The sequence below is a fragment of the Streptomyces sp. SudanB52_2052 genome (assembly GCF_964272415.1).
GTDB lineage: Bacteria > Actinomycetota > Actinomycetes > Streptomycetales > Streptomycetaceae > Streptomyces > Streptomyces olindensis.
Map to the genome: position 1 here is coordinate 957,316 of NZ_OZ186796.1, position 115,343 is coordinate 1,072,658.

A 115,343-nucleotide genomic window follows, 5' to 3' on the forward strand; every position below is an offset into this window, starting at 1 on the left:
CGTTACTGCATGCCTTCACCGAACACGCCATGGCCTCGGGAGCCACCGTACTCAGCGCCCAGGGCCGGGCGGTGACGGCCAACCCGCCCCTCACCCTGTTCCATCAGCTGGCCGCTCACCTGTCGGCCTCCCTGCCGGAGGACCGGCCCGCGCCCGCGTCGTCGGCGATGCAGTTCGCCACCGCGCTGCCTCCCGCGGCCGACGCCGGCGTCGTGGTGATCTGCGTGGACGACATACAGGAGATTCCCTGGTCACAGCTGGATTTTCTGATCCAGACCGTCACCTGGCACCGGGACCGGCGCATCCTGCTCGTCGTCACCGACTGCCCTCACCTGCTGCACCGTGAGGCACCGGCCAAGACGGAGTTCCTGCGGCGTCCCAACGCCGAGCGCATCCGCCTCGACCCGCTCGACGCGCGGGGAGTCCGGGACATGATCGCGGCGGAGGGCGACCCGCCGCACGACCGGTGGGTGGCGCTGTTCCATCACCTGAGCGGCGGCAGTCCCCTGCTGCTGAGTGCCCTGCTCGAGGATTTCAAGAGCCGGGACATGAAACTTCCGCCGACCGGAACGGAGGAGTCCGCCGAACTCGGAACGTATGGCCAGGCGGTGATGTCCATCCTGCACCGCAGCGGTTCCGCGGCCGTGGAAATCGGTTGCCTGTTGTCCGTGCTCGGGGATTCCGCCTCACCGGAGCTGCTGTCCCGGATGAGCGGTATTTCCTTCTCCCTCATCGACCCGCAACTCGCGGCTCTCCGGGCCGCCGGCGTAGTCGACGGAATGTCGTTCCGGCACCGGACCGCGCAACGGACGGTTCTGGCCGATGTGGATCCGTCCGTGCGGACCGAGTTACACATCCGGGCGGCCGCCGCCCAGTACGGCGCCGGTGCGCCGGCCACGGAAGTGGCCCAGCACCTGCTGGCCGCCCGGTACACGGAGGAGACGTGGCAGCGGACCGTGCTGCGCAACGCGGCGGAGACGGCCATGGGCGAGGAGGACACCCGGCTCGCCGTCCGGTGTCTCGAACTCGCCCTCGAGGGCTGCCCCGAGGGGCCCGACCGCATCGAGATCCACATGCGGCTGGCCCTGATCGCCCTGCGGATGAACCCCACGACCGTGGAGGCCCGGCACCTGCCCGAACTCATGGAGGCCTTCCAGTCGGGCACGATGCCCGGCACGGCCTGCGACGGACTGGCGGATCTGCTCTTCGGCTGCGGCAGGCTGGAGGAGGCCTTCACGGTACTGCAGAAGCAGGGGGCGGAGACCAGCGCGGGGGACGTCCGCGCGGGCGACCATCCGAACATCGCCTGGCTGTGGGCCTGGTCCAGCTTCCGCTCCCCCGCCCACCCGGACGAGTGGCCCGCCGCGCCCCTCCGCCAGGCCGCGCACGAGTCGGCCACGGCCCTGTTCCGGACCGCCGAAGGGTCCTTGCTGATCGGCGACCGCGACGACTGGGCGACCGCGGCCAAGAACCTCCTGGAGGTCTCGGCCCTCTCCGACGCCACCGTCTGGTCGCTGTCCAGCGCGGTGAAGGCCCTGATCATCACCGACCGGCTGGAGTGCGCCTGGCACTGGTGCGAGCGGCTGGTCGAGGAGTCCGCCGCCCGGGAAGCCCCCGGCTGGGAGGCGGTCTTCGCCCTGCTGCAGGCCGTCGTGGCCCTGCGCCAGGGGAAGCTGACCGCCGGACTGGACTGCGTGCGGCTCGTGCAGAACGTCATCACCGAGCGCAGCAGCGCGATGGCCTGCGCCGCGGAGTCCGTGCTCGCCGCCCTGCACATCGAGATGGGGCGCTACGACGAGGCCGCCCGGGTGTTCGCCAAACCGGTGCCGCCCGCCTGGGAGAAGAGCGTCTACTGGCTCAGCTACCTGCGGGCGCGCGGCTGTCTGCTGATCGCCACGAGCCGGCCGCACGCCGCGCTCTCCGACTATCTGCGCATCGGCAAGCTGGCCGAGCGGTTCCACGTCGACCACCCGACGCTGGTGCCCTGGCGGTTGTTCGCCGCCGAGGCCTGGCTGCGGCTCGGGCACCCCAAGCAGGCGGCGTACATGCTGGCCGAACACACGGCGCGCGGCCCGCGCAGCTCCGGCCGGAACCACGCCATGGAGCTGCGGTTGCAGGCGGCGCTGGCCGAGCCGCACGCACGGCCGGGCCTGCTGCTCAAGGCCGTGCACGCGTTCCACGCCTCGGGCGACCGGCCGGAGCTGGCGCGGACCCTGATCGATCTGGGCCAGTCCCTGTTCGGCCTCGGCCACGGCACCTGGGCCGTCCTGGCCCGGAACACGGCCGTGCTGATCGCCCGCGGCTGCCTGGAGGGCGCCGCGCCGGCGGCCGGCGAAGAGGAGGAGCCGGACCCGCCTCCGGCCACACGGCAGCGGCTCACCCGGGCCGAGCACCGGGTGGCCGAACTCGTGGCCAAGGGGCTCACCAACCGTCAGGTGGCGGGCCGCCTCCACATCACGGTCAGCACGGTCGAGCAGCACCTCACCCGCATCTACCAGAAACTGGGCATCACCCACCGCAAGGAGATCGGCCTCCACCTCGGCACCCGTACGGCGTGAGCGCGGGGACCGCGCCGCGGCACGCGGTCCTTTAGCGGAGCTTTGTCGGCCTTTCAACCGCCGTCCCTACCGTCGCAGACGTCAGATCACATCGAGTGCCCCCGGTGCGCTCTCCGCCGTGTGCCACGCGCTCTCGCACCCGGGAGGGCGGAGGAAGGCATGGCCACGGTGCCCACAGAGATCCCGTTCGACGACATCTGGCTGCGTCGCTTCGGCACGGCCCGGGGGCCGAGCGTCCGGCTGGTCTGCCTGCCGCACGCGGGGGGCGCCGCCAGCGCGTTCTTCGCGCTGCACCGCGAGCTGCCGCAGTCCGTCGACTGTGTGGCCGTGCAGTACCCGGGCCGTCAGGAGCGCCGCCACGAGCCGCCGCTGCGGGACGCCCGCGCCCTCGCGGCCCGGGTCGCCTCGGTGCTCGAACCGCTGACCGACCTGCCGCTGGTCCTGTTCGGGCACAGCATGGGCGCCGTCATCGGTTTCGAAACGGCCGGACTGCTGGAGCGCGGCGGCGGCAACACGCCCATCGGGTTCATCGCCTCCGGCCGGCACTCGCCCGCCACGCCCCGCCACGAGACCGTGCACCTGCGGGACGACGACGGGCTGATCGCCGAGATCACCGCGCTGAGCGGCACCGATCCGCAGATCCTGGCCGACCCGGACATGCGGGCCATGATCCTGCCCGCGCTGCGTGCCGACTACACGGCCGTGGAGACCTACCGCCGCGACCCGGGGCTCGTCCTGCGCTGCCCCATCACCGTCTTCACCGGCACCAGCGACCCGCGGGTCACCGACGCGGAGGCGCGGGCCTGGGAGGGGCTGACCACGGGCGGTTTCCGCCTCGAGCGCTTCCCGGGCGGCCACTTCTACCTGGACGGCGCGGAGCGGGCCGTCGTCGCCGCTCTCCTGCGCGATCTCCACGCCTTTTCCCACACCGCGGCGGCCGCGGCCCGTTGACCGTCCGTCGTGGGCCCGAACCCGGAAGGACCGTTCATGAACACGATCGACGATCTTGTCGTGCTGATCCGTGACGAGCTGGGGCTGGCGGTGTCCGTCCAGGACGCCGAGCGGCCCCTGGACGAGATCGCCGGCTGGGACTCCGTCCACCTGCTCTGGCTGACCGCGGCTCTGGAACGCCGTACCGGCCGCAGCGTCTCCCTCCCGGACCTGCTGGAGGCCGGGACCCTGGGGGGCATCTACCAGGCGGCGGTCGCGGCGTGAGCGGCTCCCGGTTCCCCGCGGAGCGGCGGCACACCCTCTACCACTGCGACGAGATCCGCGCGGCCGCCCCCGTCTACCTCGACACCGAGGTGGACATGAGCGGCGTCGAACGCCACCGGGCGGCGGCTCGCCAGGAGGGCCGCCGGTACTCGGTGGTGAGTTACGTCCTCCAGGCCGCGGGCCGGGTGCTGGCCCGCCATCCGGAGGCCAACGCGGCCGTCCGCGGCCGACTGCGCCCCCGGATCGCGCGCTATGACACCGTCAGCGGCAAGGTGACCCTGGACAAGACCCTGGGCGGGCGCCGCGTCGTGCTGGCGACCGTCGTGCCGGAGTTGGAACGGTCGAGCCTGGACGCCGTGCAGCGGCACGTGGAGCGGTTCCGGGACGGGGACCCCGAGCGCATGCCGGAGTTCGCGCCGGTGCGCAAGCTGCACCGGCTGCCCGTGCCGGTGGGCCGGCTGCTGTTCCGGCTGGCGACGCGCTCCCTGGCACACCGCACCGAGCTGGTCGGCACGGTGGCCGTCACCTCGCTCGGCCACCGCCCGGTGGACGGCTTCCAGTCGGTCGGCGGTACGACCGTCACGCTCGGCGTCGGACGCGTGGTGGAGCGTGCCGTCGTGCGGGACGGTGCCGTCGTGGTCGCTCCGGTGATGCGGCTGAGCATGGCGTTCGACCACCGGGTCGTCGACGGCGCCGAAGCGGCCGATGTGCTGGCCGAACTCAAGGAGTTCCTGGAGACGTACGGGCCGCAGGCGGCCCTGGTGCCGGACGGGGACCGGTCGGCCGTCTCCCGGGCGACGGACCCCCGTCCGGCCTCGGCCGCCGGCTCCTGACCCTCGTACCACCGCTCGCACGCTGCCGCGGGCCCGCGCTCCTGACGCGGGCCCGCGGCATCGGTGTCTCCGGCCCCGGTCAGCCCCGGCCCAGCTCACGGTCGATCAGTGCGAACATCTCCTCGTCGCTGGCCGCGGAGAGTTCCGCGCCGGGCTCCTCCCCGGCCGCCGCGGGGCCGGAGGAGTCGGGCCGTGTGTCCTCCAGCTGCCAGAGCAGCGACTTCAGCCGCTTGGCGAGCCGTGACCGCTCCTCGTCGTCGAGGTCGCCCGCGGCCAGCCGTCCTTCGAGTTCGGTGAGGCTCCCGATCCCGGCGTCCGGCTCGGACTCGGCGACCCGACCGGGCAGTTCCGCGTCGAGCAGAGCCGCGAGCGCCTCGGGCGTCGGGTTGTCGAACACCGCGGTGGCCGAAAGGCGCAGCCCCGTCGCCGCGTTGAGGCGGTTGCGCAGTTCCACCGAGGCCAGCGAGTCGAAGCCGATGGTCTTGAACGCGGCGTCACGGGGCACGGCGTTCGACGACCCGTGCCCGAGCACCACGGCGGCGTGCGTGCGGACGAGCTTCACCAGCGCCTCGGCCCGCTCCGCGGGCGGCAGGGCAGCAGCCGGCAGGCCCTGCCCCCCGTCCGCCCCGGCGAACGCGTCCGCGCTCGCGGCGCGGCGCGCCACCGGCCTGATGACCTTGCTCAGCACCGCCGGGACGTCGGCTCCCTGTTCGGCGCGCGTGCTCAGCCGGGCCGGCACGACCACGGCCTCGCCCTGCGCGACGGCGGCGTCCAGCAGCGCCAGGCCCTCGTCCGTGGCCAGCGGCAGGATGCCGCTGCGGCTCAGCCGGGCCACGTCGGCGTCACCCAGGTGCCCGGACAGCTCGCTCTCCTGCGCCCAGTAGCCCCAGGCCAGCGAGACCGCCGGGTGCCCGTGGGCCCGGCGGCGCTGCGCCAGGGCGTCCAGTCCGGCGTTGGCGGCCGCGTAGTTGCCCTGGCCCGCCGTGCCGAGGGTGCCCGCGATCGACGAGAACAGCACGAAACGGCTCAGGTCGAGCGGCCGGGTCAGCTCGTCGAGATGGCCGGCCGCGGCCACCTTGGGGGCCAGGACCCGGTCCACGGCGTCGGCGTCGAGGGCTTCGATCGTGCCGTCGGCGGTCACTCCGGCCGCGTGGACGACCGCGGTCAGCGGATGCGCGTCCGGGACGGCCGCCAGCAGCCGCGCCACGTCCTCGCGCCGCGACACATCGCACCCGGCCACCGTGACCGCCGCTCCGAGTGCCGTCAGCTCGGCCCGCAGTTCCGCCGCTCCCGGCGCGTCCGGCCCGCGCCGGCTGGTCAGCAGCAACCGCCGTACGCCGTGCGCGGTCACCAGATGCCGGGCGACCTGGGCCCCGAGGGCTCCCGTGCCGCCGGTGACCAGGACGGTGCCGTCGGGATCCAACGGGGACGGCACGGTCAGCACGATCTTGCCCGTGTGGCGGGCCTGGCTCATGAAACGGTAGGCCTCGGGGGCGCGGCGCACGTCCCAGGTCCGCACGGGCAGCGGGTCGAGCACGCCCGCCTCCAGCAGGGCCACGATCTCGCCGAGCATCTGCCGGATCCGGTCCGGGCCCGCGTCCATCAGGTCGAACGCCTGGTAGGTGACGCCCGGATGGTGTGCCGCGACGTCGGCGGCGTCGCGAATGTCGGTCTTGCCCATCTCGACGAACCGCCCGCCCTCGGGCAGCAACCGCAGTGAGGCGTCCACGAACTCCTTCGCCAGCGAGTTCAGCACGACCCGCATCCCGCCGCCGGAGACACGCAGGAACCGTTCGACGAACTCCAGGTCGCGCGAGGAGGCGATCCGCTCCTCCGGCAGCCCCAGTTCACGCAGCAGCCGCTGCTTCGCCGGGCCGGCGGTCGCGTACACCTCCGCTCCCCAGTGCCGCGCGAGTTGCACGGCGGCCATGCCGACGCCGCCGGTCGCCGCGTGCACCAGGACCGCGTCGCCGTCCGCCAGCCGCCCCAGGTCACGCAGGCCGTAGTAGGCGGTGAGGAAGACGACCGGCACGGAGGCGCCCTGCGCGAAGGTCCAGCCCTCGGGCATCCGCACCAGCAGGCGCTCGTCCGCGACGGCCACCGGCCCGAAGGAGTGGGGCAGCAGACCCAGCACCCGGTCCCCGGGCTTGAGTCCGGTCACCCCAGGCCCCACCTCCATGACGACACCGGCGCCCTCGCTGCCCATCACCTGCTCCCCGGGGTACATCCCGAGCGCCATCAGCACGTCCCGGAAGTTCAGCCCGGCCGCACGCACCGCCACCCGGACCGTGCCGGGGCCGAGCGGCCCGGTCGTCTCCTCGCAGGGGACCAGCCCGAGCGATTCGATGGTGCCCGGCTCGGTGGTGTCCAGCCGCCAGGCGGCGGCGCCCGTGGGCGGGGACAGGGGCGGGTCGTCGCGCAGGGGGACGAGGTGGGGGGTGTGGAGGGTGCCGTGGCGCAGGGCCAGTTGTGGGGCTGTGGCGGTGAGGGCTTGGGGCAGGTGGGTGGGATGGTCGTCGGTGTCGAGGAGGCGGATGCGGTCGGGGTTCTCGGTCTGGGCGGTGCGGGCCAGGCCCCACAGGGCGGCGTGGGCCGGGTCGACGGGGTCGCCGGGGTCCAGGGCGTGGGCGTGGCGGGTGAGGATGACCAACGGGGTGCCGGTCAGGCGGGGTTCGCTGAGGTACTGCTGGAGCAGGGCGAGCAGGGCGTGCACCGCCTCGCGGACCGCGATGCCGGAGGGTGGGGCGTAGATGACCGTCCGCGGGGGGTGGTCGTGGTCGGTGAGGAGGGTGGTCAGGTCCGGGTGGTGGCGGGTGCCGGTGAGGAGGGCGGTCGGGTCCGGGTGGGGGGTGTCGGTGGGGGGTGCCGGGGTGGTGAGGGTTGCCCAGCCGGTGGTGTTCGCCGGGGTGGCGGGCAGGGGCTGCGGTGTCCAGCGCAGGGTGTAGAGGTGGTCGGTGGTGGTCGGTGTGTCGGTCGTGGTGAGGGTGCGCAGGGTCAGCTCGCCGATCTCGGCGACCAGACCGCCCTGACCGTCGTAGAGGGTGAGGGCGACCGTGCTCTCGTCCAGCTCACGTACGACCGTGCGCAGTCGGGTGGCTCCCGTGGCGTGCAGGGTCACGTCGGCCCACGCGAACGGTACCCGCACGTCCGTGGCCTCGCCGTCGACGAGGAGGGCGTGCAGGGCTGCGTCGAGCAGGGCGGGGTGCAGGCCGAAGGCGTCGGAACCGCTGTGGCTGCCGGTGTTTTCGTCGGGCAGGGTGACCTCCGCGTAGCGGATGTCACCGGCACGCCACAGCCCGGTCAGGCCTTGGAAGCCCGGGCCGTACGCGTATCCGCGCCCGGCCAGCTCGTCGTAGGCGTCCGTCAGGTCGACGGGGATCGCGCCAGGGGGCGGCCATGCTCCCTGCCACCCTTCGCCGGACGTGTCCCCCTGCGGCGCGAGCCGGCCTGTGGCGTGGCGGGTGTAGGGGCGTGCCGGGTCGTCGTCGGGGCGGGCGTAGATCTCGACGGCTCGCCGGCCGTTCTCGTCCTCGTCGAACGGCTCGACGGTGAGTTGGAGTTGCAGGCCACTGGCGACCGGGAGTTCCAGGGGCGCTTCGAGGGTGAACTCCTCCAGCACCGGACAGCCCGTCTCCTCACCCGCCCGCAACGCCATCTCCGCCAGCGCCGCCCCCGGGACCAGCACCCGGCCCCGAATCTCATGCCCAGCCAGCCAACCATGGGAGCTGCGCGAGACACGACCGGTGATCACCGTCGTGTCCGTACCGGCAACCGTCACCGCCGCACCCAGCAGACCATGACCGAAACCACCCAGACCCAGCCCCTCCGGATCACCACCCCCGGAAGACGACTGAAGCCAGTAACGCCGATGCTGGAAGGCATACGTCGGCAACACCACCCGACGCCCACCAACACCCGCGAACACCTGCCGCCACTCCACCCCCACCCCGGCAGCGAATGCAGTCCCCACACCCGCCAACAACGCCTCCGCCGGCGCCTGCGGCCCCCTCGACAACACCGACCACGTCACCGGCTCATCCGGCAGACACTCCTGCCCCATCACCGACAACACCGCGGACGGACCCACCTCCATGAACACCGACACACCCACCGAACGAGCCGCCCGCACCCCCTCGGCGAAACGAACCGGCTCCCGCACATGCCGCACCCAGTACCCCGGGTCACACACCGTCCCCGCCTCCACCACCTCACCCGTCACGTTCGACACCAACGGGATCCGCGGCGGCTGGTAGTCCAACTCCCCTGTGACACGGGAGAACTCTTCCAGCATCGGTTCCATGAGTGGGGAGTGGAACGCGTGCGACACCGTCAGACGCCGTGCCTGCCCCCCGGCCGCCTCCCACCGCGCCACCAACTCATCCACCCGCCGACCCGCACCGGAGATCACCACCGAACGCGGACCATTGACCGCAGCCACCGCCACCTGCGGCACACCCGCCAGCAACGCCTCCACCTCGGCGACACCACCCCGAAGCGACACCATCGCCCCACCCGCCGGCAACGCCTGCATCAACCTGCCCCGCGCCGCCACCAGACGACACGCATCCTCCAGCGACCACACCCCCGCGCAATACGCCGCCGCCACCTCACCCACCGAATGCCCCACCAACACACCCGGCCGCACCCCCCACGCCCACAGCAGCCGGAACACCGCCACCTCGAACGCGAACAACCCCGCCTGCGCGAACTCCGTCTGATGCACCAACCCCTCATCAGCACAAAGGACTTCACCGAGCGGACGGCTCAACAGACCGTCGAAGCCCGCACACACCTCCTCGAACGCCTCCCGGAACACCCCGAACCCCGACAACCCCGAACCCATCCCCGGCCACTGCGCACCCTGACCGGTGAACAACAACCCCACACCGGCCGAGGAGATCGCCGGCGTGACAGTGGCCTCGGCCATGTCTGCCAGGCTCCGCGACAGTTCTTCGACATCCGAGCCGACGACCACGGCCCGGTAGTCCCCCACCGCCCGCGACAACAGCGACACACCCACATCCAGCGCATCCACACCCAGCGCATCCGCACCCACGGCGAACTCCCGCAACCGCGCCGCCTGCGCCCGCAACCCCTCCGCGCTGCGCGCCGACACCACCCACGGCACCGCCGGCAACGCATCCGCCACCACCACAGGCGGCTCCGCCGACTCCGGCGCCGCCTCCAAGATCACATGCGCGTTCGTCCCACTGATACCGAACGACGACACCCCCGCCCGACGCACCTCACCCGTCTCCGGCCACGGCTGGGGCTCCGTCAGCAGTGCGACATGTCCGGAGTCCCAGTCGACATGCGTCGAGGGCCGGTCGACGTGCAGGGTCGGCGGCAGTTCGCCGTGCCGCATCGCCTCGATCATCTTGATCACACCGGCGACACCGGCCGCGGCCTGGGTATGACCCAGGTTGGACTTCACCGACCCCAGCCACAACGGCCGCTCCGGCGTGTGCTCACGGCCGTACGTCGCGAGGAGGGCGTCGACCTCGATCGGGTCGCCGAGTTTCGTTCCGGTCCCGTGTCCCTCGACGACGTCCACCTGGCCGGCCTCCAACCGCGCGTTGGCCAGGGCCTGGCGGATGACGCGTTGCTGGGAGGGGCCGTTGGGGGCGGTCAGGCCGTTGGAGGCGCCGTCCTGGTTGACCGCCGAACCGCGCAGCACCGCCAGTACCTCATGACCGTTGCGCCGCGCCTCGGACAGCCGCTCCAACAGCACCAGACCGACACCCTCGCTCCAGCCCGTGCCGTCCGCCGCCTCCGCGAACGCCTTGCACCTCCCGTCCGGCGACAACCCCCGCTGCCGCGAGAACTCGACGAAGGTGTTGGGCGTGGCCATCACGGTGACACCGCCTACGAGGGCCCGGTCGCACTCGCCGTCGCGCATCGCCTGGGCGGCGAGGTGCAGGGCGACCAGGGAGGAGGAGCACGCCGTGTCGACCGTCACCGCCGGGCCTTCCAGCCCGTAGGCGTACGCCACCCGTCCCGAGAGCACACTCGACAGGTTGCCGGTGAGTGCGTAGCCCTCGATCTCCTGGTGCTCGGTCGACATGCGGGGGGCGTAGTCGTGGTACATCACGCCGATGTAGACGCCGGTGCGGGAACCGCGCAGGGCGTCCGGATCGACACCCGCCCGCTCCAGTACCTCCCACGACACCTCCAGCACCAACCGCTGCTGCGGATCCATCGCCAACGCCTCACGCGGCGAAATACCGAAGAACTCCGCATCGAAATCACCCGCATCATGCAGAAAACCGCCATGACGCGTATACGACTTCCCCGACCGCCCCGGATCCCCGTCGAACAGATCCGCATCCCAACCACGATCCCCCGGGAACTCCGAAATACCCTCCCCACCCGAGCGCACCAGATCCCACAAGCCCTCTGGAGAAGCCACACCCCCCGGATAACGGCACGCCATCCCCACCACCACGACCGGATCATCCACGTCGGCGGTCGAGGGCGAGGCGGAACGAGTCACGGGGGCGGGGGCGGAAGCGGCGGCTCCGAGGAGTTCGTCACGCAGGTGTCGGGCCAGAGCGGCCGGGGTCGGGTGGTTGAAGACGACCGTGGGAGCGAGCCGGGTGCCGGCTGCCGCGTTGACCCGATTGCGCAGCTCCACGGCGGTCAGCGAGTCGAAGCCGAGTGCCTTGAAGTCCTGGTCGGGGTCGATCGCTCCGGCGCTGTCGTGGCCGAGCACCCGTGCTGCCTCGGCACGCACGAGTCCGAGCAGTTCGGCATGGAGCGCCGGTTCGTCGACTCCGGCCGGCCCTGCGGTCAGGGCGGTGATGCCGGGCGTAGCGGCGGAGGCCGCCGCCCTGCGCACGGGGCGTGTGACGAAGTCCCGGAGGAGGAAGGGGACGTCGTCGTTTCCGGCGTGGGCGCGCAGTGCCTGCAGATCGAGGCGTACGGGGACGATGTTCGGGATGCCGGTGCGCAGGGCCGCGTCGAGTGAGGCGAGTCCGAGTGCGGGGGTCAGCGGGGCGATGCCGGCGCGGGCCCAGCGGGCCAGGTCGGCGTCGCCGAGCGCGGCACCCATGCCCCCGGGGCCGCCGGGCTCGCCGGTGTCGTCGGTCTGGCCGGTGTCGCCGGTCTTGCCGGTGTCCGCCCAGAGTCCCCAGGCGAGGGCCTGGCCCGGCAGTCCTAGGGCGCGGCGGTGTGCGGCCAGGGCGTCCAGCCAGGCGTTGGCCGCCGCGTAGTTGCCTTGACCCGGTGTGCCCAGCAGACCGGCCACCGAGGAGAAGAGCACGAACGCGTCGAGGTCGAGGTCGCGCGTCAGCTCGTCGAGGTGTGCCGCGGCGTCCACCTTGGGTGCGAGGACGGCGTCGACCGCTTCTGGTGTGAGGGAGGTGATCGTCGCGTCGGCGAGGACCCCCGCGGCGTGTACGACAGCGGTCAACGGCCGGTCCTCGGGCACGGCCGCGAGTACCTCGGCGAGGGCCTCCCGGTCGCTGACATCACACCGGGCGAAGGTCACCTCGGCACCCAACTGCCGCAGTGTGCTGCGCAGTTCTCCCGCTCCTGGGGTATCACCGCCGCGCCGACCGGTCAGCAGCAGGTGCCGCACGCCGTGTGTCGCCACCAGGTGGCGTGCGACGAGGCTTCCCAGGGCACCCGCCCCGCCGGTGATCAGCACCGTCCCGTCCTGACGCCAGGTCCCCGGTGTCCCGGGTTCCTCCCCCGGGAGGCGGAGGCGGGTGAGGTGGGGGGTGTGGAGGGTGCCGTGGCGCAGGGCCAGTTGTGGGGCTGTGGCGGTGAGGGCTTGGGGCAGGTGGGTGGGATGGTCGTCGGTGTCGAGGAGGCGGATGCGGTCGGGGTTCTCGGTCTGGGCGGTGCGGGCCAGGCCCCACAGGGCGGCGTGGGCCGGGTCGACGGGGTCGCCGGGGTCCAGGGCGTGGGCGTGGCGGGTGAGGATGACCAACGGGGTGTCGGTCAGGCGGGGTTCGCTGAGGTACTGCTGGAGCAGGGCGAGCAGGGCGTGCACCGCCTCGCGGACCGCGATGCCGGAGGGTGGGGCGTAGATGACCGTCCGCGGGGGGTGGTCGTGGTCGGTGAGGAGGGTGGTCAGGTCCGGGTGGTGGCGGGTGCCGGTGAGGAGGGCGGTCGGGTCCGGGTGGTGGCGGGTGCCGGTGAGGAGGGCGGTCGGGTCCGGGTGGGGGGTGTCGGTGGGGGGTGCCGGGGTGGTGAGGGTGGCCCAGCCGGTGGTGTTCGCTGGGGTGGCGGGCAGGGGCTGCGGTGTCCAGCGCAGGGTGTAGAGGTGGTCGGTGGTGGTCGGTGTGTCGGTCGTGGTGAGGGTGCGCAGGGTCAGCTCGCCGATCTCGGCGACCAGACCGCCCTGACCGTCGTAGAGGGTGATCTCCACGGTGGCCGGGCCGGTCGGGACCGCCTTGACCCGCAGGTGTGTGGCGCCGGTGGCGTGCAGGGAGACACGCGCCCAGGTGAAGGGCACCCGGAGGTCGGTGTCCTCGTTGTCGACGAGGAGGGTGTGCAGGGCTGCGTCGAGCAGGGCGGGGTGCAGGCCGAAGGCGTCGGAACCGCTGTAGCTGCCGGTGTGCTCTTCGGGCAGGGTGACCTCCGCGTAGCGGACGTCACCGGCACGCCACAGCCCGGTCAGACCTTGGAAGCCCGGGCCGTACGCGTATCCGCGCCCGGCCAACTCGTCGTAGGCGTCCGTCAGGTCGACCGGTGTGGCCTCGGGAGGCGGCCATGCCCCGAGCCAGTCCTCGGCCACCCCGCCACGCTGAGGAGCGAGCCGTCCCGTGGCACAACGGGAGTACGGACGGGTGGGATCGTCGCCGGGACGGGCGTGGACGGCAATCGTGCGCCGACCGGTTCCGTCGCCTTCGAGCGGCTCGACGGTGAGTTGGAGTTGCAGGCCACTGGCGACCGGGAGTTCCAGGGGCGCTTCGAGGGTGAACTCCTCCAGCACCGGACAGCCCGTCTCCTCACCCGCCCGCAACGCCATCTCCACCAGCGCCGCCCCCGGGACCAACACCCGGCCCCGAATCTCATGCCCAGCCAGCCAACCATGAGAGGCCCGCGAGACACGACCGGTGATCACCGTCGTGTCCGTACCGGCAACCGTCACCGCCGCACCCAGCAGACCATGACCGAAACCACCCAGACCCAGCCCCTCCGGATCACCACCCCCGGAAGACGACTGAAGCCAGTAACGCCGATGCTGGAAGGCATACGTCGGCAACACCACCCGACGCCCACCAACACCCGCGAACACCTGCCGCCACTCCACCCCCACCCCGGCAGCGAACGCAGCCCCCACACCCGCCAACAACGCCTCCGCCGGCGCCTGCGGCCCCCGCGACAACACCGACCACGTCACCGGCTCATCCGGCAGACACTCCTGCCCCATCACCGACAACACCGCGGACGGACCCACCTCCATGAACACCGACACACCCACCGAACGAGCCGCCCGCACCCCCTCGGCGAAACGAACCGGCTCCCGCACATGCCGCACCCAGTACCCCGGGTCACACACCGTCCCCGCCTCCACCACCCCACCCGTCACGTTCGACACCAACGGGATCGCCGGAGCGTTGTACGTCAACTGCCGCGTCACCTCACGGAAGTCCTCCAGCATCGGTTCCATCAGCGGGGAGTGGAACGCGTGCGACACCGTCAGACGCCGCGCCCGCCCCCCGGCCGCCTCCCACCGCGCCACCAACTCATCCACCTGCCGACCCGCACCGGAGATCACCACCGAACGCGGACCATTGACCGCAGCCACCGCCACCTGCGGCACACCCGCCAGCAACGCCTCCACCTCGGCGACACCACCCCGAAGCGACACCATCGCCCCACCCGCCGGCAACGCCTGCATCAACCTGCCCCGCGCCGCCACCAGACGACACGCATCCTCCAGCGACCACACCCCCGCGCAATACGCCGCCGCCACCTCACCCACCGAATGCCCCACCAACACACCCGGCCGCACCCCCCACGCCCACAGCAGCCGGAACACCGCCACCTCGAACGCGAACAACCCCGCCTGCGCGAACTCCGTCTGATGCACCAACTCGTCATCAGCACAGAGGACTTCACCGAGCGGACGGCTCAACAGACCATCGAAGCCCGCACACACCTCCTCGAACGCCTCCCGGAACACCCCGAACCCCGACAACCCCGAACCCATCCCCGGCCACTGCGCACCCTGACCGGTGAACAACAACCCCACACCACCGCCGGAAGCCGCGGGAAGCACGGGAGTGTCGGCGACCCGCGCCAGGCCTTCCGTCAAGGCGGCCAGGTCCGAGCCGACGACCACGGCCCGGTAGTCCCCCACCGCCCGCGACAACAGCGACACACCCACATCCAGCGCATCCACACCCAGCGCATCCGCACCCACGGCGAACTCCCGCAACCGCACCGCCTGCGCCCGCAACCCCGCCGCACTGCGCGCCGACACCACCCACGGCACCGCCGGCAACGCATCCGCCACCACCACAGGCGGCTCCGCCGACTCCGGCGCCGCCTCCAAGATCACATGCGCGTTCGTCCCACTGATACCGAACGACGACACCGCCGCCCGACGCACCTCACCCGTCTCCGGCCACGGCTGGGGCTCCGTCAACAGCGACACCGCGCCCGTGCTCCAGTCCACATGACTGGTGGGCCGGTCGACATGCAAGGTCGGCGGCAGTTCGCCGTGCCGCATCGCCTCGATCATCTTGATCACACCGGCGACACCGGCCGCGGCCTGAGTGTGACCCAGGTTGGACTTCACCGACCCCAGCCACAACGGCCGCTCCGGCGTGTGCTCACGGCCGTACGTCGCCAGCAGGGCCTGTGCCTCGATCGGGTCGCCCAGGGTCGTGCCCGTGCCGTGGGCCTCGACGACGTCCACCTGCCCCGCGCCCAGCCCGGCGTTGGCCAGGGCCTGGCGGATGACGCGTTGCTGGGAGGGGCCGTTGGGGGCGGTCAGGCCGTTGGAGGCCCCGTCCTGGTTGACCGCCGAACCGCGCAGCACCGCCAGTACCTCATGACCGTTGCGCCGCGCCTCGGACAGCCGCTCCAACAGCACCAGACCGACACCCTCACTCCAGCCCGTGCCGTCCGCCGCCTCCGCGAACGCCTTGCACCTCCCGTCCGGCGACAACCCCCGCTGCCGCGAGAACTCGACGAACATGCCGGGGGAACCCATGACGGTGACGCCCCCGGCGACGGCGAGGGTGCAGTCGCCGTTGCGCAGGGCCTGGGCGGCGAGGTGCAGGGCGACCAGGGAGGAGGAGCACGCCGTGTCGACCGTCACCGCCGGGCCCTCCAGCCCGAACGCGTAGGCCACGCGCCCGGACAGCACGCTCACGGTGCTGCCGGTGAGCAGGTGCCCGCCGTGGCCGTCGTGGCCGTCCGCGAGTCGTGGGCCGTACTCGTGGGTGGTCGCGCCGATGTAGACGCCGGTGCGGGAACCGCGCAGGGCGTCCGGATCGACACCCGCCCGCTCCAGCACCTCCCACGACACCTCCAGCACCAACCGCTGCTGCGGATCCATCGCCAACGCCTCACGCGGCGAAATACCGAAGAACTCCGCATCGAAATCACCCGCATCATGCAGAAAACCGCCATGACGCGTATACGACTTCCCCGACCGCCCCGGATCCCCGTCGAACAGATCCGCATCCCAACCACGATCCCCCGGGAACTCCGAAACACCCTCCCCACCCGACCGCACCAACTCCCACAAACCCTCCGGAGAAGCCACACCCCCCGGATAACGGCACGCCATCCCCACCACCACGACCGGATCATCCACGTCGGGGGCGGGAGCGGTGGTCGCGGTGGGGTCTTCGGCTCCCGAGAAGGAGGCGCGAAGGTGTGCGGCGAGGCGTTCGGGGGTGGGGTGGTCGAAGAGGAGGGAGCTGGGCAGGTCGAGTCCGGTGGCGTCGGCCAGGCGGTCCCTGAGGGTGACGGCAGAGATCGAGTCGAAGCCCAGGTCGCGGAAGGCCCGGCGGGTCTCCAGGGCCGACGGGTCGGTGTAGCCAAGGACGTCGGCGGCCTCCGCCGTGACGAGGGCGAGGGCGTCGGCCGGGCCGAGGTGCGCACCGGACGTGACCAGGGCCGAAGACGCGGCGGATCCGGGGAGGGCCGAGGACGCGGCGGATGCGGGGAGGGCCGGGGATACGGCTGATTCGGAGAGGGCCGAGGGCGTCGGCGCCGGGCCGGGGTGGGCCGGTGCCTGGGCCGGTCCCTCCAGCCAGTGGCGTTCGCGCTGGAAGGCGTAGGTGGGGAGGTCGACGTGGTGGGTGCCGGTGCCGTGGAAGACGGCCGGCCAGTCCACGGGGACGCCGTGCAGATGGGCGCGGGTCACCGCCGTGAGGACCTCGCGGGCCTCGGGGGTGGCACCCCGGCGCAGGGGGATCGCCGAGGTGGCGGGCAGGCAGTCCTCGGCCATGGCGGACAGGACGCCGTCGGGTCCGATCTCGACGAGGGTGGTGACCCCGGTGGCATCCAGGTGGCGCAGGGCGTCGTGGAAGAGAACGGTGTCGCGGACGTGGCGCACCCAGTGGCCGGGGTCGCCGATCTCGTCCGCTGTGAGTTCCCGGCCCGTCAGGGCGGACACCAGCGGGATGCGCGGCGGCCTCGGCTCCAGGGTGGCGGCGACGGCCGCGAAGTCGGCGAGCATGCCGTCCATGTGCGCGGAGTGGAAGGCGTGGCTGACCCGCAGCCGGCGGGTCTTCCAGCCCCGGTCGGCGCAGGCGCGGGCGAGACGGTCGACGGCGTCGGCGTCCCCGGAGACGACGGTGGCGGTGGGGCCGTTGACGGCGGCCAGGTCGAGTCCGCGGATCGCGTCGGGGCCGTCGAGCAGTTCCGCCACGCGGGCCGAGGCGGCCCGGACGGAGAGCATGGCTCCGCCGCCCGGCAGGGCCTGCATCAGCCCGCCCCGGGCGGCGACGAGCTTGCAGGCGTCGGGCAGGGTGAGCACTCCGGCGACGTTCGCGGCGGCGAGTTCGCCGATGGAGTGGCCCGCGACGACGTCCGGCTGGAGGCCCCAGCTCTCCAGCAGCCGGAACAGGGCGACCTCGAAGGTGAAGAGGGCCGGCTGGGCGTAGACCGTGCGGTGCAGGTCGGGGTCGTCGTCGGCGAAGAGGACGTCGCGCAGGGGGCGGTCGGTGTACGGGGCGAGGGCCGTGTCGAACGCGGCGCACAGCTCGTCGAACGCGGCGCGGAACACCGGCCATACGGCGTGCAGTTCGCGGCCCATGGCCGCCCGCTGGCTGCCCTGGCCTGCGAAGAGGTGGGCGATGCGGCCGCCACGGGGGGTGCCGCGCAGGACGCCGGGGGCGGGGGTGTCGTCGGCGAGCGCGGCGAGGCCCGCGAGCAGGGCGGCGGGGACGGTGTCCGCCCGGCCGGCCGTCGGCGCGGTGGGCAGGGCGGGGAGGACGGCGGCGCGGTACTCGAAGGCGGAGCGCGTGGTGGCGAGTGCCCGGGCGACGTCGACGGGCGGCAGCTGCCCACCGGTCTCCGTGAGGTGGGTGTGCAGGCGGCGGGCCTGGGCGCGCAGGGCAGCGGCGCTGCGGCCGGACAGCAGGAAGGGGAGCACGCCGACGGCGGTGACCGGTGCGGGGGCGGGCTCCGCGGGCGGGGGTGTGCGGCCCGGGGGTTCGGCGACGACGACGTGGGCGTTGGCGCCGCCCATCCCGAAGGAGCTGACACCGGCGATCAGCCGTCGCCCGGTGTGCGGCCACGGCCCGTGCTCACCCTGGACGCGCAGGCCCAGTTCGGTGAGGGGGATGGCGTCGGGCGCGGCGCGGAAGTGGAGGCTGCGGGGCAGTTCGCGGTGCTGGACGCAGAGCAGTGTCTTGATCAGGCCGGTGATTCCGGCGGCGCCCTCCAGGTGGCCCACATTGGTCTTGGCGGAGCCGACGCGCAGCCGGTCCTGGCCGGTCCGGCCGGTGCCGAGGGCCGCGCCGAGAGCCGCCGCCTCGACGGGGTCGCCGAGCCGGGTTCCGGTGCCGTGCAGTTCCACGTACTGGATGTCGCCGGGGGCGACGCCGGCGCGGTCGCAGGCCAGGCGCAGCAGGTCGGCCTGTCCGTGGGTGCCGGGGGTGGTGAGGGTGCCGGTGGCGCCGTCGTTGTTGACGGCGCTGCCCAGGATCACGCCGAGGATCCGGTCGCCGTGGTCGAGGGCGTCCGAGAGCCGCTTGAGCAGGACGATGCCGCCGCCCTCGCCGCGTACGTAGCCGTCCGCGCGGGCGTCGAAGGTGTGGCTGCGGCCGGCCGGTGACAGGGCGCCGAAGGCCTCGGTGACGTCGTAGCCCTCGGCGGCGAGGTTGAGGTGCACGCCGCCGGCGAGCGCGAGGTCGGACTCGCCGCCGCGCAGGCTCTCGCAGGCCAGGTGGACGGCCGTGAGCGAGGACGACTGGCCGGTGTCGACGGTGAGGCTGGGTCCGGTGAGGCCGAGTGTGTAGGAGACCCGGTTGGCGATGATGCCCCGGTGCAGACCGGTCGCGGTGTGCTGGCCGACGGCGTGCGGGCCGTGGCGCTGGGTGAGGCGGGCGTAGTCGTCGGCCATGGCGCCGATGAACACGCCGGTGCGGGTGCCGCCGAGGGTCGCCGGGACGGTGCCCGCGCGCTCCAGGGCCTCCCAGGTGAGTTCCAGCACCAGCCGCTGCTGCGGGTCCATGGCGGCGGCCTCGCGGGGGCCGATGCCGAAGAACGCCGGGTCGAACCGGTCGACGTGGTCGAGGAAGGCGCCCTTGCGGGTGGCGGCCCGTGTCCCGGGGCTGTCGTGCAGCTCGGGGCGGTCGGCGGGGAGGCCGGTGACGGTGTCGCGGCCGTCGCGCAGCACCTGCCAGAACGCTTCCGGGGTGTCGGCCGACGAGAGACGGCACGCGGTTGCCACCACGGCGACGGCCGAGGTGCCGTCGGGTCGTGCGAGGTCCTGGGCCACCGGTTCCGACACGGTCCAACTCCGATCCGTCGGGCCCGGCGAGGCGCGCGGATGACCGTGCCGGGCGCTGTCGTGGTCATGCTGGGCAGCGGGGCTAAAGCGGGACTAACCGTGATCTGAGTGCCGTCGCGTCAGGTCAGGCCGGTCCGGCCGAGGTGCCGCGACGGGCCCGGCGCCGTGCGCGCAGCCGGGTGACGGCGAACCGTACGACCACCGCCAGCAGGGCGATCCCGACGACGGCGGTGAACCAGTTGGCGTACCGCTGCACGGTGTCGGCGTTGCGGCCGGCCGCGTATCCGGCGCTGAGCAGGGCGAGGTTCCACAGCAGCGTGCCGGCCGCGGTGAGGGCGACGAAGGGCAGCAGCGGCATGCGTTCGATGCCGGCCGGCAGGGAGACGTAGCTGCGGACGATGGGGACGAGCCGGCACAGCAGGACGGCCTTGGCGCCGTGGCGGTCGAACCAGCGCTCGGCCCGGTCCAGGTCGGTCTCCTGGACGAGCGGGATGCGGACGAACAGCGCCCGGGTGCGGCGCCTGCCGAGGAGCGCGCCGACGTAGTAGTGGACGACGGCTCCGACGACCGAGCCGACGGTGCTCCAGAACAGCAGGGCGAGGAAGCTGAGTTCACCCAGGCGGGCGGTGAACCCGCCGAGGAGCAGCACCAGTTCGCTGGGCACGGTGGGGAAGAGGCTCTCCAGCCCGGTGGCGACGGCCACTCCGGGGGAGCCGAGGTTCTCCATGAGGTCGGTGGCCCAGTTGCCGGGGCTGTCGGGCGGGGCGGCGGCCCACGTGAGGTGTTCGAGGATCATCGCACTTCCCGGGCTCGGCTGGGTGGGCGCCGGTGACCGGCGGGCGGGACGGCCCGCCGGTCTCGGGGCGTGGTACGGGTGGTCCGCGGTGTCAGCCGCAGAGCTTGATGGAGTTGAGCGACTCGGTGGCGCTGACCAGGGTCCAGGTCAGTTCACCGGTCTTGCCGGCGTAGCGGCCCTTCAGGCCGGCCGCCGGAAGCTTCTGGGTCTCGCCCGCGGCCAGCCGCGTCAGGTTGACGATGCCGGCGACCTGGATCACACCGTCGTTCAGCGTGTACTTGGCGGTGGAGAAGGAGAACAGCTCCCCCGTGGCGGGGTCCTGCTTGATGATGACGCCCTGGATGTCGTTGGTGCCGATGCGGTTGCGGTCCTCGTCGAGCACCGCGTCCTCGGTGATGACGACGTCCCCGACGCTGGGGCCGGCCGGGGCCACGTCGGTGGTGTCAGTGGTGACGAGCTGCTCGATGAACGAGACGGTGACGCAGCCGGAGCGGGCCTTGCCGCCGGCGGGTGCCGCCTCGGCCGCACCTGCGGCGGTGCCGGCCGGTACAACGAGCGCGGCGGCCGCGAATCCGGCCACGGTGAGCCGGGCGGGGAACGATGATGAGCGCACGGGTGTCCCTTCTGACGGGCGGATGTGCTGGGGGAACGGGCCGGGCGAGGCCCACGACGGCAGGCCCGGTACCGACGCGGTCATGCTGTGCGATTGGCCTAAAGCCGCCCTTGGTCTCGCCTGCCGGTGCGGGGCGGACGCCCCGGGTCAGCCGGTGGCGGCGCCGAACCAGGTGGTGAGCGCGGCCCGCAGGACGTCCTCTCCCCAGCCGGCACCGTCGTGCCAGGCGACACAGCCGTCCGGGCGCAGCAGCAGGGTGGCCGGCCAGTCCGCCACGGGCTGGGCCCGCACCACGTCGACCCGGTCCGTCCAGCCGTCCACGTCCGGCCCGCCGGTGTGGCCGGACAGGTCGAGCAGGACACCGCGGCCACCGTGCAGGGTCTCGGCCACCGCGACCTCCCCGCTCGCGGTCTTGACGCGCGCCCGCGGCAGCCGGCGGCCCAGCAGCCGGTCCCGCTCGGGCGGCTCCGGGAAGCCCTCGTAACGCATCGGGACGGCCGGGCCGAGGTTGGTCACCAACTCGGCCAGGAACACGTTGACGTCGTCGAAGGTGAGGAACTCCGCCAGCATCTCGCGCATGTAGCGGGCCAGCGCGCGGGGGTAGAGCAGGGCGAGCTGCGCCTGGATGTTCATGCAGGCCATGCGGCCCGCCGCGTGCCGTTCCTCGTGGTAGGTGTCCAGCAGGCCCTCGGGCGCCCAGCCGTGCACCTCGGCGGCGATCTTCCAGCCGAGGTTCACCGCGTCGCCGACGGCGGTGCCGATGCCCTGGCCGTTGTACGGGTAGTGGACGTGCGCGGCGTCGCCCGCGAGGAAGACGCGGCCCTCGCGGTAGCGCTCGGCGTTGCGGGTGATGATCGAGTAGTGGCGCAGCCAGTGCGCCTCGGTCGCCTTGAGTTCCGTCCCGGTGAGCCGCCGCACGACGGCGCCCAGCTGCTCCAGGGTCGCCGGTCCGTCCTCGAACTCCGGCGGGCGGGTGGTGAACTCGGCGCTGAACACGCGCATCGTCCCGGGGTTGAGCGGGGCACCGAGGAACTGGTCGCCGTTCGGGGTGTACGACAGGCCGTACTGTTCGGGCGCCACGTCCGCGCGGTCGATCGCGACGTCGCCGACGATCCCCCGCACGATCACCCAGTCGTCCCCGACGTAGTCGATGCCTGCCCCCTCGCGGACCAGGCTGTCCCGTCCGTCACAGCCCACCAGGTAGCGGCACGTCAGCCGCTCCTCGCCGGAGTCCGAAACCAGGACCGCGGTGACGCGGGAGCCGTCGGGCGCCTGCTCGAAGCCGGTGAGCCGGGTGCCCCAGCGCAGGTCCACGCCGAGTTCGAGGGCCCGGTCGATGAGGGTCTTCTCCAGGCGGGACTGCAGCACCATGTGGGTCGCCTCGCGGGGCCCCGGCACCTTGTCGAAGGCCAGCGGCAGGTCGGCGAAGCGGACCTCGGGGAAGGTGACCGTGCCCTCCCGCAGCCCGTCGGCGAGGCCCCGCTGGTCCAGCAGTTCCAGGGTGCCCGCGTTGATCGCCATGGCCGGCGCCTCGAGGCGCTGTGCGGGATGGGGGTCCACGAGGACCGCGGGGACGTCTCGCATGGCCAGTTCGCAGGCGAGCATCAGACCGGCGGGCCCGGCTCCCACGACGACGACCGGCTCACTCATGACAGGGCTCCTTCGGGAAGAACATAGGTCGGTACGGGCACGTCGTTCACGTCGTCGGGGACGTGTCACCGGCGGGCGGCGCGAGGTCGGTCTCCGCGTCGAGCGTGGTCACCAGGTGGCCCGCCAGGGCCTCGGGGGTGGGGTGGTCGAAGATCGCCATGGGCGGGATCCGCACCCCGGACCGGGCGGCGATCCGGTTGCACAGTTCGAGGGCGGTGAAGGAGGAGAACCCGAGTTCCGTGAACTGGGCGTCCCCGGGGATGCCCGCCGCGTCCGCGTGGCCGAGCACCTCGGCGGCCGTGTCCCGCAGCAGGTCGAGCAGCAGGGCCGCGCGTTCGGCGGCGGAGGCGCTCAGCAGCCGGTGCCACAACCGGGCGGCGGCCTCACCGAGTTCGTCGCCGGTGCCGAGTTCGTCGCCGGTGCCGGGCTCGGACGCGACGCCGTCGGCCGCACCCGTTCCGTCGGCGTCCAGGAGGGAGCGCAGCAGCGAACCCGCCACGCCCTGCCCTGACTGCCCGGTCTGCCCGGCGTAGCGCTCCCGGTCGACGTCCACCAGGACGAGGCTCCGGGCGGGGTGCCCCACCGCCCGCACCAGCGTCCGGGCCGCGAGCCGCGGCGGCAGCGGGCGGATCCCCTGGTAACGCAGGTGCTTCCCGGCCGCGGTCTCCGCCCCGTCCGGCGCGTGCCAGGGGCCGCAGGCCACCGCCGTGACGGGCAGACCCCGCTCCCGGTACGTCTGCGCCAGCGCCGTCAGATGGGCGTGCACGGCGCCCTGCCCGCCGAGCCCGGCCGCTCCCAGGGCGCCCACCACCGACGTGCAGATCAGGAACGCGGCCAGGCCCCGCCGCGTGGTCAGTTCGCACAGCTGGGTCACGGCGGCAGCGGCCGGCCCGAGCAGACGGTGGATGTCCTCGCCGTCCACGGCACCGACCACGGTGTCGTCGAGCTCCGCGGCCAGGTGCACGACCGCCGTCAGCGGGTGCTCCGGCGCGACGGTGCGAAGCAGCGCGGCCACGGCGGCACGGTCGGTGAGGTCGACCGGCACCACGGTTGCCTCGGCACCCGACTCCCCGAGCGCGGCAACGAGTTCGGCCACGCCCTCCTCGGCGCCCGGGTCCGCGGCCAGCAGCAGATGCCGTACGCCGTCCCGGGCGAGCCGCAGGGCGATCTCACCGGCGAGCGCCCCCGGCACGCCCGTCACCAGCACCGTCCCGTCCGCGGCGAGGGCCGCGCCGGAACCCGCGCCGGTGAGGTCGACAGGCCGCAGCCGCCGGCCGAAGACGCCCTCGGGCCGGACGGCCACCTGGTCCTCGCGTGCGCCCGCACGGCCCGCATGCCCCGTCAGCACGGTCCTGAGGCGCTCCCGCGTCCGCTCGTCCCCCGACCCGTTCCTCGGCAGGTCCACCAAACCGCCCCAGCGTTCGGGGTGTTCGGCGGCGGCAGCGGACTGCGCCAGTCCCCAGACGCGCGCCTGGCCCGGGTCGGCGAGCGGGTCCGTGCCGACCGAGACGGCTCCCGTGGTCACGAACCACACCGGCACCTGCGCGGCCGCGTCGTCCAGGGCGTGCAGCAGCGTGGCGGACAGTTCCAGGCCGTCCGCCCCGTGCTGCTCGGCGTCGGCGCACGCGAGCAGCGACAGCACGCCGGATACCGGGTCGTGGGAGGAGGAGGTCAGCGCCGCACGCAGGCTCGCGGCGAGCGCCGAACGCCCCGTGTCCCGCTCCACGGCGACCTCCGCGACGCCCGCACCGCCCTCGGCCAGAGCGTCCCGGACGGTCCGTACCGCCGGGTGCTCCTCGGCCCGCGCGGGCACCAGCACCACCCAGGTGCCGGCCGGCGGCGACGCCGGTTCCTCGTCCAGGGCCTCCCAGTCGAGACGGTGGCCCCAACCCCGCTGCCGCCGCCAGGCGGCGAGCCCGGGCAGCGCCTTCCGCCACACCTTGACGTCCGTGTCCGGCACACCCAGCGCCGCCACCGCGCCGTCCACGTCCTCCCGCTCCAACGCCTCCCACAACTCGGCTTCGCCGGGCCGCGATGCGCTCGCCTTGGCGGGGTCGGGCCGGAGCCAGTAGGGCTGGTGTTGGAAGGGGTAGGTGGGCAGGTCGAGGTGGTGGGGGTGGGTGGGGAGATGGGGTGTGAGGTCGACGCCGTGGTGGTGGGTGTGGAGGGTGGTGAGGGTGGTGAGGTGGGTGTGGGTTTCGTCGGGTTGGTGGCGGGTGGTGTGGGTGGTGGTGGGGAGGTGGGGGGTGAGGGTGGGGTGGGGTCCGAGTTCGGTGAAGAGGGTGATGTGTTCGGTTTCGGTGAGGTGGGTGATGCCTTGGTGGAAGTGGACGGGTTGGCGAATGTGGTGGGTCCAGTAGGTGGGGTCGTGGTGTTGGTGGGGGGTGGCGGGGGTGCCGGTGAGGTTGGAGATGACGGGGATGGTGGGGGTGCCGAGGGTGTGGCGGGCGAAGAGGTCGGTGAGGTGGGTGGTGAAGGTGTCGAGGATGGGTTCGGTGTGGGCGCTGTGGAAGGCGTGGGTGACGTTGAGGGGGCGGGTGCGGATGCCGGCCGCGGTGAGTTGGTGGGCGAGTTGGTTGAGGGCGGGGGTGGGTCCGGCGAGGGTGGTGGCGGTGGGTGAGTTGTAGGCGGCGATTTCTATGTGGGGGTGTTCGGTGAGGTGGGTGGTGAGGGTGTGGGGGTCGGTGAGGGCGGCGAGCATGCTGGTGCCGGGGGGGAGGGTGTGCAGGAGGTGGGCGCGGGTGGCGACCATGTCGGCGGCGAGTTCGAGGGGGAGGGTGCCGGTGAGGTGGGCGGCGGAGATTTCGCCGATGGAGTGGCCGATGAGGGCGTGGGGGGTTGCGCCGTGGGTTTGCAGGAGGCGGTAGGCGGCGGTGTGGTGGGCGAAGAGGGCGGGCTGGGTGTAGAGGGTGGTGTCCAGCAGGGTGGCGAGTTCACTGCCTGGTTCGGCGAAGAGAACGTCTCGTAGGGGTGTGTCGAGGTGGGGGTCGAGGGCTGCGCACACGTCGTCCAGGGCGCGGGCGTAGGCGGGGAAGGTCTGGTAGAGCTGGGCCCCCATGCCGGGGCGTTGGCTGCCCTGACCGGAGAACATGACGGCCCATCGGGCGGGTGTCGTGACGCGGCCGGGGGTGGTGATCAGGGCCGCGTGGTCCCGGCCGGCGGCCAGGGCGGTGAGCGCGGCTCGGAGTGTGGCGCGGTCGGCGGTGACGATGCCCGCGCGGTGCTCCAGGTGCGCCCGGCCCGACCACAGGCGCGCGGCCAGGGTCCCCACGTCGGTCCGCGGGTGGGTGTCGACGTATGCGGCGAGGCGGTGTGCGGTGTGGGTCAGGGCCCGGGCCGTGCGGGCCGAGAGCACGACCGGGACCGGCATGGTCGTGTCGGTGTCCTGCTCCTCGGGCGCGGGTTCGGGGGCGGCTTCGAGGATGACGTGGGCGTTGGTGCCGCTGATGCCGAAGGAGGACACCGCGGCCCGGCGCGGACGGCCGGTGTCCGGCCACGGCCGTGACTCGGTCAGCAGGGACACCGCGCCCGCGCTCCAGTCGACATGCCGGGACGGCTCATCCACGTGCAGAGTCGACGGCAGAACCCCCTGGCGCATCGCTTCGATCATCTTGATGACGCCTGCGACGCCGGCCGCGGCCTGGGTGTGCCCGATGTTGGACTTCACCGACCCCAGCCACAGCGGCTGTTCCGCCGTGTGCTCACTCCCGTACGTCGCCAGCAGCGCCTGGGCCTCGATGGGGTCGCCCAGGGTCGTGCCCGTGCCGTGCGCCTCGACCGCGTCCACCTGGCTCGCACTCAACCGCGCGTCCGCCAGCGCTTGTTGGATCACGCGTTGCTGGGAGGGGCCGTTGGGGGCGGTCAGGCCGTTGGAGGCCCCGTCCTGATTCACGGCCGAGCCGCGCAGCACCGCGAGCACCGGGTGGCCGTTGCGCTGCGCGTCGGACAGCCGCTCCAGGAGCACGAGGCCGACGCCCTCGCCCCAGCCGGTGCCGTCGGCGGCGTCGGCGAAGGGCTTGCAACGGCCGTCGGGAGCCAGCCCCCGCTGCCGGGAGAACTCGACGAACACCCCCGGAGTGGACATCACCGTGACACCACCGGCCAGGGCCATCTCGCACTCGCCGTTGCGCAGCGCCTGTGCCGCGAGGTGGAGGGAGACCAGGGAGGACGAGCAGGCGGTGTCCACGGTGACGGCCGGACCTTCGAGACCGAAGGTGTAGGCCACCCGGCCGGAGGCCACGCTCGCCGCACTGCCGTTGCCGAGGAAACCGTCGTAGCCGCTGGGCAGCCGGTCGAGGAGGCGGGCGACGTACTCGCTGTACATCACGCCCGCGTACACGCCGGTCCTGCTGCCCTTCAGGGTGTGCGGATCCAGGCCCGCACGTTCGAAGGTCTCCCAGGCCGTCTCCAGGAGCAGGCGCTGCTGCGGGTCGGTCGCCGTGGCCTCCCGGGGGCTGATGCCGAAGAACGCCGCGTCGAACGCCGCCGCGTCGCGCAGGAAGCCGCCTTCGCGCGCGTAGCTCCTGCCGGTCGCGTCCGGGTCGGGGTCGAAGAGGCCGTCGAGGTCCCAGCCCCGGTCGTCGGGGAAGCCGGAGATCGCGTCCGTGCCCTCGGCGACCAGCGTCCACAGCTCCTCGGGCGAGCGCACTCCGCCCGGGTACCGGCAGGCCATCGAGACGATCGCCACCGGCTCCCGCGCCCCGGTCTCCAAGACGGAGAGCCGCTGCTGCGCCTCGTGCAGTTCGGCGGTGACCCATTTCAGGTACTCGACGAGCTTGTCTTCCTTGGACATCCGCACTCGATCCGGTCGTGGCGAAAGGCGAAGGCATGCTTTCGGCGAGTTTCCGCACGGCTGCTAAAGCGGCCCTAAGAATTGCCGAAGTCCCGGAAGTGCCGGCTCGGCGCCGCGTCGGACATCGCGTGGAGTGACATGTCCGTATGGCCGCTGAAAACCCTCATGTGGCGGATGAGGCCGCTCGCGTCGATCCGCATCAGCGCAATCAGGGAGATCCGCACTATCTTTCCCTGCGGCACCTGTTCCGGGCGGAGTTCGGCCACGATGGGAAGGGCCACGTGTTCGCCGTCGAGGGCGGCGACAGGGGTGCCAGGGGTCTCGTGGACGCCGTAGGCGACCAGGCCGGCCAGGTGGGAGCGGTAGGCGGCGCGGTCGGTGAAGGTCCTGTCGCCGACCGGGTCCTCGACGTGCGGCGGATCGGCGAAGAGGGAGAGGACGCCGTCCACGTCGCCCTCGTTGATCCGCCGGCAGTACTCCAGAGCGACGCGTTTGCGTGCGGCCTCGTCCAGCATGGGTGCTCCTCCCTGACGGCGCTGCGGGCTCGTCCGGCCCGGGGAGCATGCTGGGCGGCGCCACCAAAGCGACGCCAAAACGTCAGGGCGCGCCCGGCGCGGTGCCGACTGGCCGGCCGGTGGTGGCGGCGCGTGCAGGCGACGTCGGCGGTGTGTCCGCGCCGCCGTTCCTCCCGTGTGCGTCCGGCACCTCATTGCTCACACCGGCCGTGGCTCGTCTAGCCCGGACCAAGGCGGTCTTTAGCGGCCGCTCCTAGCTTCCCGTTCGTCAGATGTGGGATTCCGCGGCCGTCTCGGGCGCCCGATCGCAGAAAGGGATCGCCGTCGTGAAGCTGTCGGCACTGTGGCAGGACATGCGGATGCTGGGAAACCTGTTCCTGGTCCGTACAACGTCAGACCCCGAGAAGAAGACCGCGCGGCTGTACGAGATGTACCCACCGGACCGGCTCGTGGTCGAGGACACCCATTACTACAACCTCGGTTACTGGAAACCCGGTTGCACCACGCTGGACGAGGCCGCGGAGACGCTGGCCGACGTCGTGGCGGACACCGCCGAGTTCAAGCCCGACGACACCGTCCTCGACGTCGGTTTCGGATACGGCGACCAGGACTTCCACTGGGTCGACCGGTACGGGCCGGAAAAGATCATCGGCATCAACATCACCAAGATCCACATCCGGGTCGCGCAGGAACGGGCCCGCAAGCTGGGCCTGCTGGACCGGGTCGACTTCCGTGAGGGCTCGGCCACCGCGATCCCGCTGCCGGACAACAGCGTCGACAAGGTGGTGGCCCTGGAGTCGGCCTTCCACTTCGACACCCGCGCGGACTTCTTCGCCGAGGCCTACCGCGTGCTGAAGCCCGGCGGTGTGCTGGTCACCGCCGACATCATCCCGATGGCGGGCGGCAAGGCCAAGGCCGACATCAGGTCCCACGCCATCAAGTGGATCCGCATCATGATCGACGACTCCAACTGGTACCCGCGCGACCGCTACGGCGATCTGCTGGCCTCCGCCGGCTTCGACACCGTCGAGGTCCGCTCGATCCGCGACAACGTCTACGAGCAGTGGCGGCAGTACCACGTGCGCCGGGTGCAGGACCCGTCCTTCCAGCGCCGCTCCAGCACGCTCTTCTACAAGATGGTCGCCGTCGCGCACCGCGACCAGGACACGCTCACCGAGGAGCTCAAGTCGCTGGACTACGTGGTCGCCTCGGCCCGCAAGCCGGCCCTGTGACCACCGGCGGTCCGTGTCCCCTGGCGGGCACGGGCCGCTTCCCGCCGAACGCAGCCCCGCCGGTCCGCATCCGCGCGCGGGCCCCTGCCCCGCAGGGGTCCGCGGGCGCCGTTCCCGAAGGCGTTCCATGGCCAGCAACGAGGAAAAGCTCCGCTCGTACCTGAAGGCGGTCACCGCCGATCTGCAACAGACCCGGCAGCGGCTGCAGGCGATGGAGCAGCGCGAGCACGAGCCGATCGCGGTGATCGGGATGGCCTGCCGCTATCCCGGTGGGGCGGTGTCGCCCGACGCCCTGTGGGAGCTGGTGGCGACGGGCGGGGACGCGATCGGCGAGTTCCCCGCCGACCGGGGCTGGGACCTGGAGGCCGTGTTCGACGCCGACCCCGACCGGGCCGGCACGAGCTACGCCCGCCGCGGCGGGTTCCTGTACGACCTGCCCGAGTTCGACGCCGAGTTGTTCGGGGTGTCGCCGCGCGAGGCCATGGCGATGGATCCGCAGCAGCGGCTGCTGCTGGAACTGGCCTGGGAGGCGCTGGAGCGGGCCGGGATCGCGGCCGACCGGCTGCGCGGATCGGCCACGGGTGTGTTCGCGGGGGCGTCGGCGACGGACTACGGGCCACGGCTGCACGAGGCGGACGACGGCGCCGAGGGCTACGTGCTGACCGGGACCACGCCCAGTGTCGTCTCCGGGCGGATCGCGTACACGCTCGGTCTGGAGGGGCCGGCGCTGACCGTGGACACCGCCTGTTCCTCGTCGCTGGTGGCCGTGCATCTCGCGGCGCGGGCGCTGCGTCTCGGGGAGTGCGGGCTGGCGCTGGCCGGCGGCGCCACGGTGATGTCGACGCCGGGCATGTTCGTGGAGTTCTCACGGCAGCGCGGGCTGGCCGCCGACGGACGCTGCAAGTCGTTCTCCGACGACGCCGACGGCACCGGCTGGGCCGAGGGCGCGGGCCTGCTGGTCCTCGAACGGCTCGCCGACGCGCAGGCGAACGGGCATCCGGTGCTGGCCGTGATCCGGGGCAGCGCGGTCAACTCCGACGGCGCGTCCAACGGGCTCACCGCGCCCAACGGCCCGTCCCAGCAGCGGGTGATCGCCCAGGCCCTGGCCGACGCACGACTCACCGCGCGGCAGATCGACGCGGTGGAGGCGCACGGCACGGGCACGACCCTGGGCGACCCCATCGAGGCCCAGGCGCTGCTGGCGACGTACGGGAGTGAGCACACGGCGGAACAGCCGCTGTGGCTGGGGTCGGTGAAGTCCAACATCGGGCACACCCAAGCCGCGGCCGGCGTCGCCGGCGTCATCAAAATGGTGCAGGCCATGCGGCACGGCCGCCTGCCGCGCACCCTGCACGCCGAGCGGCCCTCCCGGCACGTCGACTGGGCGTCGGGCGGGGTGGCACTGCTGGCGGACGACACCCCCTGGCCCACGGCGGACCGGCCCCGCCGCGCCGCGGTCTCGGCCTTCGGCATCAGCGGCACGAACGCGCACGTCGTCCTGGAACAGGCACCGCTCGAGCAGCGCGGGAACCCGGCGGAAGCAGCGGCACAGCCGCCGTCGGCGGAGCCGGAAGCCGGGCAGCGTGCCGACGAGGCACAGGGCTCCCGGACCGCGCTGTGGGTGTTGTCGGCCCGGTCGGAGGAGGCGTTGCGGGCCCGGGCCGGCGACCTGGCCGATGCCGTGCGCGGTGGGTACGGGGGTCGGGTCGGCGACGTGGGCTGGTCGCTGGCGACGACCCGGGCGGCCTTCGCGGAGCGCGCCGTGGTGCTGGGCGTCGGCGTGGACGACCTGGTGGCGGGCCTCGACGCCCTGGCCGTGGACGGCACGTCGCCGCGACTGGTGCGCGGGCGGGCGGTGCCCGGTGCGGCGCGCCCGGTGTTCGTCTTCTCCGGCCAGGGCTCGCAGTGGTCCGGCATGGCGGTCGCGCTGTGGGACGAGGAGCCGGTGTTCGCCGCGTGGATGCGGCGCTGCGGCGAGGCCCTCGCCCCGCACACCGGCTGGGAGCTGCGGAGCATGCTGGAGGCCCCCGCGGACGACGCGTGCTGGGGCCGTGACGACGTCGTACAGCCGCTGCTGTGGGCGGTGATGGTGTCGCTGGCCGAGCTGTGGCGGCACCACGGGGTCGCGCCGGCGGCGGTCGTGGGGCACTCGCAGGGCGAGTTCGCCGCGGCCGTGGCGGCGGGCGCGCTGTCGCTGGAGGACGGCGCCCGGCTGGTGGCCGCGCGCAGCAGGGTCGTGGGCGCGCTGTCCGGGCGCGGCTCCATGGCCTCGGTGGCCCTGCCCGCCGAGGAGGCGGAACGTCAACTGGACGCGTGGGAGGGCGACATCGGCGTCGCGGCCGTCAACGGGCCGTCGGCCACGGTGATCGCGGGCGACTCCGACGCCGTGGCGGCCTACCTGGCGCACTGCGCGCGGCAGGGCGTGCGGACCCGGCCGGTGCCCATCGCGTACGCCTCGCACTCGGCGCTGGTGGAGCCCGTGCGCGAGGAGTTGCTGCGCGAGCTCTCCGGCGTCACGGCGCGGGCCGGTGCGGTGCCGTTCTGCTCGACCGTCACGGGAGAGCTGCTGCCCACCGAGACGCTGGACGCCGACTACTGGTACCGAAATCTGCGTGCGCCGGTGCTGTTCGCGCGGGCGGTGGAGCGGCTGATGGACGCGGGGCACACCGTGTTCCTGGAGATGAGCCCCCACCCGGTGCTGGCGCCGGCCGTCGAGGAGTGCCTCGACGCGGCCGGGACCGACGGCCGGGCGCTGGGCACGCTGCGCCGCGGCGAGGGCGGTGAACCGCGGTTCCGGCAGGCCCTCGCGGAGGCGTACGCCGCCGGTGTGGTGCCCGACTGGCGGTCGCTCTTCCCCGGCGCGCGGGCCGTGCCCCTGCCCACGTACCCGTTCCGGCGGCGCCGCTACTGGCTCGCCGACCGGGCCGGGGTCGGGCCGGGGCAGGACCGCGGGCACGACGGCGACGAGCGGTTCTGGTCCCTGGTGGAGCGGGCCGACGCGGCCGCCCTGGGCCGGGAACTGCCCGGGGTCGGCGAGGACGCGCTGCGCGAGGTCGTCCCGGCACTGCACGAATGGCGCACGCGGAGTCGCGTCGACGCCGCGCTCACCGGCCGACGTTACGAGGTGGTGTGGCGCCCCGTCACCGAGCGGCCGGTGCCGGGCCCCGCCGGGCACTGGCTGCTGGTGACGCCGGGCGCGTCCGGGGAGCGGTCGGCCGACTGGGCCGAGGCGGCGCTCGGTGCCCTGGCTGCCCGGGGCGCCCGGGTCACGGTGCTGGAGCTGACCGGCGCGGGCCCTGAGGACCGCGCGGGCATCGCGGAGCGGGTGGCGGAGGCGTCGGCGGGCGGACCGGTCGACGGAGTGCTGTCGCTGCTGGCGCTGGACGAGCGGCCGCATCCGGCGCACGGCGCGCTGCCGTCCGGCGTGGCGGCGCTGCTCGGGTTGGTGCAGGCGCTGGCCGACCTCGGGACGAGGGTTCCGCTGTGGTCGCTGACGTGTGGTGCGGTGAGTGCCTTCGACGGCGATCCGCTGCTGCACCCCGTCCAGGCGCAGGTCTGGGGCCTGGGCCGGGTGGTGGCCCTGGAGCAGCCCCAGGTGTGGGGCGGTCTGATCGATCTGCCGCGGGAGCCCGGCGCCGAGGAGTGGCGGCGGCTGTGCGCCGTCCTGGCGGGCGGGGCCGGCGAGGAGGACCAGCTCGCGATCCGTCCGGGTGGTGCCCGGGTGCGGCGGCTGGTGCCCGCCCCGGTGCCCGCCGGGGGCCCGGTGTGGCGGCCGGGCGGCACCGTCGTGGTCACCGGGGGCTCGGGGGCGCTGGCGCCGCATCTGGCGCGCTGGCTCGCCGACGGCGGCGCCGAGCACGTCGTCCTGGTCAGCCGCCGCGGGCCCGACGCGCCCGGCCACGCCGCGCTGTCCGCCGAACTCGCCGGTCGTGGCACCGGTGTGACGGCGCTGTCGTGCGACATCACCGACCGGGAGTCCGTGCGGGCGCTGCTGCGGGAGGCCGCGCGCCTGGGCGGCCCGGTGCGGGCGGTCGTGCACGCGGCCACCGCCACCCGCCTGGCGCCGCTGACCGCCACCGGTGCCGCCGAACTGGCGGACGTGCTGGGGGCGAAGGCGCTCGGTGCGGTTCACCTGGCGGAACTCGCGGACCCCGACGACCCGCCGGAGCTGGTGTTCTTCTCCTCCATCGCCGCCGTCTGGGGCAGTGGGGAGCACGGTGCCTACGCGGCGGCCAACGCGTTCCTCGACGCGTACGCCGAGCAGCTGCGGCAGCGGGGGCGCGCGGCCACGGCGGTCGCCTTCGGCGCGTGGCGCAGCGACGAACTTCCCGCGGAACTGGACGAGGAGCAGTTGGAGCGGCAGGGGCTGCCCCTGCTGGAGCCGCGGCTCGCGCTGGCCGGACTCGGCCGGGAACTGGCCGCCGGCGGCGGTCGCCCGGTGGCTCTGGTGGACGTCCGCTGGGAGACGTTCGCGCCGGTGTTCGCCTCGGCGAGGCCCCGGCCGCTGCTCGACGAGATCCCTGCCGTGCGCGGCGCGCTGGAGCGGGGCGCACCCCCGGACGCCGGGGGGACGAGCGCCGACGGGGAGCGGCTGCGGCGGCTGGCGCGGCTGCCCGAGGCGGCCCGCGCCCGGGAGGTGCTGGACGTGGTGACCGCCGAGGTGTCCGCGGTGCTGGGCCACTCCCCCGCCGACCGGCCGGCTCCCGGCCGGACGTTCAAGGAGCTGGGGTTCGACTCGCTCACCGCGGTGGCCCTGCGCAACCGGCTGCGTGCGGCGACCGGTCTGCCGCTGCCCGTGACGCTGGTCTTCGACCATCCCAGTCCGCAGGCCTTGGCCCGGTTCCTGACGGGCCGTCTGGGCGAGGACGGCTCGGGAGCGCCGGCCGGGTCGGTGCACGAGCAACTGGACGGGCTGACCGCCGCCCTGGAGGCGGCGCCCGTCGAGGCCGGAGAGCGGACAGCCGTCCGCGACCGGCTGCTGGCGCTGGCCGACGCGCTCGCCCCGCCGCCCCCAGGTGGCGGTCCCGGCGACGCCGACGCGGACCTCGACGAGGTCAGCACCGACGACCTGCTGAAGATCATCGACCACGAGTTCGGAACCGACGGTATCGGCGTCGACTGAACCACGACCCGACGGAACGTCACCGGCCGACCGGAGCCGGGAGCGGCGGACGGAAGGAGCTGTCCCGGCCATGGCCGAGGAAGACAAGCTGCGCGACTACCTCAAGCGGCTCACGGCCGATCTGCGCCGGGCCACCCGCAGACTCCGGGAGGTGGAGGAGCAGCGGCGGGAGCCGGTCGCGGTCGTCGGCATGGCCTGCCGCTACCCCGGCGGCGCACAGTCGCCGGAAGAGCTGTGGGAGCTGCTGCGGGACGGCCGGGACGTCATCTCACCGATGCCCGGGAACCGCGACTGGCACCTCGACGACCACTTCGACCCCGCCCCGGACCGGCCCCACACCTCGTACGTGCGCGAGGGCGGCTTCCTGGACGACGTGTCCGGTTTTGACGCGGGCTTCTTCGGGATCTCGCCGCGTGAGGCCCTCGCGATGGATCCGCAGCAGCGGCTGCTGCTGGAGCTGGCCTGGGAGAGCGCGGAACGGGTCGGTATCGATCCGCACGCCCTGCGCGGCACCCGTACCGGCGTGTTCGTCGGCAGCAACCCCACCGAGTACGGCGGGCTCCTCGGGGACGCCCCGGACGGCGTCGGCGGGCACCTGCTCACCGGCACCGTGCTGAGCGTGCTGTCCGGCCGCGTCGCCTACACCCTCGGCCTGGAGGGACCCGCGGTGAGCGTGGACACCGCCTGTTCCACGTCGCTGACCGCGGTGCACCTGGCGGTGCAGGCGCTGCGCCGCGGGGAGTGCGCGATGGCGCTGGCCGGCGGGGCGACGGTGTTCTCGACGGTCGGGCCGTTCACCGAGATGAGCCGGCAGCGGGTGCTGGCCGCGGACGGCCGCTGCAAGGCCTTCGGTGCCGATGCCGACGGCATGGGCATGTCCGAGGGCGCGGGCATGGTGCTCCTGGAGCCGCTGAGCGAGGCCCGTCGCAAGGGGCACCGAGTGCTGGCGGTGATCCGGGGCAGCGCCGTCAACTCCGACGGCTCCTCGAACGGGCTGACGGCGCCCAGCCGGCACGCCCAGGAGAGGGTCATCCGGGCGGCCCTGGCCGACGCGGGCCTCGCCGCCACCGACGTGGACGCGGTCGAGGCGCACGGCACCGGGACCGAACTGGGCGATCCCATCGAGGCGCAGGCGCTGCTCGCCACCTACGGCCGCGGCCGCGGCTCGGAAGGGCCCCTGTGGCTGGGCTCGGTGAAGTCCAACATCGGGCACACCCAGGCGGCCGCGGGCGTGGCCGGGCTGATCAAGCTGGTGCTGGCGCTGGGTCACGAGGAGCTGCCGCGCACGCTGCACGCCGCCACGCCCAGCCCGCACATCGAGTGGGATCCGGCGGCGCTGGCCCTGTTGAACGAGCCGGTGCCGTGGCGAGCGGGCGGCCGCCCGAGGCGGGCGGCGGTTTCGGCGTTCGGCATCAGCGGGACGAACGCGCACGTGATCGTCGAGCAGGCGCCGACGGCCGACGAGAAGACGGCGCCCTCGGGCGGAGCGCGCGGCACCGGCGCCGCGGACGGCGGTCCTCCCGGGACCGATACCGCCGGCGGCCGGTCTCCCGTCACCGATGCCGGCGGTGACGGTTCTCCGATCACCGGGGCCGTTGACGGCCGTTCCCCCAGCAGCGATGTCGTCCACGGCCGGTCTCCCAGCGCCGGAGCCATTGACGGCCGTTCTCCCGTCAGCGGCGTCGCGGGCCCGGGGAGGGGCGCGGTGGTCCTGCCCTGGCTGGTCTCCGGGGCGAGTGCGGACGGGCTGCGGGCGCAGGCCGTGCGGCTGGCCGGCCGGCTGCGAGCCCACCCGGGGCCGGGTGACGACGACGTGGCGCACACGCTGGCGACGGGCCGGGCCGCCCTCGGGCATCGTGCGGTGCTGCTGGGCGGTGACCGCCGGGAGCTGCTGGCCCAACTCGACGCCCTCGGCCGAGGCGAGAGCACGGCCGGGCTGGTCACGGGCGTGCAGCGGACCGGTCGGACCGCGTTCCTGTACTCGGGGCAGGGCAGCCAGCGTCCGGGCATGGGCCGGGAGTTGTACGCGGCGTTCCCCGCGTTCGCCGAGGCGCTGGACGAGGTGTGCGCGGCGCTGGACGAGCATCTCGACGTGCCCGTGCGGGAGGTGCTGTTCGCCGAGGCCGGCACCGAACGGGCCGCCCTGCTCGACCACACCCTCTACACCCAGCCCGCCCTGTTCGCCGTGCACACCGCGCTGACCCGCCTACTGGGGACGTGGGGCGTCCGGCCCGATCACCTCATCGGGCATTCGGTCGGCGAACTCTCCGCCGCCCACCTCGCCGGTGTCCTCCCCCTCGACGTCGCGGCCGACATGGTCGCCACCCGCGCCAAGCTCCTGCACACCCTGCCCGCCGGCACCGGCATGCTCGCCGTCTCCTACGGCCCGGAACCGCTGGCGGAGTACCTGACGCGGCATCCGCAGGTGGAGATCGCCGCGCACAACTCACCCACCGCCACCACCCTCGCCGGACCCGGCGACTCCCTCGACCGGGTGGCCGTCGCGTTGACGGCCGCCGGGATCCGCACCCGGGCCCTGAAGGTCGCCCATGCCTTCCACAGCGCCCACACCGACCCGGTCCTCGAGGCCTACACCGACCATTTGGCCGGGCTGTTCGCCCGCCACACCCTCGGCGACCCGGAGATCCCGGTGATCTCCAACGTCACCGGAGCCCCCGCGACCGCCGACGAGCACCACGACCCCGCCTACTGGACCCGGCACATCCGCCGGCCCGTCCACTTCCACCAGGGCATCACCCACCTGTCCGGCCAGGGCGTCACCACCTTCCTGGAACTGGGCCCGGACAGCACCCTCGGCGCCCTCGCCCAAGCGGTCCTCGACGCCGACCCGGCGGTGGACGGTCCCGAACCGCCCCTCGTGACGTCGGCGCAGCGACGCGACCACCCCGAGGCCCCGGCCCTGCTGACAGCGGTCGCGCGGCTGCACGCCCACGGCACGGACGTCGACTGGCGCCCCCTCTTCGCCGGCCGCGAGGTGCGCCCGGTCGACCTGCCCACGTACGCGTTCCAGCGGCGGACGTACTGGCTGTCACCCGCCGCGCCGGCCGCCGCACAGCCCGGGGTGCGGGCCACCCGCCACCCCCTGCTGGGCGCGGTGCTCGAGGTCGCGGATCCCGAGCGGCCGGGCACGCTCTTCACGGGCCGGATCAGCACCCGCACGCCGGGCTGGCTGGCCGACCACGTCCTCGGCGAGACGGTGGTGCTGCCCGGTACGGGCACGGCGGAGATCGCCCTGTGCGCCGCACGGCACGCGGGCGGTTCCCAGGTCGAGGAACTGACCTTGCGCGCCCCGGTGGTGGTACCGGACGGCGGCGCCCTGGAGATCCAGGTGGGCGTGGGCACGCCGACCCCCGACGGCCGCCGCCCGCTGACTCTCTCCACCCGCCCCGAGCCGGACCCTCGCGACGGCTCCGCGGCCCCCGACGCCGGTGACCGTGACGGTGATGGTGGCGGTGGCGGCGACGCGGAGTGGACCCTGCACGCCACGGCCACCCTGGCGCCCGAACCGCCGGACACCCCGGTGCCGTGGGACGCCGCGGGTGCCTGGCCCCCCGCGGGCGCGACGGCCGTACCCCTGGAGGACCTGTACGACCGGCTGCACGACCGCGGGATGCGCTTCGGCCCGGCCTTCCGCTCACTGCGCGCGGTGTGGCGGCAGGGCGAGCACCTCTACGCCGACCTGGCGCTGCCCGAGGACCGGCACACGGACGTGGCAGAGTACGGCGTCCACCCGGCCCTGTTGGACGCCGCGTTGCACACCACGGGTCTGCTGGACGTGTCGGGGACGGGCCTGCGGCTGCCGTTCGCCTGGTCCGGCCTGCGGCTCCTCGGGCGGCCGGGGGCGGCCCGGCTGCGCGCCCGGGTGACGCCGACCGGTCCGGACACCCTGGCCCTGGACCTGGCCGGCCCGGACGGCACCCCGGTGCTGAGGGCGGACGAGGTGACGCTGCGTCCGGTGCCGGCGCGGAGCCTGGGCACTGTGACCGATCCGCTGTACGGGGTGGAGTGGCGGGAACTCGCCGCGCCCCGGGACGGTGTGGAGTGGCGGGAACTCGCCGCGCCCCGGGACGGTGTGGCGGCCATGACCGTGCCGCGGGAGACGGACCTCGGCGCCTGGTCCGCGGCGCCCACCGGCACGGACGAACCCGGCACCCTGGTGGTGCGGTGCCCTGCGGGCTCCGGGGACGGGGACGGTTCCGCCGCCGAAGGGGCCCGGGCCACCGTGGCCCGCGCGCTGGCCCTCGTGCAGAGCTGGCTCGCCAGGGACCCCTCCTCCGACAGCCGCCTCGTGCTGGTCACCCGCGGCGCGGTGGGCACGGCCCCGGACGAGGACGCGCCCGCGCTGGACACGGCCCCCCTGTGGGGTCTGCTGCGGTCGGCGCAGTCCGAGCACCCGGACCGGATCGTGCTGATCGACGACGATCCCGCCGACCGGGCCACCGGCTCCGGTACCGGTACCGGTTCCGGTTCCGAGTCCGAGTCCGCCTCCGAGTCCGTCTCCGTTTCAGAGTCCGTCTCCGTTTCAGAGTCCGAGTCCGAGTCCGTTTCCGAGTCCGTCGCGGAAGCGGTGCGTCGCGCGCTCGCCGCCGGCGAACCGCAGCTCGCGATCCGCGGCGACCGCCTCCTCGTCCCCCGGCTCACCCGGATCACCCCGGACGGCCCGCCGCCGGCCCTGGACCCCGAGGGCACCGTCCTCGTCACCGGGGCGAGCGGCGCGCTCGGCGGGCGGGTGGCCGGCCATCTGGTGACCGCGCACGGAGTACGCAGGCTGCTGCTGGTCAGCCGGCGCGGCGAGGCCGCCGAGTCCGCCCCGGCCCTGCGCGAGGAACTCACCGCGCTCGGCGCCGAGGTGACGTTCGCGGCCTGCGACGTCGCCGACGCGGAGGCACTGGCCGGCACGCTGGCGCTGATCCCGCCGGAGCACCCGCTCACCGCCGTGGTGCACGCGGCGGGTGTCCTGGACGACGCGACCGTCACCGAGCTGACGCCCGATCGGCTCGACGCCGTGCTGCGGCCGAAGGCGGACGGAGCCTGGCATCTGCACCGCCTGACGGCCGACCGGCCCCTGGCGGCGTTCGTGCTCTTCTCCTCGTTCGCGTCGGTGCTCGGCACCCCCGGCCAGGCCAACTACGCCGCCGCCAACAGCTTCCTCGACGCGCTCGCCCAGCACCGCCGGGCCCGAGGGCTGCCCGCCGTAAGCCTCGCCTGGGGCCTGTGGGACCAGGGCGGGATGGGCGAGGGCCTGGACCGTGCGGGACGGGCCCGGATCGCCCGGGCCGGCGTCCGTGCGATGCCACCGGACCGGGCACTGACCCTGCTGGACGCGGCGCTGCGCAGCCCTGCCCCGCTGACCGCGCCGGTACTCCTGGACCGGCGGGCGCTGCGCACCCTGTCCCGCACCGCGACCCTGCCCGCCGTCCTGCGGGCCCTGGCACCCGCGCCGCTGCCGGATCCCACGTCCGGCGCGGCGGCCACGGGGCCGGAGGCCACCGCCGCCGGGGCCGGCCTCGGCGCGCTCGGCGGCCCCGAGCGGGAGCGTGCGCTGCTCGCGCTGGTGCGCCGTACCGCCGCCGTGGTGCTGAACCTCTCCGAGGGGGAGTCGGTGAGCCCCGGCCAGTCCTTCCGCGACCTCGGGTTCGACTCGCTCACCGCGGTGGACATGCGCAACCAGCTGAGTGCCGCGACGGGACGGCGGCTGCCGGCGACAGCCGTCTTCGACCATCCCACGCCCCAGGCCCTCGCCGACTGGCTGAGCGCCGAACTGTCCGGCTCCACGGACGCCGTGGCGGCCGGCGCCGTGGCGGCTCCCGTGGCGCCCCGGGCCACGGACGACGATCCGATCGCCGTGGTCGCCATGGCCTGCCGCTATCCCGGCGGAGTGGACTCGCCCGAGGCCCTGTGGGACCTGCTGCGCCGGGGCGGGGAGGGCGTCAGCGGCTTCCCGGAGAATCGCGGCTGGCCCGTCGACGCGATCTTCGACCCGAGCGGTGAGCGGCCCGGCACGACGTACACGCGCGCGGGTGGCTTCCTGCACGAGGCCGACCGGTTCGACGCGGAGTTCTTCGGCATCTCACCGCGCGAGGCGGCCTCCATGGACCCGCAGCAGCGGCTGCTGCTGGAACTGTGCTGGGAGTCCCTGGAGAGCGCGGGCATCCCCGCCGACCGGCTCCGCGGCTCGGCCACGGGCGTCTTCGCCGGGATCATGTACAGCGACTACGGCGGCCGGCTGCTGCTGCGCACCCCCGCCGAGTACGAGGGCTACGTCGGCAACGGCAGCGCCCCCAGCGTGGCGTCCGGTCGGATCGCCTACACGTTCGGGTTCGAGGGCCCCGCCCTGACCGTCGACACGGCCTGCTCCTCGTCCCTCGTCGCGCTGCACCTGGCCGCGCAGTCGCTCCGCAACGGCGAGTGCGAACTGGCTCTGGCGGGCGGCGCCACCGTGATGGCCACCCCCGCGGTCTTCGTGGAGTTCTCCCGGCAGCGCGGACTCGCGCCGGACGGCCGCTGCAAGTCCTTCTCGGACGCGGCCGACGGCACGGGCTGGGGGGAGGGCGCCGGTCTGCTGCTGCTGGAACGGCTGTCCGCCGCCCGGCGCAACGGCCACCCGGTGCTCGCGGTGCTGCGCGGCTCGGCCGTCAACCAGGACGGCGCGTCCAACGGCCTGACCGCCCCCAACGGGCCCGCCCAGCAGCGGGTCATCCAGCAGGCCCTGCACAACGCCCGGCTGGCGGCGGGTGAGGTGGACGCGGTCGAGGCGCACGGCACGGGCACCACGCTCGGCGACCCCATCGAGGCGCAGGCGCTGCTGGCCACGTACGGGCGGGACCGCACGGCCGACCGGCCGCTGTGGCTGGGGTCGGTGAAGTCCAACCTCGGGCACACGCAGGCCGCGGCCGGTGTCGCGGGGGTGATGAAGATGATCCTGGCCATGCGCCACGGCGTCCTGCCGCGCACGCTGCACGTCGGCCGGCCGTCACGGCACGTCGACTGGGACACCGGGGCCGTCGCCCTGCTCACCGAAGAACAGGACTGGCCGCGCCCCGGGGCCGGACGACCGCGGCGGGCGGGGGTGTCGGCCTTCGGGATCAGCGGCACGAACGCGCACGTGATCCTCGAGGAGGCACCAGGGACCGGGAGGAGCGGGGTGGCCGGGGACGCGGACCGGCCCGCTGCCGCGGACACGTCGTCGGGCACCGGCCTCACGCGTCGGCGGGCGGGCGAACGCCCCACGGAGGCCCCGTCCGACGCCGGCTCCGCTGACGAGCGGCTCACGGAAGCCGTGGCCGGCACCGAACCCGTCGGTGATCGGCCGACCGTGACTGCGCTGGGCACCGAACCCAACGGCGAACGGCCCACCACGACCACGCCCAGCACCACACCCGACGGCGAACAGCCCACCGCGACCACGCCCAGCACCACACCCGACGGCGCACGGTTCGAGGAGGCCGGGTTCGCTGATGTCGTGCCGTGGCTGGTCTCCGGGGCGACTCCGGACGGGCTGAGTGCCCAGGCCGGGCGACTGGCCGATCACCTCGCGGCCCGGCCCGGGGTGGAGCCGCGGGACGTGGCCTGGTCGCTCGCCTCCCGCCGCACGGCCCTGCCGTACCGTGCCACGGTGTTCGGCCGTGGCCGTGCGGAGCTTCTCGACGGGTTGCGGACGGTGGCCCGGGGCCGGTCGGCGCCCGGTGTCGTCCGGACGGAGACCGAGCCGAAACCCGGCGGGCTGGTGTTCATGTACTCCGGCCAGGGCAGCCAGCGCCCCGGCATGGGAGCACAGCTGTACGCCGCGCTCCCGGTGTTCGCCGACGCGCTGGACGAGGTGTGCGCGGCACTGGACGAGCACCTCGACGTACCACTGCGCGAGGTGCTGTTCGCCGAGTCGGGCACCGAACGGGCCGCACTGCTGGACCAGACCCTGTACACCCAGACCGGCCTGTTCGCCCTGCACACGGCACTCACCCGGCAGTTGCAGGCCTGGGGCGTCCGCCCGGACCATCTGATCGGCCACTCCGTCGGTGAACTCTCCGCCGCCCACATCGCCGGCGCCCTGCCCCTCGCCACCGCCGCCCGGCTCGTCACCGCACGTGCCTCGCTGATGCAGCGGCTGCCGCACCACACCGGCGGGATGCTGGCCGTCCAGGCAGGTCCCGACGCCCTCGCCGCGCCTCTGCGACGGCATCCCGAAGCGGAGATCGCCGCGTACAACTCCCCCACGGCGACCGTGCTCGCCGGCCCCGTCCCGGCCCTGACCGCGCTCGCGGAGGAACTGCGGGCCACCGGGCTCCGCACTCGCGCCCTCAGGGTCAGCCACGCCTTCCACTCCGCGCAGATGGACCCCGTCCTGGACGAGTTCACCCGCGCCGCCGGGCAGTTGCCCTCGCACCCGCCGGCCCTGCCCGTCGTCTCGAACGTCACGGGCACCGAGGCCACGGAGCAGCAACTCGGCGACCCCGCCTACTGGTCCGAGCACATCCGCCGCCCGGTCCGCTTCCAGCAGGGCATCACCCACCTCCTCGGCGGGGGCGCCACCACGTTCCTTGAGATCGGGCCCGACGCCACTCTGACCACCCTCACCCGGGCCACCCTGCCGGGCGGGGACCAGCACGCGGCCGTGGCGGCGCTGCGGCCGGCTCGTGCGAGCGCCGACGCCGCTCCCGACGAACCCACGGCGCTGGCGCACGCCCTGGCCGCCCTCCATGCCCGCGGCACCGGCCCGGACTGGACGAACGTCCTGCGTCCGGCGCGGCCCGTGGACCTGCCCACGTACGCCTTCCAGCACCGGCGGCACTGGATCGACCCGGTGCCGGAGGAGGACCGTCCCGCATCCTCGGCGCGGTCCGGGCTGCACTACCGGACGGCCTGGGCCCGACTGCCACGCGGGGGGAACGCCCGCCTGGAAGGGACCTGGCTGCTGGTCGTGCCGCCGGGGGAGGACGCGGGCGCGTGGGCGGAATTCTGCACCAGGGCCCTGCGGGACGCCGGGGCCCGGGTCTCCGCCCTGGAGGTCGACCCGGGCCGGGTGGACCGGACCGAACTGGCCGCTCGTATCACCGCGCGGCTCGCGGAGGAGGACGACGCGGACGGCGGGCACGTCGGCGGGGTGCTGTCCCTGCTCGCCGTGGCCCGGGCGACCGGCTCCGGCGTGCCGTCCGGGCTCACCGCGACGATCGCCCTCACACAGGCGCTCGGCGACGCGGGGGTGGAGGCCCCGCTGTGGGCCGTTACCCGGCAGGCCGTCTCCGTGGACGAGGGCGACCCCCTCGCCGATCCCGACGCGGCCCTGGTGTGGGGCTTCGGCCGGGTCGCGGCACTCGAAGTATCGTCCAGGTGGGGCGGATTGATCGACGTTCCCGGTACTCCCGAGGACCTGGGGGCGCGCGGCGACGGGGAACTCGTCCGCGTGCTGGCGGCCGCGGACGTGGACGGTGCGGCCGGAGGTGCTGCCCCGGCCCCCGAGGACCAGGTCGCGTTGCGCGCCGACGGTCCGCGGGCGCGGCGCGTCAGGCGTACGGCATCGGGAACGGAACCGTCCGCGTCGGCGGATGGGACCTGGCCGCCGCGCGGCACCGTCCTGATCACCGGCGGCACCGGCGGCCTCGGAGCCCATGCGGCCCGGTGGCTGGCCGCGAACGGCGCCGAGCACCTGCTGCTCGTGAGCCGCCGCGGTCCGGACGCCCCCGGCGCGGACGCGCTGCGGGACGAGCTGACCGAGGCCGGCGCCACCGTGACGATCAGCGCCTGCGATGTCGCCGACCGGGCGGCGCTCGCCGCGCTGCTGGACGCCGTACCGTCCGAGACTCCGCTCACGGCGGTGGTCCACACGGCCGGCGTCAGCGTCGACCGGGCCCTGGGCGAGCTGGACGCCCGGCACGTGGCGGAGGTCCTGGGCCCGAAGACCGTGGCGGCCCGCCATCTGCACGAGCTGACGCGGGAGCCGGACGGCACCAGCCGGTTGAGTGCCTTCGTGCTGTTCTCCTCGACCGCCGGGGTGTGGGGCAGCGGAGGGCAGAGCGCGTACGCCGCCGGAAACGCCTACCTCGACGCGCTCGCCGAGCACCGTCACGCGCTCGGGCTGCCCGCCACCGCGATCGCGTGGGGTGCCTGGAGCGGCGGCGGCATGGCCGACTCCGAGGAGAACACGCGCCGCCTGCGCCGCCGCGGCATCCGGGGCCTCGATCCGCGGACGGCGGTGTCGGCACTCGCCGATGCGGTACGCGGCCGGGAGGCCCACCTCACCGTCGCGGACATCGACTGGGCGACCTTCGCCCTGGCCTTCACCGCCCGCCGCCCCAGTCCGCTGCTGACCGAACTGCCCGACGTACGAGCGGCCTTGGCAGCACCGACCGGCCAGGACGGATCGGCCCCGGCGGACCGGCGGACCGAGGCGGACCCCGGTGCGGGACTGCGCGGGCGCCTGACCGGGCTGTCGTCCGAGGAGCAGCACCGCGTTCTGCTGGAGCTGGTCCGGAAGCAGGTCGCGGCCGTGCTCGGGCACACCTCGCTGGACGGCGTACGCCCCGGGAAGCCGTTCAACGACCTGGGTTTTGACTCGCTCACGGCCGTCGAGTTGCGCAACCGCGTCAACGCCGAGACAGGACTGGCCCTTCCGACGACCGTGGTCTTCGACCATCCGACGCCGGACGCTCTCGCCGAGTGTCTGCGCTCAGAACTCCGCGGCTCCGACGCCACCGGCCCGTCCTCCCTGCTGGCCGACCTGGAACGCCTCGACACCGTTTTCACCGGTGACGCTCTGGGAGACGCGGAGGTACGGCGCCGGGCCGCGGAGCGACTGCGGGGGATGCTGGACCGGCTCGACGCGGCGTCCACGTACGGGGGTTCGGGTGCCGACGGCGCCGGGTCCCTGGCGAACGGGGCGAGCGGCGACCCTCGCGGCGGGTCCGGTGAGGGTCCCCACATCGGTTCCGGGGACGGCTCCCGCAACGGCTCCGGAGCCGACACCCGCAACGAATCCGATGACGGCTCCCGTGGCGGATCCGGCACCCACACCCCTGGCGGATCCCGCACCGACACCCCTGGCGGATCCCGCACCGACACCCCTGGCGGATCCCGCACCGACTCCCGTGGCGCTTCCGCCGAGCGGCAGGACCGCGATCTGGAGTCCGCCTCGGTCGACGACCTGCTCGACATCATCCAGACGGAGTTCGGCAAGTCGTGACTCCCGCCGACCACCGCGCACCAGCCCACCGATCGTCCGAGACCACCACTTTCGCCCCTCTTCGCGCTTCGACAAGGAGCTTGCGCCGATGACGAACGAGCAGAAGCTTCTGGACAACCTGAAGTGGGTGACCGCGGAACTCCGCCAGGCCCGCCGCCGCCTCAGCGAGGTCGAGTCGAAGTCCACGGAGCCCATCGCCATCGTCTCGATGGCCTGCCGCTACCCCGGTGGGGTCGGCTCGCCCGAGGACCTGTGGAACCTCGTGGCCGAAGGCCGCGACGGGATCACCGACTTCCCCACCGACCGCGGCTGGGCGGAGGACCTGTACGACCCCGACCCGGCCGCCGGCGGCAAGAGCTACACGCGCAGGGGTGCTTTCCTGGAGGGAGCGGACCGCTTCGATCCGGACCTCTTCGGCATCTCGCCCCGCGAGGCACTGGCCATGGACCCGCAGCAGCGGTTGCTGCTGGAGACGGCGTGGGAGGCGTTCGAGCGGGCGGGCCTGGACCCGACCAGGAGGAAGGGAACCGCGACCGGCGTCTTCGCGGGACTCAACTCCCAGGACTATCTGCTGCGCCTGTACCGGGCGACCGACGATCTGGAGGGCTACGCGGCCACCGGCAGTGCGGGCAGTGTGGCCTCGGGCCGGGTCGCGTACGCCTTCGGTCTCGAAGGCCCGGCCGTGACGGTGGACACCGCCTGCTCGTCCTCGCTCGTCGCCCTGCACCTGGCGATCCAGGCACTGCGCAACGACGAGTGCGACGCCGCGCTCGCCGGCGGCGCCACGGTGATGACCAGCCCGTCCGCCTTCACCGTCTTCTCCCGCCAGCGGGGCCTGGCGGCGGACGGCCGCTGCAAGGCCTTCGCCGAGGCGGCGGACGGCACCGGCTGGGGCGAGGGCGTCGGACTCCTGCTCCTGGAACGCCTCTCCGACGCCCAGCGCAACGGCCACCCCGTCCTGGCGGTGCTGCGCGGCTCGGCCGTCAACCAGGACGGCGCCTCCAACGGCCTGACCGCCCCCAACGGCCCCGCCCAGCGCAGGGTGATCGAGCAGGCGCTGGGCAACGCGCGGCTGCGGCCGGGTCAGGTGGACGTCGTCGAGGCCCACGGCACGGGCACCACGCTCGGCGACCCCATCGAGGCGCATGCCCTGCTGGCGACGTACGGGCGGGAGCACACGGAGGAACGGCCGTTGTGGCTCGGGTCGGTGAAGTCCAACATCGGCCACACCCAGGCGGCGGCGGGTGTGGCCGGCGTGATCAAGATGGTGCAGGCGATGCGGCACGGGGTGCTGCCGCCGACCCTGCATGTCGACCGTCCGTCGAGTCACGTCGACTGGAGCGCCGGGTCCGTCGCCCTGTTGACGGAGACCCGATCCTGGACGGAGACGGGTGAACCGCGTCGGGCGGCGGTGTCGTCGTTCGGAATGAGCGGGACGAACGCGCACGTCATCCTGGAGGCGGCCCCGGAACCCGCCGAGACGGAGCCGCCGCAGGAGCAGTCCGGGCCGGTGCCGCTGGTGGTGTCCGCCCGGTCGCCACAGGCACTGGCCGACACGGCGGCGCGGCTGGCCGCGTTCGTGGACGCCCACCCGGAGGTGGAGGTCGGTCCGCTGGCCGCACGGCTGTGGCACGGACGGGCGAAACTGGACCACCGCGCCGGCATCGTCACCGATGACGCCGGTGAGCTACGTGACGCCCTCACCGCTCTTGCGGACGGCAGCGCCCACCCGGCACTCGTCGTCGGCCCGGGCGTGACCGAGGCGGGCAGGACCGCGTTCGTCTTCCCGGGGCAGGGTTCGCAGTGGACGCGCATGGGACACCGGCTGGCAGCGGAGGAGCCTCTCTTCGCCGCGCACCTGGCCGCATGCCAGGAGGAGCTCGCCCGCTGGTGCGACTGGGACCTGCTGGACGTGCTCGCGTCCCAGGACGAGGATGCCCTGGCCAGGGTGGATGTGGTGCAACCCGCGCTGTTCGCGGTCATGACCGGCATCGCCCGACTGCTGGAGCACCACGGCATCACACCGGACGCCGTCATCGGCCACTCCCAGGGTGAAATCGCCGCCGCCCACATCGCCGGAGCACTCACCCTCCCCGACGCCATCGCCGTAGTCACCCTGCGCGCCCAGGCACTGACCCGGCTCGCCGGCACCGGCACCATGGCCAGCTTCCCCCTGCCCGCCGACGAACTGACCGACCTGCCCGACGGGGTGCACCTGGCCGCCGTCAACGGACCGGCCACCACCGTCCTGGCCGGCGAGACCGCCGCGCTGAGGCAGCTGGTCGAGGAGTACCAGGGCCGTGGTATGCGGGCCCGGCTCATCCCCGTCGACTACGCCTCCCACACCCCGGCCGTCGAAGCCCTGCGGGAAACGATCCTGACCGACCTCACCGACCGCGCACAGATCCAACCGACCCCGCCGGCCATCCCCTTCTACTCCACCCACACCGGCGGCCTACTTCCGGAGGGGCGGCTGCTGGATGCCACGTACTGGGTCGACAATCTGCGCCATCCGGTGCACTTCCACGACACCGCACTCAAACTCCTCGACGACGGGCACCACACCCTCATCGAGACCAGCCCTCACCCGGTGCTGGCCGCGGCCCTCGCCGACACGCTGACCACGCATCCAGCGGACGCCCACCACTACCCCACCCTGACCCGCCACAACGACACGACGGTTCGGCTGCTGAGCACCCTCGCGGCGCTGCACGCACATCACCACGGCGTCGACCTGTCCCGGCACCTGCCCTCCGCGCCGCAACAGGGCCTGGACCTGCCGACCTACCCCTTCCAGCACCAGCCCTACTGGCTCCAGACACCGACGCAGCTGACCGACGCCGGCGACCTCGGGCTGACCACCGTCGACCATCCACTGCTCAGCACGGCCACCCAGCTCGCCGACACCAACAGCACCGTCCTGTCCGGACGCATCAGCCTCAAGACCCACCCCTGGCTCGCCGACCACGCCGTCACCGGAACCACCCTCCTGCCCGGCACCGCCCTCGTCGACCTCGCCCTCCACGCAGGCGACCACACCGGCGCCACCCACCTGGACGAACTCACCCTCCACGCACCCCTCGTCCTCGACGAGTCCGCGAGCCGCGACCTCCAAGTCGCGACAGTCCCCGACGCCGACGGCTGGCACATCACCATCCACTCCCGCCCCGACGACACCGAACCCTGGACCTGCCACGCCACCGGCACACTGAGCACCGCCGACCAGCAGGCCCAGCCCCTCACCCACTGGCCACCCACCGGAGCACGACCGGTCGACGTCTCCGACCTCTACGACCGACTCGCCGCCAGCGGCTACGAGTACGGCCCCACCTTCCAGGGCGTCACCGCAGCCTGGACCCAGCCCGACGGCACCCTCCACACCGAGATCACCCTGCCCCAGACGGCCGATCCCGCCGGACACACCATCCACCCCGCCCTCCTCGACGCAACCCTCCACCCCCTCGCCGCAACTGCGGGCACGAGCGACGAACTGCGACTGCCCTTCGCCTGGACCGGCGTCACCGTCCACGCCACCGACGCCACCCACCTGCGCGTCACCCTCACCACCACCGACAACGACATCACCCTGCAGGCCTGGGACCCCAGCGGCGCACCCGTCGCCACCGTCAACACCCTGGCCACCCGCCCGATCGACCCCACCACCCTGCACAACAACCTCAACACAGGAACCCGCAACAGCCTCTTCCACCTCACATGGAAGCCGGCCGAAACAGGCACTCAAGCGGTGGAAGCCGTGGATCTGGAGGAGGTCGACGTCCACGCGGCCCCCGCAGACCCCGAAGACCAGAGCCCGGCAGCCGCACACACCACGACCGAGGCGCTCCTCACTCACCTGCAGTCCTGGCTGGCCGCCAACGAGGCCACCGAGCGGCGTCTGGTGGTCCTGACTCGGCGCGCGGTGGCCACTGGTCCCGCCGAGGACATCCACCTGGCTCACGCGCCCTTGTGGGGTCTGGTGCGCACGGCACAGAGCGAGAATCCCGGCCGTATCCATGTGATCGACACCGACGATCCGACAGAGACCTCGTTCATCGCCGCGGCCCTGGCGACGGGCGAGCCCCAGCTCGCCCATCGTCACGGCCAGTTGCTCGTGCCTCGACTGGAACGTGCCGAGGACAACGGCGTACTCGACGTGCCCGAGAGCACGTGGAAACTGGCTCCCGGTTCCACAGGGACCATCGAAGCGGTCACCTGCCGGCCCACCCCCGAATGGGACACCGCCCTGACCAGCGGCCAGGTGCGGATCGACGTGCGTGCCATCGGCCTGAACTTCCGCGACACCCTCATCGCCCTGGGCATGTACCCCGGCGAAGCACCACTGGGCAGCGAAGGCGCCGGCATCGTCACAGAAGTGGCCGACGACGTCACCGGCGTGGCGGTCGGAGATCGGGTCATGGGTGTCTTCATCGAGGGCGCCGGCGCGCAGACGGTCACCGACCATCGCCTGGTCACTCGTGTGCCCGAGGGCTGGTCCTACACCACGGCGGCCGGTGTCCCCGTCGCCTTCCTCACCGCCTACTACGCGCTGTACGACCTCGCCGACCTCCAACCCGGCGAAACACTCCTCCTCCACGCCGCCACCGGAGGAGTCGGCTCAGCCGCACTCCAACTCGCCCAACACACCGGCGCCGACATCTACGCCACCGCCCACCCCACCAAACACCACCTCCTCACCGCACAAGGCCTCACCCCCACCCACATCGCCTCCAGCCGCACCCTCGACTTCGAACACCACTTCCGCACCCACACCCCCCACCACGGCATCCACGTCGCCCTCAACGCCCTCGCCCACGAATACACCGACGCCACCCTCCGCCTCCTCCACCCCGGCGGACGCTTCATCGAAATGGGCAAAACCGACATCCGCGATGCCCAAACCATCCACACCGACTACCAAGCCCACTACCAGAACTTCGACCTCATCGAAGCAGGCCCCGACCGCATCCAGGAGATGCTCAGGGCCCTCACCGAACTCTTCGACACAGGCGCCCTCACACCACTTCCCACCACCTGCTTCGACATCCGCCACACCCCACACGCCCTGCGCCACCTCAGCCAAGCCCGCCACACCGGCAAACTCATCCTCACCCTCCCCCAAACCCTCAACCCCAACGGCACCGTCCTCATCACCGGCGGCACCGGAGGACTCGCCACCCTCACCGCACACCACCTCATCACCACCCACGGCACCAGGCACCTCCTCCTCGCCTCCCGCACCGCACCCCAACACACCCAACTCCGCGACGAACTGGAGGCACTGGGAGCCGAGGTCACCCTCGCCGCCTGCGACATCACCGACCCACAGGCAGTCGAGGAACTCATCGCATCCATCCCCGAAGACCACCCCCTCACCGCAGTCATCCACACCGCCGGAGCCCTCGACGACACCACCCTCACCAGCCTCACCCCCGACCGCCTCCACCCGGTGCTGGCCCCGAAGGTCGACGCCGCCTGGAACCTCCACCAGGCCACCCGCCACCACAACCTCGCCGCCTTCGTCCTGTATTCGTCAGCCGCCGGCACCCTCGGCAACCCCGGACAAGCCAACTACGCCGCCGCCAACACCTACCTCGACGCCCTCGCCCACCACCGCCACCACCACGGCCAACCCGCCACCAGCCTCGCCTGGGGCTACTGGAAACACACCACCGGCCTCACCCACCACCTCACCGACAGCGAAGTCCGCAAAATCACCCACGGCACCCGGCCCCTGGAAACCGACCACGCCCTCCACCTGTTCGACACCGCACTGGCCACCAGCCAGCCGCACCAACTCTGCCTGCCCCTCAACCCCAGCACACTGCGCAGCACCGACACCGTCCCCGCACTACTGCGCGACCTCACCCCCCGCACCAGCCGACGCCACGCCGCCACCCACTCCCCCACCACCGCCAGCACCCTCACCCAGGAACTGGCCGCACTGCCCGACACCGACCGCCACCACCGCCTCCTCGACCTGGTCCGCAGCAACGTCGCCGCCGTCCTCGGCCACAACACCCCCGACGCCATCGACCCCCAACGCCCCTTCAAAGAACTCGGCTTCGACTCCCTCACCGCCGTCGAACTCCGCAACCGCCTCACCAACGCAACCACCCTGCGCCTGCCCGCCACCCTGATCTTCGACCACCCCACCCCCCACACCCTCACCACCCACCTCCTCACCCACCTCCTCAACACCCCCACCCAAACCAAGACCACAACCACCAGCCACACCCCACCCACCACCCACGACCCCATCGCCATCGTCGCCACCGCCTGCCGCTACCCCGGCGGTGTCCGCGACGCGCAGGCGCTGTGGGACCTCGTCAGTGCGGGCATCGACGCTGTCGGCGAGCTTCCGACCAATCGTGGCTGGGACCTGGAGGGCCTCTACGACCCCGACCCGGACGCCACCGGCAAGACCTACACACGCCACGGCGCCTTCCTCCACGACGCCGACCAGTTCGACGCCGACTTCTTCCACATGAACCCCCGCGAGGCCCTCGCCACCGACCCCCAGCAACGTCTCCTCCTGGAAACCGCCTGGGAGGCCTTCGAACACGCCGGCATCGACCCCACCACCCTCAAGGGCACCAGCACCGGCGTCTTCACCGGAGTCATATCGCAGGACTACCTGCTGCGGCTCCACCAGAACCCGGACGGGCTCGAGGGCTACATCGCCACGGGCAGTTCGGGAAGTGTGGCCTCGGGCAGGGTGGCCTACACGTTCGGTCTGGAAGGCCCGGCCATGACGGTGGACACGGCCTGCTCCTCGTCCCTGGTCGCCCTGCATCTGGCGGCCCAGGCGCTGCGCAACGGCGAGTGCGACATGGCCCTGGCCGGCGGCGCCACCATCATGGCCACACCGGGCACCTTCCAGGTCTTCTCCCGCCAGCGCGGACTGGCACCCGACGGCCGCTGCAAGCCCTTCGCCGACGCCGCCGACGGCACCGGCTGGGGCGAAGGCGCGGGACTCATCCTCCTGGAGCGGCTCTCCGACGCCCAGCGCAACGGCCACCCCGTCCTGGCCGTGCTCCGCGGATCAGCCATCAACCAGGACGGCGCCTCCAACGGCCTGACCGCCCCCAACGGCCCCTCCCAGCAACGCGTCATCGAACAAGCCCTCGCCAACGCCCAGTTGACCCCCGGCCAGATCGACGCCGTCGAAGCACACGGCACCGGCACCACACTCGGCGACCCCATCGAAGCACAAGCCCTGCTGGCGACGTACGGACGGGAGCACACGGAGGAACGGCCGTTGTGGCTGGGGTCGGTGAAGTCCAACATCGGCCACACCCAGGCCGCGGCCGGCGTCGCAGGCGTCATCAAGATGGTCGAGGCCATCCGACATGGCCGACTCCCCCGGACCCTGCATGTGGACCAGCCCTCGACCCACGTGGAATGGGAGACGGGCCATATCGCCCTGTTGACGGAGGCGCAGCCTTGGCCGGAGACGGGTGAACCGCGTCGGGCGGCGGTGTCGTCGTTCGGAATGAGCGGGACGAACGCGCACGTCATCCTGGAAGCGGCGCCGGAACCCGCCGAGGCGGAGCCGCCGCAGGAGCAGTCGGGGCCGGTGCCGGTGATCCTCTCCGCACGGACGCCCCAAGCCCTCGCCGAGGCCGCCGGCCACCTGGCCGCCTTCGTCGAATCCCACCCGGAGGTGGAGGTCGGTCCGCTGGCCGCACGGCTGTGGCACGGGCGGGCAAAACTGGAACATCGCGCTGGGGTCATCACCGAAGACGCGGGTGAATTGCAGGCCGCTTTGGCGGCGTTGACAGACGGCAACGCCCACCCGGCACTCATCGTCGGCCCGGGCACCACCGCACCGGGCAGGACCGCGTTCGTCTTCCCCGGCCAGGGCTCCCAATGGGCCGGCATGGGAAGCCGCCTGGCAGCCGAGGAGCCGCTCTTCGCCGCACACCTGGCCGCATGCCAGCAGGAACTGGCCCGCTGGTGCGACTGGGACCTGCTCGACGTCCTCACCAGCGACAAGGAAGACGCCCTCGCCCGCGTCGACATCGTCCAGCCCGCACTGTTCGCCGTCATGACCGGCATCGCCCGACTGCTGGAGCACCACGGCATCACACCGGACGCCGTCATCGGCCACTCCCAGGGCGAAATCGCCGCCGCCCACATCGCCGGAGCACTCACCCTCCCCGACGCCATCGCCGTAGTCACCCTGCGCGCCCAAGCACTGACCCGGCTCGCCGGCACCGGCACCATGGCCAGCTTCCCGCTCCCCGCGGGCGAGTTGTCCGACCTGCCCGACGGGGTGCACCTGGCCGCCGTCAACGGACCAGCCACCACCGTCCTCGCCGGCGAGACCACCGCACTGACCGAACTGGTCGAGGAATACCAGGGCCGTGGTGTGCGGGCCCGGCTCATCCCCGTCGACTACGCCTCCCACACCCCAGCCGTCGAAGCCCTGCGCGAGACGATCCTGACCGACCTCACCGACCGCGCACAGATCCGTCCGACCCCGCCGGCCATCCCCTTCTACTCCACCCACACCGGCGGCCTACTTCCGGAGGGGCGGCTGCTGGATGCCACGTACTGGGTCGACAACCTGCGCCACCCCGTCCACTTCCACGACACCGCACTCAAACTCCTCGACGACGGCCACCACACCCTCATCGAGACCAGCCCCCACCCCGTACTGGCCGCAGCCCTCGCCGACACCCTCACCACACACCCCGCCGACGCCCACCACTACCCCACCCTCACCCGCCACAACGACACCACCACCCGACTACTGAGCACCCTCACCACCCTCCACACGCACCACCACGGCGTCGACCTCACACCCCACCTGCCCTCCAGGCCGCAACACGACCTGGATCTGCCCACCTACCCCTTCCAACACCAGCCCTACTGGCTCCAAGCACCCGCCCAACTCACCGACGCCACCGACCTGGGACTCACCACCGTCGACCATCCACTGCTCAGCACAGCCACCCAGCTCGCCGACACCAACAGCACCGTCCTGTCCGGACGCATCAGCCTCAAGACCCACCCCTGGCTCGCCGACCACGCCGTCACCGGAACCGTCCTGCTGCCCGGCACCGCCCTCGTCGACCTCGCCCTCCACGCAGGCGACCACACCGGCGCCACCCACCTGGACGAACTCACCCTCCACGCACCCCTCGTCCTCGACGAGTCCGCGAGCCGCGACCTCCAAGTCGCGACAGTCCCCGACGCCGACGGCTGGAGCGTCACCATCCACTCCCGCCCCGACGACACCGAGCCCTGGACCTGCCACGCCACCGGCACACTGAGCACCGCCGACGAGCAGGCCCAGCCCCTCACCCACTGGCCACCCACCGGAGTACGACCGGTCGACGTCTCCGACCTCTACGACCGACTCGCCGCCAGCGGCTACGAGTACGGCCCCACCTTCCAGGGCGTCACCGCAGCCTGGACCCAGCCCGACGGCACCCTCCACGCCGAGATCACCCTGCCCCAGACGGCCGATCCCGCCGGACACACCATCCACCCCGCCCTCCTCGACGCAACCCTCCACCCCCTCGCCGCAACTGCGGGCACGAGCGACGAACTGCGACTGCCCTTCGCCTGGACCGGCGTCACCGTCCACGCCACCGACGCCACCCACCTGCGCGTCACCCTCACCACCACCGACAACGACATCACCGTCCAGGCCTGGGACCCCAGCGGCGCACCCGTCGCCACCGTCAACACCCTGGCCACCCGCCCGATCGACCCCACCACCCTGCACAACAACCTCAACACGGGAACCCGCAACAGCCTCTTCCACCTCACATGGAAGCCGGCCGAAACAGGCAGCCAGGATGTTGTCGACCCCGATGAAGTCGATGTCTACGCGGTCCCATTCGTCGACCTGGAAAACCGCGGCCCGGCAGCCGCGCACGCGGCGGCAGAAGCTCTTCTCGCTCACCTTCAGTCGTGGCTCGCCGCCAATGACGCCACGGACCGTCGGCTCGTCGTCGTCACCCGGCACGCCGTGGCCACGAGCGCTGCGGAGGACATCCACCTGGCCCACGCGCCCCTGTGGGGCCTGACCCGCACCGCCCAGAACGAACACCCCGGCCGCATCCACCTCATCGACACCGACGACCCGACAGACACCTCAACCCTCACCCAGACCGTAGCCACCGGCGAACCCCAACTCGCCCACCGCAACGGCCAACTCCTCACACCCCGCCTCACCCGCACCACCACACCAACCAACCCCACCCAGCATTCACTGGACCCCAACGGCACCGTCCTCATCACCGGCGGCACCGGAGGACTCGCCACCCTCACCGCACACCACCTCATCACCACCCACGGGGTCAGGCACCTGCTCCTGGCCTCCCGCACCGCACCCCAACACACCGAGCTGCGCGAGGAGCTGGAGGCACTGGGAGCCGAGGTCACGCTGGCGGCATGTGACATCACCGACCCACAGGCGGTCGAGGAACTGATCGCGTCGGTTCCGCAGGAGCACCCGCTCACCGCGGTCATCCACACCGCCGGAGCCCTCGACGACACCACCCTCACCAGCCTCACCCCCGACCGCCTCCACCCGGTGCTGGCCCCGAAGGTCGACGCCGCCTGGAACCTCCACCAGGCCACCCGCCACCACAACCTCGCCGCCTTCGTCCTCTACTCCTCAGCCGCCGGCACCCTCGGCAACCCCGGACAAGCCAACTACGCCGCCGCCAACACCTACCTCGACGCCCTCGCCCACCACCGCCACCACCACGGCCAACCCGCCACCAGCCTCGCCTGGGGCTACTGGAAACACACCACCGGCCTCACCCACCACCTCACCGGCAGCGAAGTCCGCAAAATCACCCACGGCACCCGGCCCCTGGAAACCGACCACGCCCTGCACCTGTTCGACACCGCACTGGCCACCAGCCAGCCGCACCAACTCTGCCTGCCCCTCAACCCCAGCACACTGCGCACCACCGACACCGTCCCCGCACTACTGCGCGACCTCACCCCCCGCACCAGCCGACGCCACGCCGCCACCCACTCCCCCACCACCGCCAGCACCCTCACCCAGGAACTGGCCGCACTGCCCGACACCGACCGCCACCACCGCCTCCTCGACCTGGTCCGCAGCAACGTCGCCGCCGTCCTCGGCCACAACACCCCCGACGCCATCGACCCCCAACGCCCCTTCAAAGAACTCGGCTTCGACTCCCTCACCGCCGTCGAACTCCGCAACCGCCTCACCAACGCAACCACCCTGCGCCTGCCCGCCACCCTGATCTTCGACCACCCCACCCCCCACACCCTCACCACCCACCTCCTCACCCACCTCCTCAACACCCCCACCCAAACCAAGACCACAACCACCAGCCACACCCCACCCACCACCCACGACCCCATCGCCATCGTCGCCACCGCCTGCCGCTACCCCGGCGGCATCAGCACGGCCGAAGACCTCTGGCGTCTGGTCGCCGCGGGCAGGGACGCCATCTCCGGCTTCCCGACCAATCGTGGCTGGGACCTGGAGGGCCTCTACGACCCCGACCCGGACGCCACCGGCAAGACCTACACACGCCACGGCGCCTTCCTCCACGACGCCGACCAGTTCGACGCCGACTTCTTCCACATGAACCCCCGCGAAGCCCTCGCCACCGACCCCCAGCAACGCCTCCTCCTCGAAACCGCCTGGGAAGCCTTCGAACACGCCGGCATCGACCCCACCACCCTCAAGGGCACCAACACCGGCGTCTTCACCGGAGTCATCTACGCGGATTACGGCCCGCGTCTGATGCACCGGACGCCCGAGGGCTTCGAGGGCTACCTCGGCAACGGCAGCGCGGCGAGTGTCGCCTCCGGGCGGGTCGCGTACACGTTCGGGTTGGAAGGCCCGGCCATGACGGTGGACACGGCCTGCTCCTCGTCGTTGGTGAGCATGCATCTGGCCGCCCAGGCATTGCGCCAAGGCGAGTGCGATCTGGCGCTCGCAGGCGGCGTCACCGTGATGTCCACACCGTCCGCCTTCCTGGAGTTCTCACGGCAGCGGGGGCTGGCACCCGACGGCCGCTGCAAGCCCTTCGCCGACGCGGCCGACGGCACGGGATGGGGTGAAGGGGCCGGTCTCGTCCTCCTCGAACGCCTCTCCGATGCACAGCGCAACGGGCACCATGTCCTCGCGCTTCTCCGGTCCTCGGCCGTGAATCAGGACGGGGCCTCCAACGGCCTGACCGCCCCCAACGGCCCCTCCCAGCAACGCGTCATCGAACAAGCCCTCGCCAATGCCCAGTTGACCCCCGACCAGATCGACGCCGTCGAAGCACACGGCACCGGCACCACACTCGGCGACCCCATCGAAGCACAAGCCCTGCTCGCCACCTACGGACAAGCCCACACCACCGACACCCCCCTCTGGCTCGGCTCCATCAAGTCCAACATCGGACACACCCAAGCCGCAGCCGGCGTCGCAGGCGTCATCAAGATGATCGAAGCGATGCGACACGGAACGCTGCCGCCGACCCTGCACGTCGATCAGCCCAGCAGCCACGTGGACTGGGACACCGGCCGACTGGCCCTGCTGACCGAGTCACGGCCGTGGCCGGACACCGGCCGTCCGCGCCGGGCCGCGGTGTCCTCCTTCGGCATCAGCGGCACCAACGCGCACGTGATCCTGGAAGAACCGCCGACGGAGCCCATCCCCCAGCCCGTCCAGGAGGAAGAGCCGGACGGGAGGCCGGTACCCGTCCTGCTGTCGGCCCGTTCGGCCGCCGCCCTGGCCCAGTCCGCCGACCGACTCGGCTCCTTCCTGGACGACCATCCCGAGGTGGACACCGGTTCCGTGGCCGCCCGACTCTGGTCGGGCCGGGCCAAACTCGAACACCGCGCGGGCATCGTCACCGCCGACCGCGCCACACTCCGAGCCGCGCTCACCGCCCTGGCCGCCGGCCGGGACCACCCGGCCCTGATCACCACCCCCGGCCGCGTCACGACACCCGCCCGATTCGCGGTCATGTTCTCCGGTCAGGGCAGCCAACGCCCCGGCATGGGGGCCCAGCTCTACCAGACCTTCCCCGCCTACGCCCGCGCCCTGGACGACGTGTGCGCAGCCCTCGACCCCCACCTCGACACACCCCTACGAGACGTTCTCTTCGCCGAACCAGGCAGTGAACTCGCCACCCTGCTGGACACCACCCTCTACACCCAGCCCGCCCTCTTCGCCCACCACACCGCCGCCTACCGCCTCCTGCAAACCCACGGCGCAACCCCCCACGCCCTCATCGGCCACTCCATCGGCGAAATCTCCGCCGCCCACCTCACCGGCACCCTCCCCCTCGAACTCGCCGCCGACATGGTCGCCACCCGAGCCCACCTCCTGCACACCCTCCCCCCCGGCACCAGCATGCTCGCCGCCCTCACCGACCCCCACACCCTCACCACCCACCTCACCGAACACCCCCACATAGAAATCGCCGCCTACAACTCACCCACCGCCACCACCCTCGCCGGACCCACCCCCGCCCTCAACCAACTCGCCCACCAACTCACCGCAGCCGGCATCCGCACCCGCCCCCTCAACGTCACCCACGCCTTCCACAGCGCCCACACCGAACCCATCCTCGACACCTTCACCACCCACCTCACCCACCTCTTCGCCCGCCACACCCTCGGCACCCCCACCATCCCCGTCATCTCCAACCTCACCGGCACCCCCGCCACCCCCCACCAACACCACGACCCCACCTACTGGACCCACCACATCCGCCAACCCGTCCACTTCCACCAAGGCATCACCCACCTCACCGAAACCGAACACATCACCCTCTTCACCGAACTCGGACCCCACCCCACCCTCACCCCCCACCTCCCCACCACCACCCACACCACCCGCCACCAACCCGACGAAACCCACACCCACCTCACCACCCTCACCACCCTCCACACCCACCACCACGGCGTCGACCTCACACCCCACCTCCCCACCCACCCCCACCACCTCGACCTGCCCACCTACCCCTTCCAACACCAGCCCTACTGGCTCCAAGCACCCACCCAACTCACCGACGCCACCGACCTGGGACTCACCACCACCGGACACCCACTGCTCAGCACAGCCACCCAACTCGCCGACACCCACCACACAGTCCTGTCCGGACGCATCAGCCTGAGGACCCACCCTTGGCTGGCCGACCACGCGGTGTCAGGAACGGTGCTGTTGCCCGGGACCGCTCTGGTCGACCTGACTCTCCATGCCGGGGACCACGCCGGCGGCGCCGCCCACTTGGATGAACTGACCCTTCACGCACCCCTCGTCCTGGACGAGTCAGCGAGCCGTGACCTTCAAGTCACCGCCATCCCCGACACCGATACCGACGGCTGGAGCGTCACCATTCACTCCCGCCCCGACGACACCGAACCGTGGACCTGCCACGCCACCGGCACCCTCACCACCACTCATGAACCGGCCCGGCCCCTGACCCACTGGCCACCCACGGACGCCACTCCCGTCGACATCGCCGACCTCTACAACCGGCTGGCTGAGGCCGGCTACGAGTACGGCCCCACCTTCCAGGGCGTCACCGCAGCCTGGACCCAGCCCGACGGCACCCTCCACGCCGAGATCACCCTGCCCCAGACGGCCGATCCCGCCGGACACACCATCCACCCCGCCCTCCTCGACGCCGCCCTCCACCCCCTCGCCACCCGCACCACAACCACCGGCGAAACCCAACTCCCCTTCGCCTGGACCGGCGTCACCGTCCACGCCACCGACGCCACCCACCTACGCGCCACCCTCACCACCACCGACAACGACATCACCCTCCAGGCCTGGGACCCCACCGGCACACCCGTCGCCACCGTCAACACCCTGGCCACCCGCCCGATCGACCCCACCACGCTCCACAAGAGCGCCGATGCGGCAACCCGCAACAGCCTCTTCCACATGACCTGGAAACCTGCCGAGGCAGGCAGCCAAAAGGTCGATCCAGATGAGGTCGACGTCTACATCCCGCACGTCGACGAGGACACCGAGAGCCCGACGGCCGCCCACGCCGCGTCCGAGGCTCTTCTCGCTCACCTTCAGTCGTGGCTCGCCGCCAATGACGCCACGGACCGTCGGCTCGTCGTCGTCACCCGGCACGCCGTGGCCACGAGCGCTGCGGAGGACATCCACCTGGCCCACGCGCCCCTATGGGGCCTGACCCGCACCGCCCAGAACGAACACCCCGACCGCATCCACCTCATCGACACCGACGACCCGACAGACACCTCAACCCTCACCCAGACCGTAGCCACCGGCGAACCCCAACTCGCCCACCGCAACGGCCAACTCCTCACACCCCGCCTCACCCGCACCACCACACCAACCAACCCCACCCAGCATTCACTGGACCCCAACGGCACCGTCCTCATCACCGGCGGCACCGGAGGACTCGCCACCCTCACCGCACACCACCTCATCACCACCCACGGAGTCAGGCACCTGCTCCTGGCCTCCCGCACCGCACCCCAACACACCGAGCTGCGCGAGGAGCTGGAGGCACTGGGAGCCGAGGTCACGCTGGCGGCCTGTGACATCACCGACCCACAGGCGGTCGAGGAACTGATCGCGTCGGTTCCGCAGGAGCACCCCCTCACCGCGGTCATCCACACCGCCGGAACCCTCGACGACACCACCCTCACCAGCCTCACCCCCGACCGCCTCCACCCGGTGCTGGCCCCGAAGGTCGACGCCGCCTGGAACCTCCACCACGCCACCCGCCACCACAACCTCGCCGCCTTCGTCCTCTACTCCTCAGCCGCCGGCACCCTCGGCAACCCCGGACAAGCCAACTACGCCGCCGCCAACACCTACCTCGACGCCCTCGCCCACCACCGCCACCACCACGGCCAACCCGCCACCAGCCTCGCCTGGGGCTACTGGAAACACACCACCCAACTCACCCACCACCTCACCGACACCCACATCCACAAAGTCACCCACGGCACCCGGCCCCTCGAAACCGACCACGCCCTCCACCTCCTCGACACCGCACTGGCCACCAGCCAGCCGCACCAAATGTGCGTCCCCCTCAACCTCGCCACCCTCCGCACCGCCGACCACATTTCCCCTCTCCTCCGCGACCTGGCACCGGCGAACCGCCGCACCACCGCCGCGGCCCGTCCGACGGACACGGACCTGTCGACCCGACTGCGGTCGCTGCCGCCGGAGTTGCAGGAGAAGCTGGTGCTCGAAGTCGTCTGCGCAGGTGTCGCCGCCGTGCTCGGACACGGCGGGGCGGAAGCCATCGACCCACAACGTCCGTTCAACGAGCTGGGGTTCGACTCGCTCACGGCGGTGCAGCTCCGCAACCGCCTCGCCGAGGCCACCGCCCTGCGTCTCACCTCCACCCTGATCTTTGACTACCCGACGCCCAGCGACTTGGCGCGGTACGTCGGCGCAGCCCTCGGCGTCGGCGAGGTTTCGGTCGAATCGGCGTTCCTCGCCGAGATCGACAGGCTCGAACATGCGTTGACGGAGCGTTCCGAGGACGATCCCGGACGCGCGAAGGTGACTCGTCGACTCCAGGCCCTGCTCTCTCGTCTCAATGAGAACGGGCGGCCGACGACAAACGGCGAGGACATCGAGGAAAAGCTCCGTTCTGCGTCCAATGAGGAACTCTTCGATCTCATCGACGGCGATCTCGACCTTTCCTGATCCAGATCCAGATCCACAGCGGCTCATATCAGAGCAATTCCGCATAGAGGAGCGACGACCCATGTCGGACGAAGCCAAGCTTCGGGAATACCTGACCCGCGTAGTGGCCGAACTGCACCAGACGCGTCAACGCCTCCAGGACGCCGAGTCGGCAGGTCAGGAGCCGGTGGCGATCGTCTCGATGGCCTGCCGGTACCCGGGCGGAGTGCGCTCGCCCGAGGAGCTGTGGACGCTGGTCGCCGAGGGCACGGACGCGATCTCCGGCTTCCCCGACAACCGGGGCTGGGAGCTCGACGGTCTCTTCGACCCCGACCCGGACGCGACCGGCAAGAGCTATGCGCGCGAAGGCGGTTTCCTGCACGCGGCCGATGAATTCGACCCCGAGTTCTTCGGCATGAGCCCTCGAGAAGCGATGGCGACCGACCCGCAGCAGCGCCTGCTCCTGGAGACGGCCTGGGAGACCTTCGAACGTGCGGGCCTGGATCCGCACACCCTGAAGGGCAGCAGGACCGGCGTGTACGCGGGCGTGATGTACGACGACTATGCGGGTCGTCTCATGCACCGTGCGCCGGAGGGCTTCGAAGGCTTCCTCGGCAACGGCAGTGCGGCGAGCGTCGCTTCCGGCCGGGTGGCCTACACCTTCGGTCTCGAAGGCCCGGCCGTCACCGTGGACACCGCCTGCTCGTCCTCCCTGGTCTCCCTCCACCTCGCGGCACAGGCGCTGCGCAACGGCGAGTGCGAGATGGCCCTGGCCGGCGGCGTGACCGTGATGGCCACCCCCGGCACCTTCGTCGAGTTCTCCCGGCAGCGGGGGCTGGCTCCCGACGGCCGTTGCAAGCCCTTCGCCGACGCCGCCGACGGCACCGGCTGGGGCGAGGGCGTCGGCCTCGTGCTCCTGGAGCGCCTCTCCGACGCCCAGCGCAACGGCCACCCCGTCCTGGCCGTGCTCCGCGGCTCGGCCGTCAACCAGGACGGCGCCTCCAACGGCCTGACCGCCCCCAACGGCCCCTCCCAGCAACGCGTCATCGAAGAGGCCTTGGCCGACGCCGGGCTGAGTGCGAGCCAGGTGGACGCGGTGGAGGCGCACGGCACCGGCACGACCCTGGGCGACCCCATCGAGGCACAAGCCCTGCTCGCCACCTACGGACAAGCCCACACCACCGACACCCCCCTCTGGCTCGGCTCCATCAAGTCCAACATCGGACACACCCAAGCCGCGGCCGGCGTCGCAGGCGTCATCAAGATGATCGAAGCGATGCGCCAGGGGGTTCTGCCGTCGACTCTGCACGTGGATGAGCCGTCCCGGCATGTCGACTGGAGCGCGGGCGCGGTGTCCCTGCTGACCGAGTCACGGCCCTGGCCGGACACCGGCCGTCCGCGCCGGGCCGCGGTGTCCTCCTTCGGCATCAGCGGCACCAACGCCCACGTCATCCTCGAAGCCGCCCCCGAACCCGCGCCCGAGGAGCAGGACACCGACACGACCATGCCGGTCCCGGTCGTGCTCTCGGCCCGCACGGCCCGGGCCCTGACCCACACCGCACACCGCCTCGCCGCATACATCGACACCCACCCGCAGACCGACGTGGGGACCCTGGCCGCCCGCCTGTGGTCGGGCCGGGCGCACCTGGAGCACCGCGCGGGCATCGTCACCGCCGACCGCGCCACACTCCGAGCCGCGCTCACCGCCCTCGCCGCCGGCCGGGACCACCCGGCCCTGATCACCACCCCCGGCCGCGTCACGACACCCGCCCGATGGGCCGTCATGTTCTCCGGTCAGGGCAGCCAACGCCCCGGCATGGGGGCCCAGCTCTACCAGACCTTCCCCGCCTACGCCCGCGCCCTGGACGACGTGTGCGCAGCCCTCGACCCCCACCTCGACGTGCCGCTCCAACAGGTGATGTTCGCCGAACCAGGCAGTGAACTCGCCACCCTGCTGGACACCACCCTCTACACCCAGCCCGCCCTCTTCGCCCACCACACCGCCGCCTACCGCCTCCTGCAAACCCACGGCGCAACCCCCCACGCCCTCATCGGCCACTCCATCGGCGAAATCTCCGCCGCCCACCTCACCGGCACCCTCCCCCTCGAACTCGCCGCCGACATGGTCGCCACCCGCGCCCACCTCCTGCACACCCTCCCCCCCGGCACCAGCATGCTCGCCGCCCTCACCGACCCCCACACCCTCACCACCCACCTCACCGAACACCCCCACATAGAAATCGCCGCCTACAACTCACCCACCGCCACCACCCTCGCCGGACCCACCCCCGCCCTCAACCAACTCGCCCACCAACTCACCGCAGCCGGCATCCGCACCCGCCCCCTCAACGTCACCCACGCCTTCCACAGCGCCCACACCGAACCCATCCTCGACACCTTCACCACCCACCTCACCCACCTCTTCGCCCGCCACACCCTCGGCACCCCCACCATCCCCGTCATCTCCAACCTCACCGGCACCCCCGCCACCCCCCACCAACACCACGACCCCACCTACTGGACCCACCACATCCGCCAACCCGTCCACTTCCACCAAGGCATCACCCACCTCACCGAAACCGAACACATCACCCTCTTCACAGAACTCGGACCCCACCCCACCCTCACCCCCCACCTCCCCACCACCACCCACACCACCCGCCACCAACCCGACGAAACCCACACCCACCTCACCACCCTCACCACCCTCCACACCCACCACCACGGCGTCGACCTCACACCCCACCTCCCCACCCACCCCCACCACCTCGACCTGCCCACCTACCCCTTCCAACACCAGCCCTACTGGCTCCAAGCCCCCACCCAACTCACCGACGCCACCGACCTGGGCATGGCGACCACCGCCCACCCCCTCCTCGCAGCCACAGTCCAACTCGCCGACACCGCAGGCAGTGCGGAGGCTGCCGACGCGTCCAGTGCGTCGACGGTGTTCACAGGCCGTATCGGCCTCGGCTCTCACCCCTGGCTCGCCGATCACGCCGTCGCAGGAACGGTCCTCCTTCCCGGCACCGCCCTGGTCGACCTCGCCCTCCACGCAGGCGACCACACCGGCGCCACCCACCTGGACGAACTCACCCTCCACGCACCCCTCGTCCTGGACGACACGACCAGCCGCGACCTCCAAGTCACCACGACCCCGGGCTCCGACGCCGACACCTGGCGCGTCACCATCCACTCCCGCCCCCACACCGACCAGCCCGACGACACCGAACCGTGGACCTGCCACGCCACCGGCACCCTCACCACCACCAACCACGGACCGGCCCGGCCCCTGACCCACTGGCCACCCACGGACGCCACTCCCGTCGACGCCGCCGACCTCTACGAGCGCTTGACGGCCGCCGGATACGAGTACGGCCCCGCCTTCCAGGGCGTCACCTCCATGTGGGAGCAGCCCGACGGCACCCTCCACGCCGAGATCACGCTGCCCGACACGGTCGATCCCGCCGGGCACACCATCCACCCGGCACTCCTCGACGCGGCCCTCCACCCCCTCGCGGCTCGGGCCCTCGCATCGGCCGCTGGCGACGAAATGCGGCTGCCCTTCGCCTGGACCGGCGTCAGTCTGCTCGCGAGCGGAGCCACGCACCTGCGCGTCGCCCTCACCAGCACGGGCAACGACGTATCCGTTCAGGCCTGGGACCCCACGGGCGCCCCGGTGGCCACCGTCACCGCGCTCGCCTCCCGCCCGGTCGACCCCACCGCGCTGGGCACGGGCGCGGGCGACAAGAACCGCAACAGCCTCTTCCACCTCGCCTGGAAGCCCGTGGAGGCCGTCACAGGAGAAGTCGACCTCGACCGGGTCGACCTCTACCTCCCGGACACGGACGGTGCGGATGACGCGGGCGGAAGCAGCGACGGCCCGGCGGCGGCGCACACCGCCACCGAGGCGCTCCTCACCCACCTGCAGTCATGGCTGGCCGCCAACGAGACCAGCGACCGCAGCCTGGTCATCCTCACCCGGCACGCCGTGGCCACCAGCCCGGCCGAGGACGTCCACCTCCCCCACGCGCCCTTGTGGGGCCTGGTCCGCAGCGCCCAGAACGAGAACCCCGGCCGTATCCACCTCATCGACACCGACGACCGGGCGGACACGTCGTACCTGGCCGACGCCCTCGCCACTGGCGAGTACCAACTCGCCGTTCGTCACCTCCAGTTCCTCGCACCCAGGCTGGCGCGTTCAGCCGACGCCGACGGCGCGCTCACCATTCCGGACGACCCGACCTGGCGACTGGACAAGACGGCCCCCGGCACGCTGGACAACCTGGCGCTGCTGCCCAACCCCGAACTGCCGGAGGAACTCGCCGCGGGTCAGGTACGGATCGACGTCCGTGCCATCGGGCTCAACTTCCGCGACGTACTGATCACGCTCGGCATGTATCCGGGCGACGCGCTCCTGGCCAGCGAGGGCGCCGGCATCGTGACAGAGGTGGCCGACGACGTCACCACCGTCTCCGTGGGCGACCGCGTCATGGGTATGTTCCCGCTCGGCGTCGGCGCCCGGACAGTCACCGACCATCGCCTGGTCACCGCCATCCCGGAGGGGTGGGACTTCACCACGGCGGCCGGGGTACCGGTCGCCTTCCTCACCGCCTACTACGCGCTGTACGACCTCGCCGACCTCCAACCCGGCGAAACACTCCTCCTCCACGCCGCCACCGGAGGAGTCGGCTCAGCCGCACTCCAACTCGCCCAACACATCGGCGCCGACATCTACGCCACCGCCCACCCCACCAAACACCACCTCCTCACCGCACAAGGCCTCACCCCCACCCACATCGCCTCCAGCCGCACCCTCGACTTCGAACACCACTTCCGCACCCACACCCCCCACCACGGCATCCACGTCGCCCTCAACGCCCTCGCCCACGAATACACCGACGCCACCCTCCGCCTCCTCCACCCCGGCGGACGCTTCATCGAAATGGGCAAAACCGACATCCGCGATGCCCAAACCATCCACACCGACTACCAAGCCCACTACCAGAACTTCGACCTCATCGAAGCAGGCCCCGACCGCATCCAGGAGATGCTCAGGGCCCTCACCGAACTCTTCGACACAGGCGCCCTCACACCACTTCCCACCACCTGCTTCGACATCCGCCACACCCCACACGCCCTGCGCCACCTCAGCCAAGCCCGCCACACCGGCAAACTCATCCTCACCCTCCCCCAAACCCTCAACCCCAACGGCACCGTCCTCATCACCGGCGGCACCGGAGGACTCGCCACCCTCACCGCACACCACCTCATCACCACCCACGGCACCAGGCACCTCCTCCTCGCCTCCCGCACCGCACCCCAACACACCCAACTCCGCGACGAACTGGAGGCACTGGGAGCCGAGGTCACGCTGGCGGCCTGTGACATCACCGACTCCCAGGCGGTCGAGGAACTGATCGCGTCGGTTCCGCAGGAGCACCCCCTCACCGCGGTCATCCACACCGCCGGAGCCCTCGACGACACCACCCTCACCAGCCTCACCCCCGACCGCCTCCACCCGGTGCTGGCCCCGAAGGTCGACGCCGCCTGGAACCTGCACCACGCCACCCGCAACCACAACCTCGCCGCGTTCGTGCTGTATTCGTCAGCCGCCGGCACCCTCGGCAACCCCGGACAAGCCAACTACGCCGCCGCCAACACCTACCTCGACGCCCTCGCCCACCACCGCCACCACCACGGCCAACCCGCCACCAGCCTCGCCTGGGGCTACTGGAAACACACCACCCAACTCACCCACCACCTCACCGACACCGACCTCGCCCGCAGCAACTCCGCACTCACCACCGAAGAAGGCCTCCGCCTCCTCGATGCCGCGCTCGTGAGCCCGTCCGCGTATCACCTCTGCACCCCGCTGACCGCGTCCGCCTTCCGCGACGCGGACAACGTTCCCGCCCTCCTTCGGGACCTGGCGCCCCGCCCGCTCCGCCGAGCTGCGAAGGCGGCACCCCGTGAGGCTTCCGGGCTGGCCCAGCAGTTGGCCGGACTGACACCGCCGGAACAGCAGCGTCTGCTGCTGAACCTCGTACGGAGCAATGCGGCCACCGTCCTCGGGCACGCCGATGTGACGGGCGTGGACCCGCAGCAGCCGTTCAAGGATCTGGGTTTTGACTCGCTGACGGCCGTCGAGCTGCGCAATCGGCTCGACGCAGCCACGGGGTTGCGGCTTCCGGCCACCTTGATCTTCGACTACCCGAACGCACAGGTCCTGGCCGAGCACATCGGCGCCGAACTGCTGGAGTCGGCTCCGCGTTCAGCGATGCCCGTGCTCACCGGCACTGACACCTCGGACGATCCGGTCGTCATCGTCTCGATGTCCTGCCGTTTCCCGGGTGACGTGCGTTCCGCCGCCGACCTGTGGGACCTGGTCGCCGAACGGCGCGAAGGCCTGTCCGGCTTCCCGACGAACCGCGGGTGGGACCTCGACAACCTCTTCGACCCGGACCCCGCGGCGAACGGCAAGAGCTACACGAGCTACGGCACGTTCCTGCACGATGCCGACCAGTTCGATGCGGACTTCTTCCGCATGAACCCCCGCGAGGCCCTCGCCACCGACCCCCAACAGCGCCTTCTCCTCGAAACCGCCTGGGAGGCCTTCGAACAGGCCGGCATCGACCCCACCACCCTCAAGGGCAGCAACACGGCCGTCTACGCCGGAGTGATCTACGGCGACTACGGCGCCCGCCTCATGCGGAACGCCCCGGAAGGCTTCGAGGGTTACCTGGGCAACGGCAGTGCGGCGAGCGTGGCTTCCGGCCGTGTGGCGTACACGTTCGGGCTGGAGGGCCCGGCGGTGACGATCGACACGGCGTGCTCGTCCTCGCTGGTGGCGCTCCATCTGGCCGCGCAGGCGCTGCGCAACGGCGAGTGCGAGATGGCCCTCGCGGGCGGTGCGACGGTCATGTCGAGCCCGGGCGCGTTCATCGAATTCTCGCGCCAGCGCGTCCTGTCCGTGGACGGCCGCTGCAAGCCGTTCGCGGAGGCCGCGGACGGCACCGGCTGGGGCGAGGGCGTCGGCCTCGTGCTCCTGGAGCGGCTCTCCGACGCCGAGCGCAACGGTCACCCCGTCCTGGCCGTGCTCCGCGGCTCGGCCATCAACCAGGACGGGGCCTCCAACGGTCTGACCGCCCCCAACGGCCCCTCCCAGCAACGCGTCATCGAACAAGCCCTCGCCAACGCCCAGTTGACCCCCGACCAGATCGACGCCGTCGAAGCACACGGCACCGGCACCACACTCGGCGACCCCATCGAAGCACAAGCCCTGCTGGCCACCTACGGGCGCGAACACTCCGCCGAACGGCCGCTGTGGCTGGGGTCGGTGAAGTCCAACATCGGTCACACCCAGGCCGCGGCCGGCGTCGCAGGCGTCATCAAGATGGTGCAGGCGATGCGGCACGGAGTACTCCCGCCGACCCTGCACGTGGATCAGCCCTCCCTCCACGTCGACTGGAGCGCGGGCAGCATCGCACTGCTCACGGATTCGACGCCGTGGCCCGAGTCCGATCATCCCTACCGGGCAGCGGTGTCGTCCTTCGGCATCAGCGGGACGAACGCGCACGTCATCCTGGAAGCGGCGCCGGAACCCGCCGAGACGGAGCCGCCGCAGGAGCAGTCGGGGCCGGTGCCGGTGATCCTCTCCGCACGGACCTCCCAGGCCCTGAGCGAAGCCGCCGGGCAACTCGCCGCGTTCGTCGAAGCCCACCCGGAGGTGGAGGTCGGTCCGCTGGCCGCACGGCTGTGGCACGGACGGGCGAAACTGGACCACCGCGCCGGCATCGTCACCGATGACGCCGGTGAGCTACGTGACGCCCTCACCGCTCTTGCGGACGGCAGCGCCCACCCGGCACTCGTCGTCGGCCCGGGCGTGACCGAGGCGGGCAGGACCGCGTTCGTCTTCCCCGGCCAGGGTTCGCAGTGGACGCGCATGGGACACCGGCTGGCAGCGGAGGAGCCTCTCTTCGCCGCGCACCTGGCCGCATGCCAGGAGGAGCTCGCCCGCTGGTGCGACTGGGACCTGCTGGACGTGCTCGCGTCCCAGGACGAGGATGCCCTGGCCAGGGTGGATGTGGTGCAACCCGCGCTGTTCGCCGTCATGACCGGCATCGCCCGACTGCTGGAGCACTACGGCATCACACCGGACGCCGTCATCGGCCACTCCCAGGGTGAAATCGCCGCCGCCCACATCGCCGGAGCACTCACCCTCCCCGACGCCATCGCCGTAGTCACCCTGCGCGCCCAGGCACTGACCCGGCTCGCCGGCACCGGCACCATGGCCAGCTTCCCGCTCCCCGCGGGCGAGTTGTCCGACCTGCCCGACGGGGTGCACCTGGCCGCCGTCAACGGACCAGCCACCACCGTCCTCGCCGGCGAGACCACCGCACTGACCGAACTGGTCGAGGAATACCAGGGCCGTGGTGTGCGGGCCCGGCTCATCCCCGTCGACTACGCCTCCCACACCCCAGCCGTCGAAGCCCTGCGCGAAACAATCCTGACCGACCTCACCGACCGCGCACAGATCCAACCGACCCCGCCGGCCATCCCCTTCTACTCCACCCACACCGGCGGCCTACTCCCCGAAAACCGCCTCCTGGACGCCACGTACTGGGTCGACAACCTGCGCCATCCGGTGCACTTCCACGACACCGCACTCAAACTCCTCGACGACGGCCACCACACCCTCATCGAGACCAGCCCCCACCCGGTGCTGGCCGCGGCCCTCGCCGACACGCTGACCACACACCCCGCCGACGCCCACCACTACCCCACCCTCACCCGCCACAACGACACGACAATGCGGCTGCTGAGCACCCTCACGGCGCTGCACACCCACCACCACGGCGTCGACCTCGCCCCCCACCTCCCGCACCAGCGAGGGCACTTCGACCTGCCCACCTACCCCTTCCAGCACCAGCCCTACTGGCTCGAAGCACCCGCCCAACTCACCGACGCCACCGACCTGGGACTCACCACCACCGAACACCCACTGCTCAGCACAGCCACCCAGCTCGCCGACACCAACAGCACCGTCCTGTCCGGACGCATCAGCCTCAAGACCCACCCCTGGCTCGCCGACCACGCCGTCACCGGAACCGTCCTGCTGCCCGGCACCGCCCTCGTCGACCTCGCCCTCCACGCAGGCGACCACACCGGCGCCACCCACCTGGACGAACTCACCCTCCACGCACCCCTCATCCTCGACGAGTCCGCGAGCCGCGACCTCCAGATCACCACCACACCCGACGCCGACGGCTGGCACATCACCATCCACTCCCGCCCCCACACCACCCACCCCGACGACACCGAACCCTGGACCTGCCACGCCACCGGCACACTGAGCAGCACCGCCGACCAGCAGGCCCAGCCCCTCACCCACTGGCCACCCACCGGAGCACGACCGGTCGACGTCTCCGACCTCTACGACCGACTCGCCGCCAGCGGCTACGAGTACGGCCCCACCTTCCAGGGCGCCACCGCAGCCTGGACCCAGCCCGACGGCACCCTCCACGCCGAGATCACCCTGCCCCAGACGGCCGATCCCGCCGGACACACCATCCACCCGGCACTGCTCGACGCCGCCCTCCACCCCCTCGCCGTAAGCGCGGGCACGAGCAATGCAGTACAGCTCCCCTTCGCCTGGACCGGCGTCACCGTCCACGCCACCGACGCCACCCACCTGCGCGTCACCCTCACCACCACCGACAACGACATCACCCTCCAGGCCTGGGACCCCACCGGCACACCCGTCGCCACCGTCAACACCCTGGCCACCCGCCCGATCGACCCCACCACGCTCCACAAGAGCGCCGATGCGGCAACCCGCAACAGCCTCTTCCACATGACCTGGAAACCTGCCGAGGCAGGCAGCCGGCATGTCGACCTCGACGAGGTCGATGTCTACATCCCGGACAGGGACGAGGGCAGCGACGGCGTTGCGGCCGCGCATGCCGCGACAGAGGTCCTCCTGACTCACCTGCAGTCCTGGCTGGCTGCGAACGATGCCACCGGCCGCCGCCTCGTGGTCGTCACCCGGCACGCCGTGGCCACCAGCCCCGCCGAGGACATCCACCTGGCTCACGCGCCCTTGTGGGGTCTGGTGCGCACCGCGCAGAACGAGAACCCAGGTCGTATCCACCTGATCGACACTGACAACCTCGACGACACGTCGCACCTGGCCGATGCCCTGGCCACCGGCGAGCCTCAACTCGCCCGGCGACGTGGCGAGTTCCTCGTCGCCCGTCTGGAGCGCGCCGAGGACAACGGCGTACTTGACCTGCCCGAGGAAACCTGGAGGCTGGGCGCCGGTTCCACCGGGACCATCGAAGCGGTCACCTGCCGGCCCACCCCCGAATGGGACACCGCCCTGACCAGCGGCCAGGTGCGGATCGACGTGCGTGCCATCGGCCTGAACTTCCGCGACACCCTCATCGCCCTGGGCATGTACCCCGGCGAAGCACCACTGGGCAGCGAGGGCGCCGGCATCGTGACAGAGGTGGCCGACGACGTCACCACCGTCTCCGTGGGCGACCGCGTCATGGGCGTCTTCCCGGCCGGAGCCGGCACCGCGACCGTCACGGACCACCGCCTTGTCACCCTCATGCCCGAGGGCTGGTCCTACACCACGGCGGCAGGTGTCCCCGTCGCCTTCCTCACCGCCTACTACGCGCTGTACGACCTCGCCGACCTCCAACCCGGCGAAACACTCCTCCTCCACGCCGCCACCGGAGGAGTCGGCTCAGCCGCACTCCAACTCGCCCAACACACCGGCGCCGACATCTACGCCACCGCCCACCCCACCAAACACCACCTCCTCACCGCACAAGGCCTCACCCCCACCCACATCGCCTCCAGCCGCACCCTCGACTTCGAACACCACTTCCGCACCCACACCCCCCACCACGGCATCCACGTCGCCCTCAACGCCCTCGCCCACGAATACACCGACGCCACCCTCCGCCTCCTCCACCCCGGCGGACGCTTCATCGAAATGGGCAAAACCGACATCCGCAACGCCCAATCCATCCACACCGACTACCAAGCCCACTACCAGAACTTCGACCTCATCGAAGCAGGCCCCGACCGCATCCAGGAGATGCTCAGGGCCCTCACCGAACTCTTCGACACAGGCGCCCTCACACCACTTCCCACCACCTGCTTCGACATCCGCCACACCCCACACGCCCTGCGCCACCTCAGCCAAGCCCGCCACACCGGCAAACTCATCCTCACCCTCCCCCAAACCCTCAACCCCAACGGCACCGTCCTCATCACCGGCGGCACCGGAGGACTCGCCACCCTCACCGCACACCACCTCATCACCACCCACGGCACCAGGCACCTCCTCCTCGCCTCCCGCACCGCACCCCAACACAGCGACCTGCGCGAGGAGTTGGAAGCGCTGGGAGCCGAGGTCACGCTGGCGGCCTGTGACATCACCGACTCCCAGGCGGTCGAGGAACTGATCGCGTCGGTTCCGCAGGAGCACCCCCTCACCGCGGTCATCCACACCGCCGGAGCCCTCGACGACACCACCCTCACCAGCCTCACCCCCGACCGCCTCCACCCGGTGCTGGCCCCGAAGGTCGACGCCGCCTGGAACCTGCACCACGCCACCCGCCACCACAACCTCGCCGCGTTCGTCCTGTATTCGTCAGCCGCCGGCACCCTCGGCAACCCCGGACAAGCCAACTACGCCGCCGCCAACACCTACCTCGACGCCCTCGCCCACCACCGCCACCACCACGGCCAACCCGCCACCAGCCTCGCCTGGGGCTACTGGAAACACACCACCGGCCTCACCCACCACCTCACCGACACCAACCTCGCCCGCAGCAACTCCGCACTCACCACCGAAGAAGGCCTCCGCCTCTTCGACGTAGGTCTCGATGAACGCGCGGAAGCCGCCCTGGTCTGCATGCCGATCGAACCGGCGAGTCTCCGTCGGCGTGGGGATGTGCCTCCGCTGCTCCGGGACCTCGTACCGGCCTCGGGGCGGCGTGGGGCGGCGGCAGGTGCGAGCGCGGTGCAGTGCTCGGGTCTGGCTCAGCAGCTCGCCGCTCTGGGTGAACAAGAACAGCAGCGCCTTCTGCTCGATCTGGTCCGCAGCAACGTCGCCGCCGTCCTCGGCCACAACCGGCCCGAGACGATCGATCCGCAACGCCCGTTCAAGGACCTCGGCTTCGACTCCCTCACCGCCGTCGAACTCCGCAACCGCCTCACCAACGCCACCGCGCTCCAGCTCCCGTCGACACTGGTCTTCGACCACCCGACGCTCACCGCGCTCGCCACGCACCTCCGAGCCAAGGTGCTGGACCAGCAGCCGCAGCTGCGTGCGCCCAAGGCGGTGCCCGCGGTCGTCGACGACGATCCGATCGTGATCGTCTCGATGGCCTGCCGCTACCCCGGGGGCGTGCGGCAGCCGGCGGATCTGTGGCGGCTGGTCGCCGAGGGCGGCGAGACGCTGGGTGACCTGCCCGGCAACCGTGGCTGGGACCTCGACGCCCTGTACGACCCGGATCCGGACGCGCCGGGCAAGATGTACACGCGCAAGGGGTCGTTCCTCTACGACGCGGGCGAGTTCGACGCGGACTTCTTCCGTATGAACCCGCGCGAGGCCCTCGCCACCGACCCCCAACAACGTCTCCTCCTGGAAACCGCCTGGGAGGCCTTCGAACAGGCCGGCATCGACCCCACCACCCTCAAGGGCAGCAACACCGGCGTCTTCGCCGGTGTGATCTCCCAGGACTACCTGATGCGGATGCACGGCGCGCCGGATCACCTGGAGGGTTATTTGGCGACAGGCGGCTCCGGGAGCATCGCGTCGGGCCGGGTGGCGTACACGTTCGGGCTGGAGGGCCCGGCCATGACGGTGGACACGGCCTGCTCCTCGTCCCTGGTCGCCCTGCATCTGGCGGCCCAGGCGCTGCGCAACGGCGAGTGCGACATGGCCCTGGCCGGCGGCGCCACCATCATGGCCACACCGGGCACCTTCCAGGTCTTCTCCCGCCAGCGCGGACTGGCACCCGACGGCCGCTGCAAACCGTTCGCGGACGCCGCCGACGGCACGGGCTGGGGCGAGGGCGTCGGCCTCGTGCTCCTGGAGCGGCTGTCCGACGCCCAGCGCAACGGGCACCCGGTCCTCGCCACGGTCCGGGGCTCGGCCGTGAATCAGGACGGCGCCTCCAACGGCCTGACCGCCCCCAACGGCCCCTCCCAGCAACGCGTCATCGAACAAGCCCTCGCCAACGCCCAGTTGACCCCCGACCAGATCGACGCCGTCGAAGCACACGGCACCGGCACCACACTCGGCGACCCCATCGAAGCACAAGCCCTGCTCGCCACCTACGGACAAGCCCACACCACCGACACCCCCCTCTGGCTCGGCTCCATCAAGTCCAACATCGGACACACCCAAGCCGCAGCCGGCGTCGCAGGCGTCATCAAGATGGTGGAGGCGATGCGACACGGAACGCTGCCGCCGACCCTGCATGTGGACCGCCCCTCCACTCACGTCGACTGGGAGACGGGCAACATCGCACTTCTGACAGCGCCTCAGCCGTGGCCCGACACCAGTCGGCCACGCCGCGCCGCCGTCTCCTCCTTCGGCATGAGCGGCACGAACGCCCACCTCATCCTGGAGGCAGCGTCTTCGTCGACCGCGCCGCCCGCCGAAACGTCAGACGGGGAGCCGCAGGAACGCTCCGGGCCGGTGCCGGTGATCCTCTCCGCACGGACGCCCCAAGCCCTCGCCGAGGCCGCCGGTCAACTGGCCGCCTTCGTCGAATCCCACCCGGACGTGGAGGCGGGGCCCTTGGCCACTCACCTGTGGCACGGACGGGCCAAGCTCGACCACCGCGCCGGAATCATCACGGACGACCGCACTGAACTGCACGCCGCCTTGACCGCACTGGCGGACGGCAGCGGTCACCCCGCACTCGTCGTCGGCCCGGGCACCATCGCACCGGGCAGGACCGCGTTCGTCTTCCCCGGCCAGGGCTCCCAATGGGCCGGCATGGGAAGCCGCCTGGCAGCCGAGGAGCCGCTCTTCGCCGCACACCTGGCCGCATGCCAGCAGGAACTGGCCCGCTGGTGCGACTGGGACCTGCTCGACGTCCTCACCAGCGACAACGAAGACGCCCTCGCCCGCGTCGACATCGTCCAGCCCGCACTGTTCGCCGTCATGACCGGCATCGCCCGACTGCTGGAGCACCACGGCATCACACCGGACGCCGTCATCGGCCACTCCCAGGGTGAAATCGCCGCCGCCCACATCGCCGGGGCACTCACCCTCCCCGACGCCATCGCCGTAGTCACCCTGCGCGCCCAGGCACTGACCCGGCTCGCCGGCACCGGCACCATGGCCAGCTTCCCGCTCCCCGCGGGCGAGTTGTCCGACCTGCCCGACGGCGTGCACCTGGCCGCCGTCAACGGACCGGCCACCACCGTCCTCGCCGGCGAGACCACCGCACTGAGGCAGCTGGTCGAGGAGTACCAGGGCCGTGGTGTGCGGGCCCGGCTCATCCCCGTCGACTACGCCTCCCACACCCCAGCCGTCGAAGCCCTGCGCGAAACGATCCTGACCGACCTCACCGACCGCGCACAGATCCAACCGACCCCGCCGGCCATCCCCTTCTACTCCACCCACACCGGCGGCCTACTTCCAGAGGGGCGGCTGCTGGATGCCACGTACTGGGTCGACAATCTGCGCCATCCGGTGCACTTCCACGACACCGCACTCAAACTCCTCGACGACGGGCACCACACCCTCATCGAGACCAGCCCCCACCCGGTGCTGGCCGCGGCCCTCGCCGACACGCTGACCACGCATCCAGCGGACGCCCACCACTACCCCACCCTCACCCGCCACAACGACACGACGGTTCGGCTGCTGAGCACCCTCACCACCCTCCACACCCACCACCACGGCGTCGACCTCACACCCCACCTGCCCTCCAGGCCGCAACACGACCTGGACCTGCCCACCTACCCCTTCCAACACCAGCCCTACTGGCTCCAAGCACCCGCCCAACTCACCGACGCCACCGACCTGGGACTCACCACCACCGAACACCCACTGCTCAGCACAGCCACCCAACTCGCCGACACCAACAGCACCGTCCTGTCCGGACGCATCAGCCTCAAGACCCACCCCTGGCTCGCCGACCACGCCGTCACCGGAACCGTCCTGCTGCCCGGCACCGCCCTCGTCGACCTCGCCCTCCACGCAGGCGACCACACCGGCGCCACCCACCTGGACGAACTCACCCTCCACGCACCCCTCATCCTCGACGAGTCCGCGAGCCGCGACCTCCAAGTCACCACCACACCCAACACCGACACCGACGGCTGGAGCGTCACCATCCACTCCCGCCCCGACGACACCGAACCCTGGACCTGCCACGCCACCGGCACACTGAGCACCGCCGACCAGCAGGCCCAGCCCCTCACCCACTGGCCACCCACCGGAGTACGACCGGTCGACGTCTCCGACCTCTACGACCGACTCGCCGCCAGCGGCTACGAGTACGGCCCCACCTTCCAGGGCGCCACCGCAGCCTGGACCCAGCCCGACGGCACCCTCCACGCCGAGATCACCCTGCCCCAGACGGCCGATCCCGCCGGACACACCATCCACCCCGCCCTCCTCGACGCCGCCCTCCACCCCCTCGCCACCCGAACCACAACCACCGGCGAAACCCAACTCCCCTTCGCCTGGACCGGCGTCACCGTCCACGCCACCGACGCCACCCACCTACGCGCCACCCTCACCACCACCGACAACGGCATCACCCTCCAGGCCTGGGACCCCACCGGCGCACCCGTCGCCACCGTCAACGCCCTGGCCACCCGTCCGATCGACCCCACCACCCTGACTGCCGGCACGCACAACAGCCTCTTCCACCTCACATGGAAGCCCGCCGAGGCAGGAACGCACGACGTCGACCCCGATGAGGTCGACCTCTACCTGGCCGACACGGATCCCCAGGACGATCCACAGGCCGCACACGCCGCAACCGAGGCGCTCCTCACTCACCTGCAGTCATGGTTGGCCGCCAACGAGACCACTGACCGCCGCTTGGCCGTCGTCACCCGGCACGCCGTGGCCACGAGCGCTACGGAGGACATCCACCTGGCCCACGCACCCCTATGGGGCCTGACCCGCACCGCCCAGAACGAACACCCCGGCCGCATCCACCTCATCGACACCGACGACCCGACCGACACCTCAACCCTCACCCAGACCGTAGCCACCGGCGAACCCCAACTCGCCCACCGCAACGGCCAACTCCTCACACCCCGCCTCACCCGCACCACCACACCAACCAACCCCACCCAGCATTCACTGGACCCCAACGGCACCGTCCTCATCACCGGCGGCACCGGAGGACTCGCCACCCTCACCGCACACCACCTCATCACCACCCACGGAGTCAGGCACCTCCTCCTCGCCTCCCGCACCGCACCCCAACACACCCAACTCCGCGACGAACTGGAGGCACTGGGAGCCGAGGTCACCCTCGCCGCCTGCGACATCACCGACCCACAGGCAGTCGAGGAACTCATCGCATCCATCCCCGAAGACCACCCCCTCACCGCGGTCATCCACACCGCCGGAACCCTCGACGACACCACACTCACCAGCCTCACCCCCGACCGCCTCCACCCCGTCCTCGCACCCAAGATCGACGCCGCCTGGAACCTCCACCACGCCACCCGCCACCACAACCTCGCAGCCTTCGTCCTCTACTCCTCAGCCGCCGGCACCCTCGGCAACCCCGGACAAGCCAACTACGCCGCCGCCAACACCTACCTCGACGCCCTCGCCCACCACCGCCACCACCACGGCCAACCCGCCACCAGCCTCGCCTGGGGCTACTGGAAACACACCACCGGCCTCACCCACCACCTCACCGACACCCACATCCACAAAGTCACCCACGGCACCCGGCCCCTCGAAACCGACCACGCCCTCCACCTCCTCGACACCGCACTCACCAGCCCACACGCCCACCACCTCTGCCTCCCCCTCAGCCCCGCCGCCCTTCGTGCGGTCCAGGACCTCCTCCCCGCGCTGCTGCGCGACCTGGTGCCGGCGAGCCGCCGCACCGCTGCCACGGGCGCGAGTGCCGGGGGCGGTTCCGCGCTGGTGGAGCGGCTGGCCGCACTGGCGGAGCCGGCCGAGAAACAGCGTCTGGTGCTCGATCTGGTCCGCACACATGTCGCCGCCGTCCTCGGTCACGCCCGGCCCGACACCGTGGATCCGCAGCGTCCGTTCAAGGAGCTCGGCTTCGACTCCCTCACCGCCGTCGAACTCCGCAACCGCCTCACCAACGCAACCACCCTGCGCCTGCCCGCCACCCTGATCTTCGACCACCCGACCCCGGAGGCCCTGACCAGCCGGATCCTTCAGGAACTGGTTCCGGCGGCCGCCAGTGCCTCGCTGCGGGTGATCGGTGAACTCGACGCGTTGGAGGATGAGTTGACGCGGCTGACGCCCGATGACGAGGAGCGGGCGAGGATCACGCTGCGGCTGCAGACGCTGCTGTCGAACTGGAACGACGCGCGACCGGCCGCGTCCGGGGACGTGGGAGACCGTATCCAGGAGTCGTCGACGGAGGAGATCTTCGACTTCATCGACCGGCAGCTCGGCCGCGCCGACGGTGCCGGCGCGGCTTCGGCCGGCGGTCACTGAATCCGACCGGACCCGCCACCGACTCCACGACGAACCGCCCCGGTGCCGCTTCGGCACCGGGGCGGTTCGTCGTCGTGAAAGGAACTACGGGGTTCGGCGCAGCACCGCCGCCTCCGCCGCGTTCAGCGGGGGCGCGCTCAGCGGTGGCCGTGCGGGGCCCTGCCGGAGGGCCGTGAGGAATTCGGGGGTCTCCAGGTGGGCGAGCGGTGCTGTCAGGGTCGTGACGGCCGTGAGGGCGTCGCACACCCGCTGGTTGACCAGCGACGTGCTGGTCACGAGGTCGGCGAAGCCCTGTCGCTGGGCGGCCTGGGTGGTCAGGCGCGGGTCGCTGACGTCGGCGCGGTTGTCGGGGTAGCACAGGTCCTGGGAGGCGGAGAGCAGCCAGGGTGCGTCGGCGGCGGCCGCGATCGCCTGCTGCGCGGTGCGGGCAAGGCCCGGTTTGAGGCCGCCCGCACGGCGGAGGCAGGTTTCCAGGGCGTGGGCGGACCGGGCTGCGACGCTCATGCCGTGGCCGTGGATGGGGTTGAGGGAGACCACGCAGTCGCCGAGGGCGACGAGTCCCTCGGGGCGCCGTGCCAGGCGGTCGAGGTGCAGTCGGCGGTTGAGGGTGCTGCGGGTCGTGCGGACGGGTGTGAGGGGGTCGGCGGCGTCGATCAGGTCGGCGATCAGGGGGTGGCGCAGGGCGCGGGCGAAGTCGGCGAAGTGGTCTTCGTCGGTGGTCGGTTCGCCGCCGCGGGTGCCGGAGAGTGTGATGATCCAGCGGTCGCCCTCTATGGGGAGGAGCAGGCCGTTGCGGCCTGGGCGGCCGGTGCGGTGGTCGGCGTAGACGCCGACGACCGGGAAGGGCCGGGGGGCGCCGGTGGGGGCGCGGAAGACGCGGGTGGCGTAGGTGAGTCCGGTGTCGACGCTCTCCTCGGTGGCGGGGGGCAGGCCCAGTGCGGTCAGCCAGTGCTTGAGGCGGGAGCCTCGGCCGGTGGCGTCCACGACGAGGTCGGCGGGGAGGTCGAGGGTGGTGCCGTCCGGGGTGCGGACGCGGGCGCCGGTGACGCGTTCGCGGTCGCCCAGCAGGCCCTGTGCCTCGGTGCCCTGCAGGACCTCGATGCGCGGGTCGTTCAGTGCCGCGTCCCGTACGGTCCCGTCGAGCAGGGGGCGGCTGCAGGTGAGGGCGTAGTGGGAGGCGGGGAAGCGGTGCTGCCAGCCGTAGGCGCTGTAGAGGACCATGTCCTGTTTGACGCCGATCCGGTGGGCGCCCGCGGTGCGCAGGCGGTCGAGGGTGCCGGGCAGCAGGGCTTCGATGGCCTCGGCGCCGCCGGACCAGAGGATGTGCGCGTGGCGGCCCTGGGGGACGCCCTTGCGGGGTTCGGGGCGGTCCGGGTAGGTGTCGCGTTCGATCACGGTCACCTTGTCGACGTGGTCGCGCAGGGCGCGGGCGGCCAGGACGCCGGCGAGGCCGCCGCCGAGTACGACGCCGTGCACCGTCTCCTGTGTGCGGGGTGCTGTTTCCGCCATGCCCGATCCGCCCTTTCCGTGTGGTCCGGTCCGGGCGGTTGCCGTATGCCGCCCGGCTCACCATGCGGGGCGGGTCTTGGGGGTGACTTGCCGGTTTCTAAAGCCTTTCGCGGCTTCGTGGCGGGCGGTCGAAGGCCTTACGCTACGGGCCTGTTCGGCAGGTCCGAGTCCGGAAGGATGCCCTCATGCGGGATTCGTCCATGCAGGTCGGAGTCGATGTGAACCGGTGCGTGGCGTCGGGCATGTGTGCGCTGCTGGCGCCCGGGGTCTTCGACCAGGAGGAGCGGACGGGCCAGGTGGTGCTGCTGGCTGAGCATCCGCCCGCTGCGGAGTGGGAGGCGGTGGAGGAGGCCGAGCGTTCGTGTCCCGGGCAGGTCATCCGCTTCGGTGAGGCGGCCGCCGCGCGGGGCGAGGCGGGGTAGGAGGGCGCGGCCCCGCGGTGCGTCAATCCGAGGCAAGGCAGGCTAGGCGCGCGGCCCCGCGGTGCGTCAATCCGAGGCAAAGCGGGCTTAGGCGCGCGGCCCTGGGGTGCGTTAAGCCGAGGCAAGGCGGGCTTAAGCGCGCTGCCGGAGGCTGGGCGCGAAGGCGTGGACCGGTGTGGTCGTCGCCGCCGTCGCGCAGCGGTGTTCCGGGCGCGGGGCGGGCGCACCACCGTGCCCCGGCGTGCCCTGGCGCTCTGTCACCTGCCGGTTCCGTCCGCCCGCCGCGCCGGATTCGCCGGTCGCGGGAGCAGGCCGAGAAGGGAACCGAGATGACGGACACGCTGTCCACGCCGCCCCGGCGGTTGCCGACCGAGCGCACGCGTCCGCTGGATCCGCCCGAGGAGCTGGGCCGGCTGCGTGAGGAGGAGCCGGTGAGTCCGCTGCTGTATCCGGACGGGCATGTGGGGTGGCTGGTGACCAGTCATGCCGCGGCCCGCAAGGTACTGAGCGATCAGCGGTTCTCGGCTCGTGGCGACTTGAAGAAGGTGCCGTTCGAACTGCCGTCGGGGGGCCGGCCGTGGGAGACGGTGCCGCCCGGTTTCTTCATGCACATGGATCCGCCGGACCACACGAAGTACCGGCGGCTGCTGACGGGGCAGTTCACCGTGCGGCGGATGAAGGCGCTGGAGCCGCGGATCGCGCAGGTGACGGAGGAGCATCTGGACGCGATGGAGCGGCAGGGGCCGCCGGCGGATCTGGTGCCGTCGTTCGCGCTGCCGATCCCGTCGCTGGTCATCTGTGAGCTGTTGGGCGTTCCGTACAGTGAGCGGCCGCGGTTCCAGGATCATTCGACGACGGTCATGCGGATCGGGTCGTCGCACGAGGAGGTGGCGGCGGCCTTCGGGGCGATCTACGGGCTGATCCACGAGCTGGTGCAGCTGAAGCACAAGGAGCCCGCGGACGATCTGCTGAGCGGGCTGATCGCCTCCGGTGAGCTGAGCGACGCGGAGCTGACCGGGGTGGGGATGCTGCTGCTGATGGCGGGGCACGAGACGACGGCGAGCATGCTGTCGCTGGGGACGTACGCGCTGCTGCGTCATCCCGGCGAGCTGGCGCGGCTGCGGGAGGATCCGGAGCTGTTCGGCAACGCGGTCGAGGAGCTGATGCGGTATCTGACGATCGCGCAGTTCGGGGTCCCGCGCACGGCGCTGGAGGACGTGGAGCTGGAGGGCAGGCTGATCAAGGCGGGTGACGGGGTGACGGTGTCGCTCGCGGCGGTCAATCGTGATCCGGGGCGTTTCGAGGATGCGGACCGGCTGGACGTGGGGCGTTCGACGTCCGGGCACATGGCGTTCAGCTACGGCATCCACCAGTGCCTGGGGCAGCAGTTGGCGCGGGTGGAGATGCGGATCGCGTATGCGGCGCTGTTCCGGAGGTTCCCGGGACTGCGGCTGGCGGTGGACGCGGACGAGGTGCCGCTGCGTTCGGAGGCGACGATGTATGCCGCGCAGCGGCTTCCGGTGACGTGGTGAGGCGGGCCGTGGGCGCCGGGCGCCGGGTGCGTCCGGTGCGGTCGGTGTGCCGGCCCGGGCGGTGGCCCGGGGTGGCCGTGGCGCGGCGGGGAGGTGCGGTGCGGTGCTGGTTCTGAACGGGCGTCCGGTGCTGCGGGTGGCGTCGGTGGGTACGGCGGCGCCGGGTCCGCGGATCGACAACGCCACGCTGGGGCGCCGTATGGGTCTGGGGCCGGCGTGGGGGCAGTGGGCCGAGGCGTTCATCGGGACGCGGTTCCGGCATCTCGCGGTGGATCTGGAGTCGGGTGAGCCGCGGTTCTCGCTGGCGGATCTGGGGGAGACGGCGGGGCGGCGGGCGCTGGCCGCGGCGGGTCTGGAGCCGTCGGACGTCGATGTGATGGTGATGGGCACGGCCATGCCCGACATGCTGATGCCGACGACGGTGAACGTGATCGCCGACCGGCTTGGCATCGACCAGGTGCCCACGTACCAGTTGCAGTCGGGGTGTTCGGGTGCGGTGCAGGCGCTGTCGCTGGCGGCGTCGCTGCTGTTGTCCGGGGGGCACCGTACGGCGCTGGTGCTGGGCGGTGACGTGTCGGCGAAGCTGGTGGACCCGGACATGGACGCCGCGGCGCTGCCGCCGGCGCAGTTGGTGAACCTGTTGCTGTTCGGGGACGGGGCGGGTGCGTTGGTGCTCAGCGCGGACCCGTCGCCGGGTCCGGCGCTGCGGGCGGTGTTCACGCGGCTGGTCGGGCTGGGGCGGGAGCCGGGTCAGACCCTGGACTGGTACGGGGCGAGCAGACGCTTCGACGGCCCTCCGGTGAGCGAGGACTACAAGGCGATCGAGGAGGCGGTTCCGGTGCTGGCCGCCGAGTCGGCCGAGGAGGTGCTGGACGGGCTGGAGTGGAAGCCCGGGGACCTGTCGTACGTGCTGCCGCCGCAGTTGTCGGGCCGGATGACGGCGCGGATCCGGGAGCGGATGGGGTTGCCGGAGGCGCGGGAGGTGTCCTGCGTGGAGGAGACCGGCAACAACGGCAACGCGCTGGTGTTCTTCCAGTTGGAGCGGCTGCTGTCGCGGCTGGCGTCCGGGGACCGGGCGGTCGGGGTCGCGATCGAGTCGAGCAAGTGGATCAAGTCGGGCTTCGCACTGGAGGCGGTCTGACGGTCCTACGTCCTGACGGTCCTGGTACGGCTGTGCCGTTCCGTTGCGTGTGTGTCGGCGCCGCGGCCCTGTTGAGGGGCCGGGGCGCCGACGTGCATGCCGGAGCACCCGCATTCGACGCCCGGTGATATATGGTTTTCATGAAACAGTGAACGAAAGTTCCGGTGCGTTCGTCCATCTCCCAGGCGTACGGCACATCGGTACACATGACGCGGAGGGATGCGCTGATGGCGGTCGCCCCGGACGGCACTCGGCAGGACACCGGCCAGGAACTGGCGGTGAGCCGCTTCATCGAGCAGTTCGCGCTCAGCATGGCGGGGCTCGGCTTTCCACGGATGGCCGCGCGGGTGTTCGTGGCGGTGCTCATCTCGAAGGACGGACTGACCGCCGTCGAGCTGGCGAACCAGCTGAAGATCAGCCGGGCCGCGGTGTCGCAGGCGGTGCGGTACCTGATGCAGCTGGGCCTGGTCGAGCGGCAGCGGGAGCCGGGGCAGCGCCATGACCACTACCGGGTCACGGACGGCATGTGGTACGAGATGTTCGCCCGCCGCGACGAGGTGTTCCTGCGGCTGGAGGACAACCTCGCCGACGGGATCGCCGCGCTGGGCGACGACAGCCCCGGGGCGGCGCGGCTGGACGAGACGCGGCGGTTCTTCGAGTTCATCCGCGGCGAGGTGCCCAAGCTCATGACGCGCTGGCGCGAGTCGCAGGGCGAGACACAGGGTGAGACGCGGGCCGAGGAGTCCTGAGCCGTTCGGGCGGGCCGGAGGTGCGGGGGCGGCCGCTTTAGGTGCCTGCAAGCCGGCGGCAAGCGGGCACGGTGAGGCTGGTGGCGCCCGCCCGGGGTGCGGTGCCGCGTCCACGGGTCGGGCCGCCGCGAAGCCTCGCCTGGAGGGTGTGATCCGTGTCCTCGGCCCCCGCTCCCCCGCCCGCCGCCGACCCCGTGGCGGACCTGCACCGGTCCGGCCGCCTGGCCGCCGAGTATCCGCGGCTGCCCGAGCTGCTGCGCGGGCTCGGTGACGACGAACTGCAGCGCGCGGGGCGGTTGCTGACGCGTCTGTCGCCCGACGAGGTGCTCGCCGAGCATCCGGGCCAGCCGACCGTGTCGGTCGCGGTCACCGGGCACGGCACGGTGAGCGGGCTGGTCCCGCCGCTCACCGCGGAACTGGCCCGGCATGGACTGCTGTTGCGCCCGCACGTCGGCGATTTCGGCAGCTGGCTGTTCGATCTGGCCGATCCCGCGAGCGAGGTGTACGCGGCCGGCGGTGACCTGGTCGTGTGCGTGCTGGACGCCGACGTGGTCTTCGACGAGGTCCCCTGGCCCTGGCGGCCCGAGGACGTGGAGCAGGTGCTGGCCGAGAAGGTCCGGCTCCTGGACAAGCTCGCCGCCACTCATGCCTCGGCCGGGTCGGGCACGCTCGTGTACACCACCCTGCCGCTCCCCCGGGAGTTCTCCGCCCAGTTGGTGGACCACCGCTCCCGCTCCCGGCTGGGCGCGGTGTGGCGGAGGGGGAACGCCCGGCTGCTGGGGCTGATGGAGGAGCATCCGGGGCTCGTCGTCCTCGACCTGGACCAGTTGCTCACCGGTCCGGCCGCCCTGGGCGACGCCCGCCTGGTGGCGTACACGGGAACGCCGTTCACGCCCGAGTTGACCGCCGCCCTCGCCCGCGACCTGGCCCACCTGGTGCGCGGGCGGTCCGGGCGGGCGAAGAAGGTGCTCGCCGTCGACCTGGACGGCACGTTGTGGGGCGGGGTGCTGGGCGACGACGGGCCGGAGGGCATCGAGGTCGCCGGTGGCCTGCGGGGCCGGGCGTTCCGGCAGCTGCAACGGGTGGTCGCGCAGCTCGCCTCGCGTGGGGTGCTGCTGGCCGCGGTCAGCAAGAACGACCTGGACCCGGTGCGGCAGGTGCTGCGTGAGCATCCCGAGATGACGTTGCGTGAGGACGACTTCGTGCGCGTCGTGGCCAACTGGGAGCCCAAGCACGGGAATCTGCGGGCCCTGGCGGAGGACCTCAACCTCGGTCTGGACAGTTTCGTCTTCGCTGACGACAGCGCCTACGAGTGCGGCCTGGTCGCCCGGGAACTGCCGGAGGTGACGGTGCTGCACCTGGACGGCGATCCCGCGCTGCACGCCCGACGGCTGCTCGCCGACGGCTGGTTCGACGTGCGGGACCTCACGGAGGACGACGTACGGCGACCTGCCCGCTACCGCGAGGAACTCGTCCGCAAGGACTTCCTCGACTCCTTCGCCTCGCTGGAGGACTACCTGCGCGAGCTGGAGGTGCGGGTGGAACTGGCCACGGCGAGCGAGACCGACACGCCCCGGCTCGCGCAGCTCACGCAGCGCACGAACCAGTTCAACCTGACCACGCGGCGGCTTCAGCACGACGAGGTCCGCGCGCTGGCCGGTTCGCCCGGGCAGCTGGTCCTGGCCATCAGGTCCGGCGACCGCTTCGGGGACAACGGGCTGGTCGGGGCGGTGTTCGTGCGGACCGGCGGGCCGGTGTGGCGCATCGACAACTTCCTGCTGAGCTGCCGGGTCTTCGCCCGGGGCATCGAGCAGGGCTGCCTGGCGGCGCTGCTGGAGCACGCCCGCGCCCGCGGCGCCGAGGCCGTCGAGGCCCGCTATGTGCCGTCCCCGAAGAACGGCAAGGTCAAGGACTTCTATCCGCGCAACGGCTTCGACGCACACGGGCACGCCGAGGACGGGTCCGCCCTGTTCCGTCATGAGCTGCGGCGGATCACGGCGGTGCCCGGGCACCTGGGCCTGACGGTGCGCTGGGAGCGGGAGGGAACACGATGAACGACGTCGCCGAGCTCAAGGAGTTCACGCGCGTCCACGCCCGGGCCCTGCAACTGCCGCCCGAGCTCTACGCGGAGGTGCTAAACCGGGTCACCAACGACGAGGACGGTGCCCCGGGGTCGTGGGCGGTGGAGTGGTCGGCGACGGCGGCCGCGCTGGCCGAGACCGGCCGGCTGCTGCCGTCGTTCCTGTGCTCGGCCATGGCCCGTTTCCCGTTCGTCGACGGTCCGGCGCGGCGCTCGGCCTACGAGCGGGCCCGGTCGGTGTTCGACCGGTGGCGCGGGCAGCATCCGGACATCGAGCCGGTGCGGGTGAAGTCGCCCGGTGGGGAGCTGGTCTGCTGGGCGGGTGGTCTGTCCGCCGCGGAGCCGAAGCCGCTGCTGCTGGTGACGGGCGGGATCGTCAGCGTCAAGGAGCAGTGGGCGCCGGTGGTGCTGCAGGCGGCCCAGCTGGGCATGGCGGTGGTCGTGACGGAACTGCCGGGCGTGGGCGAGAACTCCCTCGTGTACGACCGGGACAGCTGGCGGATGCTGCCGGCCGTGCTGGACGCGGTCGCGGACCGCGCGGACGTCTCCCGCACCTACGCCCTCGCGAACAGCTTCGGCGGGCATCTGGCGCTGCGCTGGGCGGGGCGGGACGCGCGGCTGCGCGGGATCGTGACGTCCGGGGCGCCGGTCAGCGTCTTTTTCACCGACGGCGCCTGGCAGCGTCGGCTGCCGCGCATCACCCGGGACACGCTGGCCCGGCTGACGGGCGTGGCGCCGGGTGACGACGGGGCGCTGGGCGCGGTACTGGCCGAGTGGGCGCTGACGCCACAGGAGCTGTCCGCGCTGGACATCCCGGTCTGCTACTCGGCCAGCCTGCGCGACGAGATCGTCCCCGCGGGGGATCCGGCGTTCCTGCGCCGGCACGTGCGGCGGCTGACCCTGAACGAGTTCGACGACGTGCACGGCGCGCCGGGGCACGTCCAGCAGACCGTGGAGTGGACGTTCGGTTCGCTGCTGGCCATGCGGGACGGTGCCCCGCCGTCCTGAGCGGGGCGCCACGCGCTCGAAAGGGCCGTCACCGGGACCGCGTCGGGGGATGCCGCGGTCCCGGTGACGGCTGTGCCGTCGCGGACCGGCCCTCAGCCGGGGGATGTCACTGGAGGGCCAGGTCGCGGCGGCGGAACAGGGCGGTGCCCGCGGCGGTGAGGACCGCCGTGATCACCAGCAGCACCAGCAGGGGGCCGACCGTGAAGTCGCCGCCGGGCAGACCGGGTACGTGACTGAACGGCGAGATGTCCATGACCACCTGCGGCAGGTCCAGCGTCGAGCCGATCTGGCTGATCAGCAGGCACACCGCGAACGCCGCCCAGGGCAGGCCGATGGCCAACCGGGGCAGGGAGCCGAAGGTCAGCACGGCGAACGCGGCCAGCACCAGCACGGCCGGCAGGCGCACCAGCGCGGCCGCGACGAGGGAGCCGAACTCCGCTCCCATGTCCCCGGTGGCCAGGCCGTAGCCGACGGCGGCGCTGATCCCGGTGAGCAGCATCAGCACGGTGACACCGGCGAGCGTGACGACCAGATGGCCCGTCAGCCAGCTGAACCGGCTGGTGGCCGCGGACAGCACTGTCTCCAGTCCGCCGCTGGTTTCCTCGTGGCGCATCCGGTTCAGCGACTGCACGGCGAATCCGGCGACGGCGAGGCCCATCAGGCCGATGGTGGCGGACAGGTAGGCGTCCAGCAGCGAGCCGGTGCCGCCGAGTTGCTGGATGATCTCGGCGGTGCGCTCGCTGTCGCCGATCAGGTCGTTGATCTCGTCGCCGACGACGCCGAAGGCGAAGCTCATGACGGACACGCCGACGGCCCAGCCGGCCAGGGACCCGCGGTGCAGGAACCAGGCCAGACCGGTCGGGCTGAGCAGGGCGGGGGCGGCCTCGGGCGGGCGGGGCGACACCGCGCGCATGCCCATGCCGACGTCGCGGACGCGGGTGAGGGCGAAGGCCACGCCGACCTGGACGACGAAGGCGGCGAGCGGCAGGGCCAGCACCCACCACCGATCCTGGTCGTAGGGGCGGATCTGCTGGCCCCAGCCGATCGGGGAGAACCAGGAGGGCCAGGCGCTCTCGACGCGCAGGCCGCCGTCGGTGGTGCGGCCGGCCACGTCGCCGACGGCGCGCAGCATGAACGCCACGCCGAGCACGGCCGCCGCGGCGCCGTTGGCGGCCCGGGAACTCTCCCAGATCTGGGCGGTGACCGCGGCGACGCCGGCGAAGGAGACACCGACCGCGCCGATCGCGGCGCCGGCCGCGAAGGAGGAGCCCGGCGGCAGACCCGCCGACGCCAGTCCGAGGGCGCTGACGACCGCGAGCACCACGTTGGCCAGGACGGCGAGGAGCAGTCCGGCCGTGAGGGCCGCGTGCCGGCCGACGGCGGTGGAGCCGATCAGCTCGGAACGTCCCAGTTCCTCGTTCTGCCGGGTGTGGCGGACGACGGCGAGGGTGCTCATCAACGCGGCGGCCGCGAGGACGAGCAGCAGGGACTGCGTCATGGCCGTGGCGCCCTCGCTGGCGCCGGAGACCAGGCCGCTGAACACCAGGGAGGCCGGGTTGTCGGCGGCGCTGGTCTGGGCGGCGATCCGGTCCTTCTCGGTTGCGTACAGGCCGCTGATGCTGGAGGCCGTGGCCGTCTGCACCAGGGTCAGTCCGATGATCCACAGCGGGAGTTGGATCCGGTCCCGGCGCAGGGCGAGCCGGAGCAGGTCGCCGGTGCCGGCGAAGTAACGGCTCATCGCCGCGCTCCGGCCGTCTCGCGCTGGGCGGGCACCTCTTCGCCGTAGTGCCGCATGAACAGTTCCTCCAGCGTGGGCGGGGCGCTGGTCAGGGACACGATGCCGAAGTCGGCCGCGTGGCTGATCACGGCGCCGACCTTGCCGCTGTCGACGGTGAAGCTGAGCCCGTCGGCGTCGGAGCGCACGTCGTGGACGCCCTCGAACCGGTCGAGACCGGTCAGCTCGCGCTCCGTCTGGACCGTGATCGAGACCCGGGTGAGGTGGCGCAGCTCCTTCATCGAGCCGGACTCCACGGTGCGGCCCTCACGGATGATGCTGACGCGGTCGCACAGGGCCTCCGCCTCGGCCAGGATGTGACTGGACAGCAGCACGGTCGCGCCGTCCCGCTTCAGGTCGAGGACGCAGCTCTGGAACACCGACTCCATGAGGGGGTCGAGACCGGAGGTGGGCTCGTCGAAGATGTACAGCTCCACGTCGGAGGCGAGCGCCGCGACCAGGGCCACCTTCTGCCGGTTGCCCTTGGAGTAGGTCCGGAACTTCTTCGTGGGATCGAGTTTGAACCGCTCCAGCAGCTCGTCGCGACGCCTCTTGTCGATGCCGCCGCGCAACTTGCCGATCAGGTCGATCGACTCGCCGCCGGAGAGATTGGGCCAGAGGTTCACGTCGCCCGGTACGTAGGCGAGACGGCGGTGCAGGTCCACGGCCTCGTGCCAGGGGTCTCCGTCCAGCATCCGAACCTCGCCGGCATCGGCCCGCAGCAGGCCGAGCAGGACCCGGATGGTCGTGGACTTGCCGGCGCCGTTGGGCCCCAGGAGGCCGTGCACCTCGCCCTGCCTGACCGCCAGGTCGAAACCGTCGAGGGCCCGCACCTGACCGAACGTCTTCACTAAGCCTGCTACGGCAATGGAGTTCGTCACTGTCACAACGTATCAAACTTCCACGACTTTGTGAAATCTGCGAAATCTCAGTTCGCGGGGCCGGGGCGGACGGGTGCAGCCCGGGCGGGCCGGGGTCCGTCCCCCTGCCCCCTGTGCGCCAGGCATGCATCGACAGGCGGGACCCTAGGGGGCTCTTAGGGGTGGGTAGGGGCTTCAGACGCCTTCCGCTTTCTCATAGCCTGCAAAGGCCTGCACGGCCACGGGAACACTTGTCCGGCACATCACACGGAGGTGGACGGGAGAAGCCTTGACATTCGCTTCACGGAAAGTACAGAAACGGAAGCAGCGTATTGTCAACGGGGGTTGAGTTAGTGCAATACGACATACTCGGACCGGTACGGGTGACCGACACTCGGGGCGGCAGGTTCGTCAGCGCCAGGAAGATGCAGGTGCTGCTGGTCCTCCTGCTCATCCGCGCCCGACAGGTGGTCTCCATCGACGAGGCCATCGCCGAGATCTGGGGGGACAATCCCCCACGCCGGGCAACGGCAGGCATTCACGTGTACATCTCCCAACTCCGAAAGTTCCTCGCGCAACCCGGCAGCCGGCACAATCCGATTCTCACGCGGCCTCCCGGATATCTGTTCCATCTCGGCGACGACGAGTTCGATGTCGACCGGTTCCAGGAGCTGCTCCACCAGGGGCGGCGGCACCTCAAGGAAGGCCGGCCGGAGAACGCCGTCGCCGCATTCGAGACGGGACTCTCCCTCTGGCGCGGCCCGGCCCTCGGCGACCTGTGCGACGGGCCGATCATCGAGGGATTCGCCACGTGGCTGGAGGAGACCCGGCTGGAGTGCGTCGAGTCGCTGATCGAGGCGCAGCTCAGTCTCGGCCTGCACCGTGAACTCGTCGGCCGCCTCTACTCCCTGACGGCCCAGCACCCGCTGCGGGAGACGTTCTACCGCCAGCTGATGCTCGCCCTGTGCCGCTCCGAGCGGCAGGCCGACGCACTGCGCACCTACCAGCAGGCCCGGACCCGCCTCAACGAGGAGCTGGGTCTGGAGCCGTGCCGGGCACTGCGGGATCTGCAGCAGGCCATCCTGATCGCCGACGAACGGCTGGAGCTGCCCACCGCGGTATGACCCGCGCCGCAGCCGCCACGGGGGGCGGGCGGAGCCACCGGGCTCCGCCCGCCCTCGCCGTTCGTCACCGCGGAGCGGTCTCAGCTCCACGGCGACCGGTGCGCGGCGCGCAGACGGTGCGTCAGCTCCGCCAGGACCCTCGGCCCGCTCTGGTCGCCGTGGACGAAGTAGTGGTCGCCCGGCAGGACCAGGAGCTCGAAGTCCGCGGTGGTCAGCGTCCGCCAGGCCCTCGCGTCCGCCTCGGACACCACCGGGTCGGCGGCGCCGTGGAAGGCCGTCACGGGCAGGTGCAGCGGCGGCTCGGTCAGGTCGTGGCGGTAGCTCTCGACGATCCGCAGGTCCGCGTACCCCGCGCCGTCCAGGGCCACCTCGGCCACGCCGGCCAGATCGTCGCCCAGTTCCGTGCGCAGCGCGTCCCGATAGCGTTCCGGCTCCGCGCGGCGCAGGCTCATCAGCTCCTCGTGACCGGGCATCTCGGTGAAGCCCAGGCTGCGCGTGACCGACCGCAGCCGCGCGCCCAGCGGATTCTCCCGCCCCGTCGGCGCGCTGAACGCGCTGACGAAGAGGTGGCGCAGCGACTCCCCGTACTTGGGGCCCAGCCGGTGCGCCAGCCGGAAGGCCAGCAGGGCACCCATGCTGTGGCCGTAGAGGGCGAAGGGCCGGTCCAGGTAGGGCTCGAGCGCCTGCGCGACGGCCTCCACCGCGTCCTCCACCGCGTCGACGGGATGCTCGTCCCCGCGTTCCTCACGGCCCGGCAGCTGCACCGGGCACACGTCGACCGCGGGATCCGCGGCGGCCGCCCAGTCCCGGTACAGCGAGGCCCCGCGGCCGCCGTAGGGCAGGCAGAACACCCGTACGGCGCAGTCGTCGCGCGGGGTGACCGGGAGCCAGCGGGCACTGTCCTTGTCGTAGGGGCGCCGGGGCCCGGCCACGGCGTGTCCCTCGACGGACGCCATGACGCGGTCCAGTACCTCGTCGAGGGTGGGCCCGGCGATGAGGAGGTCGACCGGGAGGTCGACGGCAGCCTCGGCACGGACGCGCCGGCGCAGTTCGAGGGCGGCCAGCGAGTCCAGTCCGGTCTCCGCCAGCGGCTGGGTGAACGGGACGTCCTCGGGCGGCAGTTGCAGCAGCTCCCCGACCATCCGCGCGAGGCGGGCCCGCAGGGCCGCGCGGCCGGACCGCCCGTGCCACCGCGCGCGGGCCGCGTCGGCCGCCGCGTCGGTGGGCGGGGTGTCCGGGGCGGGGCCGCCGGGGCCGATGACCCTGATCTCGGTGCCGCGGGCCCAGCCGACCGTCCGGCCGTCCTCGGCGCACAGGAGGTGGTCGCCGACCAGGCGGTCGCGGGTGGCGGGAGCGGTCAGCCGTACGTGGCACCACAGCGGACCGTCCGCGCGGGCGCCGAAACCGGCCTCGCCGAGACCCGCGACCATGAACAGGTCGCGCTCGTGCAGGTCCCGCTCCGCGGCGAGCGCGTAGAGCGGGGCGCAGGCGTCCAGCACGCCCGGCGGCACCGGGAGTTCGGGGGCGGGGCGGCCGGGTCCACCGTGCGTCTCCTCGGCCGACGGGGCACGGAGCCGGGCGAGGATCTCGCCGTCGCCCAGCCAGGCCTCGGTGACCCAGGCGACCGACGGGCCGTACGGCACGCCCCGCTCGGCGAGGCGGCGGTGGAACTCGGTGCCGTCGATCCGCTCGAGGCAGCGTTCCCTGATCGCGGCGCGGGCCTCCTCGGTCAGCGGCCGCGCGTCGGCGGCGGGGTCCTCGGCGGCCGGGTCCGGGCGCATCCGGCCCCCGGCGTGCCGGCGCCAGGTGTGCGGTTCGCCCGGGCCGGACGCTTCGTCGGTGGCCCGGCTGTGCACCGAGAACCCGGACCAGCCGTCGCCGTCGGGCGGATCGAGCACGAGGTGCACGGCGCGTTCCCTCGCGCCGGTGAGCGTGAGTGCCTGTTCGAAGGTGACGCCGGCCAGCCGCAGTCCGCCCGCGGGGCGCGCGGCCGACGCCAGCATGTCCTGGTAGTGGCCGACGTGGACGACGCCCGCGGTGTCGGCGACCTCCGGCAGCAGGGCACGGCTCACCGTGGTGGTGAACTGCCGCTGCTCGAGCGGGGACGGCAGCGTCCGCAGGCCCAGGGTGCCGACGGGTGTGCCCGCGCCGGGTGCCGCCGGGGCGTCCGTCTCGGTGGGGGCGGTGCGGTACTCGCGGCGGCGGAAGGTCTGCCCGGGCAGGTCCAGCCGGCTCCGGTCGTAGCCGTCGTCGAAGGCGGACCAGTCGACCTCGTCACCCGTCAGGTGGCGGTGGGCCAGGCCGTCGAGGAGTTCGGTCCAGATGTCGGCGCCGGGCAGTCGCCACACACCGTCCGGGTCCTCCGGGGCCGGTGTGCCGCCGATGTGGACCAGGGTGTCGTAGCCGTGCGCGGCGAGCGCCCCGGCCGCCGCCCGCGCCGAGGTGCCCGCCCCCTCCGGGGCCCAGAAGGCCGGGTCGGCGGCCTGGTCGGCGGTCATCTCGGCGGCGTGCGGGCCGTGCAGCAGGCGCAGGGCGGGGGCGCGCCGGGGCAGGGCGGCGGGCGCGGGGGCACCGGTGTGCCGGGCGGCGAGCAGGCCGCCGGCCGCCCGGGCGTCGAGTACGCCGCCGAGCAGACCGGCCGCGAGGTTTCCGGGGGTGTTCCCGCCGGCCACGGCCCCCGGTGCGAGACCCCAGTCCGCGAGCGTACGCACCAGGGCGACCTGACAGGCGATGGTCCGCACGTCCCGCGCGAGTGCGGAACGGTCGGGCCCGGGGGCGGGGTCGGTGCGGTCCGGGTCGGCCGGGGTCGTGTCGGTGGCTGTCGTGAGGTCGGTGGCGCACTGGTCGTAGTGGGCGCGGAAACCGGGGTGGGTGGGGTGCAGTGCCGCGACGATGCGGGCCGCCCTGTCGGCGGTGGCGTCGAGCAGGAAGGCGACCGGCCGCGCCGGGGCGCGGTCGCGGGCGCCGACCACGTCGGACGCGGAGAGCTGCCGGCCGCCGCCGGCCACCTCGGGGGCGTCGGCGGTGGCCAGTCCGGCCAGCCAGTCGGTGAGTTCGCCGCGCGACGCGGTCACGAGGGCGGCGCGGTGCGCGAAGTGCGCGCGGCGGGCGGTGGTGGTGTGGCAGACGTCCGCGAGGGCCGCCTCGGGGTGGCGTGCCAGCCAGTCGCCGAGGCGGGCCGCCGCCTCGCGCAGGCCCTGCGGGTCGCGGGCCGACAGGGCCAGCACGTGGGCGGGGCGTTCGGGGCCGGTCTCGCGGGGTGGCACGGCCGGGGGCTCGGTGACGACGACGTGCACGTTGGTGCCGCTGAAGCCGAAGGAGCTGACGCCCGCGGTGCGCGGCCGCCCGTCGGCGTGGACCGGCCAGGGACTGGTCCGGTCGTTGAGGACCACCGGCAGCCGCTCGACGCCGAGCCGCGGGTTGGGGGTGCGCAGATGGAGGTTGCCCGGGATCTCCCCGTGCCGCAGGGCGAGGACCGTCTTGATCAGGCCCGCCACTCCGGCCGCCGCCTCCAGGTGCCCGACGTTGGACTTGACGGCGCCGATGCGCAGCGGGGCCTCGGACGTCCGCCCGGCGCACAGGACGTCGGCGGCGGCGCGCACCTCGATCGGGTCGCCCAGCGGCGTGCCCGTGCCGTGCGCCTCCAGGTAGTCCACGTCGTGCGGGTCGGTCCGGGCCGTCTTCAGGGCCTGGCCGATCAGTTCGCGCTGCGCCCTGCCGTTGGGGACGGTCAGGCCGCTGGTGCGGCCGTCGTGGTTCACGGCCGATCCCCTGATGAGGGCGAGCACGGGGGCGCGTACGGCCGCCGCGTCCCCGGCGCGCATGAGGGCGACCATGCCGCAGCCCTCCGCACGGGCGTAGCCGTCGGCCGCGGCGTCGAAGACCTTGCAGCGCCCGTCCGCGGCCAGGGCCTCCATCCGGCTCAGGGCGACCATGACGGCCGGTGACAGCATCGCGCTCACTCCGCCGGCCACGGCCGCCGCGCACTCGCCGCGGCGCAGGCTCTCCACCGCCAGGTGGACGGCGAGCAGCGACGAGGAGCACGCCGTGTCCACGGCCAGGGCGGGGCCGCGCAGCCCCAGGGTGTGGGCCACCCGGCCCGCGGCGACGCTGATGGCGGAGCCGGTGGCCGTGTACGGCCCGGCGTCCCGCAGCGGCCGGGGCCGCAGGGCGTTCTCGGATCCGGAGATGCCGACGAACACGCCGATGCGCTGTTCGGCCCGGGTGCCGGAGAGCAGCCCCGCGTGTTCGAGCGCCTGCCAGCTCGCCTCCAGCAGCAGCCGGTGCTGCGGGTCCATCTCGCGGGCCTCGGCGTCCGGGACGCCGAAGAACGACGCGTCGAAGGCGTGGGCGCCTTCGGCGAGGAAGCCGCCGCGGCGGGTGTAGGCGGTGCCGGGGGTGTCGCGGTCGGGCGCGTACCAGCGCTCCCCGGGCCAGCGGTCGGCGGGGACGTCCACGATGCCGTCGCGGCCCTCGCGCAGCAGGTCCCAGAAGCGTTCGGGGGTGTCCGCGCCGCCGGGGAAGCGGCAGCCCAGGCCGACCACCGCGACGGGCTCCTCGGTCCGGGCGCGCAACCGCCCGACCTGCTCGCGCAGTGTCCGGACGGCGTCCAGGGAACGCCTCAGCAGGGCGTCATCGGTCATGGCCGTTCCTCTCCCCCAGTGGTTCGCCGGACGTCCGCGCGGACGGGTCCGTCGCGGGCGCCCGGCACACGTGCTCGGACTTCACGCCCTACAGCTCCAGTTCCGCCAGGACGTGCTCCAGTTCGGCCGCCACGGCCGAGATGCCGTCCTCGGGCGCCGCCGCGGGCCGGGCGGTGCCGGCCGGTTCGATGCGCAACAGCCGCTCCAGCTTGGCCCGTTCGGCGTGCACGACCCCGAACTCGGGTACCGCGTGGTGCAGTGCCGCGTCGAAGGCCGCCACGCCGACGGCGTTCTCCAGCGGGGTCAGGCCGAGCCTGCGGCGTACGAAGCCCTCGGTGGCCGCGTCGACCCGCATGCCGCCGTCGCGCCAGAACGGCCACACCACGGCGATGCTCGCGCCGGACCGCTCCCCCGCGGCCCGCTTCTCCTCGCGGGCGCGGCTGAAGGCGTTCAGGAAGCGGCTGGCGAAGGCGTAGTCGGCCTGGCCCGGGTTGCCGGCGAGGGCGGCCAGCGAGGAGAACACCATGAAGACGTCGAGGTCGTCGTCGCGGGTCGCCTCGTCGAGGTGCACGGCGCCGTCGACCTTGCCGGCGAGGACGGCGTCGATCTCGTCGGCGCTCTTGTTCGGCAGCAGCGCGTCGCGCAGCACGCCGGCGGAGTGGATGACGCCGTGCACGGCCCCCCAGCGCTCACGGGCGAGGGCGAGCAGCCGGTCCACCTCGGTCCGGTCGGCGACATCGGCCCGTTCGTAGCGGACGTCGCTGCCGAGCGCGCGGATGCCCTCCAGTGCCGTCCGGCGGTCGTCGGTCAGCTCGGAGCGGCCGACGAGCAGCAGGTTCACCGGGGCCCGGTGGGCCAGGTGCTCGGCGAAGAGCAGACCGAGGCCGCCGGCGCCGCCCGTGATCACCCAGGTCGTGCCGGGGCGGACGGCGTCCCCGCCCGGTGCGGGCGGCTGGGCGGGCAGCTCCCTGAGCCTGCGCACCCAGCGTCCCCGCTCGTCGTGGCGGACCTCGGCCTCGCTGCGCGTGTCGGCGGCCAGTTCGGCGAGGCAGGCCGCCCAGAGGGCGTCCGCCGGACGGCCGTCCGGGGAGTGCACGGCCACGGCCTGCTGGAGGAGGCGGGGGTTCTCGTGCTCGACGGAGCGGGCGAAGCCGCCGAACGCCTCGGCGAGCGCGTCGGCCGGCCCGCCGGTGCGGGTGTGCAGACGCAGCAGGCGCACGGGCCGGCGCAGGCCGCCGCGGAGCAGTGCCTTGCTGAGGTGGAACACGGACGTCAGCGCGGTGCGCGGATCGGTCCAGGCGTGCAGGACGGTGGCGGGCGGCGTGTCGAGACCGGCGAGGAGGTCCGCGTGGTCCTCGGCCGATCCGGCCCGGACCGTCCGCTCGGTGCCGGACGTCGTGTACCGCTCGCCGGGCCGTACGCCGATCACCTGGGCGGCGTCGGCGTGGTGCCGCCGGACGAGTTCGGTGAGGTCCCCGTCGGCGTCGAGGACCAGGACCGGGCGGGTGAGCCAGGAGCCGGGGCCCTGGGGCGCGTCGGCCCGTTCCCAGTCGGCGGTGTAGTGGACGATCCGCGGTGCCGGAGCGTCGGCCGGGGCGTCGCCCGGCGTCGGGGTGGGCGTCGGCGCGGCCGGGCCGGGCTCGTCGAGGTCGAGCTGTTCCAGCAGGTGGCCGGCGAGGTCGTCGATGCAGGGGTAGTCGAAGACGACGCCGGCGTAGAGGACCAGCCCCAGCGACTCCTCCAGCAGGTTGCCCAGCCGGACGGCCATCACGGAGTCCATGCCCAGTTCGAAGAAGCCGCGCTGCCGGTCCGGCGGGCTGTCCGGCGGGAACTGGAGGAGGGCGCCGAGTTCCCGCTGCATGTGGGTGGCCAGGGCGGTGTGCCGTTCGCTGCGGGGCACGGCCGCGAGCACGGCCCGCAGGTCGGTGACGTCCCCGGGGCCGGCGCCCGGCGCGGCCGCGGGTGCGGGGCGTGCCGGGTCGGTGCCGCCGCTCGGCTCCAGCCAGTAGCGCTCGCGGGAGAAGGGGTACGTCGGCAGCGACACCCGTCGCCCGCCGGTGGGCGAGGCGGCCCAGTCGGTGTCGGCGCCCCGGGCCCACAGGGCGGCCGTCTCCTCGGGCGTGGCGGTCGCCGGTACGGCCGGTGCGGTGCCGGACCGGTCGGGCCGGCGGCCGATGTGCACACCGGAGGGGGCGTCCTGGCCGGTGGCCACCCGGTCGAAGCCGTCGATCGCCTCGGCCAGGGTGCGGGCCGTGAAGGCGGCCCGGTGCTCCATGGCCTCCCTGCCGTGCTGCAGCGTGTGCGCCACGTCCGCCGGGCGTGCCGGGTCCGTGCCCGGTGGTGTCCGCTCCAGGGAGCGCAGGAAGCCGGCCATGCGGGACGCGTAGGCGCGCAGGTTGTCGGGGGTGCGGGCGGACAGCGGGAAGACCAGCGGACGGCCCGGGTCGGTGGCCGGCGGCCCGGGCCGGGCCGGGGGCTCCTCCAGGACGAGGTGGACGTTGACCCCGCCCGCGCCGAACGAGCTGATCCCCGCCCGGCGGGGCGCGGCTTCCCGGCCTTCGGGTCCGGGCAGCCGGAGCCGCTCCCAGGGGGCGGTCTCGCGCTGCACGCTGAACGGCGTGCCGTCGAGGTCGAGGTGGGGGTTCAAGCGCGGCGAGTGCAGCAGCGAGGGCACGAGGGTGCCGTGCCGCATCTGCAGCACCACCTTGGTGACCTGGGCGATGCCGGCCGCGGCCTCGGCGTGGCCGATGACCGACTTCACCGAGCCGATGGCGCAGGGCGGGCGCCCGTCCCGGCGGTGCGGGATCGCCGCGTCGCCGTACGCCTCGGTGAGGCCGCGCACTTCGATGGGGTCGCCGAGGCTGGTGCCGGTGCCGTGCGCCTCGACGTAGCCGATGGTGCCGGCGTCCACGCGGGCGTCGCGCAGCGCGGCGCGGACCAGTTCGGCCTGGGCGACCGGGTTGGGCACGCCGTAGCCGTAGGTGCGGCCGTCGCTGTTGACCGCCGAGCCCTTGATGACGGCGTGGACGCGGTCCCCGTCGGCCAGGGCCCGCTCCAGCGGCTTGAGCAGGACCGCGCCGACGGCCTCGGCGGGGACGTAGCCGGTGCCGCCCTCGCCGAAGGCCCGGCAGCGGCCGTCCTCGGCGAGGAAACCGGCCTCGGCGAGCATCACGTACTTGCTGGGGTGCAGGGACAGGTTCACGCCGCCGGCCAGCGCCGTGGCGCACTCGCCGCGGCGGATGGCGGCGCAGGCCAGGTGGATCGCGTAGAGGGAGGAGGAGCAGGCGGTGTCCAGCGTCAGGCTGGGGCCGCCGAGGTTGAGCAGGTGGGAGATCCGGTTGGCGACGGAGAAGGTCTGGGAGGTGACCATGCGCCAGACGCCCTGGTCGAGGTCGTTCCCGGCGAACATCTGGTAGTTGTTGTAGGTCACCCCCGCGAACACGCCCACCGAGCCGCGCCGGTCGCCGAGCCGGGGGTCGGCCAGGGACGCCGGGGTGTATCCGGCGTCCTCCAGGGTCTCCCAGGCCGTGGTGAGGAACAGCCGCTCCTGCGGGTCGAGGAGCCGGGCGTCGCGCGGCGAGATGTGGAAGAACTGCGCGTCGAAGGCGTCGACGTCGTCCAGGAAACCTCCCCAGCGGGGCCACGCCTCGCCGAAGCGCTCCCGGGCCAGCTCCGCGTAGCGCCGGTAACCGGGCCGGTCGAGCGGTATCTCGCCGACGCAGTCCCGGCCCTGCCGCAGGTTCTCCCAGAAGTCGTCCAGGGTCGGGGAGGCCGGGTAGCGGCCGCTGATGCCGATGATGGCGATGTCGGCGGAGTCGGCGGAGTCGTGGCCCGCACCGGCGGCACCCCGGAAGGAAACCGCCCGGGCGGCGACCGCGGGAGTCATGGACGGTCCCGCCTGCGCGGGGGGTGCGGGCGGCGCGGCGGACGCCGGCAACACGGCGGAGGCGGGCAGCCCGGCGGACGCCGACGACGCGGCGGACGCCGGCAGCGCGGCGGGCGCGGGCGACACGGCGGGCGCGGGCGGCTCGGTACGTGCCATGGCCCGGTCGGCCACGTGGTGTGCCAGGGCGTCCAGGCTCTTGTAGGTGAACAGCGTGGTGCTGTCGAACGGCCCGTAGTGCTCCTCCAGGCGGCGGCGCAGCTTCTCCACGAGGAGGGAGTTCAGGCCGAGGTCCTCGAAGCGGGCAGCCGGGTCGATCTCCTCCGGCCGCCACTTCAGCGTCTCGGCGAACAGCTGGACCAGGTGCCCGCGGACTCCGTCCGGCGAGCCAGGACCCGCGGGTGCGGCCGCCGCCGGCACGGCGGCGGCCGGGTCCGGGACCGGGCTCGGCACTCCGTGCGGCGTGAGGTCCTGCGGTCGGCAGTGCCGGCGTTCGAACGGATAGGTCGGCAGTGGCGTCCGCCGCACCGGCCGGTCCCCGCGCAGCACCGCCCAGTCGAAGTCGGCGCCCGCCGTCCAGAGCCGGGCCAGGGTGCCGGTCTTCCCGGCCTCGACCAGGGCGGCGAGATGGGCCTGCCCCTCGGGTCCGTCGAGCAGGGCGCGGGACAGTTCGGCCGTGCCGGTGGCCCGCCCCGTGCACCAGGTGTCGCCCTGCTCGTCACCGCGCAGGAAGCGGACCAGCGCGTCGTACAGTTCGTCGAGGTCGGCCGCCACCACCGCGAGCCGCGTCTCCATCGCTTCCCTGCCGAGTTGGAGGGTGTCGGCGAGGGCGGTGAGGGTGAAGTCCGGGGTGCCGTCGGCGGGCGCGTGCCGGTCGAGGTGGCGGACCAGGTCCCGGGCGTGGTCCCGCAGCGCCTCGGGGGTGCGGCCGGACAGCGGGATCAGCTGCGGGCCGGCGGGCGGGGTCGGTTCCGTCCGGTCGGTGACGTACTCCTCCAGGACCACGTGGGCGTTCGAGCCGCCGAAACCGAAGGAGCTGACGCCGCAGCGGCGCGGGAGCGGGGTGCCGTCCGCGGCGGCGGGACGGTTCCACGGCGTGACGCGGTCACCGATGCGGAACGGGCTGCCGTCCAGGCGGATGTACGGGTTGAGCGCCTCGAAGTGGCGCAGGGCGGGGAGCCGGCCGTAGCGGAGGGCCTGCACCATGGTGACCAGACCGGCGAGCCCGGCCGCCGCCTCCAGGTGTCCGATGGCGGTCTTCACCGAGCCCAGGGAGCAGTGCGGCGCGGCGGGCGCGGGATGCCCCCAGTCGCGGTAGAGGCGGGTGAACGCCTGCTTGAGGCCCTCGATCTCGATCGGGTCGCCGAGGCTGGTGCCGGTGCCGTGGGTCTCGATGTGCGTCGCGGTGGCCGGGTCGAGGCGCGCGGTACGCCAGGCGTCGACGATGACGTCCGCCTGTGCCTCGGGGCTGGGCGCGGTGAGCGAGGCGCTGCGGCCCGAGTGGCCCACGGCGCTGCCCCGGATGACGGCGTGGATGTGGTCGCCGTCGGCCTCGGCTGCGGCCAGCGGCTTCAGCAGGACCGCGACCACGCCCTCGCCGCGGACGTAGCCGTTCGCGGCCCGGTCGAAGGTCTTGCAGCGGCCGTCCGGGGCGAGCATCCCGGCGAGGCCGAAGCACTCGAACGGCGTGGGGCTGAGCAGCAGGTTCACGCCGCCCGCGACGGCCAGGTCGCACTCGCCGGAGCGCAGGGCGCGCACCGCGCGGTGGACGGCGACCAGGGACGAGGAGCAGGCGGTGTCGACGGCCTCGCTGGGTCCGCGCAGATCGAGCTGGTACGACACCCGGTTGGGCAGCACGGCGTGGGCCAGGCCGGTGGCGGTGTGCGCCTGGGGCCCGGCGGCGCTGTGGCCGAGCACCTCCAGGTAGTCCATGGAGCTGAGGCCGACGAACAGTCCGGTGTGGCTGCCGGCCAGGTCGCCGGGGCGTCGCCCGGAGTCCTCGATCGCCTTCCACACGGTCTGCAGGAACAGCCGCTGATGCGGATCCATCAGCTCCGCTTCTTGCGGCGAGATGCCGAAGAAGGAGCAGTCGAAGGTGTCGACCTCGTCGAGGAAGGCCCCGTGCGCGTCGCGGGCCCGGTCCGGCCCGGCCCAGTCGTCCCAGCGTTCGCGCGGTACGCCGGTGACGAGTTCGTCCCCGTCCACCAGCCGCTGCCAGAACTGTTCCAGGTCCTCGGCGCCGGGCAGGAGGGCGCTGACGCCGACGACGGCGACGGCGTACGCGGCGTCGTCCGCGGCGTCCCGGCCGGTCCCGGTGGCGGACCCGGCGACGGACCCGGCCGGAGCCGGAGCGTCCCCGTACCGGGCGTCCTCGCGCTCCGTTTCCTCGTGCCGCGCGTCCGGGTGACGGGCGGTCACGAGATCGCGGTGTTCGGTCAGGAGATGGCGGGCGAACGCCTCCAACGTGAAGTGCTCGAAGAACACGGAGGGGGTGAGGTCGACGCCGAGGTCCTGCCGGAGCCGGTCGGCGAACTCGATCAGGCGGATCGAGTCGAAGCCGAGGGTGCTGAGTTCCGCCTCGGGCCGCACGGCGGACGGCTCGACCTTCAGCACGTCGGCGACGGTGGTGCGCAGGTCGCGCAGCAGGGCGTCCCGCAGCGGTTCCCGTGGGGTGCCGGCGGGGCGGGCCGCGCGCTGTCGCTCGGGCCGCCGCAGCCGCAGTTCCCCACCGGGTCCGTCGGATGCCGTCGGCGGTACGGGTGCGGCGTCGGGCTTCCGGGACGGCCGCTCGGCGTCCCGCCGGGTCGCCTGGATCAGCCCGCGCAGCGCCCGGCCCGGCCCGAGGGGCTCGATGTCGGTGACGCCCAGGGCGAGGAGGTGGCGTACGGTGTCCGTCCACCGCACCGGGTGGTCGAGCTGCTGGATCAGCGCGCCCGCGACGTCGTCGCCGTAGGGGCGGGCGGTCACGTTGGAGATCACGGGGATGCCGGGAGGTCGGAGGGCGAAGGTCCGGACGTAGTCGGCGAACTCGTCGCGGAGGTCCGACATGTACGGCGAGTGGAAGGCGCCGCTGACCCGCAGCACCGTGTAGAGGCCCGCGCCCGCGTCCTGGAAGGCGGCGCCGGCCCGCTCGACGTCCTCCCGGGGACCGGCGACCACGATCTGGGTGGGGTTGTTGTAGTTGGCGATCGACACGTTGCCCAGGCCCGGTGCGGCGAGGACCTCGCCGACCTGCTCGGCCGTCAGGCCCACCACGGCGGCCATGCCCCCGTCGGCCACCCGGGCCATCAGTTCGCCGCGTTTGGCCACCAGACGCAGTCCGGTGGCGAAGTCGAAGACGCCCGCGGCGTGCAGGGCGTTGTACTCGCCCAGGCTGTGCCCCGCCACGTAGTCGGGCTCGGGCCCGCCGTCCCGGCGGTGCGCCAGCAGGCTCAGCGCGTTCACGACGTACAGGGCGGGCTGGGTGAACTCCGTGTTCTGGAGCAGTCCGTCGGTGTCGTCGCGGCACAGCTCCTCGACGGAATAGCCGAGAATCTCGTCGGCCTCCGCCACCGGTTCCGGGAATGCGGCGAAGAGCTCCGCACCCATCCCTTTGTGCTGTGAACCCTGGCCGGGAAAAACGAGCGCGAACACGGCGTGTGTCGTTCCTTAAGTTGCGTCGGAAATACCGATCCGGGATCTTTCGGCTGCGGGAATCGAGAGAAGGCCCAGCAAAATTCAGCCGATCCATCGTGAACGGTGCGACTAAGGACGCTCTTGCGGCTCTCTAAAGCCATGGTCCGTCAATTGCCGCGCTTGACTTCCCTGTTGCATGCTGCACATCATACGGTCGCATTCACCATGCCATTTTCAGCCGCTCCGCGGTGGTCAATTCGGGGGTAGGAAATGCCAGTTGCCGTTTCGACCGAAGACGTACACATCGACCGGAGGGGATTCGAACCGGAGGATCGTCCGGGACCGGTGTCCCTGGCCTCCGCCGGCACGATCGGCGCGGCCCTGCTGGAGATCGCCGACCGCGATCCCGGTCGGCCGCTGGCCTACGTCGAGGGCTCCGGGGAGCCGGTGCGGCTGACCGCGTCCGAACTCGCCGAGCTGGCGGGGGCCGCGGCGACCGCCCTGGCCGAGCACGGGGTCCGCCCCGGTGACCGGGTCGGCGTCTGCATGGACACCGGCGTCGACGCCTACGCGGCCCTGCACGGCTGCTTCCTGCTGGGCGCCGTCCCCTTCGTGTGCGAGCCTCCCCTGGCCACCATGCGGCGGCAGCGCTGGGAGGACCGGCTGCGGCTGCTGATCAGCCGTGCGGAACCCCGTGCCGTGGTGGCTTCCCCGGAGTTCCGGGACGCGGTGTCGGCGCCGTGCGCCCAGGCCGGGGTGACGATCGTGGAGCCGCCGTTCGAAGGCGGTCTGGTGCCGGGCTCGGTGCGTGCGCGGCCCGGTGACATCGCGCTGATCCAGTTCACCTCCGGCACCACGGGCGACAGCCGGGGCGTGACCCTCACCCACGAGGCCGTCTTCGCCAACGCCGCCGCGATCGGTGACCGCGCCTACCGCTCGGGCGATCTGATCGTCAGCTGGCTGCCGCTCCACCACGACATGGGCCTGATCGGGCTGAACCTGGCTCCGCTGCTGCACGGTCTGCCGGTGGCGAGCATGCCGCCGCTGTCGTTCGCGCTGCGCCCCGAGCGGTGGCTGTGGGCGATGCACCGCTACCGGGGCACGTTCACCTCGGCGCCGAACTTCGCGTACCGGCTGTGCGCGACGAACGTGCCGGACGCCAAGCTGGAGGGGCTCGATCTCAGTGCCTGGCGGCTCGCGGGCAACGGCGCCGAGGTCGTCCAGGCCGGCACGCTGCGGGCGTTCGCCGAGCGCATGGCCCCCTACGGCTACCGGGAGCGGGTGATGACGCCCTGCTACGGCATGGCCGAGATCACCCTGGCGGCGACCATGTGCGTGCCGGGCGACCCGCTGATCACGCTGCCCGTGCGGCGCGACCGGCTGGCCGCCGACGGCGTGGTCGTGGAGGCGTCACCGGACGATCCCGACCGGCAGGAACTGGTCTCGTCGGGCAGCGCCCTGAAGGAGATCGAGATCCGGGTGGTGGACGAGACGGGCGCGGACCTGCCGGACCACCGGCAGGGGACGATCCTGCTGCGCTGCCCCTCGATGATGGCGGGCTACTACCGCCAGCCCGAGGAGACCGCGAAGGTCCTCGGCGACGGCTGGCTGAACACCGGCGATCAGGGGTTCCTGGCCGACGGCCAGTTGTACGTCACCGGCCGGATCAAGGACGTGGTGATCATCGCCGGGTCCAACTACCATCCGTACGCCTTCGAGGCGGCGGCCGCCACGGTGGAGGGCCTGCGGGCGGACGCGGTGGCCGCCGTGGGCTGCCCTGACCCCGAGCGCAGCACCGAGGCATTGGTGCTGGTGGTGGAGTCCCGCAGTCACGCGGACGCCGAACGGGTCGCGGAGATCCGCTCGGCGGTCGTCGCGGCGGTCTCAGCGGAGACGGGGGTGCGTCCCGACCGGGTGGAGGTCGTGCCCCGGGGCGCCCTGCCGAAGACCCCGAGCGGCAAGCTCCAGCGGCGCCAGGTGGTGGACGCGCTGGTCAAGGGGACGCTCCCCGGGCGTCGTTGAGGGAGTGCGGTGGTGTCACGGCAGCGGCGGGGGTGTGCCCAGCCGGCCCAGCAGCATGGCGTCCGCGTACGGCCCGTAGAGGTCCACGACCGTGTCCAGGTCCATGTCGGCGAGCGGGCCGATGGGCACCACGTAGCGGCCGGTGACCAGCCCGACGAGCAGGGACGCCACCAGCACGGCCCGCAGTTCGGGGTCGGGGGCCGGGATCCGGCGGGCGATCGGTATGAGCAGTTCGCCGCCGGCGACCTCCCGGAACAGCTGCGAGGCCTCGGGGTGCTCCATCGCGGAGCGGAAGACCACCAGGAGCGAGGAGCGTGACGCGGCGTCCTCCCAGCGGGTCAGGAACCCGCGGACGAGCCGGCTGCCGGGCCCGCCCCGGGTGCTGCCGGGGCCTTCCCGGGTGCTGCCGGGCCCGCCGTCGCCCGGGGGTTCGTCGAGGAGCTCGGGCAGCGCGGGCAGCAGCTCCTCGGCACGCATCGCCTCCCGGATCACCACGGAGAAGACCTTCTCCTTGCTGCCGTAGTGGTACATCACGAGGGCCGGGTCCACACCGGCCCGTTCCGCGATGGCCCGGACGGTGGTGCCGCGGTAGCCGTGCCGCGCGAACAGCTCGACCGCCGCGAGCCGGATCAGCTCGCGGCGGTTCTCCTGCGTTCCCTCGGGACCGCCCGGTTGCGCCGGTTGCGCCGGTTCCGCGGCGGGCCCGCTCGGCTCGGCCGCCATCAGGCCGTCCGGGGGTCGCCGGCGGGCAGCGCGGAGGCGGGCACGACGACCACGACCGGGCGGAAGGGCCGGAACCGCTCCATCACCAGTGCCACGATCCAGGAGACGGCCGCCCACAGTGCCAGGGTGAGCAGCGGTCCGCCCGCCGCGTTGCCGTCGAAGTAGAAGACGCGCCGCAGGAGGGAGACGGTGCTGCCCATGGGCAGGTACTCCGAGATCGCCGCGTAGAAGGCGGGCTGGAAGTGCGGGTCGACGACACCGCCGGACGACGAGACGCCGAGCGGCAGCACCAGCAGCGCGCCGACCACGATGCCGAGTGCCCGCAGCAGCGCCTGGCAGGCCGCCACCACGCCGACGACGGTCAGCGACAGCAGGACCGCGATGCCCAGCAGCTCCGCGAAGTGGCCCGTGAGGGCACCGGTGACGGGACCTGCGAGCAGCGCACCGATCAGGCCGGCGACCACCGCGTAGCCGACGGAGGCCAGCCATCGGGCGGAGGCCCGCTCGCCTCCGGCCGCCAGACTCAGGCCGATCTGGAAGAGCAGTCCGCCCACGGACAGGGCGACGCACAGCAGCACCGCGCTGACGCCCCGGGAGTCGTGCTCGGGCAGGGGCGCGACGTCCCGCACTTGCGGTGGGGTGCCGAGTCGGTCGGTCAGCCGCTCGTAGGCTGCCGTCACGGCCCGGGTGGGCGCGTCGCCTGCCGCGCTCGCGGTGAGCAGTGCGGGCGCGCCCTGGGGCCCGATGACGATGGCGCCCAGGACCTCCTGGTCGAGGAGTGCTGCCCGGGCCGCCTTCTCGTCGGCGTACTCGGTGACCTCGAAGGCGCCCGGTGCGCCCGCCTCCAGTTGCTGGCCGAGGCGCTCGACGGCCGGGGGCGGCCCGGCCACCCCGAGCGGCACGTCGTGCGGGGCGGGGTTGCGCAGGCCGGGGATCATCAGGCCGGCGAAGGCGATGACCAGGAAGAGCCCGAGCAGCGACGGGCCGAGCAGCACACGGTGGTTGGGGGGACGCCGGGTCGTGGCCGGGGGGTCGGACGGCGCTGTGCCGGCGGTCGGCCCGGCAGCCGGAGAAGTCACGATCTGCTCCCTGCAGCTGACAAACAGGATGATTCCACTCAACAGGCGTTGAGGACCAGTCTGTCGTACACCGCTCGATCGCCACAACTCCCCCTGTGGGGTCGTTTTTTGACCCGAATTTAGGCGGTGGCGCGAACCTGGCGAGGCATGACGGACGCTCCCGTACACGTGTCAGGAGGCTTGTGCCATGTCGGACTTCGAAGTGCTGCTGGTCGGCGGTCCGTCCGCCATTCCGGACGTGGAGCGCGTACAGCTGTCCCCGTCGCTGACGGAGAAGGTCAAGTACCGGTTCGGCGCCCACTACGAACATTTCGCGCACGACGGGGAGTTCAGCGAGATCGGTGACAAGCGGCTGCCCGTCTACCGGTGGACGATGCGCACCGCCATCGCCGAATGAGCGGGCACGCGGGTGGACGCGTGGCCGAACTGCACGAGATCCGTGCGCAGGCGGTGGCCGGCCCGAGCGAGAAGGCGACCCAGGCGCAGCACGCCAAGGGCAAGCTGACCGCGCGGGAGCGCATCGAGCTGCTCCTGGACCCCGGGTCGTTCCGGGAGGTCGAGCAGTTGCGCCGGCACCGGGCCACGGGCTTCGGCCTGGAGGCCAAGAAGCCGTACACCGACGGTGTGCTCACCGGCTGGGGCACGGTGGAGGGCCGGACGGTCTTCGTCTACGCCCATGACTTCCGCATCTTCGGCGGCGCGCTGGGCGAGGCCCACGCCACGAAGATCCACAAGATCATGGACATGGCCATCGCGGCCGGTGCCCCCTTGGTGTCGCTGAACGACGGTGCGGGGGCCCGCATCCAGGAGGGCGTCTCCGCCCTCGCGGGTTACGGCGGCATCTTCCAGCGCAACACCAAGGCCTCGGGCGTGATCCCGCAGATCTCGGTGATGCTCGGCCCGTGCGCGGGCGGCGCGGCCTACAGCCCGGCCCTGACGGACTTCGTGTTCATGGTCCGCGAGACCTCGCAGATGTTCATCACCGGCCCGGACGTGGTCAAGGCGGTCACCGGCGAGGAGATCACGCAGAACGGCCTGGGCGGCGCGGACGTCCACGCCGAGACGAGCGGGGTCTGCCACTTCGCCTACGACGACGAGGAGACCTGCATCGCGGAGGTCCGCTACCTGCTCTCGCTCCTCCCGCAGAACAACCGCGAGAACCCGCCGCGCGCGGAGGCCTCCGACCCGGTCGACCGCCGCTCGGACGTCCTGCTGGACCTGGTCCCGGCGGACGGCAACCGGCCCTACGACATGACCAAGGTCATCGAGGAGATCGTCGACGACGGCGACTACCTGGAGGTCCACGAGCGCTGGGCCCGCAACATCATCTGCGCGCTGGGCCGGATGGACGGTCAGGTCGTCGGCATCATCGCCAACCAGCCGCAGGTGCTGGCGGGTGTGCTGGACATCGAGGCCTCGGAGAAGGCGGCCCGCTTCGTCCAGATGTGCGACGCCTTCAACATCCCGATCATCACCCTTCTGGACGTCCCCGGCTTCCTCCCGGGCGTCGACCAGGAGCACGGTGGCATCATCCGCCACGGCGCGAAGCTGCTGTACGCCTACTGCAACGCGACCGTGCCGAGGATCTCCCTGATCCTGCGCAAGGCCTACGGAGGTGCGTACATCGTCATGGACAGCCAGTCCATCGGTGCGGACCTCACCTACGCCTGGCCCACCAACGAGATCGCCGTCATGGGTGCGGAGGGCGCGGCCAACGTCATCTTCCGCCGCCAGATCGCCGAGGCCGAGGACCCCGAGGCGATGCGGCAGAAGATGGTCAAGGAGTACAAGTCCGAGCTCATGCACCCCTATTACGCGGCCGAACGCGGCCTGGTCGACGACGTCATCGACCCCGCCGAGACCCGCGAGGTCCTGATCAAGTCCCTCGCCATGCTCCAGAGCAAGCACGCCGACCTGCCCCTGCGCAAGCACGGCAACCCACCGCAGTGAGCAGGCGGCGTCACGTCCGCCAGGCGTAACGCCGCTCCGGGCGTCCCGCCGCGCCGTAGCGCAGCGACACCTCCGCGCTGCCGGTGCTGTGGAAGTACTCCAGGTAGCGGCGGGCGCTCACGCGGGACACGCCGGTCAGGGCGGCGCACTCGGTGGCGGACAGCGTGCCGTCCGCCTCGCGCAGGGCCCGCTCGACGAGAGCGGCGGTCTCGACGCTCATGCCCTTGGGCAGGGTGTGGGCCGGTGGCGCGGGGACGAACGCGCCGGCCAGGACGCGGTCCACGTCCGCCTGGCCGCGTACCACCGCCGTGAGGAGCCGGCCGCGCTGGGCGGCGTAGCGCTCCAGGCGGGGACGCAGGTCCTCGAAGTCGAAGGGTTTGAGGAGGTAGTCGACCACGCCCCGGCGGACGGCGCCGCGTACCGTGTCGGCTTCCTGCGCGGCGCTGATGACCATGACGTCGCAGTCGTGGCCGGCGGTGCGCAGCCGTGGGATGACGTCGAGGCCGAAGAGGTCGGGCAGGTACAGGTCGAGCAGGATGAGGTCGGGGCGCAGTGCGTCCACGGCCTCGATCGCCTGGGCGCCGGTGTGGGCGATGCCGACGACGCGGAACGGCTCGACGCGTTCGACGAACGCGCGGTGCACCCTGGCCACCATGAAGTCGTCGTCGACCACGAGGACGTCGATCGTGCCCGCCTTGTCGCTCGTCGTGGTCATGGGGCCGCTCCTTCGCCACCGTGCCGGTGAGGTGGCCGACGGTCATGCGTGCGGTGAACACGGCCCCGTCGGGGGTGTTGGACACCGAGATCTCGCCCCCGTGCCGTTCGCAGACCAGCTTGGTCAGGGCCAGTCCGATGCCGCGCTCGCCCTCCCGGGCGGCCTTCGTGGTGAAGCCGTGGGAGAACACCTCATGGGCGAGTTCGGGGGCGACGCCCGGGCCGGAGTCGCGGACCACGATCTCCACGCTGGAGGCGTCCTGGCGCAGCGCCACCTCCACCCAGGCGTCGTCGTCCTGGGCGGCGGCGTCGACGGCGTTGTCGACCAGGTTGCCGACGACGGTCGCCACGTCGGCGGCGTCCTCGGGGGACAGCCGTTCCAGTGCGGTGTCGTCGGAGATCCGCAGGCTGACCTTGCGTTCGGCCGCGAGGGACGCCTTCGCCATCAGCAGGGCGGCCACCGCGGTGTCCCGGACGCGGCGGCTGAGGGTGACGTCGAGGGACTGGCGGCGCTGGTTCAGGGCGCGGATGTAGCGCACGACCTCGTCCTGCTCGCCGATCTGGATGAGCCCGGAGATGGTGTGCAGTTGGTTGGCGAACTCGTGGGCCTGCGCGCGCAGCAGCTCCGAGGAGCTGCGGAAGTAGCCGATCTCCCGTTCCAGCCGGGCGAGTTCGGTGCGGTCGCGCAGCGTGGTGACCGAGCCGAGGAGCCGGCCGTCCTTGGTGACGGTCATCCGGTTCATGACCAGGACCCGGCCGTGGCGGACGACGACCTCGTCCCGCTTGCCGGCGGCGGTCCCGGCCAGCACGTCGCGCAGCCGTCCGTCGATGCCGAGGCCGTCCAGGCTCTGGCCGACGCAGTCCTCGGGCAGGTCGAGCAGGCGGCGGCCCATGTCGTTGACGAGGGTGAGCCGGTGCTGCGGGTCCAGGGCGATGACGCCCTCGGCGATTCCGTGGAGCATCGCCTCCCGGTGCTCGGCGAGCCCGGCGATCTCGCCGGGCTCCAGTCCGAGGGTCTGCCGCTTGACCCGCCGCGCGAGCAGCCAGGAGCCGGCCACGCCGAGTCCGCTGGCGATGCCGAGGTAGGCGAGCAGATAGGAGGAGGCGCCGTTGAGCCGCTGCCACACCGTCGGGTCGGCCTCGCCGATCATGACCGTGCCGAGGATCCGGCCGAGGTTCTCCTCGGTCGCCCCGAGGACGGGGACCTGGGCGGCCAGCTCGCGGTTGCCGTCCAGGGTCAGCTGACCCGACCAGCCCCGTCCCCGGGCGGTGCCGGGTCCCCGCGGCAGTCGCTCGCCGACGACCGTGGGGTTGGTGGAGCTGACGATCCGGCCGGCTGCGTCGGCCACCGTCACCGAGGTCACTCCGGACTGCGCCTGGGTGGAGAGCACCAGGGGGGCGAGCGATTCCCCGGGCGCGGGGCTCGCGAGCCGGCTGCGCACCAGCGGGTTGGCGGCAAGCTGTTCGGCGAGCGCGCTCACCCGGCGTCCTTCGACGCGGTTGAAGGTGGCCTGCGACTGGGCGAGGGAGACCGCGGCGACCGCCAGCAGCACCACCACCACGATGGCGAGCTGGAGCACCAGCATCTCGCCCGCGAGCGAATGGCGACGAAAGGTGGCGACCACGACGAACTCAATCTTCTCTGCCGGCGCGCGGGGGGCGGCTCATGTGCGGAGTCGCACCATCATGACGTCCACCAGCGGAAACCGGAAGGGAGGTGCCGTGGTCCGCCGTCAGGAGGCGTTCGCGTCGGGGCCGATGCCCGACAACTTACGGATGGTGCCGCCGAGTTTCGCGCGGAGCGGTTCCAGCATCTCCGGCTTGGCGCTGACCACCCAGCGCATGCCGACCAGGTACGTGCCGCCGTACACGCGGGCCGACTCGAGCCAGGTCTCCTTGAGCCGTTCCTCGGGGAAGGTGGTGATGAGGAAGTCGCCCTTCGCGGTGTGGCACACGCCCTCGCGCAGTTCGTCCGCCTCGGTGCGGATCTTCGCCGTGCAGCCGGCCAGTCCGGCGATCACCTCCACCTTCGCCGGCGCGACGACCCCGGCGGCGGGAGCCGCGGCCCGGCTCGGCTTCGCCGCCGCCTTGTCGTCGTCACCGCCGCCGCAGGCGGTGACGAGGACGAGCGCGGCCAGGACCCCGGCCGCGGCGACGGCGCGCGGCCGTCGGGTGCGGGACGGGGTCCGGCGGTCGGATCGTGCGAGGGGTTGCTGGTGGGACACGTCGCCTCTCCGGGTGCGGGCTTTCGGCAGGAGCACTCCAGGGGAGCAGGAGCACCCCAGGGGAGTACGGACCGGCGTCCGGAGGTGTTCACTCGCTACGCGGCCCGCTCCACCGCGGCGGTCCGGGCGCCCTCGAACTGGGTGCGGTACAGCTCGGCGTACCGCCGCCCCGCCGCCAGCAGTTCCTCGTGCGTGCCCCGCTCCACGATCCGGCCGGCCTCGATCACCAGGATCTGGTCCGCCGCCCGGACCGTGGAGAGCCGATGGGCGATCACGACCGCCGTCCGGCCCTCCAGGGCTTCGGTGAGGGCCTCCTGGACGGCGGCCTCGGAGGTGTTGTCGAGGTGGGCGGTGGCCTCGTCGAGGATGACGACGCGCTGGCGGGCCAGCAGCAGCCGGGCGATGGTCATGCGCTGGCGTTCGCCGCCCGAGAGCCGGTAGCCGCGTTCGCCCACGACGGTGTCGAGGCCGTCGGGCAGGGATCGTACGAGGTCGTCGAGGCGGGCCCGGCGCAGGGCGTCCCACAGCTCGTCCTCCGTGGCCTCGGGCCGGGCGAGCAGGAGGTTGGCGCGGACGGTGTCGTGGAAGAGGTGTCCGTCCTGGGTGACCATGCCGAGGGTCTCGCGCAGGGAGCGGGCCGTCAGGTCACGGACGTCGACGCCGCCGATGCGCACCCGGCCCGCGTCGGTGTCGTACAGGCGCGGCAGCAGCTGGGCGATGGTCGACTTGCCCGCGCCGGAGGAGCCGACGAGCGCGACGGTCTGGCCGGGTTCGGCGCGGAAGGAGATGCCGTGCAGGACGTCGTCGCCGCCGCGTTTGTCCAGGGACGCGACCTCCTCCAGCGAGGCCAGGGAGACCTTGTCGGCGGCCGGGTAGCCGAAGCGGACGTTCTGGAACTCGACCGCCACGGGCCCGTCGGGCACCGGGCGCGCGTCCGGCTTGTCCTCGATGAGCGGCTTCAGGTCGAGCACCTCGAAGACGCGCTCGAAGCTGACCAGGGCGCTCATCACCTCGACCCGCGCCCCGGCCAGCGCGGTCAGCGGCGCGTAGAGCCGGGTGAGGAGCAGCGCCAGCGAGACGACCGCGCCGGGCTCCAGGGTGCCGCGCAGGGCGAGGTAGCCGCCGAGGCCGTAGACCAGGGCCAGGGCGAGGGCGGAGACCAGGGTGAGGGCGGTGATGAAGGCCGCCTGGGCGGTGGCCGTCCGGACTCCGATGTCGGCGACCCGGCGGGCCCGTTCGGCGAACTCGCGCGACTCCTCCTCGGGCCGCCCGAAGAGCTTGACGAGCGTGGCGCCGGGCGCCGAGAACCGCTCGGTCATCCGGGTGCCCATCGCCGCGTTCAGGGTCGCCGCCTCCCGCTGCATCCGGGCCATCCGGCTGCCCATGCGCCGGGCCGGGACCACGAACACCGGCAGCAGCACCAGCGCGAGCAGGGTGATCTGCCAGGACAGGGTGAGCATCACGGCGAGCGTGAGCAGCAGCGTGACGAGGTTGCTGACCACTCCGGACAGGGTGTTGCTGAACGCGCGTTGGGCGCCGATGACGTCGTTGTTGAGCCGGGAGACCAGGGCGCCCGTACGTGTGCGTGTGAAGAACGCCACGGGCATGCGCTGCACATGGTCGAAGACGGCCGTCCGCAGGTCGAGGATGAGGTGCTCGCCGAGCGTCGCCGACAGCCTCCGGCCGAGGATGCCGAGCGCGGCCTCCGCCACCGCGATCAGCGCGATGAGCAGGGCCAGGCGTACGACGGTGCCCTCGTCACCGCCGGAGACGATCACGTCGACGACCCGTCCGGCCAGGACGGGGGTCGCCACGGCGAGCAGCGCGGTGCCCACGCCGAGCAGGACGAAGAGGGCGATGCGGCGCCGGTGCGGGCGGGCGAAGGCGCCGATGCGGCGCAGGGTCGCGAGGGCGAAGGGGCGGCGCTCCTCCTGGGCGGTCATGACGCTGTGCAGCTGTGTCCACGCTGTGGTCTCCATGCTCATGGCAGCGAACGTAGAACCTCAAGCATTCTTGAGGTCAAGGCGCTCGCGCGGCGCCCCCGACATCCCGCACAATCAGCCCCAACCCCCACTCCCCCGTCCCCCCGCGCAAAGGCCCCGATGACGCTCCCCACGCAGCCGCTCCCCGTGCCCGAGCCCCAGCCGCTTCCCGCAGGCAATCCGCAGTCCCCGCTTCCGCAACCCGCCGTTGGCGCGCGGTGGGAAGCCTCTGCGGATGTGACAGCGGTCCAACTCCCCGAACTCCGCCCGGGACGACTCCCCCGTCGCGTCCCGGTCCGCCGCCTGCGGCAGATCCTGTGCCTGCTTCCGCTCCTGCTCGTCACCGTGGTCGCGGTGCGGCACCGGTCCGTGCTGGCCGAGGGTTTCGCGCACCTGGGCACCGCCTCCTGGCCGTGGCTGCTGGCCGCGGTCGGCGCGACCTGTCTGACCTGGGTCGCGGCCGCGTGCACCCGGCAGGGCGCGGTCGTCGAGAGGCTGCCCCGGCGGCGGCTG

Annotated in this window: 36 protein-coding genes and 1 pseudogene (2 of these 37 only partly in view); 20 read left to right on the forward strand and 17 right to left on the reverse strand. The window is 72.6% G+C overall.

Annotation, left to right across the window (positions count from 1 at the left end):
* The 4 genes from ACSUPV_RS04445 to ACSUPV_RS04460 all read left to right on the forward strand — a co-directional run.
* Positions 1-2,558, forward strand: the 3' portion of a protein-coding gene (locus ACSUPV_RS04445) for an AAA family ATPase (RefSeq protein WP_436946951.1). It extends 109 nt beyond the left edge of the window; only the last 2,558 of its 2,667 coding nucleotides appear in the window; its start codon lies off the left edge, out of view; it ends in the stop codon at positions 2,556-2,558.
* Positions 2,559-2,717: 159 nt separating this feature from the next.
* Entirely contained in the window at positions 2,718-3,509 is a 792-nt protein-coding gene (locus ACSUPV_RS04450; RefSeq protein ID WP_382616677.1) for a thioesterase II family protein, read from the forward strand.
* Between the two features lie 36 nt (positions 3,510-3,545).
* Complete coding sequence (locus ACSUPV_RS04455; RefSeq protein WP_031121046.1) at positions 3,546-3,773, forward strand: acyl carrier protein; 228 nt, start codon at positions 3,546-3,548, stop codon at positions 3,771-3,773.
* Positions 3,770-4,606, forward strand: coding sequence for a 2-oxo acid dehydrogenase subunit E2 (locus tag ACSUPV_RS04460; protein ID WP_037764834.1), 837 nt, complete (start codon positions 3,770-3,772; stop codon positions 4,604-4,606). Before ACSUPV_RS04455 ends, ACSUPV_RS04460 begins: the two co-directional genes overlap by 4 nt.
* A 79-nt stretch (positions 4,607-4,685) precedes the next feature.
* On the opposite strand, the gene ACSUPV_RS04465 is transcribed toward ACSUPV_RS04460, so the two are convergent.
* From ACSUPV_RS04465 to ACSUPV_RS04490, 6 genes are all read right to left on the reverse strand, one after another.
* Positions 4,686-19,538, reverse strand: a complete 14,853-nt coding sequence (locus ACSUPV_RS04465) for an SDR family NAD(P)-dependent oxidoreductase (protein ID WP_436946952.1) — start codon at positions 19,536-19,538, stop codon at positions 4,686-4,688.
* A gap of 124 nt (positions 19,539-19,662) precedes the next feature.
* Positions 19,663-20,334 (reverse strand): DedA family protein, encoded by a 672-nt coding sequence (locus ACSUPV_RS04470; protein ID WP_031121610.1) that lies wholly within the window; start codon positions 20,332-20,334, stop codon positions 19,663-19,665.
* 91 nt (positions 20,335-20,425) lie between these two features.
* Complete coding sequence (locus tag ACSUPV_RS04475; RefSeq protein WP_359795147.1) at positions 20,426-20,947, reverse strand: allene oxide cyclase barrel-like domain-containing protein; 522 nt, start codon at positions 20,945-20,947, stop codon at positions 20,426-20,428.
* Between the two features lie 147 nt (positions 20,948-21,094).
* Positions 21,095-22,597 carry an FAD-dependent monooxygenase gene (locus ACSUPV_RS04480; protein ID WP_037764841.1) on the reverse strand — a complete coding sequence of 501 codons (1,503 nt, stop codon included), beginning with the start codon at positions 22,595-22,597 and terminating at the stop codon, positions 21,095-21,097.
* Between the two features lie 46 nt (positions 22,598-22,643).
* Positions 22,644-27,395 (reverse strand): type I polyketide synthase, encoded by a 4,752-nt coding sequence (locus tag ACSUPV_RS04485; protein WP_436946953.1) that lies wholly within the window; start codon positions 27,393-27,395, stop codon positions 22,644-22,646.
* A gap of 68 nt (positions 27,396-27,463) precedes the next feature.
* Entirely contained in the window at positions 27,464-27,904 is a 441-nt protein-coding gene (locus ACSUPV_RS04490) for a nuclear transport factor 2 family protein (protein WP_037764843.1), read from the reverse strand.
* A gap of 326 nt (positions 27,905-28,230) precedes the next feature.
* Between ACSUPV_RS04490 and ACSUPV_RS04495 the strand changes: the two genes are divergently transcribed.
* The 5 genes from ACSUPV_RS04495 to ACSUPV_RS04515 all read left to right on the forward strand — a co-directional run bounded on the left by ACSUPV_RS04495 (position 28,231) and on the right by ACSUPV_RS04515 (position 79,795).
* Positions 28,231-29,136 carry a methyltransferase domain-containing protein gene (locus ACSUPV_RS04495; RefSeq protein ID WP_436946954.1) on the forward strand — a complete coding sequence of 302 codons (906 nt, stop codon included), beginning with the start codon at positions 28,231-28,233 and terminating at the stop codon, positions 29,134-29,136.
* A gap of 127 nt (positions 29,137-29,263) precedes the next feature.
* Positions 29,264-34,258, forward strand: coding sequence for a type I polyketide synthase (locus ACSUPV_RS04500; RefSeq protein WP_436946955.1), 4,995 nt, complete (start codon positions 29,264-29,266; stop codon positions 34,256-34,258).
* A 70-nt stretch (positions 34,259-34,328) separates the two neighbouring features.
* Entirely contained in the window at positions 34,329-45,455 is an 11,127-nt protein-coding gene (locus ACSUPV_RS04505; RefSeq protein WP_436946956.1) for an SDR family NAD(P)-dependent oxidoreductase, read from the forward strand.
* An 88-nt stretch (positions 45,456-45,543) separates the two neighbouring features.
* A complete protein-coding gene (locus tag ACSUPV_RS04510) occupies positions 45,544-62,106 on the forward strand; it encodes an SDR family NAD(P)-dependent oxidoreductase (RefSeq protein ID WP_436946957.1) in 16,563 nt (5,520 codons plus the stop codon).
* 61 nt (positions 62,107-62,167) lie between these two features.
* Entirely contained in the window at positions 62,168-79,795 is a 17,628-nt protein-coding gene (locus tag ACSUPV_RS04515) for an SDR family NAD(P)-dependent oxidoreductase (RefSeq protein WP_436946958.1), read from the forward strand.
* Positions 79,796-79,879: 84 nt separating this feature from the next.
* Here the strand turns inward: ACSUPV_RS04515 and ACSUPV_RS04520 are convergent, their stop codons facing one another.
* Positions 79,880-81,304 (reverse strand): NAD(P)/FAD-dependent oxidoreductase, encoded by a 1,425-nt coding sequence (locus tag ACSUPV_RS04520; protein WP_436946959.1) that lies wholly within the window; start codon positions 81,302-81,304, stop codon positions 79,880-79,882.
* A 185-nt stretch (positions 81,305-81,489) separates the two neighbouring features.
* On the opposite strand from ACSUPV_RS04520, the gene ACSUPV_RS04525 reads away from it, so the two are divergent.
* The 6 genes from ACSUPV_RS04525 (at position 81,490) to ACSUPV_RS04550 (ending at position 88,236) form a co-directional block, all read left to right on the forward strand.
* The gene (locus ACSUPV_RS04525) at positions 81,490-81,726 is read left to right on the forward strand and encodes a ferredoxin (RefSeq protein WP_078650918.1); all 237 of its coding nucleotides are present in this window, start codon (positions 81,490-81,492) and stop codon (positions 81,724-81,726) included.
* Between the two features lie 329 nt (positions 81,727-82,055).
* Positions 82,056-83,258: a cytochrome P450 gene (locus tag ACSUPV_RS04530; RefSeq protein ID WP_031121068.1), complete on the forward strand. Its 1,203-nt coding sequence runs from the start codon at positions 82,056-82,058 to the stop codon at positions 83,256-83,258.
* A gap of 103 nt (positions 83,259-83,361) precedes the next feature.
* Positions 83,362-84,399 carry a 3-oxoacyl-ACP synthase III family protein gene (locus ACSUPV_RS04535; protein WP_037764847.1) on the forward strand — a complete coding sequence of 346 codons (1,038 nt, stop codon included), beginning with the start codon at positions 83,362-83,364 and terminating at the stop codon, positions 84,397-84,399.
* Between the two features lie 206 nt (positions 84,400-84,605).
* Positions 84,606-85,148 carry a GbsR/MarR family transcriptional regulator gene (locus ACSUPV_RS04540; RefSeq protein ID WP_359795050.1) on the forward strand — a complete coding sequence of 181 codons (543 nt, stop codon included), beginning with the start codon at positions 84,606-84,608 and terminating at the stop codon, positions 85,146-85,148.
* 155 nt (positions 85,149-85,303) lie between these two features.
* Positions 85,304-87,202: an HAD-IIIC family phosphatase gene (locus tag ACSUPV_RS04545; protein ID WP_436946960.1), complete on the forward strand. Its 1,899-nt coding sequence runs from the start codon at positions 85,304-85,306 to the stop codon at positions 87,200-87,202.
* The gene (locus ACSUPV_RS04550; RefSeq protein ID WP_436946961.1) at positions 87,199-88,236 is read left to right on the forward strand and encodes an alpha/beta fold hydrolase; all 1,038 of its coding nucleotides are present in this window, start codon (positions 87,199-87,201) and stop codon (positions 88,234-88,236) included. Before ACSUPV_RS04545 ends, ACSUPV_RS04550 begins: the two co-directional genes overlap by 4 nt.
* 106 nt (positions 88,237-88,342) lie before the next feature.
* Here the strand turns inward: ACSUPV_RS04550 and ACSUPV_RS04555 are convergent, their stop codons facing one another.
* Complete coding sequence (locus ACSUPV_RS04555; protein WP_382618329.1) at positions 88,343-89,974, reverse strand: ABC transporter permease; 1,632 nt, start codon at positions 89,972-89,974, stop codon at positions 88,343-88,345.
* On the reverse strand, positions 89,971-90,891 hold the full coding sequence (locus ACSUPV_RS04560) for an ATP-binding cassette domain-containing protein (RefSeq protein ID WP_436946962.1): 921 nt from the start codon (positions 90,889-90,891) through the stop codon (positions 89,971-89,973). The genes ACSUPV_RS04555 and ACSUPV_RS04560 overlap by 4 nt, the downstream gene beginning before the upstream one ends.
* Before the next feature lie 332 nt (positions 90,892-91,223).
* On the opposite strand from ACSUPV_RS04560, the gene ACSUPV_RS04565 reads away from it, so the two are divergent.
* Entirely contained in the window at positions 91,224-91,994 is a 771-nt protein-coding gene (locus ACSUPV_RS04565) for an AfsR/SARP family transcriptional regulator (RefSeq protein WP_037764855.1), read from the forward strand.
* Between the two features lie 80 nt (positions 91,995-92,074).
* Here the strand turns inward: ACSUPV_RS04565 and ACSUPV_RS04570 are convergent, their stop codons facing one another.
* The gene (locus ACSUPV_RS04570; RefSeq protein WP_436946963.1) at positions 92,075-96,637 is read right to left on the reverse strand and encodes a beta-ketoacyl synthase N-terminal-like domain-containing protein; all 4,563 of its coding nucleotides are present in this window, start codon (positions 96,635-96,637) and stop codon (positions 92,075-92,077) included.
* An 88-nt stretch (positions 96,638-96,725) separates the two neighbouring features.
* The gene (gene fabD / locus ACSUPV_RS04575; protein WP_436946964.1) at positions 96,726-104,153 is read right to left on the reverse strand and encodes an ACP S-malonyltransferase; all 7,428 of its coding nucleotides are present in this window, start codon (positions 104,151-104,153) and stop codon (positions 96,726-96,728) included.
* Between the two features lie 327 nt (positions 104,154-104,480).
* Between fabD and ACSUPV_RS04580 the strand changes: the two genes are divergently transcribed.
* Entirely contained in the window at positions 104,481-106,157 is a 1,677-nt protein-coding gene (locus ACSUPV_RS04580; RefSeq protein WP_436946965.1) for a fatty acyl-AMP ligase, read from the forward strand.
* A 15-nt stretch (positions 106,158-106,172) separates the two neighbouring features.
* On the opposite strand, the gene ACSUPV_RS04585 is transcribed toward ACSUPV_RS04580, so the two are convergent.
* Together ACSUPV_RS04585 and ACSUPV_RS04590 are read right to left on the reverse strand one after the other, a co-directional pair.
* Positions 106,173-106,880, reverse strand: a complete 708-nt coding sequence (locus ACSUPV_RS04585; RefSeq protein ID WP_359795196.1) for a TetR/AcrR family transcriptional regulator — start codon at positions 106,878-106,880, stop codon at positions 106,173-106,175.
* On the reverse strand, positions 106,880-107,959 hold the full coding sequence (locus ACSUPV_RS04590) for a hypothetical protein (RefSeq protein ID WP_031121051.1): 1,080 nt from the start codon (positions 107,957-107,959) through the stop codon (positions 106,880-106,882). The genes ACSUPV_RS04585 and ACSUPV_RS04590 overlap by 1 nt, the downstream gene beginning before the upstream one ends.
* Before the next feature lie 187 nt (positions 107,960-108,146).
* Between ACSUPV_RS04590 and ACSUPV_RS04595 the strand changes: the two genes are divergently transcribed.
* Both ACSUPV_RS04595 and ACSUPV_RS04600 read left to right on the forward strand, forming a co-directional pair.
* Complete coding sequence (locus ACSUPV_RS04595) at positions 108,147-108,356, forward strand: DUF5988 family protein (protein WP_031121050.1); 210 nt, start codon at positions 108,147-108,149, stop codon at positions 108,354-108,356.
* 20 nt (positions 108,357-108,376) lie between these two features.
* Positions 108,377-109,909, forward strand: a complete 1,533-nt coding sequence (locus tag ACSUPV_RS04600; RefSeq protein ID WP_436946966.1) for an acyl-CoA carboxylase subunit beta — start codon at positions 108,377-108,379, stop codon at positions 109,907-109,909.
* Between the two features lie 10 nt (positions 109,910-109,919).
* Here the strand turns inward: ACSUPV_RS04600 and ACSUPV_RS04605 are convergent, their stop codons facing one another.
* From ACSUPV_RS04605 to ACSUPV_RS04620, 4 genes and pseudogenes are all read right to left on the reverse strand, one after another.
* A complete protein-coding gene (locus ACSUPV_RS04605; RefSeq protein ID WP_436946967.1) occupies positions 109,920-110,624 on the reverse strand; it encodes a response regulator in 705 nt (234 codons plus the stop codon).
* Positions 110,621-112,248, reverse strand: a pseudogene (locus tag ACSUPV_RS04610) (ATP-binding protein). The gene ACSUPV_RS04605 and the pseudogene ACSUPV_RS04610 overlap by 4 nt, the downstream one beginning before the upstream one ends.
* 108 nt (positions 112,249-112,356) lie before the next feature.
* A complete protein-coding gene (locus ACSUPV_RS04615) occupies positions 112,357-112,848 on the reverse strand; it encodes a hypothetical protein (protein ID WP_031112939.1) in 492 nt (163 codons plus the stop codon).
* 95 nt (positions 112,849-112,943) lie between these two features.
* Positions 112,944-114,827 (reverse strand): ABC transporter ATP-binding protein, encoded by a 1,884-nt coding sequence (locus ACSUPV_RS04620; protein WP_436949872.1) that lies wholly within the window; start codon positions 114,825-114,827, stop codon positions 112,944-112,946.
* A gap of 240 nt (positions 114,828-115,067) precedes the next feature.
* Between ACSUPV_RS04620 and ACSUPV_RS04625 the strand changes: the two genes are divergently transcribed.
* A protein-coding gene (locus ACSUPV_RS04625; RefSeq protein WP_436946968.1) for a lysylphosphatidylglycerol synthase transmembrane domain-containing protein crosses the window boundary here: on the forward strand, positions 115,068-115,343 show its 5' end (the start). Its footprint extends 708 nt past the window's final position; the window shows 276 of its 984 coding nt (coding positions 1-276); it begins with the start codon at positions 115,068-115,070; its stop codon lies beyond the right edge, outside the window.

What these genes read in the sequence shown, in the direction of transcription:
- ACSUPV_RS04530 (WP_031121068.1), top strand. Translation starts at nt 82,056, where the DNA reads ATGACGGACACGCTGTCCACGCCGCCCCGGCGGTTGCCGACCGAGCGC.
- ACSUPV_RS04550 (WP_436946961.1), top strand. Translation starts at nt 87,199, where the DNA reads ATGAACGACGTCGCCGAGCTCAAGGAGTTCACGCGCGTCCACGCCCGG.
- ACSUPV_RS04490 (WP_037764843.1), bottom strand. Translation starts at nt 27,904, where the DNA reads ATGCTGGACGAGGCCGCACGCAAACGCGTCGCTCTGGAGTACTGCCGG.
- ACSUPV_RS04570 (WP_436946963.1), bottom strand. Translation starts at nt 96,637, where the DNA reads ATGACCGATGACGCCCTGCTGAGGCGTTCCCTGGACGCCGTCCGGACA.
- ACSUPV_RS04455 (WP_031121046.1), top strand. Translation starts at nt 3,546, where the DNA reads ATGAACACGATCGACGATCTTGTCGTGCTGATCCGTGACGAGCTGGGG.
- ACSUPV_RS04450 (WP_382616677.1), top strand. Translation starts at nt 2,718, where the DNA reads ATGGCCACGGTGCCCACAGAGATCCCGTTCGACGACATCTGGCTGCGT.
- ACSUPV_RS04515 (WP_436946958.1), top strand. Translation starts at nt 62,168, where the DNA reads ATGTCGGACGAAGCCAAGCTTCGGGAATACCTGACCCGCGTAGTGGCC.
- ACSUPV_RS04500 (WP_436946955.1), top strand. Translation starts at nt 29,264, where the DNA reads ATGGCCAGCAACGAGGAAAAGCTCCGCTCGTACCTGAAGGCGGTCACC.
- ACSUPV_RS04540 (WP_359795050.1), top strand. Translation starts at nt 84,606, where the DNA reads ATGACGCGGAGGGATGCGCTGATGGCGGTCGCCCCGGACGGCACTCGG.
- ACSUPV_RS04585 (WP_359795196.1), bottom strand. Translation starts at nt 106,880, where the DNA reads ATGGCGGCCGAGCCGAGCGGGCCCGCCGCGGAACCGGCGCAACCGGCG.
- ACSUPV_RS04620 (WP_436949872.1), bottom strand. Translation starts at nt 114,827, where the DNA reads ATGGAGACCACAGCGTGGACACAGCTGCACAGCGTCATGACCGCCCAG.
- ACSUPV_RS04480 (WP_037764841.1), bottom strand. Translation starts at nt 22,597, where the DNA reads ATGAGTGAGCCGGTCGTCGTCGTGGGAGCCGGGCCCGCCGGTCTGATG.
- ACSUPV_RS04595 (WP_031121050.1), top strand. Translation starts at nt 108,147, where the DNA reads ATGTCGGACTTCGAAGTGCTGCTGGTCGGCGGTCCGTCCGCCATTCCG.
- ACSUPV_RS04520 (WP_436946959.1), bottom strand. Translation starts at nt 81,304, where the DNA reads ATGGCGGAAACAGCACCCCGCACACAGGAGACGGTGCACGGCGTCGTA.
- ACSUPV_RS04555 (WP_382618329.1), bottom strand. Translation starts at nt 89,974, where the DNA reads ATGAGCCGTTACTTCGCCGGCACCGGCGACCTGCTCCGGCTCGCCCTG.
- ACSUPV_RS04470 (WP_031121610.1), bottom strand. Translation starts at nt 20,334, where the DNA reads ATGATCCTCGAACACCTCACGTGGGCCGCCGCCCCGCCCGACAGCCCC.
- ACSUPV_RS04505 (WP_436946956.1), top strand. Translation starts at nt 34,329, where the DNA reads ATGGCCGAGGAAGACAAGCTGCGCGACTACCTCAAGCGGCTCACGGCC.
- ACSUPV_RS04605 (WP_436946967.1), bottom strand. Translation starts at nt 110,624, where the DNA reads ATGACCACGACGAGCGACAAGGCGGGCACGATCGACGTCCTCGTGGTC.
- ACSUPV_RS04510 (WP_436946957.1), top strand. Translation starts at nt 45,544, where the DNA reads ATGACGAACGAGCAGAAGCTTCTGGACAACCTGAAGTGGGTGACCGCG.
- ACSUPV_RS04525 (WP_078650918.1), top strand. Translation starts at nt 81,490, where the DNA reads ATGCGGGATTCGTCCATGCAGGTCGGAGTCGATGTGAACCGGTGCGTG.